84 protein-coding genes and 1 pseudogene (1 of these 85 only partly in view) are annotated in these 115,343 nt (G+C 52.5%); 29 read left to right on the plus strand and 56 right to left on the minus strand.

Features of this window, described 5'->3' with window-relative positions:
• The 22 genes from F1728_RS03760 to F1728_RS03865 all read right to left on the minus strand — a co-directional run.
• On the minus strand, positions 1-131 hold the start of the coding sequence (locus F1728_RS03760) for a flagellar hook-basal body complex protein (RefSeq protein WP_155362961.1). 1,561 nt of this gene lie to the left of the window's left edge; the window shows 131 of its 1,692 coding nt (coding positions 1-131); its start codon is at positions 129-131; its stop codon lies off the left edge, out of view.
• A 194-nt stretch (positions 132-325) separates the two neighbouring features.
• Entirely contained in the window at positions 326-763 is a 438-nt protein-coding gene (locus tag F1728_RS03765; protein WP_155362962.1) for a flagellar hook capping FlgD N-terminal domain-containing protein, read from the minus strand.
• Between the two features lie 41 nt (positions 764-804).
• Positions 805-2,727, minus strand: a complete 1,923-nt coding sequence (locus F1728_RS03770) for a flagellar hook-length control protein FliK (protein ID WP_155362963.1) — start codon at positions 2,725-2,727, stop codon at positions 805-807.
• Positions 2,728-2,966: 239 nt separating this feature from the next.
• Positions 2,967-3,614, minus strand: a complete 648-nt coding sequence (locus F1728_RS03775) for a hypothetical protein (protein ID WP_155362964.1) — start codon at positions 3,612-3,614, stop codon at positions 2,967-2,969.
• A complete protein-coding gene (locus F1728_RS03780; protein WP_145183130.1) occupies positions 3,611-4,063 on the minus strand; it encodes a flagellar export protein FliJ in 453 nt (150 codons plus the stop codon). Before F1728_RS03780 ends, F1728_RS03775 begins: the two co-directional genes overlap by 4 nt.
• Positions 4,064-4,102: 39 nt before the next feature.
• Complete coding sequence (locus F1728_RS03785; RefSeq protein WP_228030498.1) at positions 4,103-5,488, minus strand: FliI/YscN family ATPase; 1,386 nt, start codon at positions 5,486-5,488, stop codon at positions 4,103-4,105.
• Between the two features lie 9 nt (positions 5,489-5,497).
• The gene (locus tag F1728_RS03790; RefSeq protein ID WP_155362965.1) at positions 5,498-6,217 is read right to left on the minus strand and encodes a FliH/SctL family protein; all 720 of its coding nucleotides are present in this window, start codon (positions 6,215-6,217) and stop codon (positions 5,498-5,500) included.
• Between the two features lie 80 nt (positions 6,218-6,297).
• Positions 6,298-7,293, minus strand: a complete 996-nt coding sequence (gene fliG, locus F1728_RS03795; RefSeq protein ID WP_145183125.1) for a flagellar motor switch protein FliG — start codon at positions 7,291-7,293, stop codon at positions 6,298-6,300.
• 54 nt (positions 7,294-7,347) lie between these two features.
• Positions 7,348-8,913 (minus strand): hypothetical protein, encoded by a 1,566-nt coding sequence (locus F1728_RS03800; RefSeq protein ID WP_194242670.1) that lies wholly within the window; start codon positions 8,911-8,913, stop codon positions 7,348-7,350.
• A 116-nt stretch (positions 8,914-9,029) separates the two neighbouring features.
• Positions 9,030-9,344: a flagellar hook-basal body complex protein FliE gene (gene fliE / locus F1728_RS03805; protein WP_145183119.1), complete on the minus strand. Its 315-nt coding sequence runs from the start codon at positions 9,342-9,344 to the stop codon at positions 9,030-9,032.
• A gap of 58 nt (positions 9,345-9,402) precedes the next feature.
• Positions 9,403-9,816 (minus strand): flagellar basal body rod protein FlgC, encoded by a 414-nt coding sequence (gene flgC, locus F1728_RS03810; protein ID WP_145039389.1) that lies wholly within the window; start codon positions 9,814-9,816, stop codon positions 9,403-9,405.
• A 48-nt stretch (positions 9,817-9,864) separates the two neighbouring features.
• Positions 9,865-10,329 (minus strand): flagellar basal body rod protein FlgB, encoded by a 465-nt coding sequence (locus F1728_RS03815; protein ID WP_145039387.1) that lies wholly within the window; start codon positions 10,327-10,329, stop codon positions 9,865-9,867.
• 37 nt (positions 10,330-10,366) lie between these two features.
• Positions 10,367-11,803 (minus strand): sigma-54-dependent transcriptional regulator, encoded by a 1,437-nt coding sequence (locus F1728_RS03820; protein ID WP_194242671.1) that lies wholly within the window; start codon positions 11,801-11,803, stop codon positions 10,367-10,369.
• A gap of 65 nt (positions 11,804-11,868) precedes the next feature.
• Complete coding sequence (locus F1728_RS03825; RefSeq protein ID WP_155362968.1) at positions 11,869-12,321, minus strand: hypothetical protein; 453 nt, start codon at positions 12,319-12,321, stop codon at positions 11,869-11,871.
• Between the two features lie 91 nt (positions 12,322-12,412).
• Positions 12,413-12,760 (minus strand): tetratricopeptide repeat protein, encoded by a 348-nt coding sequence (locus F1728_RS03830; RefSeq protein WP_155362969.1) that lies wholly within the window; start codon positions 12,758-12,760, stop codon positions 12,413-12,415.
• A complete protein-coding gene (locus tag F1728_RS03835) occupies positions 12,757-15,012 on the minus strand; it encodes a tetratricopeptide repeat protein (protein WP_155362970.1) in 2,256 nt (751 codons plus the stop codon). The genes F1728_RS03830 and F1728_RS03835 overlap by 4 nt, the downstream gene beginning before the upstream one ends.
• A gap of 339 nt (positions 15,013-15,351) precedes the next feature.
• Positions 15,352-17,136 (minus strand): peptidoglycan D,D-transpeptidase FtsI family protein, encoded by a 1,785-nt coding sequence (locus tag F1728_RS03840; protein WP_155362971.1) that lies wholly within the window; start codon positions 17,134-17,136, stop codon positions 15,352-15,354.
• A 38-nt stretch (positions 17,137-17,174) separates the two neighbouring features.
• Positions 17,175-17,495 (minus strand): hypothetical protein, encoded by a 321-nt coding sequence (locus F1728_RS03845; protein ID WP_145183104.1) that lies wholly within the window; start codon positions 17,493-17,495, stop codon positions 17,175-17,177.
• A 98-nt stretch (positions 17,496-17,593) separates the two neighbouring features.
• Complete coding sequence (locus tag F1728_RS03850; RefSeq protein ID WP_155362972.1) at positions 17,594-19,510, minus strand: LysM peptidoglycan-binding domain-containing protein; 1,917 nt, start codon at positions 19,508-19,510, stop codon at positions 17,594-17,596.
• 88 nt (positions 19,511-19,598) lie between these two features.
• Positions 19,599-20,519: a 16S rRNA (cytosine(1402)-N(4))-methyltransferase RsmH gene (gene rsmH / locus F1728_RS03855; RefSeq protein ID WP_155362973.1), complete on the minus strand. Its 921-nt coding sequence runs from the start codon at positions 20,517-20,519 to the stop codon at positions 19,599-19,601.
• A 611-nt stretch (positions 20,520-21,130) separates the two neighbouring features.
• Positions 21,131-21,586: a division/cell wall cluster transcriptional repressor MraZ gene (locus F1728_RS03860; protein WP_145039363.1), complete on the minus strand. Its 456-nt coding sequence runs from the start codon at positions 21,584-21,586 to the stop codon at positions 21,131-21,133.
• Positions 21,587-21,788: 202 nt separating this feature from the next.
• The gene (locus F1728_RS03865) at positions 21,789-22,910 is read right to left on the minus strand and encodes a glycosyltransferase (RefSeq protein ID WP_155362974.1); all 1,122 of its coding nucleotides are present in this window, start codon (positions 22,908-22,910) and stop codon (positions 21,789-21,791) included.
• Between the two features lie 230 nt (positions 22,911-23,140).
• Between F1728_RS03865 and queA the strand changes: the two genes are divergently transcribed.
• On the plus strand, positions 23,141-24,196 hold the full coding sequence (gene queA / locus F1728_RS03870) for a tRNA preQ1(34) S-adenosylmethionine ribosyltransferase-isomerase QueA (protein ID WP_155362975.1): 1,056 nt from the start codon (positions 23,141-23,143) through the stop codon (positions 24,194-24,196).
• A gap of 11 nt (positions 24,197-24,207) precedes the next feature.
• Here queA and F1728_RS03875 read toward each other — a convergent pair whose 3' ends face one another.
• Positions 24,208-27,267, minus strand: a complete 3,060-nt coding sequence (locus F1728_RS03875; RefSeq protein ID WP_155362976.1) for a PVC-type heme-binding CxxCH protein — start codon at positions 27,265-27,267, stop codon at positions 24,208-24,210.
• 358 nt (positions 27,268-27,625) lie between these two features.
• Here F1728_RS03875 and F1728_RS03880 point away from each other — a divergent pair, with 358 nt between their 5' ends.
• The gene (locus F1728_RS03880) at positions 27,626-28,126 is read left to right on the plus strand and encodes a hypothetical protein (RefSeq protein ID WP_155362977.1); all 501 of its coding nucleotides are present in this window, start codon (positions 27,626-27,628) and stop codon (positions 28,124-28,126) included.
• Here the strand turns inward: F1728_RS03880 and hemA are convergent.
• The 9 genes from hemA to F1728_RS03925 all read right to left on the minus strand — a co-directional run bounded on the left by hemA (position 28,106) and on the right by F1728_RS03925 (position 38,401).
• Positions 28,106-29,386, minus strand: a complete 1,281-nt coding sequence (hemA, locus tag F1728_RS03885) for a glutamyl-tRNA reductase (protein WP_145039349.1) — start codon at positions 29,384-29,386, stop codon at positions 28,106-28,108. The two genes, F1728_RS03880 and hemA, sit on opposite strands and share 21 nt — an antisense overlap.
• Positions 29,383-30,291 carry a cytochrome c biogenesis protein CcsA gene (ccsA, locus tag F1728_RS03890; RefSeq protein ID WP_155362978.1) on the minus strand — a complete coding sequence of 303 codons (909 nt, stop codon included), beginning with the start codon at positions 30,289-30,291 and terminating at the stop codon, positions 29,383-29,385. Before ccsA ends, hemA begins: the two co-directional genes overlap by 4 nt.
• 113 nt (positions 30,292-30,404) lie before the next feature.
• On the minus strand, positions 30,405-31,445 hold the full coding sequence (locus tag F1728_RS03895; protein ID WP_145039343.1) for a sigma-54 interaction domain-containing protein: 1,041 nt from the start codon (positions 31,443-31,445) through the stop codon (positions 30,405-30,407).
• A 315-nt stretch (positions 31,446-31,760) separates the two neighbouring features.
• Positions 31,761-32,144, minus strand: a complete 384-nt coding sequence (panD, locus tag F1728_RS03900) for an aspartate 1-decarboxylase (protein ID WP_145039340.1) — start codon at positions 32,142-32,144, stop codon at positions 31,761-31,763.
• Positions 32,145-32,276: 132 nt separating this feature from the next.
• Complete coding sequence (locus tag F1728_RS03905) at positions 32,277-35,510, minus strand: efflux RND transporter permease subunit (RefSeq protein WP_155362979.1); 3,234 nt, start codon at positions 35,508-35,510, stop codon at positions 32,277-32,279.
• Positions 35,507-36,955: an efflux RND transporter periplasmic adaptor subunit gene (locus F1728_RS03910; protein ID WP_155362980.1), complete on the minus strand. Its 1,449-nt coding sequence runs from the start codon at positions 36,953-36,955 to the stop codon at positions 35,507-35,509. The genes F1728_RS03905 and F1728_RS03910 overlap by 4 nt, the downstream gene beginning before the upstream one ends.
• Before the next feature lie 124 nt (positions 36,956-37,079).
• Positions 37,080-37,241, minus strand: coding sequence for a hypothetical protein (locus F1728_RS03915; RefSeq protein ID WP_155362981.1), 162 nt, complete (start codon positions 37,239-37,241; stop codon positions 37,080-37,082).
• Positions 37,229-37,747 (minus strand): TetR/AcrR family transcriptional regulator, encoded by a 519-nt coding sequence (locus F1728_RS03920; protein WP_155362982.1) that lies wholly within the window; start codon positions 37,745-37,747, stop codon positions 37,229-37,231. The genes F1728_RS03915 and F1728_RS03920 overlap by 13 nt, the downstream gene beginning before the upstream one ends.
• 282 nt (positions 37,748-38,029) lie before the next feature.
• Complete coding sequence (locus F1728_RS03925; RefSeq protein ID WP_228030499.1) at positions 38,030-38,401, minus strand: hypothetical protein; 372 nt, start codon at positions 38,399-38,401, stop codon at positions 38,030-38,032.
• A 292-nt stretch (positions 38,402-38,693) separates the two neighbouring features.
• On the opposite strand from F1728_RS03925, the gene F1728_RS03930 reads away from it, so the two are divergent.
• Positions 38,694-39,965: a CCA tRNA nucleotidyltransferase gene (locus F1728_RS03930; protein ID WP_155362983.1), complete on the plus strand. Its 1,272-nt coding sequence runs from the start codon at positions 38,694-38,696 to the stop codon at positions 39,963-39,965.
• Between the two features lie 29 nt (positions 39,966-39,994).
• A complete protein-coding gene (locus F1728_RS03935) occupies positions 39,995-41,098 on the plus strand; it encodes a Gfo/Idh/MocA family protein (protein WP_145183064.1) in 1,104 nt (367 codons plus the stop codon).
• A gap of 2 nt (positions 41,099-41,100) precedes the next feature.
• On the opposite strand, the gene F1728_RS03940 is transcribed toward F1728_RS03935, so the two are convergent.
• On the minus strand, positions 41,101-42,198 hold the full coding sequence (locus tag F1728_RS03940; protein ID WP_155362984.1) for a DUF6268 family outer membrane beta-barrel protein: 1,098 nt from the start codon (positions 42,196-42,198) through the stop codon (positions 41,101-41,103).
• A gap of 311 nt (positions 42,199-42,509) precedes the next feature.
• Here F1728_RS03940 and F1728_RS31190 point away from each other — a divergent pair, with 311 nt between their 5' ends.
• The gene (locus F1728_RS31190) at positions 42,510-42,680 is read left to right on the plus strand and encodes a DUF6800 family protein (RefSeq protein ID WP_187782237.1); all 171 of its coding nucleotides are present in this window, start codon (positions 42,510-42,512) and stop codon (positions 42,678-42,680) included.
• Between the two features lie 162 nt (positions 42,681-42,842).
• Here F1728_RS31190 and clpB read toward each other — a convergent pair whose 3' ends face one another.
• Positions 42,843-45,458, minus strand: coding sequence for an ATP-dependent chaperone ClpB (clpB, locus tag F1728_RS03945; RefSeq protein WP_149345500.1), 2,616 nt, complete (start codon positions 45,456-45,458; stop codon positions 42,843-42,845).
• A gap of 277 nt (positions 45,459-45,735) precedes the next feature.
• Positions 45,736-47,645: pseudogene (dnaK, locus tag F1728_RS32465) on the minus strand (molecular chaperone DnaK).
• 688 nt (positions 47,646-48,333) lie between these two features.
• On the opposite strand from dnaK, the gene pheA reads away from it, so the two are divergent.
• The 12 genes from pheA (at position 48,334) to F1728_RS04010 (ending at position 62,871) form a co-directional block, all read left to right on the plus strand.
• Positions 48,334-49,497, plus strand: a complete 1,164-nt coding sequence (pheA, locus tag F1728_RS03955; protein WP_155362985.1) for a prephenate dehydratase — start codon at positions 48,334-48,336, stop codon at positions 49,495-49,497.
• A 284-nt stretch (positions 49,498-49,781) separates the two neighbouring features.
• On the plus strand, positions 49,782-50,555 hold the full coding sequence (tpiA, locus tag F1728_RS03960) for a triose-phosphate isomerase (protein WP_194242672.1): 774 nt from the start codon (positions 49,782-49,784) through the stop codon (positions 50,553-50,555).
• Positions 50,556-50,710: 155 nt separating this feature from the next.
• Entirely contained in the window at positions 50,711-51,304 is a 594-nt protein-coding gene (gene secG, locus F1728_RS03965) for a preprotein translocase subunit SecG (protein WP_155362987.1), read from the plus strand.
• Positions 51,305-51,371: 67 nt separating this feature from the next.
• On the plus strand, positions 51,372-52,256 hold the full coding sequence (locus tag F1728_RS03970; RefSeq protein WP_155362988.1) for a YicC/YloC family endoribonuclease: 885 nt from the start codon (positions 51,372-51,374) through the stop codon (positions 52,254-52,256).
• A 67-nt stretch (positions 52,257-52,323) separates the two neighbouring features.
• Entirely contained in the window at positions 52,324-52,938 is a 615-nt protein-coding gene (gene gmk, locus F1728_RS03975) for a guanylate kinase (RefSeq protein ID WP_145039304.1), read from the plus strand.
• Positions 52,922-53,200 carry a DNA-directed RNA polymerase subunit omega gene (locus F1728_RS03980; RefSeq protein ID WP_145039302.1) on the plus strand — a complete coding sequence of 93 codons (279 nt, stop codon included), beginning with the start codon at positions 52,922-52,924 and terminating at the stop codon, positions 53,198-53,200. Before gmk ends, F1728_RS03980 begins: the two co-directional genes overlap by 17 nt.
• A gap of 37 nt (positions 53,201-53,237) precedes the next feature.
• Positions 53,238-53,777 (plus strand): bifunctional phosphopantothenoylcysteine decarboxylase/phosphopantothenate--cysteine ligase CoaBC, encoded by a 540-nt coding sequence (gene coaBC, locus F1728_RS03985; RefSeq protein WP_155362989.1) that lies wholly within the window; start codon positions 53,238-53,240, stop codon positions 53,775-53,777.
• Between the two features lie 49 nt (positions 53,778-53,826).
• Positions 53,827-54,453: a phosphopantothenoylcysteine decarboxylase domain-containing protein gene (locus F1728_RS03990; RefSeq protein ID WP_155362990.1), complete on the plus strand. Its 627-nt coding sequence runs from the start codon at positions 53,827-53,829 to the stop codon at positions 54,451-54,453.
• Between the two features lie 450 nt (positions 54,454-54,903).
• Positions 54,904-57,210 (plus strand): DNA translocase FtsK, encoded by a 2,307-nt coding sequence (locus tag F1728_RS03995; protein ID WP_155362991.1) that lies wholly within the window; start codon positions 54,904-54,906, stop codon positions 57,208-57,210.
• Between the two features lie 445 nt (positions 57,211-57,655).
• Complete coding sequence (gene cimA, locus F1728_RS04000) at positions 57,656-59,230, plus strand: citramalate synthase (protein WP_145440658.1); 1,575 nt, start codon at positions 57,656-57,658, stop codon at positions 59,228-59,230.
• Positions 59,231-59,383: 153 nt separating this feature from the next.
• A complete protein-coding gene (locus F1728_RS04005; protein ID WP_155362992.1) occupies positions 59,384-62,308 on the plus strand; it encodes a valine--tRNA ligase in 2,925 nt (974 codons plus the stop codon).
• 158 nt (positions 62,309-62,466) lie between these two features.
• The gene (locus F1728_RS04010; RefSeq protein ID WP_155362993.1) at positions 62,467-62,871 is read left to right on the plus strand and encodes a bifunctional nuclease family protein; all 405 of its coding nucleotides are present in this window, start codon (positions 62,467-62,469) and stop codon (positions 62,869-62,871) included.
• 98 nt (positions 62,872-62,969) lie between these two features.
• Here F1728_RS04010 and F1728_RS04015 read toward each other — a convergent pair whose 3' ends face one another.
• Positions 62,970-63,920 carry a sugar phosphate isomerase family gene (locus F1728_RS04015; RefSeq protein ID WP_145039287.1) on the minus strand — a complete coding sequence of 317 codons (951 nt, stop codon included), beginning with the start codon at positions 63,918-63,920 and terminating at the stop codon, positions 62,970-62,972.
• 481 nt (positions 63,921-64,401) lie between these two features.
• Between F1728_RS04015 and F1728_RS04020 the strand changes: the two genes are divergently transcribed.
• From F1728_RS04020 to F1728_RS04030, 3 genes are all read left to right on the plus strand, one after another.
• On the plus strand, positions 64,402-65,604 hold the full coding sequence (locus tag F1728_RS04020; protein ID WP_155362994.1) for an efflux RND transporter periplasmic adaptor subunit: 1,203 nt from the start codon (positions 64,402-64,404) through the stop codon (positions 65,602-65,604).
• Positions 65,605-65,672: 68 nt separating this feature from the next.
• Entirely contained in the window at positions 65,673-68,837 is a 3,165-nt protein-coding gene (locus F1728_RS04025; protein WP_155362995.1) for an efflux RND transporter permease subunit, read from the plus strand.
• 154 nt (positions 68,838-68,991) lie between these two features.
• The gene (locus tag F1728_RS04030; RefSeq protein ID WP_155362996.1) at positions 68,992-70,269 is read left to right on the plus strand and encodes a hypothetical protein; all 1,278 of its coding nucleotides are present in this window, start codon (positions 68,992-68,994) and stop codon (positions 70,267-70,269) included.
• A 67-nt stretch (positions 70,270-70,336) separates the two neighbouring features.
• Here F1728_RS04030 and F1728_RS04035 read toward each other — a convergent pair whose 3' ends face one another.
• From F1728_RS04035 to secA, 5 genes are all read right to left on the minus strand, one after another.
• The gene (locus F1728_RS04035) at positions 70,337-71,476 is read right to left on the minus strand and encodes a 3-oxoacyl-ACP synthase III family protein (protein WP_194242673.1); all 1,140 of its coding nucleotides are present in this window, start codon (positions 71,474-71,476) and stop codon (positions 70,337-70,339) included.
• 478 nt (positions 71,477-71,954) lie between these two features.
• Positions 71,955-72,785 (minus strand): hypothetical protein, encoded by an 831-nt coding sequence (locus F1728_RS04040; RefSeq protein WP_155362998.1) that lies wholly within the window; start codon positions 72,783-72,785, stop codon positions 71,955-71,957.
• Between the two features lie 149 nt (positions 72,786-72,934).
• Positions 72,935-74,113 carry a methionine adenosyltransferase gene (metK, locus tag F1728_RS04045; protein ID WP_155362999.1) on the minus strand — a complete coding sequence of 393 codons (1,179 nt, stop codon included), beginning with the start codon at positions 74,111-74,113 and terminating at the stop codon, positions 72,935-72,937.
• Positions 74,114-74,392: 279 nt separating this feature from the next.
• Complete coding sequence (locus F1728_RS04050) at positions 74,393-75,733, minus strand: 3-deoxy-D-manno-octulosonic acid transferase (RefSeq protein WP_155363000.1); 1,341 nt, start codon at positions 75,731-75,733, stop codon at positions 74,393-74,395.
• A 48-nt stretch (positions 75,734-75,781) separates the two neighbouring features.
• Positions 75,782-79,318, minus strand: a complete 3,537-nt coding sequence (gene secA, locus F1728_RS04055; RefSeq protein ID WP_155363001.1) for a preprotein translocase subunit SecA — start codon at positions 79,316-79,318, stop codon at positions 75,782-75,784.
• A 397-nt stretch (positions 79,319-79,715) separates the two neighbouring features.
• Between secA and F1728_RS04060 the strand changes: the two genes are divergently transcribed.
• Together F1728_RS04060 and F1728_RS04065 are read left to right on the plus strand one after the other, a co-directional pair.
• A complete protein-coding gene (locus F1728_RS04060) occupies positions 79,716-80,426 on the plus strand; it encodes a sulfite oxidase-like oxidoreductase (RefSeq protein ID WP_155363002.1) in 711 nt (236 codons plus the stop codon).
• 120 nt (positions 80,427-80,546) lie between these two features.
• Positions 80,547-80,984 (plus strand): hypothetical protein, encoded by a 438-nt coding sequence (locus F1728_RS04065; protein WP_155363003.1) that lies wholly within the window; start codon positions 80,547-80,549, stop codon positions 80,982-80,984.
• Positions 80,985-81,000: 16 nt separating this feature from the next.
• Here F1728_RS04065 and F1728_RS04070 read toward each other — a convergent pair whose 3' ends face one another.
• Positions 81,001-81,693: a hypothetical protein gene (locus F1728_RS04070; RefSeq protein ID WP_155363004.1), complete on the minus strand. Its 693-nt coding sequence runs from the start codon at positions 81,691-81,693 to the stop codon at positions 81,001-81,003.
• 175 nt (positions 81,694-81,868) lie between these two features.
• Here F1728_RS04070 and F1728_RS04075 point away from each other — a divergent pair, with 175 nt between their 5' ends.
• Positions 81,869-82,837 (plus strand): hypothetical protein, encoded by a 969-nt coding sequence (locus F1728_RS04075; protein ID WP_194242674.1) that lies wholly within the window; start codon positions 81,869-81,871, stop codon positions 82,835-82,837.
• Between the two features lie 45 nt (positions 82,838-82,882).
• Here F1728_RS04075 and F1728_RS04080 read toward each other — a convergent pair whose 3' ends face one another.
• The gene (locus tag F1728_RS04080) at positions 82,883-83,485 is read right to left on the minus strand and encodes a DUF6940 family protein (RefSeq protein WP_155363005.1); all 603 of its coding nucleotides are present in this window, start codon (positions 83,483-83,485) and stop codon (positions 82,883-82,885) included.
• Between the two features lie 123 nt (positions 83,486-83,608).
• On the opposite strand from F1728_RS04080, the gene F1728_RS04085 reads away from it, so the two are divergent.
• On the plus strand, positions 83,609-84,112 hold the full coding sequence (locus tag F1728_RS04085) for an endonuclease V (RefSeq protein WP_155363006.1): 504 nt from the start codon (positions 83,609-83,611) through the stop codon (positions 84,110-84,112).
• A gap of 7 nt (positions 84,113-84,119) precedes the next feature.
• Here the strand turns inward: F1728_RS04085 and pckA are convergent, their stop codons facing one another.
• From pckA to F1728_RS04110, 5 genes are all read right to left on the minus strand, one after another.
• Positions 84,120-85,706, minus strand: a complete 1,587-nt coding sequence (gene pckA, locus F1728_RS04090) for a phosphoenolpyruvate carboxykinase (ATP) (protein ID WP_194242675.1) — start codon at positions 85,704-85,706, stop codon at positions 84,120-84,122.
• 178 nt (positions 85,707-85,884) lie between these two features.
• Positions 85,885-86,886, minus strand: a complete 1,002-nt coding sequence (locus F1728_RS04095) for an NAD-dependent epimerase/dehydratase family protein (RefSeq protein WP_155363008.1) — start codon at positions 86,884-86,886, stop codon at positions 85,885-85,887.
• A complete protein-coding gene (locus tag F1728_RS04100; protein WP_155363009.1) occupies positions 86,883-88,544 on the minus strand; it encodes a fatty acid CoA ligase family protein in 1,662 nt (553 codons plus the stop codon). Before F1728_RS04100 ends, F1728_RS04095 begins: the two co-directional genes overlap by 4 nt.
• 39 nt (positions 88,545-88,583) lie before the next feature.
• Entirely contained in the window at positions 88,584-89,405 is an 822-nt protein-coding gene (locus F1728_RS04105; protein WP_155363010.1) for a formylmethanofuran dehydrogenase subunit C, read from the minus strand.
• Between the two features lie 15 nt (positions 89,406-89,420).
• A complete protein-coding gene (locus tag F1728_RS04110) occupies positions 89,421-90,218 on the minus strand; it encodes a hypothetical protein (protein WP_155363011.1) in 798 nt (265 codons plus the stop codon).
• A gap of 250 nt (positions 90,219-90,468) precedes the next feature.
• On the opposite strand from F1728_RS04110, the gene F1728_RS04115 reads away from it, so the two are divergent.
• Together F1728_RS04115 and F1728_RS04120 are read left to right on the plus strand one after the other, a co-directional pair.
• A complete protein-coding gene (locus F1728_RS04115; RefSeq protein ID WP_194242676.1) occupies positions 90,469-92,553 on the plus strand; it encodes a HEAT repeat domain-containing protein in 2,085 nt (694 codons plus the stop codon).
• A 305-nt stretch (positions 92,554-92,858) separates the two neighbouring features.
• Entirely contained in the window at positions 92,859-94,124 is a 1,266-nt protein-coding gene (locus tag F1728_RS04120; RefSeq protein ID WP_155363013.1) for a GNAT family N-acetyltransferase, read from the plus strand.
• 27 nt (positions 94,125-94,151) lie between these two features.
• On the opposite strand, the gene F1728_RS04125 is transcribed toward F1728_RS04120, so the two are convergent.
• From F1728_RS04125 to F1728_RS04135, 3 genes are all read right to left on the minus strand, one after another.
• A complete protein-coding gene (locus F1728_RS04125; RefSeq protein ID WP_155363014.1) occupies positions 94,152-95,717 on the minus strand; it encodes a GAF domain-containing SpoIIE family protein phosphatase in 1,566 nt (521 codons plus the stop codon).
• A gap of 196 nt (positions 95,718-95,913) precedes the next feature.
• The gene (locus F1728_RS04130; RefSeq protein WP_155363015.1) at positions 95,914-97,485 is read right to left on the minus strand and encodes a dicarboxylate/amino acid:cation symporter; all 1,572 of its coding nucleotides are present in this window, start codon (positions 97,483-97,485) and stop codon (positions 95,914-95,916) included.
• A 179-nt stretch (positions 97,486-97,664) separates the two neighbouring features.
• The gene (locus tag F1728_RS04135; protein ID WP_194242677.1) at positions 97,665-98,864 is read right to left on the minus strand and encodes a Gfo/Idh/MocA family protein; all 1,200 of its coding nucleotides are present in this window, start codon (positions 98,862-98,864) and stop codon (positions 97,665-97,667) included.
• A gap of 394 nt (positions 98,865-99,258) precedes the next feature.
• Here F1728_RS04135 and F1728_RS04140 point away from each other — a divergent pair, with 394 nt between their 5' ends.
• Entirely contained in the window at positions 99,259-99,762 is a 504-nt protein-coding gene (locus F1728_RS04140; RefSeq protein WP_145039234.1) for a hypothetical protein, read from the plus strand.
• A 90-nt stretch (positions 99,763-99,852) separates the two neighbouring features.
• On the opposite strand, the gene F1728_RS04145 is transcribed toward F1728_RS04140, so the two are convergent.
• The 3 genes from F1728_RS04145 to F1728_RS04155 are packed head-to-tail and all read right to left on the minus strand — an operon-like array spanning position 99,853 to position 107,938.
• Positions 99,853-101,025: a class I SAM-dependent methyltransferase gene (locus F1728_RS04145; protein ID WP_155363016.1), complete on the minus strand. Its 1,173-nt coding sequence runs from the start codon at positions 101,023-101,025 to the stop codon at positions 99,853-99,855.
• A gap of 8 nt (positions 101,026-101,033) precedes the next feature.
• Positions 101,034-104,555, minus strand: coding sequence for a UvrD-helicase domain-containing protein (locus F1728_RS04150; RefSeq protein ID WP_155363017.1), 3,522 nt, complete (start codon positions 104,553-104,555; stop codon positions 101,034-101,036).
• Between the two features lie 8 nt (positions 104,556-104,563).
• Positions 104,564-107,938 carry a PD-(D/E)XK nuclease family protein gene (locus F1728_RS04155; RefSeq protein WP_155363018.1) on the minus strand — a complete coding sequence of 1,125 codons (3,375 nt, stop codon included), beginning with the start codon at positions 107,936-107,938 and terminating at the stop codon, positions 104,564-104,566.
• Between the two features lie 287 nt (positions 107,939-108,225).
• Here F1728_RS04155 and F1728_RS04160 point away from each other — a divergent pair, with 287 nt between their 5' ends.
• Positions 108,226-109,665 (plus strand): S41 family peptidase, encoded by a 1,440-nt coding sequence (locus F1728_RS04160; protein ID WP_155363019.1) that lies wholly within the window; start codon positions 108,226-108,228, stop codon positions 109,663-109,665.
• Positions 109,666-109,771: 106 nt separating this feature from the next.
• Positions 109,772-110,803: a tRNA (adenosine(37)-N6)-threonylcarbamoyltransferase complex transferase subunit TsaD gene (gene tsaD, locus F1728_RS04165; protein ID WP_155363020.1), complete on the plus strand. Its 1,032-nt coding sequence runs from the start codon at positions 109,772-109,774 to the stop codon at positions 110,801-110,803.
• An 18-nt stretch (positions 110,804-110,821) separates the two neighbouring features.
• Here tsaD and F1728_RS04170 read toward each other — a convergent pair whose 3' ends face one another.
• Positions 110,822-112,009 carry a tetratricopeptide repeat protein gene (locus tag F1728_RS04170; RefSeq protein WP_155363021.1) on the minus strand — a complete coding sequence of 396 codons (1,188 nt, stop codon included), beginning with the start codon at positions 112,007-112,009 and terminating at the stop codon, positions 110,822-110,824.
• A gap of 248 nt (positions 112,010-112,257) precedes the next feature.
• Complete coding sequence (locus tag F1728_RS32070; protein WP_261344506.1) at positions 112,258-114,999, minus strand: VWA domain-containing protein; 2,742 nt, start codon at positions 114,997-114,999, stop codon at positions 112,258-112,260.
• Between the last annotated feature and the right edge of the window lie 344 nt (positions 115,000-115,343).

A 115,343-nucleotide genomic window follows, 5' to 3' on the forward strand; every position in this document is an offset into this window, starting at 1 on the left:
GTGAACAGCACATTAGAGGCTTTAAAACCATTAGTGCCAGCGTTGGCGATATTGTTACCCAACACATCGATGCTGGTTTCATTCAGGCTCAGACCACCCAATGATGTATTTAATGCAGACGTCAATCCCATGACAACTCCTCGGTTGAATCAACCAGGTTAATACCCAATCCTTAGGTTCGTTTTTGCGCAGCATCAGTCAGAACCGTACTACAGCAGTATTCTGTGTATCGTCTAAACTGATCCTGATCATCTTCCCATTTTTCTTAAATTTCGGTCAGTTCAGGTAAGCTTCAAATGAAGCTGATTCTGTAACCTCTGAAATATCATTCACTTGCAGGTTCCTGTACCGAGGTGATCGAGGACACCGGCACTTCGGAATTACCAATGGCAACGTAGGCTTTGCTATCGCGTACGAAAGCACGTTCCACTACACCGGACACCGAGTTATCGGAACTGTCCTGCCCTTCTACCTGCTTACCGATCAGACCGGCGGCCTGAGTCAGCGACTGGCCGGAGGTTATTTCTTTCAGCGTATCTGACAACTCGATATTCGACTGAAGTTCCCGCATGCTGGAAATCTGCCCCAGAAGCTCTTCATTCCCCATCGGATTTGTCGGATCCTGGTTCTGCAACTCGGTAATCAGCAACTTCATGAAATTATCGGCGGTCAAACCATTAAAACCGACTTCATCGGCATCAACCACCTTCACGTTTGTGGAACTGCTGGCTCCACTGCTTCCGCTCACTGCATCGACTGCCATCCTGGCAACTCCTTAAATTCCGTTAACAAGGGGGGGCACCATTAGATCTGAACGTCGATTTCTTCGACGTTCTCGGTAGCGACTCCCTGCGATCGGGTCACATGGGGTCGGTTCTGTTCTTCCTGTTCGACATCCTCACGCTGTATGGTTTCGTCAGCAAACGCACGCTCATCGTGACCCTGCTCTGCATCCCCCGACTGATCTGAGAAGTCGTTGGAATTAAAGTCGGCCCCAGACTGTTGCTGCGAATCAGACTGGGACGAGCGTTGATCCTCGCTGGAGTGGGTATTGATCTGCACATCGATCCGATCCAGCGAGACGCCCGTCTTGACCAGGGCTTCTTTCAGCTGAGCCAGGTTATCGTTAATGACTTTCTGGGCATGCCTGTTCTGAACTTCCAGTTTGGCGGAATACTCACCGTTCTTCAGGGAGACCTCGATCTGCAGTGCTCCCAGTTCGGGTGGACTCAACCGGATTTTGAGCTGTTGCCCCGTCGATTGAGACTGCCGCACGGCACTCGCGATTCGATCCATCAACTGCTCAACCTGCTTCGCATCAACCACTGGACCGGTCGGAGCGGCTGCCTGATTCTCTGCGGCAACGTTCGTCGTCTGTCCCAGCCCTGTAGCAGGAGTCTGTGTCTGATCGTGACCGTTCTGATTGCCGGCATGCTGTTCCTGCGCGAGCGGACCAGGTTTGGTTGCCTCAGTCAGGGCCTTCTGTAAGGCATCAGTCGCTGCTGAGGCTGCTGCAGGATGCGGATTCGTCTGGTTCAGTGCGCTCTGCTCTGGCAGCACCTTGTCCCCATCGACCTTCTTTTCTGATTTTTCGTCTGTCGACTCCGTCTTGTCAGGACCGGCTTTCTCGGTCTGCTCCTGAACCTGATCAATCACTGTCTGAGCGACCTGCTGACCCGGATTCGCCTCACCGGCATCCTGTCCCTGCTGCAGATGGTTTTCATTTGGATTCTGCTGCTGTGCTTTGAGATAACGTTGCTGCTGGGCAGCCTCTTGCGCTGCCTGGGAGCCATCACTTTTCACGTTGTCTGAGTTTGAGTGCTCATCCTGGGACTTTTGGATCGCAGCCTGCTGATCTTCGGTCTGCTTAACCCCTTTGAGCTGCTCCGCTGACTCTACTGACTGCCCTTCCTCAGCAGTTTGCTGATCATTGGTAACAGCATCAATGATTTCCTCTGACTGTCCCGCGTCCTGGAGCTGCTGATCCCCCTCGACATCACCGGGAGTCTCATTCAGGGACGTTGTCTCAGTCTGATTCGTAGAGACTTCCTGAGTCTTGAGCAGCTCGGCCAACCCTTCTGGAATCGGCAGGGACTCCACCGGTCTGGTTTCCGTCACATCGGTTTGCAGTTTGACCAGGTTCTGATTCTCTGAGAACTGAAAATTGGCCGGTGGACGAATTTCCGTATCTCCGGTTGTCACTTCCTGCTCGAGGGTGGTTGCAGATGCAGCACTTCCCTGAAACAGTGAATAACGGGGCGACTTTTCCTTGACCGGCGTTCCAGATTCTACCGGGACGACACTCTCATTGACTTCACCAGTATCTGGCTTGTCTTCTGCAACAGGCTTTGTATCCTGAACTGGCGCTGACTGCTCAACAGCGTTCTGACCGGGTTCAACCGCATCATTACGATTTTCCTGAGAACGCGGCGTCTGCTGCTCTCGCTCTGCCGGAGTGGGTGAGTCACTGGCAGAACGTGCCTGCGGTGCTTGAGGCTCCGGACGACTCCGGTCCGATTTCACTTCGTTATTGGTACGGGAATCTGGCTGTGGTTTTTCAGAGCCAGACCGCTGCTGCTTTTGTGACAGCGAGTCCGCAAGCTGCTTGCGATAAGTAGAGTCGGTGGAACGAGTTGCTTCTCGCTGCAAACCGAGGTTCTGCCTGCCGTACTGACTCACATCTGGTGTCTGCAAATCCAGCAGGGAAAACTTGGGAGCGTCTGGCATTCCTCATCACCTCAGAGTTAAACAGGTATCCGAATACAATCGCCTTCAGCCCTCCAGAGAGGACTGCGCAGTGGTGAACGTGACAGGAATCGACGAATTCACCACTATCATATTCGACAGGATCAGCCCTGAGACATGACGTCAGAATACGTAATATAGAACAATTTTAGCGAAAAACCGTATTAGTCCGATTCAGGAGCAGCAGCTGTCAACCAGCTGAGGAAATACCGAACCGCGATTCAGTTCTGAGAGAGTTGATCCAGGGTATCGTCAGCGAAACTTCGGAAGGGCTCGTCCTGTGACATCTGCTTAAAGATTTCCTTCCCGCGTTTGATCACCATCGGATCCGGGGCCACCAGGAATTCCTTGAGCAGCTTGGCAATAAATTTGCCATCCATGCCCTTCAGCAGTTGCAGATTCTCTTCCAGTGAGACCTGCATCAGATACTGCACCGCATCACCAGATGGTAATGCCATCAACACGGACTGTGTCTTTTTAGTCGCGACACTCTGGCTCTGTTCTTTTAACAGAGCCAGCTCTTCCTCAAATTTCAGTTTGGCCGCTTCAAAGGCCAGCCGATCCTGTTTTAAAGCATCGGAAGACTGCGTGATCGAGCTTTTCAGCATATCGATTTCATCTTCACGGGCCACCAGCTCCAGAATCCGCATGGCCCGTTTTTCCGTCACCTCGTCCCGGGAAGGCAGCACCGTTTCATCTTCGACCAGTTCCACATCATCCAGAGTCTGACCGGTTACGATCAGACGAATATCTTTCACAGCGTCCGCATTCAGATGCCCCCGAAACCAGAGAAAGCCTACTCCCAGCAGCTGCGAAATGATCGTAGCCACACAGAACACGCTGACAATCACAGCCAGAGAACGCATCATCGAAGACCTCCCGACTGTTGTGTCGCGGCCCAGGTCTCTTCCAGTTCCAGAGATTCTTTACGGATCTGGGCAAACTGAAATGCCTCGCGGTGCTTGTCTGACAGTTTTTCCATCGCCTTGACTTCCTGCTCCGCTTTCGCCAGAGCCTGTCTGCAGGCAGTCAGCTGCTTTTCTAAAAGCCGGCGATTGGCCTGAACCGTCCGTAACTGTGCCTGCAACTGTCCCACGTAAGAACGCAGGTTCGCACCGGCATCGATGTCTAAGCGTCCCGGTTCCTGTCGCTGCCGGATCTCCTGAATCTGTTCCTGCCGGAGTGCATCCAGGCGCCGAGACTCCTCGACCAGACGCTGATCAGCCTGCAGAATCTCCCCGAGCAGCTGACGGCAGAGACTGCGTTTATGCCGTCGCATTTTCAGAACAGATTCAAATTGAAAGCGAAATTTTTTCATAATCGCAAACTCAGGTCAGAGTCAGATTTCCGTTTAACTTCAGTTCAGATTGCCCGCCGCCTCAGCCGGAGACATTACGTCTGCAGCTGCTTCAGGACCTTCTGCATGCATCGGTTTGAGCTGTTCCATCCGTGCAGTCAGATTGGCCAGCCCCTGGGTTGCCAGGTCAAAGTTCGAGTTTTCAGTATTCCCCTGCCGCAGGAATTCATTCCAGATTGGTCGCAGTTTAATCGCCAGGTCAACTTCCGCATTCGAGCCCGTCTGATAGGCGCCAATCGAAATCAAATCTTCAGACTGCTGATAAGCGGCCATCAGTTTTTTCAGTTTTGACGCGGCCGCCTGATGAGACGGTGAAGTAATGTCATTCATCGAACGACTGATACTCTGCAATACATCAATCGCAGGCCAGTGAGATTCGTGAGCCAGTTTACGCGACAGCATGATATGGCCATCCAGAATCCCGCGCACGGTATCAGAAATCGGCTCATTCGCATCGTCGGCTTCAACGAGCACGGTGTAGAAACCGGTAATACTTCCTGAATCGGTCCGACCACTCCGTTCCAGCAGTTTAGGCAGGAGGGAAAACACGCTGGGTGGATAGCCACGGGTCGCCGGAGGCTCACCGGCCGCCAGGCCGATTTCCCGTTGTGCCAGGGCATAGCGGGTCACGCTGTCCATCATCAGCAGCACATCCTTGCCACAATCGCGGAAGTATTCCGAGACGGCGGCTGCCAGATGCGCGGCGCGCAGACGAATCAACGCCGGTTCGTCACTCGTTGCCACAATGACCACACTACGGGACAGTCCTTCCGGGCCCAGGTCGCGATCCAGAAACTCTCGGACTTCACGGCCTCGCTCACCCACCAGGCAGACCACATTCACGTCCGCAGAACTCTGGCGGGCCATCTGTCCCATCAAGGTACTTTTTCCAACACCACTGCCCGCAAAGATCCCCAGCCTTTGACCTTTGCCACAGGTGAGTAATCCATCAATGGTCCGAATACCTGTGCTCAAGGGTGTATCGATTCGCGGACGATCCAGGGGCGAAATAGGCTTCGCCTTCAGATTGGCCCGTTCCGCAAGCATCGCCTGGTTTTTGCCATCGATACAACGTCCGCGTCCATCGAGGACACGTCCCAGAATTTCATCTCCCACCGCCACGGCAGGGACCGACTGAATCAGTGACACACGGTCTCCACGACGAATTCCGGTCAGATCTTCGTAAGGCAGTAAAAGCGTTTCTTCATCCTGGAAGCCGACCACCTCCGCTTCGATGGCGTGACCATTCTCCCGATCGATGGCGCAAACTGCCCCCAGCGGTGCCGGAAATCCGGAGACTGAAGCCGTCAGTCCCACGACACGGGTCACCCTGCCGGTCAGGCGAAAGGGCAAAATCTGTTTTATCTGCTGGGATACATCAAACATCCGAAAAGACTATTCCTGATTCTGAATGATCAGTTCCTCTGAAATTCGCTCGAGTTGCGTTTCCAGGGTCGCGTCAATCGTGCCGTGCTGCGTCTCGACAATACAACCACCGGGAGAAATTGTTTCGTCCTCTATGATCTCACAGCTCTGACAGCCGGTTAAATTACTGATGAAAGTTCTGGTGTTCTGCCCCAGATGTTCGACATCGACAGGATTCAGATGAAAGCGAATCTGCTGCGTGCCGGAAGCAAGCTTCAGCGCCTCACTCATCATGGGACGCACCGACTCAGGCTTCGCATTCAGTTCCGCGCGGATCACCTTCTCGGCAATCCCCAGGCAGATTTCGACGGCACTCTTATCCCAGATCTGTCTCCAGTTCACACGTTCGTGCTGCAAGGCTTCCACGGCCTGCTGCATCGCGGGATAAACGGTTCCCAGCTGCTCCTGAACCATCTGGCTGGCCCGTTGCTCGGCCCGGGTCTGTACCAGTTGCTCCTGTTCCATTTGTGCTTCGGTCAACCCCTGTTGATGACCTTCCTGGTAGGCAGTCTGTCTGATTTGTTCCGCTTCCTGCTGCGCATCCAGAATCATCTGGCGCGTCTGGTCGCGCACCTTCTGAATGTAGTCTTCGCATCGTTTTTCGATGTCGTTAAAACTGTAAGCCACCTTCGAACCCAATGCTCGAAAGGCTTCTGCTTTTAACAGTTTTGCTGTTTCCAGTTCCGCCATAATTCGATCTTTATCTGTATTCTGTCAGGCTGCCTCTGCGTCCAGAACCGCCTGACATCAAACTCGTTCCCTGACCGACATCAGGTAATGTACTGTTCGCTTTCGCTTCCTGAGGCGACTTCAATCTCACCGGCATCTTCAAGCCGCCGCACGCTGTCGACAATCTGTTGCTGAACGGCTTCGACATCGCTGACCTTGATCGGCCCCAGGTATTCCATTTCTTCCCGCAGCATGTCAGCCGCCCGTTGTGACAGATTGCTGAGCACCTTCTGCTTGATCTCTTCGGAAGCTCCCTTGAGAGCCACCGCCCACTGGTTGGTATCAACCTCTTTGAGCAGAGCCTGAATGGCCTTGTTGTCCAGTTTGACCAGGTCATCAAAGACGAACATCAGTCTTCTGATCTCGTCTGCCAGATCGGGTGTTTCCTGATCCATATTTTCCAGAATCCCCTTGTTGGTCATCCGGTCGGTTACGTTCAGGATTTCAGCCACCAGTTCCACGCCACCCGCCTTTTCTGTCCCCTGGCTGAATGTATTCTTCATTCGATGTTCCAGACTCTTCTCAACGTCACGAATGACCTCCGGACTGGTCTGCTCCATATTGGCAATCCGCTTGATCACATCCATCTGCTTGTTGGAAGGGAGCCCTGCCAGTACTTCTGCCGCGAGGTTACTGGGCAGATGCGACATGATCATGGCAATGGTCTGTGGATGTTCTTCGATGATAAAAGTCAGCAGGTTCGCTGCTCCGGACTTCTGTAAAAATCCGAAAGGAACCGAGTTCATCGTCTGATTGATGCTGTCCAGAATCGAACCGGCGCCTTCTTTCCCCAGCGACTGTTCCAGCAGTTCATTCACCGCATCCAGACCACCACGTTCCATATTGGTCTGCTCACCACTGAGAGAAGTGAACTCGTTCAATACGCTGGACTGCTGCTCTTTGGTGACATCCTGCATCCGGGCAATCATCATTGTCACTTTTTCGACATCATCTTTGGACATCAGACTTAAGACCTCTGCAGCCAGCGGTTTGTCCAGACTCAGTAACAGCACAGCTGCTTTTTGGAGATCATCCATGTTTCTATCCACTCTTTAACTGTATTCCTGATCGACTCCCGGAGGAGCACCTGTCTACGACTTGGACTGGATCCACTTCCGCAGCACCAGGGCCGCAGCTTCCGGATTGTCGCGTACGAGTAACTGCACTTCATCCCGCTGTGTCGGTTGCCTGCGGGGGCGAATCTCTTCCTCTTCGTCTTCCGCGGGAGTCGGTTTTTCGCGAGGCATGTTTACTTCCTCCGTATTGACTTCTTCAATCTCCGGCATACTCTTATTGAGCATCCAGAGTGCCCAGAGAGCGAACAGTCCCAGACCGATGGTGCTGCCCCACTGGCTCACAAATTCACCTACGGTTTCCGTTATCGGTAATGCCACTTCCGGCACCTGCTGATCCACGCGGACGAATGAAGCAACGCTCACGGAATTCTCAGCCGACTGGGAGGGAATCAGCTTCTGAACCTGTTTCTGAATACTGGTTTCCACCTCAGCTTTGATCGTATCGGTCGCCTGTTTGAAGGTGGCCAGATCTGCATCCGACTCTCCCTTCTGGATGCCCCGTTTGACTGCGACAGCAGCGTAATAGTCTTCGGGAATGGAAATTGAAACCTGAACCGTGTTCGGCATCGCAGCGACAAACTCTTTTTCCGTCCAGGTAAAGGAAGGCGCCGACAGCGATTCTGAATTCGTTTCGGTTACCTTCTCGCTCTTCTCATTACCGCGTGCAACCGACAGCGAATTAGGTTGATTGGAACGGGCCCCCGGTTCGGCTCGTGCCGGTTTCTGGCTGATGTTCCGCTCTGTCGACTGCTCTTTCGACTGCAGTGCGACCGTGCCATCGGTGTTGATTTCCTGCTTGCGTTCAACGTAGCGCTTCAGGTTTTCCACATCGACGTTCACATTCACGATTACATCGGGAATGTAAGAGAGGGAGTCCAGAATCTTGGTCTGGTAATTTCGGGTATGCTTGTTGACCCAGCTGATGAATTTACCATCGAAGGCGGCATTCTTATCTTCCGCGGTGTATGAGTTTCCGGTGGACTGATCGAAAACGGTCACCGATTCGGCAGTCAGGTCAGGTACCATGGTGGAAACCGCTGCCCGCAGGCTGCTCGCCAGAGTCGGAGAGAGTTCCCGTCCAGGACGTGGCTTGACCATCACGGTCGCTGTGACTTCGGGAGTGGTATTATTCCAGCGTAGCCGTTTCTTGGAACGGGCCCACATCACGCTCGCATCTTCAATCGAGGGGATGGCCCGGATCATTCTGCGCAGCTGATTCCCTAAAGCGATATCCCGCATCACCTGCAACTGGTCCTTGCTGACGAACATGCTCGATTTCTCAAACTGCTCCTGCCATTCGGATGCCCAGTCGGTCGGCAGACCGCCACCTTCGATCAGCGCTGCATTGTAGCGAGTCACTTCGGACTGCGGGACCATGATCCGCTGTCCTTTACGGGTGAAGTCGGTCAGCCCCGCCCGCAGCAGGACCTCTTCAGCATGAATCACACCTTCCGTGGTGAAATCTTTCCCCAGCGAAAGTGACACATAACTGGATTGGCTTTCTCGAAAGAACAGGAAGCCGAACGCGACCATCATCAACAGGGGGACGGCCAGCAGAATCGCCCGCTGACTGCCCGTCATGTTCTGATATAAGCTTGCGAACTGTTGATATATTTTTTTTATCGTATCCATACCGGGGTAACCAATCGACTAGTCCATGTCAAAATGGTAAGAGAATCGCTATTGAGTGCGGTTGATCAGAGCTGCATCCGCTGCACTTCGTTGTATGCTTCCAGCAGCTTATTTCGCATCTGCACCATCATCTTCAGGGCCAGATCCGCTTTCTTCACTGAGGTGAAGACTTCCGCCTGGGTGATATCGCCTCCCAGCAGTCCTTTTTCAATAGCCTGTTGCGAGTCCAGCTGAATCTGATTGGCGTTATGCAGTGAGTCAAGCATCAGTTCCTTGAAGGAAGGACCGCCCGATGGGTTGGCAGTGCCTGCTTCCTGAATGCCCGTCGGGGGAATCCCCGGCACAAATGCATTTCCGATATGACTGATGGAATTCGTCATCCTGTTCCCTTCCCTGAGATCAGATGAAGTTGAATTTTACGATAATGAAAGTCTCACCTCACGCCAGAATCCGCAACGATGTATTAAACATTTCTTTCGACATCTGCATTGCGGAAATATTGGCCTCGTATGAACGTCCTGCCTCCATGGCGTTGACGAACTCGTTGACCATATCAATGTTAGGATAGGTAACATTCCCATCCTGGTCTGCGTGAGGATGGCCGGGATCATACGTTTTTCTTAAAGGTGTGTCTGTATCAATTTTTACATGATATTGAACACCGACTCCCGTCTTCTCCTGGTCCAGGCTCTCCGTATCCGCCTGGAAGGTCACAATCCGCCGATAATAAGGCTCTTTGTCGCTGGCAGGATCATAAGACACATTTACCGCAGCGATATTACCTGCAATTGTGTTCATTCTCTGACGCTGTGCCACCAGAGCACTGCTGCTGATATCAATTCCCTTAAACATACCTCGCTCCTTTACCCGATCTTCCTGAGTTCACTCAGATTACAGGCCTTAAGCTCTTTCAGAGATTACCGTTAACAGCTGATTCATCTGAGCCATCATGGTCTCAACCGCAAACTGCTGCATCAGCGAGTTTTTGGTCATATGCATCACCTGTGCTTCAATGCTCCGATTATTATCATCATTAAAGGTCAGATTCTGAGGCGACGTTTCCCGGGCCTCGTACAGACTCCGCGGAAACAGTCTCTGCAGCTCTGTTTCCGGGTTTCGTGTTTCTCCCAGCGTCACCGGCATCGACAGTGACGAACGGTTGGCAGGCTGAGCCAGCTTTTCCTGCAACTGAACGGCTTCCTGCAATGCCTGCCGAAATTCGGCCACAGGCAGATCGCGCATCTTGTACCCGGGGGTATCAATATTCGCGATATTTCCCGCCAGAACTTCCTGCCGACGCTCTGAGAACGCGGCCATTTTCTCCAGCAGTGGCAACGAATTCGAATTCAGAATCTGATCTAACATGATTTACACCTTCATAAACAATAAACGCTGCCGCTGGTCAGGCTGCACGCCGGACCGTGAAGTTCCGTTTTGAATCTGGGCCTCCCCGTGGCGGATAACCGTACGATCTCAGTTTTCCCGAAAGCGTTCTCAAGCCGATGTCCAGCATCTGGGCCGTATTTTCACGATTGCCCCCGCAGCGGGCAAATGTACTTTCAATCAACTTCTGTTCCATTTCCCGCAAGGTCATACCGACCATTGCCTCGGGATCTGCCAATGCCTCGGATCCAATCCAGGGCTGCAGGCTGGCAGCATCCAGGCGAGGACCATTGTCTACACGACTGACATGCTGAAGCAGGTTTCGCAGCTCCTGCACATCGCCAGTCCAGTTGTGCCGCTTCAGGGTTTCCAGGCCATCCAGTGTCAGCAGCTTGGGAACAGTCCCCTCGCTGCGGGCAACTTCGCTCAACAGGTATTCCGTGAGCAATGCCAGATCTTCCCTGCGATCATTCAACCGCGGAACCGAAATCGTCGTCTCACCCAGCACTGATGCCAGTTTGCGTTTGAACTGATTTTGAGCAACCAGTTCGGTCAGTGGAACATGACTTAACGTCAACAGTCGGCAGTTGAGTTTTTTGAGCAGACCGTCTTCGGGAGAGAGATACTCATTCCGTTCCACAATTTTCAGAATCGCTGACTGCACCGGCAGAGAGGCAAGCTGCATCTGATCCAGTACCAGGGTTCCCCCTTCCGCCTGCTCGAGGCGACCGGGGTTCCACTTGGGCTCATCGGTGTAGCTGCTCTGCTCATCAGTAAAATATCCCAGCAGTTCCCGCTCGACATTTTCAATCGTGAGGCTGCTGCAGTTCACTTTGATAAAAGGTCGCGTCTCCAGAAACATGGCATCATGAATCATCTCTGCTACCAGTGCTAATTCCGTCCCCGGAGCGCCCTGCACCAAAACGGGAGTCAGCAGATGAATTGTGTCGGCAATCCGGTCGCGCAGATTCTGGATCGCCTGACTGTAACCGATCAGCTTACGCGTAGATCGCGTATTCAGTTCCTGAATCAGTCCGGTACACTTTCGCGACAGGCGAGAATATCTGATCGCGGAATCGAGCAGACGGCCGATACTTTCCAGCGAGTCTTCCGGCTTCAGTTCTGCAAAGGGAACCATACCAGCCAGACTCCCCGTTCCGCCTGCTTGCCGGGCGTCACGTGTCTGTCCGGCTGTGAAAGCGGGATAAAACAGTACCGGGATCAAGCTCTGCTCGGGGAGTGTCTCTGCCTTGAAGGCGTACTCAGCAATCCCTTTCGCATCGAGCAATACACAAACATCTGCCTCGGAGTGCTGTGGTGCGGGAGAAAGTACAATCTCTGCCAGCGGCACGACCGTGTAGCCCAGATTTGACAACTGCGTACAGATTTCCAGTCGGCGGATCCGATCTTCGGATACGACCTGTATCACGCCGCGTGATGCTACCTGATGAATCATACTCTGCTTCATTATTAAAAACCAATCTCTGAAAGATTAACGTTACGTATTGTTTTAAGTGACCGTTACTGGTCGATATTCAAATGGCGATGCGTCACCGGGGCCAGGTTGTCCCGGTAGGCTTCCCCCACTCTGCCACCCTGATTGAGTGACTTTAACTGCTCACGTGTCTGATCGCGTCGATCTACCATCGACTGCGTGCTGGTATCTTCGTTCTGCAACAACTCGGACAGCACTGCCTCCGATTGCTGTAAAATGGCTTCACAGGTTTCCCGCTGATCTGTCGGCAGCTGATCCCGATCGGCCTTCCATTTTTCCCAGAGTTGAGGCAACTGCCGGGTATACTGATCCAGTTGTCCCAGTAACCGCTGTTTCTGCCCCAGAACATCCAGCAGCTGTGTGTAATCATCCTGCTCGATCAGATCCTGCTGCTGAAGGGAGAGCTTCAACAGGGCCCTGGAGTATTCCAGACGCACCGCAAACAGTTTCGGATAATCAATCATGTGTGTGGAAGTCATAACACTTTTAACATTTTTCTAAATCGTTTCCGGTTTGACCGAACTGCATCACACAGTCCCGACTGAACCGCAGACAGGTTAATCTTATTTGTCAGGCACCATTTCCAGTTTTGGCGGTGGTCGCCTGCTGATTGGAATAGCGCAACTCCCGCGACCAGTCCAGCCAGCGATTCCATTCCTCACGCCCGAGGTTACTGTCCCGGGAATCAAACACTTTATCGGGCATCTGTTTCAGGATAATCTTGGCCTGCTCCAGCATGCTCTTAGCTTCATTTTTTTTACCCAGGCTTTCATAGCAGCCTGACATTTTCATATAGGCAATCAACACTTCCGTGCATTGTGGATAGCGATTGACGGCATCGTGATACGATTTAATCGCGTCTTCGTACTCACCCGTCATGTACAGCAGATGCGCTTTGCCGAAACAGGTTGATTTCAACAGTCGCTTACCGAGGGATCAAGGCGATCCTGACTCTCGAGACGGCGCAGATCGCGATTCAGACTCTGTAACTGTTCAATCGCCATATTCAAAAAACGATACTGTTTCCGCTGCAGTTCCTGGCGGGCGTTTTCGGTTCGGGCAGTCTTCATCTCCTGCAAGGGTTCATCCGCCAGATTCTGCAAAGCCCGGGCAAGCAGGAACCGTGCCTCATGCACCTTTTCTGATTCCGGGTATCGATTTACGTATTCCCGCAGTCGTCTCGTCGATTCCTCAAAGTAAAAATAGGGCCCCGGCTGTGCGGTTGACTTCTCACCTTGTATTGTGCCACCTGCCGTCTGGGGCTTTTTACCCGCAATCTTCCCAAGGTGAAAATTCAGCTTGCCCAGTGCAAACAGAGAATCCGACCATTGTTTCGCCTGAGGTGTTAAATTGCTGTTCTCCAGAATGTCTTTCCAGACCCCCTGAGCCTGTTCGAGCTGATCCTGCTCCAGGTGTGCGACGCCCAGCAGATACTTTGCCTGGAACGCAGCCACATCGGTGGGGTAGTTCGTCATCACCCGTTCAAAATGACTGATGGCTTCATCCAGTTGATCCAGTTCCAGCAGAATTTCCCCACGACGAACCAGTGCCTGTGGCATTTTTTCATCCGGGTTGATATTGATAAACCGGGTCAGCACTTTAAGTGCAGTTTCATAATCCTGACCTTTCTGAAAATGCTCTGCAGAAATGGACAGAATCTCTCCGTAACGATCCGTCGTTTTCAGACGGCGGGCCAGTTCATAATATGCTTTACCACTTTGAATCCAGTGGTCCTGTAGTTCATGCTTCAGTCTCTCCCGCTCACTGACGGTCGTCTGTTCGTAGCTGCGTTCAAGATATTCCGCCCACCGCCGATTGGCATTCGCAGCCAGTTCGCGTGCCTGCACCTCAGGCAACAGGGGGGGCAGATATTCGGACAACTGAATTGCGGCACTGAAATAGGTCACACCATTTTTGATTTTTGCTTCATCAACCCAGTCATTCCAGGCGTCGAGCACGTACTTGCGAAATCCTTCCAGACTGATCCAGCGATTACGAAAATCTTCCGGACTGCTGACTGACCGCAGTGCCGTCCTGTAGGCGATTAACGCTTCTTCAGTACGTCCATTTTTGCGGAGCAACTCGGCCAGATGCAGATACGCAGCCAGCCCTTCATGGGTCCCCGCATAGCGGTGGGTAGTCTGCTCATAAAAGCCGATTGCCGCCTCTTCATCATCCAACGATTCCGCACACAGCCCCATCAGATAGGATGCCTGCCGGGAAAACTTGCGGTCCAGTCCCAGGTTATCTTTGACTGGGGCCAGGATGGTTAATGCTTCTTGATACTTACCCTCAGCCATCAACGTCTGCGCCTGGAAGACGAGAGTCACCTGGTTGACCGAGTCCTGCTGCTGCACCTTCGTCAGCACTTCCTCAGCCAGATCATTTTTCCCCTGGGCCAGCATGATCTGAGCACGTTGCAGGTAGAGGCGATCCTGCGTCACGGGGTTTAGATTGTCTGACTGCAGCGCTACGGAGTTCAATTTGAATGCTTTCTGCAGTTCCGCGTCCGCTTTGTGATCCAGGTAGATATCGGTCAGCATCATGGATGCTTTGAGTTTACCATGCGGCCAGGTCTCGACCGCTTCTTCAAGCAACGGTCGCGACAGTTTCGTCGAACCGAGCTGATACAGACTGGAGCCATACGCGAAGCACCATTCGGGGCGGTGCTTTTGAATGATGGCTCTGCGTTCCGCTTCCTTGAGGTATCGACTGGCAATCAGGTATTGATGATCCTGGGACTCTCCTGTCAGATCTTCCGCATTCCGAAAGGCAACCACTCCAAAAATGTAGTACAAGGCTCCAGGAAAATCCGGGTCCTGATACTCCTGTTTCTTGAGCGAGTAAGCCAGGTCCTGCGCGATCGTCCACGACTTTGGATCTTCGCGATCTTCCAGCAGTTCCAGCGATTCGGCCAGAATCTCCTGAGGCGTTTTCTCCGGCTCGCTGGATCCACTCATCAGGTAGATGGTCAACAGCACGAGAACCGAAGCAGCGATCCCAACCAGCTTCCAGCGCGAACTGACAAACTGCAGCAGGCGTTGAGGTAGAGTGCGCGAACCATCTTCCCCGACTGAAGCACCAGCTTCGGTAACTTCAGCCTCAGCAGTCACCGCTGAGGATTGCGGATCTGCTTCGGATTCTGGTTGTTTGCTTGTTTCTTCTGCCATGATAGAGCTGCCCGATCAAAAATCGGGAGATCCTGCATAGAACGATCCGATCTGCTGTGAATGTCAGATCAATTCGAAATGGAAATGTGTGAATTGCGGCGGAAACGCCAAAACGATAAGTAGATTTTCTGACAACCTGAATCAGAGAGACAGAAAACCGGAGAGGAAGCTGTTAGTGTGTCTGAAATGTTCTTGAGAGAGGTGATATGACGGGATTAATAGTAAAAAAATCCGTTTTTTGTCAATATTACTTCAAGACCAGGGGCTTCCCGGAGAGGCGAATACCGCAAAATCAGTGACCCACCACCAAACCAGGTAAGACGGGGGCACTGGAAAGACTTAACGCAGAATATTACGTACCCGGCTGGCAGACCGTTCCTCAAAGCGTGACCCCGATCCGTCGAACGGCTCGTGGAGGTACAAGAGGGTTTTTCTCAGAATCTCAGCTGCAGGGGGGCCAGCAATTGTGCCGCCGTAGTGGTTTTCTCCGACCGATGGTTCATTAACGACCACCAGAACGAGCACCCGCGGATCGTGAGCCGGCGCACCACACATGAAAGAACTGACGTGCAACTGCGAGGAGTATGCACCCGTTTTCGGATCCGGTTTCTGAGCGGTTCCCGTTTTCCCAAAGACCTTATATTCGTCCAGTTTCGCCCGTCGTCCCGTTCCACGCTCAACCGTTTCCAGCATGGGAACCTGGACCAACCAGTCTGCCACCTCAGGTGAGACCAGTGGAGTTGAAACCAGCGGACGCACCTGAGCGGGCTCATCCTCGGAACGGGGAAAGTAGTTGTGGTCGATCTGGTCACGAATCAGCCGGGGATTGAGCAGTTTCCCCTGATTGGCCAGGGCCACATGGGCGGTGATCAATTGAATTGGTGTGACAGCGATTTCCTGCCCCATCGGCACCGAACCGGTTGAATAGATATTCCAGGATTTCAGGGGCCTGACGATCCCCGTCAACTCACCGGGCAGTTGAATGCCTGTCTTCTGACCAAAGCCAAAAGCCGTTACCGCTTCATACAATCCCGCGTTCGTTAAACGCTCCCCGATTTTCGCCATCCCGATATTACTGGATTTCACCAGAATATCTGTCACGCTTAACATGCCATAACTGTGATGATCATGCAGCAGACGCTTACCCATGCGGTATTCGCCGTATTCACAATCGAATTCTTCATCCTTACTGATCAGCCCTTTCTCCAGAGCGGCAGCAACGATAAACGGCTTGAGCGTTGAACCTGGCTCATATATGGAAGCAATCGCGGTATTTTTCCAGGCAGTTTCTCTGATCTCTTCCGGATGATTCAGATCAAAGGTCGGCACAGAAGCCAGCGCCAGTACTTCGCATGTTTTAACATCCATCACGATGGCACAGGCACTTTTGGGTTTCCAGTCTTTGACGATCCCCTGCAACTCACGTTCGGTATACAGTTGAATGATTGAATCCAGTGAGACAACCAGCGTTTCGCCATTCCGCGGCGCCACCCGTGAATCATTGCGGACCTCAATCACCCGACCATGAGCATCGCGGACCAGGAACCGATAGCCATCCTGTCCACAGATCATGTGATCGAAGGCTTCTTCCAGTCCTCCCTGCCCTTTGCCGTCGATATCACGTAATCCCAGTGCATGGGCCGCTAATGTCCCCTGTGGATACTGTCTGCGATATTCCTGACGAAAGCCCCAGGCATCATCAGCCAGATTCAGTGCACGGATTTTCTTCAGTTCCACATCCGACAGACGCCGCTTGACCCACAGGAACAGTTTGTCGTCGTTCTGTTTCAGCCGTTTGAGAAAGTGCCCCTGATCCAGCCCCAGAGCTTCGCAAACCGGAATCACATTCTGATTCCCCTTCAACCGCTGGGGAACCACGTAGAGACTGTTTGTGACAATTGTCGTTGCCAGCAGGCGTCCGTTGCGATCCAGGATATCGCCGGGACGGGACGGTATTTTTTCTTTGAACACCTGCTGACGGGCAACCACTGTTTTGAACTGCTGATGCCCGACGTACTGCAGATAAACCAGCCGTCCGGAAATGACCAGCCAGGCAAAGACCACCAGTACGATCAGGCTCCAGCTCCGCCAGCTGATTCGAGATTGAGAGATACCGGATTTCAAGAAACTGCCCACCTGCCCTCTACACCGGGATAAATCTGTTATTTCTGACGTGTCGCCTGCTGTGGCGTTCGCTGCAGATGCCACTGCAGCAACGGCATTTCACGGCGATTGGTCAGCGCAGGCTCTGAACTGGACTCGACCTCCAGCTCTCCCCGCTCCATTGAGTTCAGAACCTTACGCGGCGAACTGGCGCGTTGCGTTGCCAGCTTCATTTTAGCATGCGAATTGATCAATACTTCCAGCTGAAAATGCTGTCGGCTGACCTGCCGTTTCAGCTTCAGGCTCTCTTTCTCCAGCGCAATGCCGATCAGAGAAACGGCCACTGCCAGCAAAATGGCACTGATGAAACGGAATAACATCGATTCCAGCCTCTTCCGCACCAGCGGACACAGGCCTGCTGCCTCGCCGCCAGTTCAGAAATGGGAGTGATAAAGACGAACTAAAGACGCTTTATCTCTTATCGGCTGGAAGAGTTTCCGGGCACAAGACTGACCCGGCTGGCATCGGTCGGGAGCTGCAATTCCGTACCAATTTGAAGCTTGTTCGGATTTTGCAGCCTCTGCCGATTCATCTGATAAATCTGAAACCAGCGGGAAGATCGCCCCAGATGACGCTGGGAAATATCTGTCAGTGTATCATTGCTGCCCACGCGATACATCGGGCGCCCATCCTGACTGATGAAAAACCCTGATGCTTTGCCTGGCTTTCGCACAGTGTTACTGCCGCTGAACTCGCTGACAGTAGTCTGATTACTGGTTTTATGAATCGCCTGGTATTGAGCTTCAATTGCAGAGCGATCCGGAGCAATCAATTTTAATCCCGGACGCATCGTCCGGGGATCGCTGACGCGACTCTTATTAATCCGGGCCAGCAACTGAAAATACTTTCCACTGCCGTACAGCTTCTTGGAAATCGTCCAGAAGTTTTCACCGTTCTGAACGACATACTCTCCCCCCGTCGCTGCTGCGACCGGCTGGCTGAAGCCCTCTTGCTGCAACGCACCAAACTCTTCCTGAACCGAGACACTCTGAGTAGGCGCAGGCCCATCGAACAGCCCTCGTGCCTGTGCAGCCGGTTCGGGAGTCATCGCTGTTTCTTCGAAGGATCCCGAATCGATACTGGCTGCCGGTCGTTTGACTGTAGTCACACTTTCCGCCTGCTGGGCTGAAAATTCTTCCGCCCGAAAATCTCCGAAACGATCAGTACCCTGAGTCTCCTGTGTTTCACTGAATTCGGAAACCTGAGGCTGTTCAAAGTTCCCTGCATTGGCAGTAGAAACATCTGCCCCAAATTCGTTTGGATTCTCCATCTGACCGGTGGAAGTCTGTGGTTCCGGCTGATCAAAACCAGCATTCCCGAAAGGATCAGGCTCCGACTGGCTGGAGATTTCGGTGATATTGACTTTAGCCGTCTTTTGCGGCAATCCGCCTGAGTTCTGCATCTGCCCCCCGGCACCATCTTCGGCGAGGTCAAAGTTACCAAACTCATTATCACTCGCAGGTTCAGCCTGCTGAGGCATGGCCTGTGCCGGCTCGCTGGAGGCACCAAAGGGATCTTCTTCCACCTGCACTGCAGCAGCGTTACCCGTCTCAGCCTGTGCAAATTCATTCGCAGCCGGCTGTTCCATCAGACCTGAGCCTGAACCCGTTTCCTGAGCATTAAACTCAGAACCGGCTCCGGAATTGAAATCATTCTGCATAGCAGCCTGAGGCTGCTTCTGTTGTTGCGCAAACTGATCGCCGCCGGCAAAAGGATCTGCCTGAGCGTTATCGAATGTCGCTGGTTCCGCCTGATTCTGCATCCCGGCATTAAAATCATTTTGTGCCGGATTACCAAATTCATTTTTGCCTGCAGCAGGCTGGTCAAACGACTCAAAACCATTGTTTGTCTGGTTGGCAGCCATTTCCGTTGACTGTGCGGGCTCACTCTGATTATTGAATGTTGACTGATTGTTAAAATTATCGAAGCCTTTCTGGGCGAATTGATCACCGGCGGGCTGCTGCTCCTGAGCACCAAAGGCATTGTCCTGGTTCTGATTTTCCTGGGGGGTAGAAAATCCGGAATCACCGCCGCCCGTATTGAAGTCAGCGGACTGCTCTGTAACCTCTGCAGCACCGTTATTTTCTCCGTTTCCCTCGGCGAAGGGATCCGCTTCACCCGGCGTCTGCTCCCCCGTACCATCTTCGGCAGGGCTGTTGACAGCCAGTGCTTCCTGGGGACGATTGATTTTCTGATAGACAACCAGACCAAAGGCACTCAGCAGAATACAAATCAGGCAAAGCCCTACTTTGGTCTCGATGGCGATTCCGCCCTTAGGCTTCTCGACACCCCAGTCCTCTTCTGCTGTCTCTTCTGTTTTCTTTTCTTCAGTCATGGCACTGAACCAATTCGAATTAAAAACTGTTATTACTTTTCAGACAGGCAGTCGCCCACCCGTCACCCTGTGAAATGACTCACGCAAACTATGTTTTGACCGCCACCCGCAGCTTGGCCGTGCGGCAGCGAGGATTGACCCGCTGCTCGGCCTGCGTCGCTGTGATCGGTTTGGCTGTCAGGTTTTTCCATTGATCCCGGCCTTTAAACGCCTGCTTGACCATCCGGTCTTCCAATGAATGAAAGCTGATGATGACCGCTCTTCCTCCGGGCTTCAGCGCCTGAGGTAAGACCGCATCCAGCATGGTTTCCAGTTGTTCCAGTTCCTGATTGGCGGCGATCCGCAGCGCCTGAAAGACGCGTGTTGCCGGATTCTTGCGAGCCGTTGCCAGGGCCTTGGCGGGCAATGCCGCCTGTACCGCTTCAATCAGGTCCGCTGCTGTCCGGACAGTATTCGTTTTCCGCTGCTGAACCAGTTGGCTGGCAATCCGCTGACTGAATCGCTCTTCGCCATAGACTTCCATAATCTCAACCAGTTCCGCTTCAGACAGTGTTTCCAGTAACTGCCAGGCAGGAATGCCCTGTCGTGTATCAAATCGTAAATCCAGATCGCCCGGAGTTTCAAAACCGAAACCGCGCGTTTCATCACTCAGTTGATCGGAGGAGAGCCCCAGGTCCAGCAGAACACGATCGACCGAGGGAATCTGCAGCTCTTCCAGCACCGCGGGAAGCTCTGCATAGCTGGCCTGCCTGAGAAAACACTGCCCGTCCGGCAATGTTTCCACTCCTAATTTTTCTCTGGCAAATCCCAGCATCATCTCATCACGATCCAGACCGATTAATGTTCCAGTTGTTCCAATTTGTTTCAGGATATGTTGACTGTGACCACCTGCGCCAACGGTGCCATCCACAACGACCAGTCCGGGCGACAAATCCAGTTGCTCCATGACTTCACGGAGCAGGACCGGTATATGTACGGGCCTTTTCTGATCACCGGATTTACCTGACATGTAATTGGCTACGATTCTAAAAATAAAACAGCTCAATCAGTCGTTGATCATTTTCTCAGACAGAAAATCATCACGATCCTGATCACTGAATTCTGATTTGATTTTTTATGGTGGGGGTAGATACTTGAGAAGTGTCACTCTTAGAGAGATCGATCGCCCGAAAACCAGACGGAAGAACTCCATCTGACTCTCAAGCGCGGGAAGTTTAGGAAAATTCTGATTTTCTGACAAGATCAGTTAAAGATTTTTAAAACAGAACCGATGGCACTAACGTAAATCGCCTGCCTGAAACAAATTGAGCCTCAGGCAGGCGATTCGGAAACTAACAGGTTTCGTTATAAACTGATCTCGCGGGTCCTGTCCAAGGAGGGAACCCTGAAGTCATCCGCTCCAGGCAGCATCCATTCTACCTGTATGTGGAGACGAACGACCGGTGGCCCAACCCAATATTCTGAGCACACGCAGGTGACATCCATTTCACCTTCAATCCGCAAAGCCCGGTAGCCAGCGGAAGAGTTCCAGATTGTCCTCCTTGAACAACATGAGATTTAGATTTGTTGATACACTCAGTCAGCAATGATGAACATCAATGAATTGTCACGTGAAATGGATTACCAGGGCATTTGACCAAATGCTTGCGCAGCCATCTCATCGAAATGAGGACCATGGTCGTTCAGATAGGTGTTCCAACGCTCGGTATTCCAGATCTCAGCGTGGTCCTGAACTCCAATCAGAACCACTTCCTGTTTCACTTCCAGGCTGGCCAGTTCAGCAAGTCGTTCGGGGATACAGATGCGCCCCTGAGAGTCGACTTCCACCTTCTCCGCCCGTGCATAGTACAACCGCAGATACTGGGCTGCCTCCGGGCCATTCCTGGAATATTCTTTCAATCGTTGTGCCTGCTGTTCAAATCCTTTCTCTGAGAAAAGCAACAAAGACGATGCAGTACCAGGTGCGATATAAATCTGGGTGAAGTCCTCGGTGATAAGCTCTTCCTTGAGCCGTTTGGGGATTGCCAGTCGACGCTTTCCATCCAGAATCTTATTGAAAGTTCCCGTTAACGCCATTGGCCCCCACCCGTCACCACTTCTCACCACAGAGTGCTGAATTTACCACCCAGAAAGAAATCGTCAAGCATGATTAAATGCGTAAATCGAATTCCTGGAATCGGATTCGTCCTAGATACTTATCTGGATTGGAATTGCGACTTTGATGATTTTTAAATTTTGTTGAGAGGTGGTGATTCTGGTGTGAATAACCGGTAGAAAATCAGTCCGTCAGAGACAGGATCTGGGAATAAATCTGGTCATATTTCCGGGCAATTGACTCCCAGGTAAACTCCTGTTCTACAAGAGTTTGCGCATTCTCAGCCATCCTGGCAAACTGGGCAGGAGAGGACCTGAAATCGACCAGTGCCTGGTGAAGCTGATCAATGGATCCGATTTCCACCAGTGTCCCCTGCTCTCCCGGTTGAATCAGCTCAAAAATCCCATCAACCCTGGTCGATATGACGGGCAATCCAGCAGCCATCGACTCGAGTACCACGTTGGGCATCCCTTCCCACAGAGAAGAGAGCACCAGGCAGTCTGCCGCCCGCATCAGCTCCGGAATCTGGGGCTGCCATCCAGCGAAATGAACCTGACTGGAATATCCAGATTCAGAGACTCTCTGTTCCAGTTCAGCCCTCAGGGGACCATCTCCGACAAACAGCAGATGAAACTCAGGTGCCTGGCGGGCAAATTTCAGAAATGCCGAAAGCAGATCATGGGGTGCTTTCTGAGGATCGAGCCGACCAACTGAGAGAACCACTTTGGCATCTGTCGGTATGTTCCAGCATGTGAGATCTGCAGGCACTGCCTCCGCAAACCGTTGAAATTCCACTCCGTTGGGAACAACAGTGATTTTAGTGGGCGATAAATGACCAGTTTGAATCGAGAAGTCAGCCACGGACTGACTGACACAGATATTCAGCTCCACCAGTCGATTTGTGAGCCGATCCAGTAACAGATGCCCGTTCCGTCGCTTTTCAGAGACGCGAATTCCGGAAACCACATGTGGTACATGTGCCAGGCGGGCAGCCAGCCGCCCCGCGAGATTGGCGTGAAATAGAAATGTTTGCAACAAAACCGGTTTTTGTGCTTTGAACTTTTGCGCCAGGTGCCAGATAATGCGGACGTCTCGTGCTGAACGCACCTGTAAAATTTCTGTTGGGATCCCCGCCTGCTGCAGCGGCTCGACCAGTGGACCGGAACCGGTCAGCGAGTAAACAACAGGAGCCCAGCGTTCTCGATTGAGCCGCGTGACGATCTGTACCAGCGCACGTTCCGCCCCTCCGGGCTGCAGACCGGTAATGCAAAATGCGATCGGATAAGGTGCGTGGCTGTCAGACAACTGTCATCTCCTGGCAGAATACCGACTTCGCCTGAGGACAGGCGGGCAGGCTCTGTTTCTATTGTTCTCTCAGGGTCAGTCGCAGCAAGCTCAGATTGAAAAATTGTGTTTGTTCTGACCAGAGTAATATCAAACGTTCGTTAAAATCCGCCATTTTCAGTCGTTTTCCAAGTCATACTGCGTCAGCCGAACCTGAATTCCCTCGATCACAGCCCAACGAAACAATACCGATGCCCCGTTTAGATGCCTTCGATTATCACCTGCCCCCGGAACTGATTGCCACTGAGCCCACCCGCCAGCGGGACCAATCCCGTCTCCTGGTTGTCAACCGCCAGGATCGTTCCATACAGCACAGCATGATCTCCGAGCTGCCTCAGTTTCTGAATCCACAGGACTGCCTGGTGCTGAACGACACTCGCGTGCTCTCAGCCCGGTTGTTTGGAGTTCGCCAGGCCACGGGAGGAAAGTGGGAAGGACTCTACCTCGGATCCAATGCCGAAGGCGAGTGGAAACTGATGAGCAAAACCCGCGGCAAACTGGTTCCAGGTGAGACAATCGAACTGACTCCCGCACATTCTCGCAGCGAAGAGAAACAGCTCTCGCTGATCATGCAGTCCAAAGATGACGAAGGGTACTGGACAGCCCTGGTACAGTCTGATGAAGATCACCACGCCCTGCTCTCACATTTCGGTACCATGCCCCTGCCCCCTTACATGAAACGTGATCTGGCGACCGAAGAAGACTGGGAACGCTACCAGACCGTTTATGCCAACCAGCCTGGTGCCGTCGCTGCCCCCACCGCGGGACTCCATTTCACTCCCGACCTGCTGGCCAACTGCACCGGGAAAGGAGTCGGGGTTGCCAAAGTCACGTTGCACGTGGGCATCGGCACTTTCAAACCCATTGCCTGTGAAACTCTCGAAGAACACAAAATGCATTCTGAGTGGTGTGAACTTCCAGGTGAGTCAGCTGCGTTACTGAATCGGACGCGGGAACAGGGAGGCCGCATCGTTGCTGTGGGAACGACCAGTGTCCGCACACTGGAATCGGTGGCTCAACAGGGGCCACTCCAGGCCTGGCAGGGTGAGACCGATATTTTCATCTATCCCCCCTATCAGTTTCAGGCGGTCGACTGCCTGCTGACCAACTTCCATCTGCCGAAATCAACACTGCTCGTACTGGTCAGTGCATTTGCCGATACCGAGTTAATCCGGGAAGCCTACGAAAAAGCTGTAGAAGCGAAATACCGCTTCTACAGCTATGGTGATGCCATGTTGATTATTTAGCAGCCGCCAGCTTATTGCGGCTTGGCAATGTCTTTCGGTACCTGACCATCCAGGTAACGCCAGTTTTTGATGAACGAAATCAGATCCGCCATCTGCTGCGGGTTGATGGTTTTCTCCAACCCGACCGGCATCAGCGAAACACCGTTGGACTTCATTTCATCGATTTCATCCTTCAGCACGGTTATGGTTTTTCCTTCCGGCTGCGTCAGCGTGATCGATCCGCCGCTGTCGGAAGAGATAATACCGGTATGCACCACACCATCAATGGTGATAATCGTGTAACTGAAGAAGTTCGCATCGATGGCCCGGTTTGGATCCAGGATGTTGGTCAGCAGATATTCCGGTGTTTTGGTACGGGAGTCGCCGATATCAGGAGCAACATTCACGCCCAGCTCACCAATCCGATGACAGGTCACGCAGTTCTTCACAAAGATCTGTTTTCCGGCCAGTGGATCAGCTTTCAGCTTGAGTGACTTCTGATAGTCAGCCAGAACCTGCTTCCGGTCGGCAGGAATCGCAGCGGCAAACAAGGCGGCTGCCCGCTTCTTGATTCCAGCATCACGGTTCCGTTGCAATCGTGTGGAACGTGCGGGCCCCAGTTCAGAAATCTTGATCTCACCCTTTTCGATTTCATCCAGCAATACGTTCGTCCGATCCTGGCTGGCCAGCATCGCATCCAGAATCGCCCGACGCATACCGGGAGTCTGCTGGGCAAAGCCATCCATCAAAACCGGTCCGATCTGTGCTTCCCCGTAAGGGCTGATCGCTTCGATGGCGGCAATCTTCACTGCCTGCGAGTTCTTGCCCTGAATTAGATCCAGCAGCGTTTTCCCGGCTGCATCGAAGCCAACAAACTGCAACACACCAATTGCTTCCAGCTTCTGAGCCAGCGGACTCTTCGGATTCGCTGCCGTTTCGACGATCTTCTGGTAGAACTGATTCAGCTTTTTCTGATCCGCTTCTGAAAGCTGCGCCTGATAAGCGGCGATCGCTTTCCCTCGGCGTCGGAGGCTGTTACCCAGTCCTTCGAAGCCGGCAATCTGCAGAGGCAGATACGAATCCGCATCCAGGCCGGCAATCAGGGACAGCGTCTCCTGAATATCGTCTGCCTTGAGTTGCGGACCAATTACTGCTGCCATTTCTCCTACGGCTTCAGTGACACTGGACTTGGCGGTTACTTTCTGACCAGACTGTTTTAACTGCTTCAGGAACGATTTGAAAATCGGCACACTCTGATTGGATGCGGAAGAAAGCACAGCGGCACGGGTCCAGCTATCATCAGCCCCCTGCAACATCAGCTGTGCCAGTTCCTCAACCATCGAGCCACTGTCACCCGCTTCTCCCAGGCTGATTGCCAGCTGGAATCGCAGCGCGGGATCTGCCGTGTCGACCAGAGCCAGAACCTGTTTTTTCAAGTCCTGACTTTCAGCCAGACGCGGTTCACTGAGACGAACCGCCTGTCCCTGCACGCGCGGTGATTGATCTTTCAACGCCTGCATCAAAACAGCGTCACTCAGTTTTCCCAGTCCTTCCAGGGACCAGAGTGCCTGAATGCGGGCCTGTTCGTTTTTGCCTGCCGTCACCATTTTTTCGAGAGCAGGCTGCAGAGAGGCATCCTGACCTTCGAAAATCAGTCGCGCTGCGGTTTCCCGCTGCCAGGAATCTTTCGAAGACAGTGCAGCGATGAGATCTGCCTGCGTGGCATTCTTCAACGCAGTGTAAACAGTTTTATTGATTTTGGATTTCTTAGGTACGATGCGATAGATCCGGCCGCGATCGATTCCGTCATTCAGGTCCGAACGCTCTTTCAGTTCGACAGGCATAAACTGCGGATGTTCGATCACCGCACGATACATGTCACACAGATACAGTGCCCCATCCGGTCCGTTATACATATTGACGGGCCGGAACCACTCATCCCGACTGGCGATGAATTCCACTTTATCGCGTCCGTATTTGGAATCGTAGGTCGCTCCCATCGGAGTCATCACATCACGGTGCACCAGATTGGCAGTCGGCTCACAGGTGAAACTGTTGCCGTAAAATGCTTTCGGGAACAGATCTCCCCGGTAAATGGTCACACCACAGGCAGCAGTAAACTGTCCGGCGTGCAGTGTCGAAGTCGTCCAGGTACGGCTGATCGCATACACGCGAGAGTCTTCTCCATCGGGAGAGACATCATGATAGACCGACTTCACAGCCAGGTAAGGATTCCGTTTCAGATACCGGCTCTCCAGCACGATGTGTTTGTTCGGATTGCGGTTGGAACAGACGAACCGATTACAGTAATCGTCGAAGGTCAGTCCGAACTGTCCGATCCCGGAGATTGATTCATATTTCCCGGTCAAGGGATGAAAACGGAAATCGAGACCGTTAATCGGAACCTGCTTCGCATTTTTAGTCCACTCAGGATGGGTCGCGATCACGGATCCGCCACGCAGACCATTGGAAATATAAATGTGATTATCCAGACCCAATGTCGGATGGTTGGCACGCAGCTGCGAGTTTTCTTCTTTGAAACCAGTGAACCAGGTTTCGACCAGGTCGGCTTTGTCATCGCCGTCCGTGTCCTTCATGTATTGCACCTTGCCGGCCAGGGTGACGATCAGCCCCCCTTTCCAGGGTTGCACCCCGGTCGCAAATAACAGCTTGTCTGCAAAAACAGTAGCCGTTTCGTAAAAGCCGTCCTGATCCTTGTCCCGCAGCAGCTTAATCCGGCTCTTCGGATCTTCACCCTCTTTAGGTCCATGAGGATAGTCCGTCATCTCGACCACCCACAGAACACCCGATTCATCAAAGGCAACAGCGACCGGGTTAACCACGTTCGGCTCGGACGCCACCACCTGCATTTCAAAATCAGGATGCACGACCGTCTGTTTTAAAGACTCCTCCGGTGAGAGAGGCGACTTGGGTACTGCCGATTCCTTCTCAGCAGCCACCGCGAATTTCAGACAGACACCGGCCAGTAGAGCCAGGCATCCCCAGCGTCCCCATTTGAGGAACCTCTTGCCTGTGCTCGAAGCACGTCTGTGAGAACCGGGGAAAACCGCGAGATGTTTTGCTTGTTTCATGTTTGATCACCGTAGTATTTCAGACAGAAATCTGGATGGAATGATAACGAGGAATTCAGGTTGGATAGAATCTATCCTAACTGACCGACTGACGATTCTCTATCTCGCTTCCGACACGATTTCGAGATTCTGCGGAATTTATAAACAATATTAACGTTTGGCGGCACCAAAGGCTATCATCAAAGGAAGCGATACCGAATTTTCTGTTTCCAGCTATGTATTTCGGGAAATCTCCTGCTTCTACGAGGAATCTGCTTTCCTGCCTGCGACGCGATTGATTACCCTGAAAAGGAATCCCACATAGAACTACACGCCCCTGACACACATCTCTGACTCCTGATTGAACGTGAACTGAACCATGCAGTCTGTCTGTCTGATTTTAACCCGCTTCTGCCTCTCAGCCTGGGTCGGCGCCGCAGTAATTTTTGTGATCAACGGTGTCCAGGATGTTACCTTTCAACCCTTTGATTCACTGGTGCGTGACCAGTTGATTTCACTGCACTTCCCCGTCTACTATACGCTGGAGTGGGTGCTGCTGGTGGGAGCGTTTCTGGGATGCCTGGGAACTCGCTCAAAACAACTACTGCCTCGCTGGAAGGCAAACCTGATCCTGGCACTGGTCATTCTTACGCTGACAATCAGCCTGGCCGACTACTTCTGGATCTATCAACCACTGGAATCCATGATTACCCCTCCGGGCAGTCCACGGCCAGCCCAGTTCACGAACTATCATCAGGCTTCGAAATACATCAACAGTATCAATATCCTGTTGACTTTCACCGCTGCGATCCTGATCAATCTCCCTGTAACCAGAGAGACGCCCGCAACTCGTGAAGAATCAGTCGCGAATATGGAATAGATGCTTCAGCGCGTCGAGCAAGCCGTGCGGCGTCCCTTCGCGTGCTTCCTGACGCAGGACTTCCAGTGGTGGATGCAGCAGCTTATTCACAATCTGTTCGATCGAACGTTTAATCAGTTCCTGATCTTTTTCATCCAGATGGGACAGCTTGCTGAACAGCTTGTCGACTTCCTGCTCGCGCACATCGTGCCACTGTTCGCGGAGCTGTTTGATAATCGGCCCGGTCGCTCGATGATAGACGCCATGCATGAAACGCTCGGTTTCTTCGTCGATGATCGTCAGTGCTTTTTCAACCTCTTTCTGACGTGCCCGCCGGTTCTTTTCACAGGTCGCTTCGAGGTTATCGATATCGAACAGAAAGATATTATCGTTGATCTGGCCGACTGCAGGAGTAAAATCCCGCGGTGCACCGAGGTCGAGAATAAAGAATGTCTTATTGCCTGACTTCTTTAATACCCGCTGAAACCGTTCCACATCCACGATCGGCTGAGAGGCCCCGGTCGTACTGACAATCACATCTGCTTCCGCCAGACAGTCATCCAGATCATCAAAGGGACGCGCCTCGCCTCCCACCTTGACTGCCAGCTTCTGGGCGTTTTCCAGGCTGCGATTGACCACGACAATCTTCTTGACCCCCTCATCTTTGAGATAAGTCAGAGTCTCTTCGGCCATCTCACCTGCCCCGATAATCAGAACAGTCTTGTCGTCAAAACGCTCGAAAATGCTTTTCCCGAAGGTCCCCACCGCCACACTGGCGATCGAAACCCGCCCCTCTGCCAGCATGGTTTCCGTACGCACCCGCGCCGAAACTCGAATCGCCTGTTGGAACAAGGCATGGGTCAGCGGTCCACATAAGGCATTCTCGGTCGCCCGCTGATAGGCTTCTTTAACCTGATTCACAATCTGAGGTTCGCCGAGCACCATGCTGTCGAGACTGGAAGCGACCTGAAACAAATGTCGCACGGCATCAGGACCGGTTCGCTCCAGAAAGTCTTCGAAGAAATCGCTGACCGGAACGTGATGAAATTCCGAAAAGAATTTGGCCAGTTCCTGGTGGGAAGGCCCGGTCTCCGGCTCCTGCGTCGCGGTATAGAGCTCCACCCGGTTACAGGTCGAGATTACCACCATCTCCGTTTCCGGGTAGGACTTTTTAAGGATAGAATACGCCTCTTCCAGCTGTTCTTTTGAGGAGAACGCCAGCTTCTCTCGCACATCCAGTCCCGCTGTCTGGTGGTTACAATACACGACCTGCAGATTCACAAGGCGGCCCTCTCTGCAGTCGTCTCCTGCGATTCTATCCGTGGCTGCTCCGATCCGGAGTGCCAGGAATCCACGTTCAACAGACGGATATTGGTCAGAATCTGAATGCCGATCACGGTTAGCAGTAACAGCCCACCGGTCCAGATCGTCAACTGAGCAATGTGCTTCTGATTGGGTTGTTTCGTACGCAGGATAAAAATCACACTCAACAGCATCGCCGCCCAGACAATCTCATAGACAATGATGACCGGGTCAACAAACGAAATGGCCTGAGCTCCCTTGCGAACATAGACACCCAGTCCAATTCCGATGCCCATGCCAACCGTCAGCATGGGAGCCGCGATCATCAAAGCCCAGCGGTTCAACCGCGAGAGCTTAGCCAGACTGGGCAGATGAAATCCATCAGAAAAATTCTGTTTCTGCTTTAACCGTCGATGCTGAATCAGATACATCGCGCTGAGCACAAACGAGAGTACAATTCCCACACCTCCCAGGACCAGCAGTGTAGCATGCAGCATCGCCCAGGATCGGGTCGCGGGCTGTACGAGCGGATTCGTCACGTGATCGACGAAATAGGAAGCCACAACCAGCGCGAGCACCAGAGGAAACAGAAACAGCCCGATCGAGAGTTCCTCATCGATCAGGTTAATGAACAGATAAATGGCCACCAGCAGCCACGAGAAAACCACCAGCCAGTCGTGCGTCGAGCCTAACAGGGGCGGCAGCTGCGTTTCATGGGAGCGATTGAACAGATACGCTGTCTGGGCCACCAGTCCTGCCAGGGAAAACAGAATGATCAGCGGTCGCAGCCATCCGTTCTTCTTGCGCAGAAACCGGGCCAACTCTAAGCAGAAGGCTACCAGGTAACTGGCCATAAAACAGAAAACAGACACATTTGACAACATGCTGACGACTTTATCACGAACAGAAGGGGCTGAATAGTGGTGGGACTGCGGCGTTTCTGATGGGAATCAGAACGGCACCCTATTATAGGGCTGTTCAGCTGGTGAAGGGCAAGTCATCTTGCTTCAGATTCTAATTCGTACTCCGAGATTTTTTTATGCAGCGTATTGCGATTGATCCCCAGCCGGGTGGCAGTCTTGGTCTGGACACCCTGGCAGGACCTTAAAACCTGCAAAATCACTTCTTTTTCCACGAGCGATACAACCTGAGTATGCACATCGGTGGAATCCTCTCCCACCCGCTGCAACTCCATGGAAACCAGATCACGACAGATCGTCTCCGGGTCCTGTGCGCGAGCAGAGACAGCCCGTGGAGCGGAACGCCCGGTCACATGCCCCGGCAGTAAATCCAGCGATGGACCATCTTCACCAGAGAGTACGATCAGACGTTCAACATAGTTCTGCAGCTCGCGCACGTTGCCGGGCCAGCTGTAGTTCTTGAATGTGTTCAACACCTCGCTCGAGAAATTCGGCAGAGGAATCTTTTCTTCTGCAGAGAACTGCTTCGCAAAAAAGTGCACCAGATCTGGAATATCCTCGGAACGTTCGCGCAGCGGAGGCAGATCGATGGGAATCACGTTCAATCGATAATACAGGTCTTCCCGGAACCGTCCGGCTTCGATTTCATCCAGCAGATTACGGTTGGTAGCTGCGACAATGCGACAGTCGACAGAGATCGAACGCGTGTCACCGACACGTTCAAATTCATGCTCCTGCAGAACACGCAGCAGCTTCACCTGCAGCGTAAAACTGACGGAGTTAATCTCGTCCAGGAAGATAGTTCCTCCGTGGGCCGCTTCGAAACGTCCTGTACGATTCTCAACAGCGCTGGTGAATGCCCCTTTGATGTGACCAAACAGCTCACTTTCCAGCAGGCTTTCACTCAGAGCACCGCAGTTCACACGGATAAAAGGACCCGTAGCGCGCGGACTGAGTTCGTGGATACCACGGGCAATCAGCTCTTTACCGGTGCCGGTTTCTCCAGTCAGTAAGACCGTCGATGATGTGGCAGCTGCACGACGCGTCAGACGATAGACGTTACGCATCGCAGGGCTGTACCCCACCATATCTTCTAAAATAGGGCGATCGTCTTCCATTCGTTTATCGGAAAATCCTAATCAGTCACAGCAAGGTAGTTCGATGCCGAAACAAGTTCATAAGCAGTTTAATCATAAGCATTTCGGTGAATTAACTTTTCCGAAAGTGGTGCCAGCCCTGAATTCACAGCATGAAAACATTGCACCAGCATGCTCAAAAAGATGGCGAACGCATCAATATGATACGCTATGACTGAAGAGGAAGGAAGTGGCAGACCGATTTTTTTTGAAATTCTGCACGCAATACAATTCGGCTGCGAATGGCCGCCACGGAAATGCACACTTATTAAGCACGCGGCTTAATAATCTGGCTAATCACGACTCTGAGCTGGTGGCTACCGGCTGACTGGCGGGAATCGGAGTGTTATTTTCATCAACCAGCACGACCTTGGGTTGATGACCGCGGGCTTCTTTCTCTTTATATTCCGCGTAACTGGCGATAATCACCAGGTCCTGGGGATTTACCAGGTGTGCGGCAGCGCCGTTGATGCAGATCACTCCCGAACCGGGCTCTCCCACAATCGCGTAGGTGGTCAACCGGGTCCCCGAAGTAATGTTGTAGATCTGTACCTGTTCGTACTCCACAATGTCGGCTGCTTCCATCAATTCCTGATCGATGGTCACACTGCCATTGTAGGCCAGATTCGCTTCGGTCACCGTGGCTCGGTGGATTTTTGATTTGAGTAGTACGCGCTTCATTCTTCTCAACCTGAAAGAAGATATCGTCTTCTTTTCGACTCTGACTAGAGGCCTCTCTTAAAAATGGACGGCGTATACTAACCAGACGCCATCACAACAAGCAAGAGCCTGTAACCCTGTTCACAAACAGAATCAAGCCTGAACGGGAGCCGCCTCTGAGTGCTGCCCTTCACTTTCATTATAGGCTGCTTCCTCATGCTTTCCATCCATTTTGTCCCGCCAGGGCTCATTCGGCTGTGCCCCCATCAGGCGGGCATACAGATAATAATAGGTGGGAACCAGGAATAACACGAGCACCGTGGCAAGCATCAGACCAAAAATCAGACTCGCCGCCATCGGAATAATAATCTGGGCCTGGAAAGACGTCTCTTTCAAAATGGGAGCCAGACCCACAATCGTCGTCATCGAAGTCAATAACACCGGACGAAAACGACGACGCCCCGCATCGATCAACGCATCCTTGAGAGGCAGTCCATCAGCGACACGATGATTGATAAAGTCGATCAATACGATCGAATCATTCACGACCACTCCGGTCAACGCCACCAGACCGAACAGCGAAAACAGGGTCAGTTCCATCCCCAGGATCGCATGTCCAAACACCGCACCAATAATTCCGAAAGGAATGATTCCAAGAATGATCAGGGGTTGCACATACGAACGGAACTCAACCGTCAGCAATGCGAACATTGATGCCAGTGCGATCATCAGACCGATAATCAGACTGTTTACCGATTCGTTGGTCTGTTCCTGCTGCCCTTCCCAGCGAACTCTTACGTTCGGGTATTTGGCAGCCAGCTCATCAATAAATCCTCCCGGTTTCTTCAGGGCCTGCACGATTTCACGGGCATTCCCCTCTTTCTCATTGAGGTCGGAATAGACCGTAATCGATCGCTGCTGATCGATCCGGTTAATTTCGGAATACCCACGTTTGACAGTGACATCCGCCAGTTCCGTTAAAGGACGTTCGCTACCATCGCCGGTCCGGATTCGAATATCATCAAAGCTCATCAGCGATCGTCGCTCTTCTTCCGGGTAACGGACCATCAGTTTGACTTCATGACGACCACGCTGCAGCCGCATGACTTCTTCGCCGTAGTACGTCGCGCGAACCGTTTCAGCGACATCCGCCAGCGGCACACCCATGGCGCGGGCTTTATCTTTGATTTTGATCTGGAATTCCCACTTTCCTGGACTCGAATCGTCATTGACGTCCTTAACGCCGGGATAGGTTTCCAGTTCCCGTTTGCATGCTTCGACCGCAGCTTCCAGTTCACTTAAATGCGTACCATCAGAGAGCAGCTTAAACTCAATCGGCTTGCCCCCCGGCCCCATCGTGGGCGATTTAAAAGTCATTCGATCGACGCCGGGCACTTCACCAACGCGTTCCCGCCAGAGTTCAAGCAGCGCTTCACTTCCGATTGTCCGCTCGCCCGCCTCCACGATTTCGATACTGACCTTGCCGACATGACTGCCTTCAACCGTCCCCCCCAGTTGGGCTCCAGATTCTTCCCGGGTTCCAAATCCGACATTTCGTCGTGTCAGCTTAATCAGTGACTGCCCATGTTTCTGCTGGTACTCCTGATCCAGATCGAGAAAGTCCTGGCGAATCTTTCGCGTCGCGGCATCGGTAATTGATTTGGGAGTACCATCAGGAAATTCTACCGTGGCTTCAATCATCCGATAATCGGTTTTAGGAAACAGATTGAAGGGGGCAAACCCGCCCATGATCAAACCTGCAGAGAGCAGCATTAATGCCGCTGCAACCGCCAGCGTCGAAGAGGGATAATTCAGCGAAGCCTTTAACACTGGTGTGTAACATTTTTCGATGAACGCATTCAGTTTCCGTCCGACAAAACCTTCCGATTCTCCATTCTGTGCCCCGGATTTCGAGGGCTTTCCATGCGCCAGGTGACAGGGCAGAATAAACGTACTTTCCAAAAGCGAAATGAGCAGCATCGCGATTACAGCAATCGGCATCACCGCGATAAACTTGCCCATGATCCCGGAGACAAACAACAAAGGAGCGAATGCGATAATCGTCGTTGTCACTGAGGCACAGACAGAGGGCAATACCTCAGAGGCTCCATCGATGGCAGCAGTAACGAACGATTTGCCCGTCTGCCGATGCTCATAGATATTTTCGCCGACAACAATCGCGTCATCCACGATGATCCCCAGCGCCATCAGGAAGGCAAACATCGAAAGCATGTTGAGAGTCTGCCCCGTGTAATACAACACGATACAGGCACCGAACATTGAAATCGGAATCCCCAACGCGACCCAGAACGCCAGTCTTGATTCCAGAAAGATTGCCAGGGTGATAAACACGAGAATCAGCCCCTGAAGCCCATTCGAACTCAGCAACTCCATACGGTCGCGCACATCGATGGACTGATCTTTCCAGAGCTTGAGTGAATATCCGGGAGGCAGTTGAGCATCTTTGACGTACTCCCGTACCTCTTCCACAATCGCCAGCAGGTCTTCCTGAGAGGTACGTTCGACGGCGATCGACATGGCCGGTTTTCCATTGATTTCGCTGATCATGGTCGTATCAGCAAATTCATCATGCACTTCCCCCAGGTCGTCGACCGTCAGCACGACCCCACCGTCTTCGGTTACCAGCGGAATTTTTTCAATTTCACTCCCGATCAGATGCTTGTTCTTCCCCCGCAGCAGCAGCACCTGCGAGTTGGTATTCATTTTACCGCCCGGCAGTTCCAGGTTTTCCCGTCGTACCGTACGGGCAACATCCTGCAGAGTCAGACCATACTTTCGCAGGGTCGCTTCCGGAATTTCAATGTCGATCTGATAATCGCGGGCTCCGGCAATGTTAGCCTGCGAGACCGACTTCAGCTGCAATAGTTCATCGCGAATCTTCTCGGAAACCGTGCGGAGTTCCAGCTCGCTGTTCTCATCCTCATTCCAGGGCCCTATGACGGCGACTTCAATCGCCACCTGGCGGAATGTGATCTGCTGAATATCCGGATCTTCTGCCAGTTCAGGAAAACTGGGGATGCGATCAATTTCGGAACGGACCTCGTTTAGAATTTTCTGCACGTCAGGTACATCGGCGCGAAGCTCAAGTACCAGCGAGCCAGAACCTTCACTGGCGATGGAAGTAATCTTCTTAATGCCGTCAATCGCGCGGACGGATTCTTCCATCTTCTGGCAGATCCCCTCCTCGACTTCATCGGGACTGGCTCCGGGGTAAGGCACCGAAACCAGAATGATCTCCAGTTCAAACTCCGGAAAGACTTCGCGTCGCATGAACATCAGCGAGACCAGCCCGACACCCAGCACGGTGACCATCAATGTGTTCATTGCCGGAGAGTTGTTGATGGCCCATTTAATGACCGACTTCATTTCAACTCTCCTTCACGGACAGGCATTCCCTCATTGGCCACACTTAAGGGCGAGGTCACCACACGATCGCCGGGCTTGAGCCCTGAGGCACCCAGTTCCACCAGCAACTGACTGCCGCTGGTATCAACCACGCGAATCTTTTCTTCGTGCAGCTTGCCTTCCTGGACAATCCAGACCATGTTACCTGGTCGAATCGCCGTTTCCGGTATTTCGAGCAGAGATACATTACCCTCCAGAGGAATTTCCACCGAGACGTACATACCTCGCGCCAGCGGCGGTGCGCCTACTACCTGAGTCGTCGGTTTTCCATTGACCAGAATTTCAGTCGGTCGCGGATCAGAGACGACAATCCGACAAGGAACCGTACGGGTTTTCTCATCCAGTCCGATCCCATCGTAGCGGGAAAGCTTGCCGTCCCAGATAAATTTTCTACCACCAATTTCGTAGTTCACTTTAACCGGCAACTGAGGAAGCTGGTATCCCAGATCGTGCCGCCCGCCATTTCCGGCAACTGGCACAGGTTTGCCCTTTTGAGCAGATTGGGCTGCGTGCTGCCAGAGTTGATACAGCTCTTCCATCCGCAAATTGGTACGCACTTCAACCGAAGATGTGTCTTCGATCATTACCAGAGGATCACCGACCTTCACATACCCATCTTTTTCTACCATATCTTCGACGATGACACCGTTGATGGGCGAATAGATTTTCGTGCGTCTCAGATCCAGTTGAGCACGGGAAAGCTGTACTTTGACCAGATCGCGGGCATGCATCATCCGTTGTCGACGTGACCGCAGCAGGTCTGCTTCGTTGGTCAGTTTCTGCAGCGCATTCCGCGCCGCCAGTTCACCCCGCTTGGCTTCTTCGTATTCCGTATCAGAGACGACATTTCGCGTCCGCAGTTTTTCGACCCGGCTTAACTGACTTTTCTGCAGCAGGACTTCTTCGTGTGCCAGATCGATCATTGCCTTTGCATTGTCGATTTCAACTTCCAGTTCATCGATAGCGTTCTGAGCCTGCCCCAGTTCCTGTGTCAGACGCTGCACCTCCAACTGGTAATTTTCCGGATCGATCTGAATCAGCAGACTTCCATCTCCGCCAGCTTCTTTTTCCTGTTGCGTGGCTTTCTGCACCAGATTACCGACCTTACATCCATCTTGCGTGTAGAGCACCTTGCCAGCGACTTCCGCTGCCAGCTTCACTTCTCGCGAGGGAACCACAATCCCATCGACGGCAATGGTCACTCCCGAATCGGAAACCTTGATCGTTTCGGTTGAGACCAGGGGCGCGGTCTGTTCGGTCAGAGTTTCCTGCTGTTCCGGCTCCTGCTTCATGGCTTTCAGAACAACCATACTGCCACCACCGATCCCCAGAATCAGAATCGGCAGCAAAATATGCTTCAGCTTCTTAGACCAGCTTTGAGATGTTTTTGTTTTCGTTTCTGACATGACTGATTTCTATGCTGAATCGCATTCCTACGAGAGTTGGCTGCGGACGCTTCCGACCAACGGGAGATTACCGGGAAGAACTGAGAGGGTCTATCGATCTAGTCGCATTCTGCCTTGCTCCGGTTCAGATCTTGTGAAGTGTTGAAGAAGATTCCATAACGGGTTCGTTGAATTCCTGTTTCAGATTTTTAACAGCCGCAAGGGAGAACTGCAGGATGTGCTCAATCAGGTGTTCTGGATCATAGTGGGCTGCCTGCTCTTCCGGTCCCAGCATCAGGCTGACCATCCCCCGGAAACCCGATAAAACTGACACTGAGCCGCGATACTGAAAATACACTGCATCCTGCGATAGGGAGGAATTTCGTCCCCCAGCATTTCCAGCAGTATCCCATCAGCAATATTCACAAAAGGACGAAACAGCTCCTGAATCAAATGCCCGCAGGCTTTCGTCGGCCGCAGGACCTCCCGCATAATCAGGTGATTGCTCCAGGAGAGTTCCCCCGTTCCCAACATACGTCTGACCAGCGTAATGACCCAATCCCGCAATTTTTGTTCGGCGGATGTCCCGGGAGTCCACTCAGGCAAAGGGGCTCGGGAGACTCCCATCTCTTTGGCCAGGCAGATGACTTCCAGATAAAGCTGTTCTTTGTCGCCAAAGTAGTAATTCACGCTCGCTACGTTGACGTCTGCTTTCTGACAGATTTCGCGCACCGTCGCCTTCTCGAAGCCTTTTTCCGAAAAAACAGGCCCCGCAGCTTCCAGCAAACGGTTTCGCACATCAACAGACGACATATATTCCGGACTCCTGCACGTTTCTAGCGCTGCATTGTGAGTTTGACAATCTGGTAACAGGCACTATCAGGGAGAACCCGTAAAAAACCTGTTTCAAACAATTGTATTAAACACGTGTTTAAAATCAATCGGAATCTGATCCAGGACCCACAAATCATCATAATACGATGATATAAATATACTTAAGAAAAACAGACTAAAAGCGAGAGAAGCGAAAGACTGCCGACAGTTACTTCGTAAACCAACATCAGATCTTCGCAGAAAGAGAGGTACGAACCAACTTCAGCCTGTTAAACGCTCCTGGCCTTCATCACGAAAACGGAACCGCTGAAATCCGCTCTCATCGAGCCGCTCTCGCAGCAGTTCTTTCCAATGTCTCTCCGGGAGGCCATTCAGAATGCCATACAGGATAATCCCGATCGTCAGACAGGAGACTTCCACTACACGCATGGGGAGCGAGAACTGTTTTAAATCAGCGAAAATCTCTTCGGAGCTGCAGTATTCGCCAAATTTCTGATCACGGTACATAAATTCCACGCCCGAGAAATCCTTGCTCCATTCATAATCGAAGGGGCCGAATTCCCGCCTGCGGTGGAGAACCCAGAATCGGGTTCCATCAAAGCGTATACCGTGTGTTCCTCGCAAAACGTCCATCCTGTCATTGTTCTGGAAATGCTGAGCTCCATAGTTAGAGTGAACCCGAACTACCAGTCATCAAGAAATAAATGGCTATACATCATACGTCATTTCCCCCTGTTTGCGAAGTCCGTTTCTGAACCTCGACACGGTTTTCTCTGTCCTGAAATCCACGGTTTTCTAAATTAATTTAAGATCACCAAAACCGTCTGCTTAAAAAAACGCCAGCATAAGTCGATATCTGAACTGAACTTGCTATGATCGTATCGACGACAGTCCCAGATCGATTCCTCAAGACATTTTCAGCCTCATGAAACATACAGAACCCTATCAGGCAGCAGTCGAAATCGTACAGAAGCTCAGAGATGCCGGCTTTCAGGCACTCTGGGCCGGGGGCTGCGTGCGGGACCTGCTGCTGGGCAAAGAGCCCAAAGATTACGATGTCGCCACGAATGCCCTGCCCGAAGAAGTGCGTCATCTGTTTGGAAAACGTCGAACTCTGGCCGTCGGTGCCAGCTTTGGTGTGATCATCGTTCGCGGCCACCAGCCGGACTGCGATGTCGAGGTCGCGACATTCCGCACCGAAGGCCCTTACCTGGATGGCCGCCGGCCGGAACATGTCCACTTCACCACAGCCGAAGAAGACGCCCAGCGCCGCGACTTCACAATCAACGGCATGTTCTATGATCCGATCATCGATTCCATCTTCGACTATGTCGGCGGAAAAACAGATCTTCAGCAGCATATCATTCGCGCCATCGGAAACCCTCTGGAACGGATGCAGGAAGATAAACTGCGTCTGCTACGTGCGATCCGCTTCACTGCCACTCTGCGTTTTCGACTGGATGAAACCACGTTTCATGCGATCCAGACTATGGCTCAGGAAATCACCGTTGTCAGCCCGGAACGCATCGCGGAAGAAATGCGAAAAATGCTGGTTCACCCGAATCGTGAATATGCGATGGAACTGGCCTGCACTGCCGGTCTGCTCAAACCCGTGATCCCGGAACTGGCTCCTCTGTGGGAATCTGAGCCAAACCAGCCACTCTGGCAACAGACCCTCAAGCGGCTGGAATTCCTGCAGTCAACGCATTTTGAACCAGCGTTCGCCGCCCTGCTGCTCGACCTGCCTGCCACCGATGCTCAGCAACGGCTGGATACCGTCTACGAGATCTGTAAACAGCTCCGCTTTTCCAACCATGAACTCAATCTGGTATACTGGCTGATTGAACACAGGGACAGTCTGCAGGGAGCCTCTGCTTTCCCCCTCTCCCGGCTGAAACGCCTGCTGGCGCATCCGAACTTCCCATTCCTGCTGGAACTGGCCGAAGCAGACCTGCGTTCCCGGAATCAGTCGCTGGCAGACCTTGAATTTTGCCGAGAGTATCGTGATCATACCCCCATTAAGGTCTTGAATCCCCCGCCACTGCTTACGGGCAATGATCTGATCGCTTCCGGCATCAAATCGGGCCCGCAGTTCAAAGAACTCTTAAATCAAATTCAGGATGCCCAGTTGGAAGAGCGCATCCAGAACCAGGCGGAAGCACTTGCCCTGCTGAATCAGTTGATCAAACAGAAATAATCATTCTCAACCCCTGAAGAGGCTTTCTCATGACAGACAAAGTTCGCATTGGAATCATCGGAGCCGGCGCCGTCTCCGACTACCACCACGTCCCCGGCATCAATCTCGATCCCCGTGCAGAACTGGTCTCGATCTGTGACCCCAATTCAGAACTGCTGGCCCAGCGTCAAAGCGACTGGGGCAAAACCAAAGCGACCACTAACTTCCAGGAAATGGCCGATGATCCCGATGTCGACGCCGTGATCATCGCGACCCCCAACTTCACACACCACGAAATTGCCCTCGCCTGTATCAACGGAGGCAAACACGTCATGTGTGAAAAACCGCTGGGATTGAACTACACGGAATCGGCAGAAATGTATCGAGCCGCCCGTGATGCCAACGTCCGCCACATGACCGCTTTCACTTACCGCTTCGCCCCCTCGATGCGGTATGTAAAACATCTGGTCGAATCAGGAGCCCTCGGCGTACCGCGTCACTTCCGCAGCCAGCGTTTTCTGGACTGGCCCGAGTCCAGTTGGGGCTGGCGTCAGAGCAAGAAACTCGCTGGTGCTGGCGACCTGTTCGACATGACCATTCACCGCATTGACTTCGCGCAGGACCTGCTCGGACCAATCAAGAGCATCTGTGGTGCCGTCGCGCAGTTTGTCCCCCGTGACAAAACCGCCGAAGGACAGCCCTGCGAACCTTCTGAAGTAGACGACTGGTCTTCACTGATCGGGCAGTTTGAAAATGGTGCCGTCGGCGTCTGGGAAGGCAGCACCCTGATGAAAGGCTACCACAACGATGGCTTCGGTTATGAATGGGCTGAAGTCAACGGTTCAGAAGGCTCAGCCGCCTATCAGCTGACCGATCCCAACAATATCCTCATCGGGAAGCCGGGACAGACAATGGAAAAACTGCCCGTCCCCGAAGAATATCTCGTTATCGAAGGCAGCCCCCGTGATCCCCACGCCGGTGTCCCCAGCACCGTGTTCCGCTACGACCTGGTCTACGAATTTGTGTCGGCCATCGTAGAAGAGCGCGACGCGATTCCCGGCTTCGACCACGGTGCCTCTGCCCAGCTCATCGCTGACTCCGTACTGGAATCATTTGATAAGCGGACCTGGATCGACATCAACTGCGATCTCTGATCTCAGAACGTCAGCTGGTACCGTAACATCGCCGTAGGGGAAATATCGTAATTCCCCTTGTTTGATTGATATTCCAGCCTGCGATTGAACACAAATCCAACTTCCAGCTGACTGATTTTTCCATTGGTATGCTTGGTTTCCAGACCACCAATCAGGCGTAAATCACTGTAGGTCGCAATGTCATCAACGCCTTTCTTACCTCGGCGGATGGCCCACGAACCGCCACCGAACTCACCGGCGACATAGGCCCAGCGCTCCAGATGCTCGTCTTTCTCAAGTCGATAGGTAAACTTCGGCTTGGGAAAGATCAGTTCCAGACGAGAGCCTTCACTGAACCACATGATCATACCTGCCGCTGGGAGCATCATGATGTCTTCACGGTCCAGATAGACCACCCCCATCACAAACTGCTTGGCACGGGAATGGACATAGTACGCCAGCCCTTTACCCGTAATTCGCAGTGAATCGGATGTCACATTCTTGAAATCACTATACACCCCGGGAGCGACTTCCAGTTCGTAGGACCACTTCTCATTGACCTTGTTGAACCAACGGAAGGAAACCGAAGTATCATACACCCGCGCCGGCAGATCAGTCCGCTCAGGACCGTCCAGGTAGTGCACACCGAACCGAGGTGTTATCGTAAACCCATCCAGTCGCGGCAGATCGACCGTCTCTGAAAGATACAAAGTGAATATTCCCAGGTTATCGTCGTTTCCGGGCAACCAGGTTACCGAACCAGTTGCGCTCTTATGGGCCAGCATGGGAACAAAGGTTTCACAATCGACGCACTCTTCATCGGTTGCCCCCCAGACCTGATCCTCTTTCAACAACTGGGGAGGAATCCCCAAAGCGGCCTTGGATTCGGCATCCAGTACATCGGGAACCTGAGGAGACTGGCTGGTCTGTTGAATCGGACTCTCATCGCGCGGCATAAAAATCGTCTGATGACGTTGAGGCAACGGTGAATATTCAGATCCGTCCGGGTCGTCAAAGATTGTCTTCCTGTTCTGCGCAGAACAGGAATCGATCGCCCCCCAAAACAGGAACGCACCGAGGGCCAGCATCAGTACTACAGTCCGGTAAGACTGAATGAGCATGAGAATCATCCCAATTGTTTACTATAGAGAGAGTTATAGAAATTCTGCGTGCAGCCCGAGTTGCAGAAAGACGAGCAGATACGGAATCAAATCGATATGAGGTTGGAGAGGTAGAGAGAAGGAAACGTGAAATATCAGGGTTGGTACTCCGGGTCAACCCGAATCTTGCGCCCCGGCTTCTCTCAAAATCTATCAGAAAATGCTGCTCTCTGATCGTTGCCCCTTACTCTCAATGATGTTAGAATCAAATTCTCCACATTGAATATATACATTAGAACATATCAATTTCACTTAACAGGAACCAGAGAGACATGGGACGTGTTCAAAAAGGGCGTGAGTTAGCTTCGCGTCGTAGCCGGAAAGCCAAACTGAAGAAACTCCGGGACAAGTTCGAGAAAGCCAAAGACGCTTCTGAAAAAGAACAGATCAAAGAGAAAGTCCGCAAAATCAGCCCCTTTGCGGTTCTCGAAGAATCTGCCTGAACCCGCTGCCTCAGCGATTGGAAACAGAGTGAAAACATGACGCTGACTCAACCCGAAGTGAGCGTCGTTTTTTCATGCGCACTCTCCGATGTCACAGTATCAAACAAAATCAGCCCCAGGCATTCCGCCCGGGGCTGTTTTCGATTCAATTCCAGCTTAGATTCATCGTTCTGAGAACAGAAACAACCCTTCGTGAGCGTCGACATAAATCGTCGCCCCCTCCGTAAAATCGCCGGAGAGCAACTTGTTCGCCAGCTCATTCTGGATGTGCTGTTGAATCGTCCGCTTCAAAGGCCGAGCACCATACACAGGATCGTACCCTTCTTCCGCCAGCAGATCCTTCGCTTCAGTTGAGACTTCCAGCGTATAGCCGTTGGCCTCCACCAGCCGCGAGAGATGCTTGAGCTGCAGATCCACGATCTGACGGATCTCCTCTTTCCCCAGCGGATGAAAGACGATCACTTCATCGATCCTGTTCAGGAACTCAGGCAGAAACTCATGCTGCAGAGCATCCATCACCCGATTATGAATCAGCTCCTCATCTTCCTTGCCTGACAGATCCATGATTGTCTGGCTGCCGATGTTGGAAGTCATCACCACAATCGTATTTGAGAAATCAACAGTTCGCCCATGGCTGTCCGTCAGACGACCGTCGTCCAGCAACTGCAGGAGTATGTTAAATACATCCCGGTGTGCTTTTTCAACTTCGTCCAACAGAACCACCGAATACGGTTGCCGCCTGACCGCCTCGGTCAACCGCCCCCCTTCTTCGTATCCGACATACCCCGGAGGGGCACCAATCAGACGAGCCACAGAATGCTTCTCCATGAACTCACTCATGTCGATACGGATCATACTGCGTTCATCGTCAAACAGAAAACTGGCCAATGCCTTGCAAAGCTCCGTTTTCCCGACGCCGGTCGGCCCCAGGAACATGAATGAACCGATGGGACGATTCTGATCCTGCAGACCAGATCGTGAACGACGAACCGCGTTAGAAACCGCTTCGACTGCTTCACTCTGGTTAATCATCCGTTTATGAATTTCATCTTCCATCCGCAGCAGCTTATCGCGTTCGCCTTGCAGCATCTTCGATACCGGAATTCCGGTCCACATGCTGATGACCTTGGCAATGTCTTCCGAAGTCACCTCTTCACGCAGAAGCCGCTCACCGGCGTCATCCCCCAGTTCCGCGACACGCGCCTCCATCTCCGTCAGACGCTGCCGGGCCGCATTCAACTCCTGTTCGGCGTTGTAAGCCTGGGCATAGTCTTCATTGGAATTTGTCTGCTGTGCGCGGTGGAAAGCCTGCTCATAAGCAGTATTCAACCGATCAATTTCCTCCTTCAAGGGCTGCAGGCCGGCCAGGGCTTCTTTTTCCGTTTCCCAGCGGGTCTTCAGCGCATTGACACTCTCTTCCCGATCGGCAATGTGCTTACGTAGTTCGGCCAGGCGCTCCTGGCTTTCCGGTGAATCTTCCCCAGCCAGTGCAGCCGCTTCGATCTGCATCCGGGTCAGCTGTCGGGTCGCCTCATCAATTTCAGACGGCATGGAGTCCATCTCCATACGCAACTGACTGGCCGCCTCATCGACCAGGTCGATGGCCTTGTCCGGCAGAAAGCGGTCGTTGATGTAACGATCAGACAACGTCGCAGCGTTGATCAAGGCGTCATCCATAATCCGCACGCCGTGGTGCGTTTCGTAGCGTTCCTTCAGCCCCCGCAGAATGGAAATCGTATCTTCGACCGTTGGCTCCTGAACCATTACCGGCTGGAAACGGCGTTCCAGGGCCGGATCCTTTTCGATGTATTTACGGTATTCATCAAGGGTTGTGGCACCGACGCAATGCAGTTCCCCGCGTGCCAGAGCCGGCTTCAACAGGTTCGACGCATCCGCGCCCCCTTCTGCAGCCCCAGCCCCGACAACGGTGTGTAACTCGTCGATAAACAGAATGATCTCCCCCTTGGCAGACTCAATTTCCTTGAGCACCGCCTTCAGCCGATCTTCAAACTCACCGCGATACTTGGTCCCTGCGATCAATGCCCCCATATCCAGGGCGATAACGCGTTTGTTCTTGAGATTCTGAGGCACATCGCCCATTACGATCCGATGCGCCAGACCTTCCACGATCGCCGTCTTACCGACGCCCGCTTCCCCGATCAACACCGGATTATTTTTTCGACGACGGGAGAGAATCTGTACCACACGGCGGATTTCCTGGTCGCGACCGATCACCGGATCGATCTTGCCCTGACGTGCGAGTTCGACCAGATCCTTCCCGTACTGCTGCAAGGACTGGTACTTCTCTTCCGGACTCTGGTCCGTCACCCGCTGACCGCCCCGCACCGCTTTGAGCGCTGACAGAACGTCATCTTCTTCAATTCCATTGAGCTCCAGTAGCCGTTTCGGCTGGTCATCGACTGTGGTAAATGCCAGCAGCAGATGCTCCGTCGAAACGAAATCATCCTGCATCTGATCAGCACGATCCTGCGCTGCCTGCAAAACCTTCAGCAACGACTGACCGATGCCAACCTGCATCGCAGCCCCCGAAACTTTCGGCAGACGACTGATCTCATCATCCACCATTTTCTGAAGCTGAGACAGATTCGCCCCAATCTTCTGAATCAGAGGCTTGACTACTCCCTGCTCTTCATCGAGTAACGCCTTCAACAGGTGCAGTGGCTTGATTTCCTGCTGGCCGAAATCCTCTGCGGTCTGCTGGGCTCGTTGCACTGCCTCTTGGGCCTTCACAGTCAATTTTTCAAATCGAAATGCCATAATGCTTCTCCAATTCTATTTATCATCTGCGCAGCAACTCAACAGCATCGATTATCATATCAGAAAATCGGCCGGCAAGCAGTGCCTGCTGAGATACTCAATTTTTTTAAATGTTTTGATCCAGACCCGAAGAGGTGGGTAATCAGTTGAGCCTGATCCGAGGTCGGTAGGAATTGTCGGTCGCTTCGTTAAAAATACTCTTGTTCGGGAGCCCGGGGCCCAGCCGGACGGCTGAGCCCCTGTCCCTGTTCTTCTTAGTCGAAGACTTCAGACTCGATCAGTCCTTCTTTTCGAATTCTGCATCGATTACATCTTCGTCTTCTGTAGCAGCCGAGCTCTCACCACCTTCGGGAGCAGCCCCTTCGCCACCAGCGGCTTCGCTGGCTTTATACATCTGCTCGGTAAAGGCGTGAGTTGCCTGCTGCAACTCTTCACAGGCGGAATTGATGGCTGCCACATCCTCTTTCTCGACAGCATCATTCACCTTCTTCACAGAAGCTTCGATGGCAGACTTCGAAGAATCATCGATTTTCTCAGCATGCTCTTTGAGCAGCTTCTCGACTTCGTAAACCAGACGAGTTCCATTGTTCTTGGCCTCGGCCAGTTCCTTCTTTTTCTTGTCTTCATCGGCGTGTGCTTCCGCCTGCTTTTTCATATCTTCAATTTCGGTTTCCGACAGCCCGCTGGACTGCTCAATCCGAACTGAGGTCTCTTTTCCGGTCGCCACATCCTTAGCGGAAACATTCAAGATCCCGTTAACATCGATGTCGAAGACCACTTTGATCTGTGGTACCCCACGCGGAGCCGGAGGAAGTTCTTCCAGATTAAACTGCCCCAGCAGCCGGTTATCGTTGGCCATCTGGCGTTCTCCCTGGAACACCCGAACGGTCACAGCAGTCTGGTTATCGGCAGCGGTCGAGAAGACCTGATCTTTAGTAACCGGAATTGTTGTGTTACGTTCGACGAGTTTGGTCATGACGCCCCCTTCGGTTTCGATACCGAGCGACAGCGGTGTCACGTCCAGCAGAACAACGTCCTGCACATCACCGGCAATGATCCCCCTTGAATCGCGGCTCCGATTGAAACCACTTCATCGGGGTTCACACCCTTGTGAGGCTCTTTACCAAAGATCTTCTTAACGAACTCCTGAACCTTGGGAACACGTGTTGAACCACCAACCAGTACCACTTCATCGATGGCACTCGGATCCAGACCAGCATCTTTCAATGCCTGCTCGACCGGATTACGGCACCGCTCGACCAGTGGATCGATCAGCTTTTCGAATTCCGCACGGGTAATCGCCATCTGCAGGTGCTTCGCACCACTGCTGTCGGCTGTGATGAACGGCAGATTGATGTCGGTCGTCTGAGAAGATGACAGCTCTTTCTTCGCTTTTTCAGCTGCTTCACGCAGACGCTGCAACGCCATTGGATCACTGCGGAGGTCAATTCCCTGATCTTTCTTAAACTGATCAGCAATGTAGTTGATCAGTTCTTCGTCGAAGTCGTCACCACCCAGGTGACCATCACCGTTGGTGCTCAGGGTTTCGATCACTTCGTCACCGACTTCCAGCACGGAAACGTCAAACGTACCACCACCGAAGTCGAAGACGACGATCTTTTCATCATTCTTCTTTTCCAGACCATAAGCCAGAGCAGCTGCGGTCGGCTCGTTGATAATACGCGATACTTCCAGACCTGAAATCTGACCAGCGTCTTTGGTTGCCTGACGCTGTGCGTCGTTGAAGTAAGCAGGCACGGTCACGACAGCCTTGTTGACTTTGTGCCCCAGGTAGCTTTCAGCAGCTTCCTTCAGTTTCCGCAGAATCGATGCGGAAATTTCGGGAGGCGTGAGAGTCTTGCTGCCCGCTTCAATTTTCACATAGTCTTCGGGACCACCAACGATCGTGTAAGGCACGATCTTTTCTTCGTTCTGAACTTCGTTGTGACGACGTCCCATAAACCGTTTTACTGAGTAAACGGTATTCTTCGGGTTGGTCACAGCCTGACGTTTGGCTGGTTCGCCGACCAGTGTCTCGCCTTTATCGGTGAAAGCAACAACACTGGGAGTAATTCGGTTCCCTTCGAGGTTCGGGATCACTTTGGCTTCCCCGCCCTCCATTACTGAAACCACTGAGTTGGTGGTTCCCAAATCGATTCCGATGATTTTTTCACCTTGAGACGACATTTTGAGTTTCCCCTCTTTCTATATCGAGATTGCAGATCGATGACTGATTCAAAGCCCCTCATAATGGCCGTAAATGAAACATCGATCAGGGCTTGTTTTCCATTTTGATTTAATTCAGCCCAATTACGGGACAGTTGACACTGTATGCAAGGACCGTGCCAACAGATCCCCGACAGAGAGCGTTTAACGTAAGATATTTATATGAATAATCTTACAGACCTTCATACTCACTGAAATTCTAGCAGACAGGCAGCAATACTGCCATATTGACACCGCCCCCAAGTCAAGCCCGCCACAGCCAAAATGACATTTTGGCAGTCTCTGATGCCGGACCGCTGAAATAAGGGCTAAACAGTTCACACGCAAGGCCCAACCGCTTGACAGTCCCCAGATACGGCGGTACAAACTAGAACAATTGAAGACTACTCTGTCCTCTGCTCAAGCAAGGGACAAAACGTCCTTCACGTGTGCCTGCCTCGATCTATCTAACTGATTATTTTACAAATCCTTAGATAGTCTTTTCAAGGAAGGCACTCGGGAGAAACCCCGAGTTAAGAAATTCTTAAGGGATTGAAATTCCATAGTGAAACTGGCAGTGAGCATCGACCACACATCCAGGAAGGCTGTGATCTGGCTGCGGTTCATTTTCTGAGAGACAGAAACGAGACTCACATCCTGAAAGATTCCGATGGCCAAGAAAAAAGCGGTGAAAAAGCGAGCTTCCGTGACTAAACCGAAGTCAGCTCCCCAGAAAAAAGTTGTTCGCAAGACCAGCAAAAGCAGCCCCGCATCGATCCAGTCTGAGCTAAAAAAGCTCGATCGCGAAATCATCAAGCTGGTCAACAAACGCTGCTCAATGACGGTCAAACAGATCAAATCCGATCCGGAACCGCGCAAGGCCATGTTCGATCCTAAATCGGATGAAGAGCTTCGCGAGACCATCGAAAAACTCAATGCGCCCGGTCCCATGACCAATGCGTCCATCCGCGGCGTCTTTCGGCAGATCCTCAGCTCAGCCCGTCGACAGATACACCCGCAACGCGTCGCCTACCTGGGCCCTGCTTACAGCTATACGCACCTGGCAGCCCTGGAACGTTTCGGCGAAGAGGCCGACATGGTGCCTGTCAACACCATCGGATCCGTCTTTGAAGAGGTCAACCGCGGAAATACCGAATTCGGCGTTGTCCCTATTGAAAACAGCACCGACGGCCGCGTCGTCGACACCCTGGATATGTTCACCCGCCTTCCGCTGCGGATCTGCGGTGAAGTCCTGATTGCAGTGCACCACAATCTGCTGGCACGCTGCGAACGCAGTGAAATTACGGAGATCTATAGCAAACCTCAGGCCCTCTCGCAGTGCCGTGAATGGCTCTCCCGGAACATGCCACAGGCTCACCTGCACGAAGTAACCAGCACCTCGACCGCAGCCCAGCTGGCTGCCACCAAACCCGGTGCCGCAGCGGTCGCCAGCCATCAGGCATCGGTCGAATATGATCTGCAGATCATCGTGGAAGGGATCGAAGACAACGCCAACAATGTGACCCGTTTCGCCGTGATTGGTGAAGAGGTCTGTGAACCAACGGGTAAAGACCGCACTGCAATTCTGGTCCAGATTGCCCACAAAGCCGGCTCCCTGGCAGATACCCTGCAGATCTTCAAGAAAAACAAAATCAATCTGACCTGGATCGAATCATTCCCCCTGCGTGGTGAAGAGCCAGGATACCTGTTCTTTATTGACTTTGAAGGGCACGTAGAAGAGCCCCATATCAAGCGTACGCTGAATGATTTGTCTAAGAAGGTCGTACGACTCGAAACCATGGGCTCCTACCCCAGAAGTGGCATTCTGGAGTAAATCAGACCCCGGAATGAGTGATTGAGCCTCAGCGGCGCCCGTTTACCAGCATTATTCTGTCAAAAGAGGCTGCATTTCAGGATTTTGCGCGAGATTCCTTGAATCAGTCGCCCGGACTCAATACCTTATCCAGCACACCGAGGAAGCTGGTATTGTTCGAATTCCAGCTTTCATTTGCATTCGACTGATTTCTCGCTCCGATCTACCCGCAAAACCCGTCTGACGGGTTCCGATTCTGAGTCGAGCCTCAACCCACTATTTTTAGATAATATACAGGATCTATCATGCGTCGTTATCTCGTTGCCGGTAACTGGAAAATGAACACCACCAGAGAATCGGGTACTCAGCTGGCTCAGGCACTGGTCGCAGAAGTTCCTGCTGAAAATCCAGGGGTTGAAGTACTGGTCTGCCCCCCCTTCCCTTACCTGACTTCGATCGGCGATGTTGTTAACGGCTCGGGTGTCGGATTTGGAGCCCAGAACTGCTACCACGAAGCTCCCGGCGCTTTTACCGGTGAAACAGCAACCGAGATGCTGACAGACATCGGTTGTCGCTCCGTGATTCTGGGACACAGCGAACGCCGCCACATTCTCAAAGAAACCGACGCGGACATTAACCTCAAGGTGAAAAAAGCACTTGCCTCCGGTCTGCAGGTGATTCTGTGTGTTGGTGAACTGCAGAGCGAGCGGGAAGCCGATCAGACAGAAGCCGTCCTCGATACGCAGATGACCGGTGGACTCGACGGAGTCGATGCTTCAGCTTTCGATCAGATCGTGATCGCCTACGAGCCGGTCTGGGCGATTGGAACCGGCCTGACCGCCACTCCCGATCAGGCAGAAGCAGCACATCAGTACCTGCGTAACTGGCTGAAAGACAAGTATTCTGCTGAAATCTCAGACGCGACACGCATTCTGTATGGCGGCAGCGTCAAACCGGACAACGCCCAGGAACTGCTCTCGCAGGAAAACGTCGATGGTGCCCTCGTGGGGGGAGCCAGCCTCAAACCAGAGCTGTTCATTCCCATCATTCAGGCTGCCTCAGGACTGGCCACCAGCTGAAAACAGGCCACTTTATTCGAAATCGCTGCAGCTCAAGCTATAGATACGATTTACAGATCGTATTCGATTACTGTATGATTCAGCCAATCTGTCTGAGCGACAGCCGGTCTGTATAAATACGTTCACAGGACATTATTACCCCCTAGGATGAAACAATGATTCTTGCTTCTTTTCTGGATGCCATCACGGATCCTGCAACCCTCTTGATGACACTGCTGATGTTCTTCGGAGTCATGCTGATCATCATCATCCTGCTGCAGAAGGGTCGCGGCGGTGGACTGGCGGGAGCCTTTGGTGGCGCAGGCGGACAGAGCGCCCTGGGTACCAAAGCCGGTGATGTCTTCACCAAAATCACCATTGTGATGGCAGTCATCTGGGTAATTCTTTCCGGTGTTTCAGGGATTGTCACCCGCGCCAGCTCCAACAGCAAATACAAAGGTGGCGCTGCCGTAACTCCAGAAAAACCGACAATGGAAAGTAACGACAAAACAGAAGAAGCCGAGAAGGCCGCTACCGCTGAGGAAGATGCAAAATCGGAATTCAATACCAACATTCCGGAAGCACCCGCCAAACCTGAAGCGGAACCGAAGCCTGCTGCTGATAAAGCTGCCAAGCCCACAGAGGAAGCAACCAAGTCAGAACCCAAAACGGATTCAGCCAAGTCTGCTGAAACCAAACCGGCTCCCGAGAAGAAACCGGAAACACCTGCTGAAACAGGAAAGCCTGCCACAGAGCCTAAGTCGGAATAGTTCTTCAGAGATCTGAGACTGTTTCCTGTAACCTCATCGATTCCTGTATATCAGAAAAGAGTGTGTTGTGCTGCTGGGCATGACTGGTTTTGGAAGTTCGACCGCCGAAAATGACCGCCTGTCGGTCCAGGCTGAAATACGAACTGTCAATAACCGATACCTGAAAATTTCGACCCGCTACCCCGACTTTTATGCCAAGCTGGGCAGCCAGATCGAAAAACTGTTACGCAGTGCCATTACGCGAGGCACTGTGAATCTGACGTTGCGAATCGATCACCTGAACCGTCAAAGCGTCTACCTGCTCGACGATCAGGTAGTCCAGCAGTACTGGGAGCAGCTCAAAAAGCTGACAGAGGAATGCCATCTTCCCCTGCCAGACAGTCTCGACAGACTACTCACTCTGCCTGGCGCCGTAATCGATAATGATTCACGCACACACACTCCCGAATCGGACTGGCCCCTGATCGAAGAGGCCATCAAGGGGGCTCTTGTCGAACTGACCGAGTTTCGCCAGAAAGAAGGCGAGTCTGCCCAGGCAGACTTGCAGTCCAGCAACAAGACGATCGGCGAACAACTGGAAACGGTCAAACAGAAAGCGCCTCAGGTCGTCACCAGCTATCGCGACCGCCTGCATCAGCGATTGACCGATTTACTCAAAGATCAGGAAGTCGAACTGGATCCGGACAGCCTGATCCGGGAAGTGAGCCTGTTTGCTGACCGCTGTGATATCAACGAAGAGATCAGCCGACTCACCTGCCACCTGGAGCAGTTTGACACCATTCTGAACAGTAAGACCTCACAGGGGAAAAAACTCGAGTTTCTGGTTCAGGAAATGTTTCGCGAAATCAATACGATCGGCTCCAAAGCCAATGATGTGGAAATTTCACACGCTGTGATCGAGATGAAACTGGCCGTTGAAAAAATCAGAGAAAACGTCCAGAACGTAGAATAAAACCGGTATACTATTCTTCAGACCTGAAACCTTCAGACCAATCTCCTGAATCCCGGAGCCAGCAGACGTGTCCGCATCCTCTGACAACCTTCATCCAGATACACCGATCGTGGTCCTTTCCGGCCCCACAGCCAGTGGAAAAACCACGATCGTGAACCGGTTGATGCAGGAGTCTCCGGTCAAACTGATCAAGGCGATCTCCGCCACGACGCGCCCCCGCCGCAAAGGGGAAGTGGACGGCGAAGACTACTATTTCCTGACTCAGGAAGAGTTCGAAGAACGTCAGAAAAATGACGAATTCCTCGAATGTGAGCAGGTACATGGGTTGGGATACTGGTACGGAACGTTAAAATCAGAGGTAGCTCGCGCTGAACAGGAAGGGGGCTGGCCTTTTCTGGAAATCGATGTTCAGGGCACACTGAAGCTTAAAGAGCAGTTTCCGCAGACGATCACACTCTTTGTCAGAACCTCCTCCGATGAAGAATACGAAAAACGCATCCGGAGTCGAGGCACCGAGTCGGAAGAAGTCATCGAAAAACGGTTGGAGACCATCCGCAAGGAACTGGAACTGGCCGAACACTATAATCATGTCATTATCAATGACGAACTGGATCGAGCCGTTGCTGAAATCGGCACCATCCTGAAACAACGGGAGCAAGAACTTAATGCTGGAAGAATTTAAAGAAGAAGAAATCGTCAACAAAGTCGGCGGTCGTTTCAAACTGTCTTCATTGATTCAAAAACGGATTGTGGCCCTCAATCGGGGCGCACGTCCCCTGGTGGAGATGCAGACCAAGAACCACATGGAAATCGTGGTTAAGGAAATCATGGAAGACAAAATCTACCTCGACCAGTCAGGCGAAGTCGCTATCAACGATGATGGCAGCCCACTCGAAGAACTCGAGTACGACGACGCCGGCCCGACTCTCGAAGATCTGGTCTAATTCTTAGACCAGAACGATTCCTGACAGGATTCTAATCATGCAGGGGCGGGAAATTCTCATTGGTGTCTCGGGAGGGATCGCCGCTTACAAAACGGCAGATCTCACCAGTAAACTGGTTCAGAAAGGGGCCGCCGTCAGTGTCGTCATGACACAGGCGGCCCAGAAGTTTATCGGTCCCACCACGTTTGAAGCCCTTACAGGTCGCCCTGTTTATCAGGGCAGCTTTACGCCTCAGGAGCATTTCCAGGGCGAGCATATCGGTCTGGCCCGACGGGCCGAACTGTTTGTGATCGCCCCTGCGACTGCCAATGTAATCGCACAAATAGCGCATGGTTTCGCCGACGATCTGCTCTCCACTTTGACCCTCACCTGCACAGCCCCCATTCTGCTGGCCCCCGCGATGAATGCCGATATGTGGGCCAAGCCTTCCGTGCAACGGAATTTAACCCAGATCCGAGAAGACGGAATCCAGATTGTCGAACCGGGCGAAGGCTGGCTGAGTTGTGGGATCGTCGGCAAAGGACGCATGGCAGAGCCCGCGGATATCTTAAAACAGATAGAGGAAATACTCGGCTGAGTTTTGTCAGCCAGGTCCGGCTGCAGCTCCCTGAATACGAACCATCTCCATGCGAATTCTCATCACAGCAGGTCCTACTCGCGAATATCTGGACGATGTCCGCTATCTTTCGAACGCCAGCAGCGGACAGATGGGATACGAACTTGCCCGGGCTGCCCTGGAGGCAGGTCACGAAGTCGCCCTGGTTTCAGGACCGGTCACCATCCCCGCACCGGAAGGCTGTGAGCTGTATCAGGTTGAAACAACCGATGAGATGTACTCCCAGTGCGAACAACTCTTCCAAGACTGTGATGGTGTGATCGGCACCGCCGCTGTTTGCGACTATCGTATCAAAACCCGCAAACCCGGAAAAATCGCCAAAACCGGAGAAGCAATCACGCTGGAACTGGTAGAAACCATTGATGTTCTTGCTGAACTGGGGACTCAAAAAGGAGATCGCTGGGTGATGGGCTTTGCCCTGGAATCACAGGACGCCCGATTCAACGCGGTCCGTAAACTCTACAGCAAGAAATGTGATGCGATCGTCCTGAACGGCGTGAGCGCAATCGGCTCTACAGACAACTTTGTGGAAGTCATCGATCAAAGCCAGGAGACCGTCGCCACCTATTCCGGTCCCAAAGCGAGCGTGGCTCGCGAACTCATCGCCTGGATCCAGGCACACATTGCGCGAGGCTGATGCTCGTCTCCCTCACCCCTTCTCAAACTCATAACCGGTAAAACTGTCACAACCGGTTCAGGGTGACTCCACCACTTCCGCTGACTGCACTAATCCGAACAGGCTGCAGTACGGATGATGAAAAGAATCGACTCTTTGTTGACTTTTTCCGACACGCCCCCGGTTCGTGTGCTAGGTTTGAGTAGTTAAGGAAATCAACTTATAGCAGAATCCAATATTTGTGTTTGGTACGTCTCAGTGACCCTCTCATTGAGACACTAGTCGTGAAAATGTTCCCGTCTGTAGATGTTCTTGGGTTTAATCGCAGACGGGAATCATTTTTTCTTCTCCTGAATTCTCCCCACTATAAAAAGAAACGACTGATAATTCTGGCGCTCACTTTGCGCGCCGTTGATTCCCTTTTGGAACACCCTACTGAAGTTTTCAACATAGAATTGCGGGTTGATCAGAATGATCGACGTTCAACGGTTCAAAACAGATCTGATAGCGCTGGGGTTACTGGCAGCAACAGTCTTTCTCGGACTGAGCCTGTTCAGTTACGATCCCGCTGATCCCCCTGCGCAACTGGTCTACCCTGTCCGTGAAGTTGCACAAAATCTATGTGGTGCCACGGGAGCACATATCGCCCATCTGCTCCGCTCTGGCTTCGGTCTTGGTGCCTGGGGAATCTTTCTGGCTCTGGTCGTCGTTGATATGCGAATGTTCTCACGCCAGGAGACATCGGGAGTTATGGTCGAACTGTTCGGTCTGGCTCTGATTCTCGTTTCACTCTGTATTGGTAGCCAGATCCTGCTTGGATCAAATAACGCTACGCCTCTCATTGGCAGTGGTGGTTATATTGGCGCACTCGGCTATTCACTGCTGAATGCCAAATTCTCTCTCGCCGGTTCTTTAATTCTACTCGCATCCATGTGCGCCGCTGGTCTGTTACTGACTGCCGACACACTTCCCGTTCGTATCCTGTTTGCGTGCCTGGCATTCCCTTTCAAAGCTTTCAGCCGCGAATCATCTGAAGTCGATGAAAACGCCGAAGCAGCTGAAGAAGAGGAAGAATACGAAGAGGAAGAGGAAATCGTCGCAGAAGACGAACAAGAGTATGAGGAAGAAGAGGAACCAGCACCCGCTCCTAAAGCTAAGAAACTGAAAAAGCGGAAGCCGATCAAAGTCAATCCGCCTGCCGGCCTGCGACTGGCCCGTCAGACACAACCGATCGAACAAAAAAAAAACAGCTCGTATGAGCTGCCCGGGTTAGATCTGCTGGAAGAAGCAGAGAACTTTCCTTTCGAACTGCTGGCTAAAAAAGCAGAAGAAGCAGCCGAGATTCTGGAAAATACCTTCGCTGATTTCGGACTCGATATCCAGGTCTCTGAAATTGACACAGGACCGGTACTCACTCTGTTCGAACTGGATCTGAAACCTGGTTTGCGAGTTGCCAAAGTCACCGCACTGGCCAATGATCTGGCTGTCGCCCTGCGTGTACCTTCCGTGCGTGTTGTGCCTTCAATTCCCGGTAAAAACACCGTTGGTGTGGAAGTCCCTAACGACAAACAGGTCATGGTGCGTCTGCGTGAACTTATTGAATCCTGTGCGGACGATGCAGACAAAAACCGGATCCCACTCTTCATGGGTAAAGACGTCAGCGGTCGTCCACTGACTGCGGACCTCGCCAAGTTGCCTCACCTGCTGATTGCAGGGCGAACCGGTACTGGTAAGAGTGTCTGTCTCAACACTTTGATTCTTTCACTTTTGATGACACGGACTCCCAACGAAGTCAAAATGCTGATGATCGACCCCAAAATGGTGGAACTCAGCGGCTACAAACGGATTCCGCACCTGATGCATCCGGTCATCACCGACATGAAGAAAGCAGAAGCCGTTCTGGCTTGGGCCGTCGACAAAATGGAAGAGCGTTATGACCTGCTCGCCCGTTGCGGCTCCCGGAACATCGAAAGCTTCAACAAGCTCGGTAAGGCAAGAGTACTGGAACTGGCTGACATCGATCCCGATTCAGAAGAAGCCCAGCAGATGCCCGAAAAAATGCCGTCAATTGTGATTGTGGCAGATGAAATTGCCGACATGATGATGACCTCTGGCAAAGATGTGGAAGCTCACATTATCCGCCTGGCTCAGAAATCGCGTGCGGTCGGAATTCACCTGGTCCTCGCCACACAGAAACCAACGGTAGACGTCATCACCGGTCTGATCAAATCCAACCTGCCTGCCCGCGTTTCATTCCAGGTAGCCAGCCGTGGCGACAGCCGCGTGGTTTTGGATGAAAACGGTGCCGATGCCCTGCTCGGAAACGGGGACATGCTGTATCTGGCTCCGGGAACCAGTAAACTGACCCGTGCTCAGGGAGCCTATGTCAGCGATGAAGAAATCGAACGCGTGATTGACTTCTTCAGCGATATGGAACCAGAATACAGCCCCGAGCTGGCTCAGATCACCTCTGCCAACTCTAAGAAGAACGGTGGCGGCGATTCGGACCGTAAGGAAGACAGCCTCTACAACGAAGCTGTTGAAGTTGTCATCCGCGAAGGTCGTGGTTCGGTTTCTCTCCTACAGCGGGCTCTGGGAGTCGGCTATGGTCGGGGTGCCCGCCTGATCGACTACATGGCAGAAGACGGAATCGTGGGTGAGTATAATGGCTCCCAGGCACGTGAAGTCCTGTACACAATCGATGAGTGGGAAGCCATGAAATCCAGTGATTTCGACGATGGCTACGGCGAAGAAGAATACGAAGAGGAATTCGTCTAAGCCCTGCCCTCTCCTGCAGCCGATCTGAAAACAGGACTGAAACCAGGATTTCGTTTGACTCCTGCTCTCCCGCTGCTTATGATCTTCGCAGAGAAGCTGTAAAATCAGAACTGTCTACCCAATTGGAAGGTTTTTTTAGTCCATGTTGTCTGTCTCCAAAATCGTCTGCATCAGCAGCATTATTATTATTTGTGAGATTACAGACTCCCTATGACTTGAGGATCATTACCAATTTAACAGATTTTCATAACCTCAGGTCACAACCTGAGGTTTTTTTATTGGATTCACGAGGACGCATCAAGGACTGTCATACAATCGCCAGAAGAGAGTAACAGAACAGTAGTTCGAACTTTTTTCCGGTACGGTGACAGCTCCTCGCAACCGCGTGCCTCCCCGAGTGAGTCCAGCGACGTTTTTTCATTTCAACAGAAAGAAAGCCCCTACGATGGCCCGAATTCAGATGTACGATACCACTTTGCGGGATGGCAGCCAGGGAGAAGGCGTGAACTTCTCATTGGAAGATAAGCTGCAGATTACCGCAAAGCTCGACGAAATGGGCTTTGACTACATCGAAGGTGGCTACCCCCTCTCCAATCCCAAGGATACCGAATATTTCCAGCGGGTTGCGGAAATGGACCTCAAGCATGCCAAAGTGACGGCGTTCGGTATGACCCGCCGCAAGGACATTGAAGCCAAAGACGATGTCGGCATGCAGGCCCTGCGCGACTCCCAGGCCCCCGTGGTTACCATCGTAGGTAAAACCTGGGATCTGCACGTTACCGAAGTGCTTCGGGTCTCTCTGGAAGAGAACCTGGCGATGATCTCCGACTCTGTGGGATTCATCAAATCCTGCGGACGGGAAGTCATGTATGACGCAGAGCATTTCTTCGATGGTTTTCGTGCCAATCCCGAATACGCCTTGAAAACAATCAAGGCAGCAGCAGATGCCGGCGCGGATGTGATCATCCCTTGTGACACCAATGGCGGCAGTCTACCGGAAGTCATCACCAAATATGTCGACCTGGTCCGCTCAGAAATCGATGTGCCGCTGGGCATCCACTGTCATAACGACTGCGATCTGGCTGTTGCCAATTCACTGGCCGCCATCGAACACGGCGTAGTGCAGGTTCAGGGAACAATCAACGGCCTGGGCGAACGTTGTGGCAATGCGGATCTGATCAGCGTGATTGCCAACCTGGTAACCAAGAAAGAGGGCTACTCGGTTCTGCTGGATAACAACCTGCATAATCTGACCGAGCTGTCCCGCTATGTCTACGAGCTGGCCAATATGAACTTTCGCTCGAGCCAGCCTTTTGTCGGCAGCAGTGCTTTTGCCCACAAAGGTGGCATGCACGTACACGCCGTAAATCGACTCGCCCGCAGCTATGAGCATATCGAGCCAGAGGTTGTCGGGAATGAACGGAAGGTCCTCGTCAGTGAGCTTTCAGGGCGTTCCAATATCGTGGCCAAGACCACCAAGTTCCAACTCGACAACGATCCGGAACTGCTCACCCGGATCCTGGAAAAAGTCCAGGACCTCGAAAACGAAGGGTATCAGTTTGAAGCAGCGGAAGCCTCGTTTGACCTGCTGGTCAAGAAGGTCGCCGGCACTTTTAAACCACACTTTGAAAAGGTCCACTACCGCGTAAACGTCGAATCAGACAATTCCCACGAACCGCTGACCGAAGCGACCATCAAGCTGACTGTCAACGATCAGCAGGAGCATGTGGTCGGCGAAGGCGATGGTCCCGTGAACGCACTGGATACCGCCTTGCGGAAGGCCCTCTGCCCCTTCTACCCTGCCCTGGAGAAAATGCATCTGGTCGACTACAAAGTCCGCGTCATCAACTCAGCTGAAGGAACTGCCGCCAGTGTGCGTGTGGTCATCGAGAGTCGAGACGATCAGCATGTCTGGAGCAGTATCGGCGTCAGTGAGAATGTGATCGAGGCGAGCTGGCTGGCGCTGGCTGACAGTTTCGAATACAAGCTCTACAAAGACGAAGGAACTTTTTTGGATTAGAACGCGGAATCCTCGACCGTCACCAATGCCAGTCAAGCCGTTTTTTGCTATACCAGACGGTGGAAACTGGCTTGGCGGACGTTGTAACCTGCTGTCTTCCATGCTGTCCCTCTTTTTCGCATCTATCCTTAATTATAAGCCCAACCGGATCCCATGACCGAATCGCTTGAGAAACATTACAATCCCGAGAGTGCACAACAGAAATGGTACCCTTTCTGGGAGGAAAAAGGCTATTTTCATGCTGAGCCCAACCCGGAAAAAGAGCAGCATACCATTATGATTCCCCTACCGAACGTGACCGGGGCTCTGCACATGGGACACGCGCTCAACGGTACGCTACAGGACCTGATCACCCGCTGGCGGCGGATGCAGGGCTACGAGGCACTCTGGATGCCCGGAACCGACCACGCCGGCATCGCCACCCAGGCAGTGGTCGAACGCCGGATGAAGGAAGAGGAAAACCTGACCCGCCATGACATCGGCCGAGACGCTCTCATCGAACGAATCTGGAAATGGAAAGACCAGTACGAAAAGCGGATCCTGAACCAGCTGCGGAAACTGGGCGCCAGCTGCGACTGGGAACGCACCCGCTTCACACTGGATGAAATGTGTTCCAAAGCTGTCAGACGCACATTTCTGAAGCTCTTTTCGGATGGACTTATTTATCGCGGCAAGCGACTCGTGAACTGGGATCCCTTCCTGCAGACCGCCGTTGCGGATGACGAAGTCTTTTCCGAAGACATCGACGGGAAATTCTGGACCTTTCAATACCCGGTGGTAGACAGCGACGAACGGATTTCGTTCTCCACGACACGTCCTGAAACCATGCTGGGCGACACAGCTGTCTGCGTGCATCCATCCGATGAACGTTATACGCACCTGGTTGGAAAGAAAGTCCGCATCCCTCTGAACGGACGTGAAATCCCCATCATCGCGGATGCACTCCTGGCAGATAAAGACCTGGGGACCGGTGCCGTAAAAGTCACACCAGCTCACGACCCGAACGACTATGCCTGTGGACTGCGGAACGATTTGGAACAGATCAACATCCTCAATCCTGACGGTACAATGAACGAAGCCGCCGGTCAATACGAGGGTCTGGATCGCTATGAGGTCCGTAAAAAAGTTGTTGAAGACATGGATCAGCAGGGCTTCTTCATCGAAGTCGAAGACCGCAAGATTCCCGTCAAGCACAGCGATCGTTCCAAGACTCCAATCGAACCGTACCTCTCAGATCAATGGTTCGTAAAAATGGATACGCTGGCCCAGTCCGCCATTGATGCTGTGGACGATGGTCGCGTTCGCTTCTTCCCCAGTCGCTATTCCAAAACGTATCTTGACTGGTTGAAGGAAAAGCGGGACTGGTGTATCAGTCGCCAGCTCTGGTGGGGACATCGCATCCCGATCTGGTACTGTGAAACCTGCACGGAAGAAGAGCTGAGCCAGGCTTTCGGTGACCGTTATGATGTCAGCTTCCGCCGGGATGACGAAGACACCTGCTGGTTGATCTGTTCCGAAACCGATCTGAATGGTGACGAACTGGGTGCTGCCCATCAGTTGACACAGGACGATGACGTCTTGGATACCTGGTTCAGCAGTGCCCTCTGGCCACACGCGACCCTGGGCTGGCCCGACAAAAATCCTGACCTCGATTACTTCTATCCGGGCAGCGTACTGGTTACCAGCCGCGATATCATCACGCTCTGGGTAGCACGCATGGTCCTCACCGGCCTGTATAACATGGGCGATATCCCATTTAAGCACGTCTGCATCCATCCAAAAATTCTCGATGGTTTCGGACAGACCATGTCCAAATCCAAAGGTAACGGCGTGGATCCGATGGATCTCATCGACAAATACGGCGTCGATGCCGTTCGGTTTACAATCTCCTCTTTCGCCGGGGAAACACAGGACGTTCGTCTGCCCGTCGGTTATGAGGATCCCGAGACCGGCGAAGTGGTACCGCAAACTCTGGAACACCAGACCGCCATCCCCGCCGGTGGCGAGAAGCCACGGATCAAATTCCCCAAGAGCGGCAAGTCGTATCAGTATACGAGCCCCTGGTTTGACCCCGATCCGGGCGAAAAAGTGGCGCGTATTGTCAGTGAACGCTTTGAATACGGCCGCAACTTCTGTAACAAGCTCTGGAATGCCTGCCGGTTCGCGATGCTGAACCTGGAAGGCTACACTCCCGGAGTGGTCGATGAAGATGACCTGACGATGGAAGATCGCTGGATCCTGAGCCGACTGTCGACCGTGGCTGAGGAAGTGACTACCGTTCTGGGACGCTACCAGTTCGATGTCGCGACGCGCGCCATTCGGGATTTCACCTGGAATGAATTCTGTGACTGGTACCTGGAAATGATCAAACCGCGGCTGCGGGATGAAGCTCTCAAACCGGTCGCACAACGCGTGCTGGTGGGTGTACTGGATAATCTGCTGCGACTGCTGCAGCCATTTGTGCCCTTCGTTACAGAAGAGCTCTGGCAGCGTCTGAATGAAATTGCTCCCGAGCGGGGACTGTTCACACCAGAACCGGCTGTCGAGAGCGTGATGGTCGCTGCCTGGCTCGAACCACCACAGAGCTGGCAGGATTCCCAGCTGGAAAAACGGTTTGAGCGTCTGCAGGAAATGATTGTTGCGGTCCGCAATATTCGGGCAGTTTACAAAATTTCCCCGGCCACCCCACTGAAACTCTTCCTGCGTTGTGAAGCCGGGATTGCGGATGACATGCAGAACGTAGCCAGCCAGTTCGATAACCTGGCGAAAACCCTGCTGGAATCAGCGGGAGCCGATGTGCAGCGACCGGGTGGTTCAGCGACATTCTCCCTCAATGAGGTGGATGGTTTTATTGCCCTGAAAGGCATTATCGATCTGGATGCGGAACTCACCCGACTGCAGGCGGAAGCGGAAAAACTGCAAAAGCACATTGAAGGCAGTGAAAAGAAACTGGCCAACAAGAACTTTGTCGATCGTGCCCCTGCCGATGTTGTGGAAGGGGTTAAAGAAACGCTGGCCGGACTGCAGAAACAGTTACAGAGTGTCCAGGACTCCATTAATCAACTGAGCGAGCAGTAAGCCTGTATTTCAGGAACAGATACGGGGAGATTCTGTTTCCCCGTTCATTCCTGTTGTATAATGGACAAACTGAAAACAGGTATTCGGCTCCTTAATTTCATTCTTATTCTGGTTGCTGGTCCTCTCTGCTGACGCGGGGCTGACCTCAGGAGGTTCTCTTGCTAGTTGAAATGGAGTTATCTCGCATCATTATCAGCGAGATCGGTGACCAGCAGGTAATCTACCTGCGTGAAGTCGAGGGAGACCGGGTCTTTCCGATTCTGATCGGTATTTTTGAGGCGACAACCATCGAGCGTCGTGTCAACAATGAGTTCAAGCCCCAGCGGCCTTTGACTCACGATCTGCTCAAGAACACTATCGAATCTCTAGGCGGTACGCTGAAAGACATCGTAATCACACACCTGGAAGATCATACCTACTATGCGGTCCTCCGCGTCGATCAGGATGGTGAGTTGATTGAAATCGACAGTCGCCCCAGTGATGCAATCGCTTTGTCGATTCACTTCGAACCCCACCTGCCCATCTACGTTCACGAATCGGTGCTCGAACAGACCGCCAAATAACAGTCATCCGGGAATCACAAACGAAACAGGGGCCCCTCAGAAGTGATTCTGAGGGGCCCCTGCTCTATTCAGGTCTTTATGATTGGTCAGCTTTGACCTTAGTTACATTCTGCTACCAGCGGGCCAGCCAGTTCATCCAGAATGATCAGACGACCGGGTTGAGTTGTCATGTAGGTCGAAGGAATCCAGCTGGTCGGTTCATGACGCAGAGTCATCCAGACGCTCATTCCCTGCCACTGCATTCCACGTGAGAAGATCCCGTCGCAGCCGCCGATGATCTTGTCGGCGTTGAGGAAGCAACCTGGACCAATGGTATTCGCGTAAGCAGGAACCAGGGTCGTGCGGCTCTTGAAGCTGGTCACGGCATTCTGCTCAATGGTCAGCGGATGCAGTTTAGCACCAATCCGGTGTGTCTGTGCTTTCCATTCTTCCTCTGAATTAAACTCACCTGCAAAGTGAGGTTCCCAGAATGCAATGTGACAGACGCGACCAATTCCGAAAATCACACCCAGTTTTGCGCCGGCGGCTTTAAGCTCACCAATTTTTTCCGCATAGGTGGGCAGGACATCTGGCGTAGCGAAGTGACGCTGGTTTTCCGGAACAGTCAGTTCGCCTAAAGGACCGTAGAAGGCTTCTTTCATGGCATACTGGAATGCACCCGGATTATCTGGCGGAAGTGTATTTCCTTCGGCATCGCTCCATTCATCCATGTTGAATCCGTAAACATGATCGCAGGAAACACCCCATTCTTTGAGGAAGTAAACAGCCCAGCGATACATGCCCATCGGTCCCACGGGCAGAATCAATGCCAGCTTTTCGCCTGCATCACGCGACTGTTTGATCGTCAGAGCAATCTCGTGACCCATGATTGTATCGAAATCAGTAACACTGCCGCACATGACGGGCTCAAACTTCTCGTGCCACCATGGTTGACGATCTGTAATTGTAGTCGGATCGGCACTCATGCACTGATCAATTTTGGTCAGATCCCAGCCGGCTGGAAAATAGCCTTCCATCATCGAACCGGCAATCGTACTCATTAAATCCATAATATTCCCCTTCTCGAAGCATACTCACAGGTTTGTGAAACTGTTTAAATTGTCAAATATCGCTAATTTCTTACGATTGTTGCAAAATTCGGCAGCTGGCGTGGATTCTAACACAGAAACACCGGGAAAACAGGAACCAACGGTCCCTGATTTCATAAACAGAAGAATAATTAAACAAGGGACTTCTGTTCGACAAACATCTTGAATTCTCTGACCGATATAGTTCTAATAGGAAGGCAGAGTTGACTGCTTTTACAAGTGGTCAATCCCGCCTGCAAACTACCTCCCAGACAATCCCGAGGGCCAAAACACTCCCATGGATTGTCTATTAACGATAACCGTTAACCTGCCTGATAGCACAACAGAGTTCATGCTCTGCTGTCATTAACAGGAACTGTTTCAGCATAGATCCGCTCTACGAGTAATCCTGTGCCTGGGGTCTGTTCCTGCTACGGTTCACACAACCGGAGATACATAACAGATGAAAGTTCTGATTGCGCCCGCCTGCACAGCGATTGCCATGGTTGTCGGATGGCTGGTCTATGACAAATCCGTCAAAGATGTCCAGGTCCCAACCAAAACTATCATCCCCGAACCGATCGCAGTTCAGGTCACCCGCTCTACTACCAAAACCCTCGAAAAACGGATTAACCTCGTCGGTAACCTGGAAGCAGGTTCTCAGGTAGAAGTCCGGACGCGTTACAGTGGCTACATCAAGTCGATGCCCTTTGACGTCGGCGACCGGATCAAGGAAGGAGATGTCATTCTGGAGCTGAATGATTCAGAGAACCGGGAACTGGTATCGAAGGCAGAAGCTGCTCTCAGTGTCGCCAAGGCACAGTTAAAAGCACAAATTACTTCTCAGGAACTCGCCCGGAAGGCCTATGACCGACTGCTGGTACTGCAGAAGTCAGGCGTCAGTACTCGTCAGCAGATGGAAGAAGCACAGGCCAGCCTGGCAATCCAGGAAGCGCAAACGGAACTGGAACAGGCACGCGTCGATCAGGCGGGAGCCGATCTGGAACAAAGTCGACTGCGTTTGCAGGAAAACAAAATCATTGCTCCCACCAGTGGATTTCTTGCTGAAAGGCTGGTCGATATTGGCGACTTGGCCAAACCGGATGTCGCACTGATGAAAATTGTTAATCTGGATCACGTTCGCACCGTAGTGCATATCGTGGAGAAAGATTACGAGGATGTCAAAATCGGTCAGCAGGCGGCCATCACCGTCGATACGTTTCCCGACCAGACTTTTTCAGGCCACGTTAAACGCAAAGCGCCTGTAATGGATCCACAAACCAGGACCGCCGCCGTTCACATCGAAATTCCCAACGAAGATTTTTCTTTGAAGCCGGGGATGCACGCCCGCGTGCAGATTGTCTTTGAACATCGCCCGGAAACCAAAGTACTGCCGATCGCCTCACTGACCCGCCGCAAGGATGGCCCGGGTTCTGCAGTCTTTATCATTGGAGGGAATCCCCCGATGACCCATCGCCGCAACATTGAAGTCGGTATCAACGATGGAGAAATGGTGGAGATTCTCTCTGGTATCAATGCGGAAGATCTGGTGATCACTCTGGGAAACCGCCTGGTAGATGAAGGACAGACGGTGACACCTGTGGAAGTCCCCATGGATCAGATTCTTCAGGCTCCTCCCGCCCTGCCCGAGAAAACGAACCTGTAAGCCTACTATCAGCCAGCATGTGAGAAGGACCTCCTGCTTTTAACTGATCTACCCGGAAAAGCATCGATATGTCCCTGACTCGACTGGCAGTTCACCGACCGATCTCAACCCTGATGGCCTCGCTTGTGCTGGTCATGTTGGGGTGTGTTTCGTTGTCGCAGCTGGCGGTCGACCTGATGCCGGACATTCAGAATCCCAGCATCAGCGTAATTACCATCTATGAAGGTGCGGGGCCCAACGAAGCGGAAACGCTGATCACCCGACCGATCGAGCAGACCCTGAGCTCGGTTTCTGGAATTGAAAATATCCTCAGCAGCAGCATGGAAGGCAGCAGCACGGTTCGACTGCAGTTCCAGTGGGGCACCGATCTGACCCTGGCAATCAACGAAGTGCGCGACGCGTTGAATAAGCTCCGCAACTCACTGCCGGAAGGGGCAGAGGATCCTTATATCCGACATTTCGACGTCGCTGACCGGCCGATTATTTACCTGGGCCTGAACAGTGAACTCGACCCCATTACCCTGTCGCAACTGACCGAAAATCAGATCATTCCCCAGTTCGAGCAGCTGGAAGGTGTGGCCCGACTACGGATGCGGGGTGGTATTGAACGCGAGATCCAGATTGACCTGGATCGCAGCAAGCTCGAATCACTCAACATGGGTGTGAATGAAGTCGTCAATGCCCTGAAGCAGGAAAACATTAATCAACCAGCGGGAAACTACGAAGAAGGTAACCTGAATTTACTCATCCGCAGCCAGGGTGAATTCACCAGCCTGGAGCAAATCGAAAATACGGTTGTCCGCGAACAATCCGGCGCAACAGTGCATGTCCGGGATATCGCCAATGTCGTTGATGGCGAAAAAGAGCGAACCGAGCTCACCCGCATGAACGGCAAACCGGGGATCCTGCTCTACGTTTATAAGCAATCAGGCGCCAATACAATCAGCGTCAGTGATCTGGTGCAGAAACAGCTCGAACGCGTCAACAAATCGATGCCCGACGTACAACTGAGCATTCGGGTCGACAACTCGGAATACATCCGGCAGTCAATCGCCAACATCCAGCAGGCTGCCTTGTATGGTATGGGACTGGCCTTCATAGTCCTGATTCTCTTCCTGCGCAGTTTCCGCAGCATGCTGGTGATTGGGGTCTGTATGCCCCTCTCGGTTCTGGCCACCTTCATTCTGATCTACTTCCAGGGCTTCACACTGAATATTATTTCGTTCGGTGGTCTGGCTCTCGGAGTAGGCATGCTGGTCGATAATTCCATCGTGGTGCTGGAAAGCATTTTCCGCAAACGGGAAGACGGTCTGGATGCCAAAACCGCCGCCATCGAAGGTACCGAGGAAGTCTCGGGGGCGATTATCGCCAGCACAATGACCACACTGATCATCTTCCTGCCCTTGATCTTCATCCAGGGGACCACCGGGATTCTGTTGCATCAACTGGCATGGGTTGTCGGTTTCTCGCTGATCTGCTCTCTGTTTGCCAGCCTGACTCTGACTCCTGTCATGAGCGCCTACTGGATTCCTGATCAGACCCCGAAAACCCATTCCCGCTGGACCCGCCCCTGGTTTGCACTGATAGACGGGTTCCACAATCTGAACCATCGCATGCTTCTCTTACTGGAGCGGATCTATGAGCGGATATTAAAATTCAGCCTGAAACATGTAGTTCTGATCGGTTTTCTACTGCTGCTCTGCTTTACAACCACACTCGGCCTGATCCCGCGGATTAAAACCGAGTTTCTTCCCAAAACGGATGAAGCAGCCATCAATGTCTATTCCTCGATGGCGGCAGGAATCCAGCTGAAAAAACTCGATCAACAGACCCGGATTCTCGAACAGGCAACCATCGAATCCGTCCCGGAAGCGCTTGCCATCGCATCCTTTATCGGCGATAGCGCTGATGACGCAGACCGCTGGAACCGTACCACGCTCCGCATCAAACTCTCTCCGAGAACAGAGCGAAAACGAGGAATTGAGGAAATCCGCAAAGCCCTCGACGATGCCATCGGTCCAATCCCCGGCATGAAAGTGCAGGTCAAAGCGCAAACCGAAATGATGGTCATGCGCATGATTGGTCGTAGAGGGGGTGGTGACCTGGTCGTACAGGTTGCCGGTCACAATATGCAACTAGCTCAACAGATTGTGGAGCAGGTTGTCGGCGTCATGAAGTCGACTCCCGGATTGATCAATGTCGAAGCAGAAATTTCAGATCAGCGTCCCGAATTGACTGCTTCGATTGACCGTGAAAAAGCAGGCCTGTTGAAAATCAGCGTGCAGGACATCGCCCAGACCCTGGAAACCACCATCCGCGGAACGGAAGCCACGCTCTACCGTGAAGAAGGGGACGAATTCCCCGTCATGGTACGACTCCGAGAGGAAGACCGCAACCAGATCGGCGACGTCCAGCAGGTCGGCGTCACGACGGCCGACGGTCGCACAATCCCACTCAAAAATCTTCTTAAATTTGAATCTGATGATGCACCAGTTGTGATTGAACGGCACAACCAGCAGCGGGTGTTGCGAATTTTTGCTGATGTCGAAGGACGGGACCTGGGCAGCATCGTCCCGGAACTGGAAGATAATCTGAACGCGATTCAGATCCCATCTGGTTTCTCAGTCAGCGTCGCCGGGGACTGGGAAGAGCAACAGAAAAGCTTCAGTGCCCTGCAACAGGGATTCGTCCTGGCGATTATTCTGATGTACATGATCATGGCTTCGCAGTACGAATCGCTCCGTGATCCATTTTATATTCTGTTCGCTGTCCCACTGGGTATGATCGGTGTCATCTGGGTTTTTGTTTTCACAGAAACGACTCTGAATGTGCAATCCTTCATCGGCATCGTCGTTCTCTCGGGGATCGTCGTCAATAATGCGATCGTCCTGGTGGATTACATCAACCAGTTGAAACGCCGGCATCCTGAAAAACCGACATCTGAGCTGATTCTGCAGGCAGCGACACGCCGCTTCCGGCCCATTCTCATGACCACACTGACCACCGTGCTGGCCATGATCCCGATTTCACTGGGCTGGGGTGAGGGAGGCGAACTGCAGGCCCCGATGGCACGAGTCGTTGTCGGAGGCTTGCTCGCAGGCACTCTAATTACCCTGCTGGCCATCCCGCTGATTTACCAGTCCTGCACTCCGGACGCGAAACAAACCGCGCGGCCAGCCACAGAGCCCGTTGCTGAACCGAAACTGAACGGCCAAACGGTAAAATCTGTCTGAGAAATGCGTTAGATCGCAGTCTGACATAGCATCATTTCTGCCTGACTGTCTATAATACGCCTCAATTGAACAGTCGGGCCGAGAGCGTCCGTTCTCAATCTGCTCTCTGCAACCAGATCAACATCTGCCTCATCTCCTGTGGATCGTCATTCTAATGAAGATGAATCAAAAAACATCGCCACTCACGCAACCGATACCCTATAAAATCCTGTTTCCCTGGCTGCATCTGTTTCGCACCTTCCGACTGGCGGTTGATTTCCAGAAGATCCTGCTCGCAGTCGCCGGCCTGCTGATGCTTTCGCTGGGAAACTACCTGTTCAATAAACTTCCATTCGCACCAGAGGCGCCCGCGTCAGCAGGTGTCGTTGCGGTTCAACACACAATCCAGTTTCCGCCTCCTTCAGCTGGCGTGGTATCCGAATCTCTGACCCCTGAGCGATTGAGTGGACTATCGACTTCTCCCTCGGGAGAACTCTTATCCCCTGCGACTCTGCTGGAACCCATGGGGTTCTTTACCAGACCGGTGCTGACGCTGTTTGAAACAGGCGCCAGTTGGAGTGCCCTGGCCTATGCGACGACTCAGCTCTTATGGGCCGTCATTGTCTGGGCCGTTTTTGGAGGCGCGATTACCCGCATTGCAGCGATCCAGTTTGCCCAGGAGGACCATATTGGCTGTCGGGCCGCGTTGGGATTTTCACTGAAACGAATTTTGTCACTGGTTAGCGCCCCCCTGCTCCCCTTCGCTGGAATGGGCTTTTTCTGGGTGCTTTGCCTGCTGATCGGCCTGTTTGGCAACATCCCCGGTGCCGGCGGAGTGATCGTAAGCCTCCTCTGGGGACTTGCCTTCCTGTTTGCCTTTGTGCTGACCCTCATCCTGCTGGTGACACTGGCGGGCTGGCCGCTGATGATGACTACCATCAGCGTGGAAGACAGCGATGGTTTCGATGGCCTGAGCCGGATCTTCAGCTACTTGTTTGGCCGGATCTGGTATTTTCTCTGGCTGACAGTCGTTGTGCTTTGTTACGGGGCTGTCTGTCTGTTTTTTGCTGCGGTTCTGTTGCAGGTGATGTCGTACCTGGCTTTCTGGGGAGTCAGCTGGGGCATGGGCAGCGAACATGCACAAAAACTCTTTCAGCAGGAGCAGCCGACTCTGGCTGCAACGATATCCATTGGCTGGGGCTCTATCCTGAATCTGCTGTTCTCAGGCTTCGTTATCAGCTTCTTCTGGTCTGGCAGTACCATCGTCTACTTCCTGCTCCGCAAGTGTGACGATGGAACGCCGCTGGATCACGTCTATGTGGCAGATGAAGACCAGGAACAGACAGACGAGCTTCCACTGGCTGGCGTCGCGAAATCAGGCGAACCCATCATCGAACGTCCTGTGGAACCCGAAGAGTCTCCCACTGACGAAAACCAGACACCGTCAGAATAAGGATTCCGGAACACAGCGTGACGCTGATTAAGCCAGCGGGCAAAATTGAGCGGACTTAAGGTCTGGGTTACCAGCGGAACAGACCAGTTCCCCAGGCCAGACCGGCACCAAAGCCGCTCAGGAGGATTGTATCTCCCCGGTTAATGCGGCCAGCATTGAAGGCTTCATCCAGAACGATGGGAATTGAACCGCCGGAGGTGTTACCATAGCGATCAAGGTTATTGTAGACCTTTTCACGGGGAATCCCCAGCTGATCGCAGGCGGAATCAATAATGCGGATGTTGGCCTGATGCATTAAAAACAGATCAACATCGTGCACGCTCATACCGGTTTTGGTCAGCATCAGATCGATGGAATCAGCGACAGTACGAACAGCCCACTTAAAGACGCTGCGGCCGTCCATATTCAGGAAATGCCGCCCTTCTTGAATATCTTCCGCGGTAGCCGGATTACGGGTTCCCCCAGCGGGACGATCCAGAAGCGAACAGCCACTGCCATCTGATCCGGTCTGATAACAGGTCAATCCCTGATGCGGATCACCTTTGGCCAGGAGCACAGCTCCAGCACCATCACCGAACAGAGGAGCGACCCTGCGGTCTTCCGGATTGACAATCCGGCTGTTACAGTCACCACCGATGACCAGAGCCAGTTTGCTGTTACCGGTCGCGACGTACTGAGCTGCGGTCACCAGTGCATACATGAATCCAGCACAGGCAGCCTGCAGATCAAGGGCAGGTGCATCCAGTCCGAGACGGTCCTGTACCAGGCAGGCTACGGAGGGACACTGAAAATCGGGAGTGAACGTTCCCACGATCAACAGGTCGATGTCTTCCGGGTTCACGCGGGCAGCACGAATTGCCTTTTGTGCCGCTTCATAGCAGAGATCGCTGGTTGCAATTCCCTCAGGAGCATGTCGACGCTCCAGAATTCCCGTTCGCTGTTCAATCCATTCCGGGTCAAAACCATACCGTTTCTGCAGGTCCTGATTCGTTACCACATTGTCGGGTACGTAAGAACCACTGGAAACAATCTGGACCCCCAACAATGAATTAGTTCGTTGACTAATCACCTGGCGACCACGCTTGCTCTCTATTTTTTTATTCTCAGGTGCCAGATTTATTTGCTGGTCTAATAACCCGGACGCGTCTAGAACTGATTCCAGATCGTTTGAGTTTACCTGATTTTTTGTTTGAACTTTTAAAGACATCTTGTGCATGTTCCTGACATCCTTATTCAGTCTCTTTCAAACTCGCAACGCGGGCAGAGTTCGAACTCCATTCAACACGCGTCCTGTCGTGATGCAGCACAATTTCCATTTAGAACAGAATCTATTCAAAACAAGATTCTGAGACAAATGCAGATGCACTAACTGATTACCAAAACGCTTACGCCAAAGTAACCAATGAGTTGTCATGATTGGGTGCAAGCCAGGCAACAACTCCTGTCTCACTTCATAGTCAGCAACATAGCAGACCACAATCGCTGACCGTTGACCGCAAAGTATAGCGATTCATAAAATTGGAAACTAGCGAAATTTAGAAAAATCCAGCTAAGCTATAATATAGGCAAAATTCTGTGCCCTGAAAATAAATATAAACCCCTATTTTACCACATTTTGCTCTTATTTCTCTGGCCGGATGAACGTATCTGCTGGCCATGACAGCACCTGGGGAATTCGGCAGAAATCAGGCCACATCTTCACTGGCGGTACAACCGGTGATCTGATAGTGCAGCAGGCTCTCAAACTCCTCATCCAGATCTGAGGCACGTTTGACTTCAATACTCACCCCGTACGCTCGCTTTTCCAGAACCCGGGTTCGCGTCCCTGTTGCGTTTTCCACCTCACAGCTGATCGATAATACCCCTTCCAGAGGAGGATTCAGGCTCACATGCACCACCTGCAACCGCTGATTTCTCGCAAAACGGACCTGCATCCCTCCCTCAACCGTTTCCCCACCTGCTGTATCAATTGAACGATTCATCCACTGGGAACAGTTTTCATCATCTAAACGCGTTTCAGAGAGGTCACCTGCACTCTCTCTCCGCTCCAGCAATGCTGCAAACAACGCTTCGTTATCCCCTGCAGATTCCATCACTGGGCTTTCCAGCAAAGCGACATCTGCAACAGGTGACTCTTCATCTGGAAATGGAAGTAGATCAGACTCCTGCCAATGAACCGCTTCTCGATTGAGCCACTCCAGAACGCCGGCAAAAGCCATGAAATAGGTCAGTGAAAAGAAATAAATGCCGGGCAACGACAGTCCCGCAGACGGATGCATCGCCAGCATCCCGATCAACACAGGTAAGACCAGGGCCAGCGTGAGTAAGTGCTTGCGATCCTCAAGCTGAAGAATGAGTCGTTTCCGATGCAGACTGAATAACACCAGGGCAACAGACGCGGAAAGCAGGCCGCCTGTGACCAGCAAAGGCACAAAACTCGCTTCGATCTGTAACCAGCCGGTGATGCGCAGCACCACCAGCCCGACGGCAATCAGCAGATTCCCACCGAGAAACAAAAAAGGGAAAAGCCACCTCTGTTGAGATGACTTCCCCCCTGTGGATCGTTCCCTGATCTGAGTTATACTCGGATTTGAAATATTCATGACGAGCGTTCTCCATAAGGCTCGGCGTTGCTGATTTCAGAAAAACAATGATCCGCTGAAAATCAGGAAATGGCAAATTGAGGCTCGGGAACTTCATTTCCCAGGCCAGCAGCGTCTCTCAGTTCAGCAGCTTTGTCGGTAGCTTCCCAGGTAAAATCGGGATCGTTCCGACCAAAATGTCCGCCCCAGGTAGTCTTTCTGAAAATGGGACGACGCAGCTGCAGGTGTTCGATGATCCCCTGCGGATTCAGCGGGAAGAGCTCACGAACCAGTTCAGAAATTTTCTCTTCTGGAATCACGGAAGTTCCCTTGGTGTCCACATACACGCTGGTCGGCTCGACTACACCAATCGCGTAGGAAAGCTGAACTTCACACTCCGTAGCCAGACCTGAGGCAACGATGTTCTTGGCAATGTAACGGGCCATGTATGCTGCGGAGCGGTCTACTTTGGTTGAGTCTTTACCACTGAAAGCACCGCCGCCATGACGGCCCCAGCCACCATAGGTATCGACAATAATCTTACGACCAGTCAAACCAGCGTCACCGTGAGGTCCGCCGATCACAAACCGTCCGGTCGGATTAATGTGATACTTGGTTTCATCATTCAAAAAGTCGGCAGGAATGACATCCTTGATGACTTTCTCGATGATAAATTCGCGAATTTCAGCCTGAGTGACCTCATCAGTGTGCTGGGTTGAAACTACAACCGCGGAAACACCGACAGGTTTGCCGTCTTCGTATTCGACAGTGACCTGGCTTTTGCTGTCCGGCAGCAGCCAGTTCACTTCACCGTTCTGACGGATTTCAGTCAGTTTATTCAGAATGCGGTGCGACAGAGCAATCGGTACCGGCATGTACTCTTCCGTCTGATTGCAGGCATAACCGAACATCAGCCCCTGGTCACCAGCCCCTTCGGCGTCGACGCCCTGGGCAATATCTGCACTTTGCTGATGCAATTTAACCAGTACTTCGCAGGTATCTGCGTTGAAGCCGATGTCTTCGCTGGTGTAACCGATATCGCGAATGACATCGCGGGCAATTTTCTCGTAATCGACGTTGGCGTTGCTGGTAATTTCACCGGCAAGCAGAACGAAGTCTGTGGTACACAGAGTTTCACAAGCAACGCGTGAGTAAGGATCTTCAGCAAGCAGTGCATCCAGAATGCCATCGGATACCTGGTCTGAGACTTTGTCAGGATGTCCCATACTGACAGATTCACTTGTGAACGAAAATTTAGCCATGCGTCACTCCACCCTTAAATTGCATTGTACCTGGTCAGGAAATGGATCAAGCTCTCTGAGGCTGATCAAAGCATCTCTCGAGCCACTGTAAGAGATTTCGTCCCATGTCAGCGTACGCAGACAGCGGACGCTACCGTATTTCTGAGACAGTGCATAATTGTAGAAATTTGCAGAGAACTCAACAAGCGTTTCTTGACTCCCGCTCTGTGATTTACGCAAGGTTTCTTAAAAGAATTCCCTGATTTTTCTATGCCGGACAGTTCGTCTGCAACCTCTGAATCAAGCAGCCTTTTCGGCAGACTGTGCTGCTTCATTCAGTGACCGCATTAACAGTTCGGCTGTCCGCAGTGTGGCCCCCCGCTGACTCAGGACGAACTCCTGCGCTCTGCTCCCCTGCTCCCGGGCAGCCTCAGGATTCCTCAACCAGTTCGTAAGCTGTCCTTCGAGTTCCGCCTGATTCCGAACCACCGTTGCCGCCTCATGCTGCAGCAGAGCAGCAACGATATCCTTAAAATTCCATGTATTGGGACCGAATAACAAGGCCGCACCGTATCCGGCAGGCTCAATCATATTCTGCCCTCCTCGCTTCGTCAGGCTGCCTCCCACAAAAGCGAAATCGGCCAGTCCCCAACAGGCTTTTAACTCTCCCAGTGTATCCAACAGACAGATCGGGGGTCTTTCCGAAGTCGAAAAGGGGATGAATCGACCCTGATCTTCGTCAGACTGCTGACTTCGACAAATCAAAGGCAAGCCGTAACTTCTGACCAGCGCTGCCACTTCCTCAAAACGTTCCTGATGCCGCGGCACGAGGATCAGACGCAGATCCGGATACTGCCGACGGAGTTCCAGGTAGACATCCAGCGCAATTCGCTCCTCCGGATCCTGAGTACTGCCCGCGATCAGCACCATGTCTCTCTTCTTCAACTGAAAAGTATCTCGTAATTCCCGGGTCAGCGGATTACCTCGCTCTACTTCAATTCCGTCAAATTTGATGGAGCCAGTCACCTGAATCTGCTCAGACTTTCCGGCCAGCCGCGAAAACCGCTCTGCATACGCATCAGTCTGAACAGCCATGAGTTCCAGACGATTCAGTAGAGGACCAATCAGAGCTCGCAACCGCCAGTATCCGCGGAAACTCTTTTCACTCAAGCGACCATTGATGATGGATACAGGAATCCTCATCCGGTCTGCTGCCAGTACAAAGTTCGGCCAGAGTTCCATTTCAACCAGGATAACCGCCGAGGGACGGATCCGCTGCAGGGCTCGTTTTACGGACCAGGAGAAGTCCAGCGGGAAATAGCATACCGTATGGCCGGGAAACTTTTCCCGGGCCACCGCATACCCAGTGTGGGTAGTCGTCGTGATCACGAATTCCAGTTCCGGATGTTGTTCACGCAGAATTGTCAGCAGTGGTGGAAGCTGCAGCACTTCGCCTACACTGACCGCATGGAACCAGAAACAGGGACGATCCCCTTCACGTTCGTGTAGCTTACCGAGAAACTTCTGGCTCCAGCCTGAGCGATATTTCTTCAATACCAGAGCACGGTAGGCCAACACGGGAGAGACTGCGATCAGCAGCAGACCGTAAACCAGGTTCAACAGATACGAAACCAAACGCACGGGAGTCCATTCCCCTTACGAAATTAACAGGCTGGAAACCGGAGCCGATCAGGCCTGGCCGCAACACTTCTTATATTTTTTCCCACTCCCACAGGGGCAGGGATCATTTCGACCGACTTTGGGCTGATCGTTTACAATGGGCTCAATCGAACGCTGTTCCGGTTCGGGAGCATTATCCTGCTCGCCTGTCGGATCATCATATTCAAAATCGTCGGTCACCTCTTCATGTACCGTTGAAGTGACCTGCCACAAGGACCCAACGAAATCAGGACTCTGCTTTTCCAGACGGAAAATCGCAGATGTGACCTGCTGCCCAATGCGTCCCCACATTGCGTCAAAGGCCTTCATCCCTTCGCGTCGATATTCGACCTTGGGATCTTTCTGAGCATACCCCACCAGTCCAATCCCGGACCGCAGATGGTCCATGTAATACAGGTGATCTTTCCAGGATGTATCCAGAACTTCCAGGATCAAAGAACGCTCAGCCTGGCTTAATTCAGGCCGATAACGCTTGTTGTACGCCTGGTACAGACGAGTCCGGACTTCATCTGTGGAGAGTGGCTCCAACTCTTCTGTAGTCACATCCAGTTCCAGCTCTTTTTGTGCCCAGGTAGCGAGTTCCTGAAGAGTGGATTCCTTATGTTCGGCTGGTGTTCCCATGACCTGCAGGTCTTCCGAATAGGCTTCGGAAAGATATTTCTCAATCCGGGTAGAAGCCTCTCCATTGACGAAGACCTTTTCGCTTTCAGCGGAGAGAATCTTCTGGATTTCGCTGACCTGCTTCCCCTTCAGTGCTTCCAGATCCAGATCGGAATGGAAACGGGAATTGGCCCATTTCACCAGTCCCACGCGGCTGTTGGCTTCGTTCCCGGGTTGCTGATTCCCCAGGAAGTTGTACATGCCCACGGTGACCGGGAAGGTCACTTCTTTTTCGTGGTAAAGCTCTTTCACTTTCTCCAGAATCTTCGTTTTCGATTCCGTAACACTCAGATTTTTAAACTCCTGGGGATCGACTTCCAGGCCGAACTGATAATTCAGGTACCCTGACAGGGAACGAATCCCCCAGTCTTCATCCAGAAAGTTTTCCAGCGGAGTAAAATCGATTCGTTCGATTGCCTTCAAGGCATGATCGTAAAGGAACTGATGCAGCCCATCGCGACCGATTTTCTTCAGCTCACGATCATTCAGATTCAGACCATAATGAGCATTCGCCCATTTCGTGAGTGCCTGCCAGTTCCAGTCATCTTCATATTCTTCCGGTAGATTTTCACTGATCTGTTCGGCGATCAGGTCATCAGCCTGTGAGGCAGCTTCGTCTTTGAGGAAGCTGACCAGCTGGTCGTAGGTCATATCCCTGACGTCGGAGGCGTCCACCTCGATATGGGCTTCCTGAGTTGACCAGGCTGCAATCGTATCCCAGCGATAACTGCTGTCGAGCAGCCGATCAGTTTCTTCATCAACCTGCCGCTGGATCATTTCAATAATCAGCTCACGGCAGTTACACCCATCCAGAATCCGCTGACGATAGCCATAGACGTTCTTACGTTGTTCGTCCATCACTTCGTCGTATTCGAGCAGGTGTTTTCGTTGCTCAAAATGCCGTTCTTCTACTTTTTTCTGGGCGCCTTCGATTCGCTTGGAAACCATCCCGCTTTCGATGGCCTCACCCTCTTCCATGCCCAGACGTGCCAGAATGTTTTTCACCCATTCACCGGCAAACACACGCATCAGTTTGTCTTCCAGTGAGAGGAAGAACCGGCTGGAACCCGGGTCCCCCTGACGTCCGGAACGACCGCGGAGCTGGAGATCGATACGTCGGGAATCATGTCGCTCAGAGCCGATCACATGTAATCCGCCCAGTTGCATCACTTCTTCGCCTTCGACATCCATCCCTTCCCGTTTTTCGATTTCCTTGACCTTGGAGTCCCATTCTGCCTTAGGGATCTCAATTCGGGAGTCGTATTTCTGGCTCAGTTCTTCCCAGGCGAGATGCTCGGCACTTCCCCCCAGGATGATGTCAGTACCACGACCGGCCATGTTGGTGGCAATCGTCACGGCACCTTTTCGACCAGCTTGTGCAATGATTTCTGCTTCACGCTCATGATTCTTGGCGTTAAGCACATTGTGGGGGATACCGTATTTACTCAAACGATGGCTGACAATTTCAGACTGCTCAATAGACACAGTACCGACCAGGATTGGTCGCCCTGTCGCATGGACCTCGCGAACTTCATCAGCGATCGCATTCCATTTTTCTTTTTCCGTCTGGTAGATCACATCCGGATGGTTAATTCTCTGCATCGGACGGTTCGTTGGGATCGTGACCACATCCAGCTTATAGATTTTCCAGAACTCTTCTGCTTCGGTCATCGCAGTACCGGTCATCCCGGCCAGCTTGTCATACAGCTTGAAGAAGTTCTGCAGGGTAATTGTGGCCAGAGTCTGTGACTCTTCCTTGATTTTAACCCCTTCTTTGGCTTCGACTGCCTGATGCAGACCATCGCCCCATTGACGACCAGGCATCAGACGCCCGGTGTTATCGTCCACGATGATGACTTCGCCCTGCTGCACTACATAATTCACATCACGTTTGTAGAGATGATGTGCCTTGAGTGAATTGTCGATCAGGTGCGGCCACTCCATATTACCTGCTGTATAGAAGCTTTCTACACCTGCCAGTTCCTCGGCATGTTTCACACCAGCGTCGGTCAGGTGACAGGTATGTTCTTTTTCTTTGACTTCAAAGTCTTCACCGACCTTCAGTTTCAACGCAACGGAATTTGCCCGTGAATACTTGGTAACATCATCCTGGGCGGGACCTGAAATAATCAGAGGCGTACGGGCTTCGTCGATCAGAATGTTATCGATTTCGTCCACGACAGCAAAATTGAGCGGCCCCTGCACTTGCAGCTCTTTGACCGGCTTCATGTTGTCGCGCAGATAATCGAAACCAAATTCGTTATTCGTCCCGTAGGTGATGTCGCAGGCATAGTGCTTCTGCCGCTCCTCGGGTCCCATCCTCGACTGAATCGCACCAACGGTCAGTCCCAGAGCGATATGAATTGGTCCCATCCACTCCATATCACGGAGTGCCAGGTAATCGTTCACGGTGACGATATGCACTTTGCCGGAAAGTGCGTTGAGGAATGCAGGCAGGGAGGAAACCAGCGTCTTACCTTCTCCGGTGACCATTTCCGCAATCGTCCCTTTGTGCAGGAAATAACCACCAATCATCTGCACCGGATAGTGACGCATATTCAAATTCCGACGGGCCGATTCACGCACCGCAGCGAAGGCATAGGTCAGAATATCGTCCAGCGTTTCACCCGCAGCCAGCCTTGCTCTTAATCTGTCGGCGGTTTGTTTCAGTTCCTCATCGGTCAGTTTCATCAGCTCCGGTTCGAAGCTGTCTATTTCTGCCAGCATGGAACCGGGAGTGATTTCATCTTTGCCGTCTTTGTCACGCACGAAGCCCAGTTTGCGGATCTGTCGCTCATTAGAAGAGCCAAACAATCCTGTCAGAAACCGCTCTAACCATGCCGTAACTGTTGTCAGCCACTCACCCAGTTTGTCAAGGAATTCCATTATGTAACCCGAACTCGAATTCTCTAAAATTTAGACGATTGCTGCTTCCGGGCAGTCAGGGCTCACTGTCATACTGGCAGGGAGCCCATTATCACCCCGCCCGACGTAAATAGAGCGAGGTCTCCTACCGTCGACGGTCCAGAAGACATTTAATTTTTGTAAGTTCTTCTCTTTCCGAAGTTTATTTATTTTGAAAAATATGGTCAATGGCGGTCTCGCCTTCTGACCAGCGGTTTACTTCGAATAAAAGAAAGGATTGGTCATACAGAATTGCAACCAATGTGCCAAGTCTGGGGGATTTGTAATATCTACGTCTGGCTAAAATCAACGAATTTCGTATAGTTCACAGAGCAAGACCAAGTGCATAACGACACCTAACCCCCTGTGGAGACTGCACATGCAGAACAGTCCCGATGAAGAAAAATACCAGGCTGGTCCGCCACCGCTGCCCCCAGCTCCTGATTTGGACATTATCGTCAGTACAGATACACATCGGACTGAACGAATCCCCGCCGGTCAAAGTCGAACACGCAAATGGCCGGTCCTGCACGCCACCAGCGTGCCCGCCATAAATCTCGACACCTGGCGAATTGAGATTGGAGGCCTGGTCGACACGCCTCTATCGTACAGTTGGGAAGAATATCAACAGTTACCGCGCACCCGAGTCTTTGCGGACTTCCACTGTGTCACTCGCTGGTCCCGTCTGGGAAATCTCTGGGAGGGGGTCTCGGCGCGTGAGATCATGCAACGAGCAGGCGTACAACCGACGGCCCGCTATGTCATCGCCACCGGTTATGATGGCGACTGGACGACCAACCTTCCCCTGGCCGACTTCCAGTCTGAAGATGTACTGCTCTGTGACACGCACGATGGCACACCCCTCGATCCAGATCATGGAGGTCCACTGCGGCTGATCGTCCCCCTGCTCTACGCCTGGAAAAGTGCCAAGTGGCTCAAACGGATTGATTTCATCGCGGAAGATCAACCGGGCTACTGGGAGCAGTGCGGGTATCACAATCATGGTGATCCCTGGGTGGTCGATGAAAACAATCCTGACGGAGAACGTTTTCAGTCGAGAGACCACATTCCCCCGGGGTTTGAAGCGTAACTCAGAGGGCCCCTTTTAAACTCAAACACGCAGAGCTCCTGCCGTCTGTTGGACTAAAATCATTCTGATCCCCTTCGAGGAAAACACCCGTGCTTCGACCATAAACAGTAGATTGATCAAATGAATCTGAGCCCTGCCACCGAAAAACAGTACATCACAAACATTTCGAGACTCAGCCGCTTTACGGGCGGTTACTGTCTGTTTTTTGGCACAGTTCTCTTTGTAGTCAGCCTCGTAATGCACCCTACGATTCTGATTGTCGCGGTACTGCATCTCATCACGGGCCTGCTCTACTTCCTGCTGGCGAAAGGGATTCAACAGAGATCAGAACGGAGTATTACCGCACTGACGCTTTTTTCTGTCGTCCTGACTGCAGCCAGTTTCACAGCCATTCTATATCTGGTCCTGGAGGACTGGAATATACCGGCACTGATTGGACTGACAATCTTCCTGATCATCAATCTGCAGCTCTTCATCGAACTGATCCTCTGGAAACGACTTCGCAGACGACTTTCCAGCAAACAGGAAAGTCAGTCACAAGATTCACCCCCAAATTAATCAGCATCATTGAAAGCTACATTTCCCAAGGCCTCAGAGTTGCACAGAGTGCAACTCGCGTTAATTCATCAGGGCTGAACTCCTGAAACCGATCCAGTTTCAAAAAGGACTGCCTGTCGATACTGGCCAGGGCGACAAAACAGTGCTTGATCATCCAGCCGGTATAATATCCTGGAACATGACTCTCGCGAGGATCCGCTTCCCGTTCACCATCACACATCTCACAACAATAAGTCTGATCACATTCGAGCAGGTCCTGATCATCCAGGCTGATAAATCCATCAGGCCATTCATAAACTTTCCAAGGCAGTGTAATGCGATGATACCCAGACACCGTGAATATTTCATACCTGACGGTGATCAATGAAGCCTTCTGAATTTCTGCGAAGACCTCTCGCTCCACATCCTGCTTTTTGGCTTGTTTATATATCTTAGAGAGGAATTCCGCATGCCATGCTGAAACGGGGTTTTCCAATGTGGCAGCAACGATCGATAAATAATCTCGCTCACGTTCATCGTCTGGAATAATGCCCGACCATCGCTGGAAGTCATCCATTAACGCCGAATCTTGAAACAACTCTCCGGCAGCCTGTAAGAAGGAAACCGCTTTTCGGACAAACCGGATTTGTTCTTCATAGCAATTCAATAGAGGACTCTTTACCAGTACAGGTTTACCAATCCAGCAGAGTGCAAAACGGTTCCATTTCATCAGCGATAAGGGCTGATCTGAGAAGACACCAGTTTCCCCCAGAGGTTCGTAAGACTATGATCAGTAAAACATATTCAAACGAGCCCCGTCTGGAACTTGAGTGCGTGCTTTCAAACTCACTCTAAACTCAATGATTACTCAAACCGAAGACATCGACTTTGAAGGAACTTCCTGCATGCTCCCCTTATCGTACTACCCTCATTACCAGATCAGCTCTCTGTTAATCATGATGGCGAGCCTGTTGTTTGCTGATAACACACAGGCTGAGGAACTGAATGGTAACGCAGTCATCCGCCATAAAGCAGGTGATTCGGAGATCGTCATTACAACGACCAATCGGTTAGCCGGGGCCATTCATTCTCTGACTTGGAATGGGAAAGAATTCATTGACAGTTTCGATCATGGTAGACAACTACAGTCTGCCGCCAGCTTTGACTGCGCCAGACCGGGTGAATTCTGGGCTGAGTGTTTTAATCCAACCGAAGCTGGCTCTCGCTCAGATGGTGCAGGTCCCTCCTCTTCCAGCAGACTGCTTCGCATCCAGGCTCAGGGAAATCAACTCACAACAACGACTCAGATGGCGTACTGGCTGGCCCCCGGGCAAAAGTCATCAGGCAGACCCGCACTCAACGAGAAGGTACTTTCTAATCATCGACTGACGAAACAGGTTCGCATCGGCTATCAGCACCTTGATCAGGTGCTCGACTACCGGGTGACGTTTACAATCCCTGCAGAAGAGCAACATCATTACGCTCAGTTTGAAGCCCTTACCGGTTACATGCCTGCCGAGTTCGAGTCATTCTGGAAACTCGATCCAAAAACAGGAACGCTCAACCCCCTGGACGATGGACCGGGCGAGCAGAGATTCCCCGTCATCCTGAGCACCAAAGATCAGCAATACGCTATGGGCGTCTTCTCTCCTGATCAGCCGGCTCCCGGCTTTGAACACGCCGGCTATGGTCGCTTTCGATTTGCCCCACAGAAAGTGGTAAAATGGAACTGTGTGTTTCGTGTCCACGATCCCCAGGGAGTGGTAGCAGGTTCCTATTCGTACCAGGTCTTCGTTGTGGTGGGTACTCTCGAAGATGTGCGACGAAATCTAATGGACCTCATTAAAATATCCAGGCAAAAGACCGAGAAATAACTTTGAGTGAAGTTGTCCCAACACTGGAACGAAAAACATTCGAAATTATTTCGACTCTGATGTCGGAAGTGTTCGATACGCTTGATACCGGTAATACTTGGGGCGATCATCCAGACGGACGTGGAGCCAGGCCACGCCTGCTCCTGCAGTACTCAACCAGACAGGTTGTTCACTGACTCGCTCCTGCACGACACTGCCGATCGTTTTCCAGAATTCCAGCACCTGTGCCTGGGGGGCTCGACGAACAAAATCCGCCAGATGACAGTAATCAAGCTCGGCTGAAACTGGACAGGGAACAACCAAGATCGCATCGCGGCCCAGATTCGAAAAACTCACAACAGCTTTATGCGGAACGATTGAGAAATGCTCGGCAAACGCACCACGGTCCACTCGACGATCCAGCACGGGACTGTCAAGCACCACAAACTCAAAAGGGCGACTCAGGGTTGAGGCTGTGACTGGAGGCGTCTCCCAGCGGAAAGCTGTGAAAGGTAGCGCTGCCAGCATCTCGGTGAACCAGAGTCTGAATTCCGTGTCCTCCTGCCACAGTTCCAGTACGTCCGCAAAACCAACAACCTGTGAATCATCCACAATCTGGAAACTCAGCATCCCGGGCTCTGACAGCGACTCTTGTTGAAGCTTCCACATGATTTGCGGTGTTCTCCCTGACCGTGACTCCTGTCTGGAAATATGATTCGCGACAGGTATGATAGGCTTCGATCCAACCATCGCATTGTAAGAGAGTCAGTCTCAATCCGGAAAGAGTTTTCCGTGAATCTCGCTTTAGACGTTTATTACCATCCAGACGATTCAGCCACAGTCGCAGGACTTCTGTTCGACGACTGGGAATCAGACCAGATAACCGAAACGCTCCTCAAATCGATCCCCAAGGTCGCGGAGTATGAACCGGGACAATTCTATAAACGCGAACTCCCTTGCCTGCTCGCTTTAATCGCAGACGTGAAACCCGAACTGGAAACCATCGTCATCGATGGTTTCGTCACACTGGGAGCAAATCAGCGTCCCGGACTTGGGATGTATCTCTATCAGGAACTGAGGGAAGAAATCCCCACCATTGGCGTTGCCAAATCCCGCTTTAATCAGACTCCCGCGGAGACGGAAATCCTGCGCGGCAACAGCCAGAATCCACTGTTTATCACCGCACTGGGAATTCCACTGACGGAAGCGCAACACAAAATTCAGACCATGCACGGTCCGTACCGAATTCCCACTCTGTTAAAGCAGGTCGATCAACTCTGCAGAGTAGAAAGATGAATGGGGTTTAAACCTGTGGTGCCGCAGCCAGCACGGCTTCAGAAACTCCGGAAGAATACTTCATAAAGTTCTGATTGAATGCGTGCGCCAGTTTTTTCGCGGTCTCCTTGTAGGCAATCTGATCCGCCCAGGAGTTATGAGGCACGAGCATTTTGGAATCCACATCAGGGCATTTGGTCACGGTCGCGGTTCCGAAGATTGGATCGACTTCGGTCGGAGCGTGATTCAGTGTTCCGGAATGGATCGCATCAATGATCGCACGCGTGTGCTGCAGACTGATTCGATTACCGACACCATAGGCACCGCCGTTCCAGCCGGTGTTGACCAGCCAGACGTTGGCATTGTACTTCCGGATTTTCTCCGCCAGCAGATCCGCATATTTACCGGGATGCCAGACCAGGAACGGCCCACCAAAACAGGGAGAGAAGGTCGCCTCTGGTTCGTTGACTCCCATTTCGGTGCCGGCCACTTTCGCAGTGTAACCGCTGATAAAGTGGTACATCGCCTGCTCCGGGGTCAGCTTACTTACAGGAGGCAGTACGCCGAACGCATCACAGGTCAGGAAAATCACATCGGTAGGATGATCTGCCACACAGGGGATTTTCGCACTGGGCATGTATTCGATCGGATACGCCCCGCGGGTATTTTGCGTAAAACTCGTATCATTGAAGTCCACGTGGTGATGCGACTCGTCATAAACCACATTCTCCAGCACCGCCCCATAGCGCAGTGCCTGGAAGATTTCCGGTTCATTCTCGCGGGACAGATAGATGGCCTTTGCGTAACAGCCTCCCTCAATATTGAAGATGCCGTTATCGGTCCAGCAGTGTTCATCGTCTCCAATCAGATACCGCTTGGGATCGGCTGAAAGCGTTGTTTTCCCCGTTCCCGACAAACCGAAGAGCACCGAGGATCGCCCCGTCTGTCGATCGGCTGTCGCCGAGCAGTGCATAGAGAGAATGCCCCGTTTGGGCATCAGGTAGTTCATGACCGTGAAGATGCCTTTTTTCATTTCGCCGGCATACTCGGTCCCCAGAATGACGATCTCACCATCCTCAATACTTAAATCGACACTGGTTTTGGATGTCATCCCCGTGGTGAATCGATTTGCAGGGAATGTACCTGCATTGTAAATCACGTAGTCCGGTTTTCCGAAATCCTTCAACTGCTCATCGGTCGGACGAATCAGCATGTTATGCATGAATAGTGCATGATAGGGACGTGAGCAAATCACGCGGACCTTGATCTGGTATTCCGGATCCCAGCCGGCAAAGGCATCGATTACGTAGAGATGCGGGCAGATATTCAGATAGTCGGTCGCCCGCTCGCGATTACAGTAGAAGGCATGCTGATCCAGTGGGTAATTCACATCACCCCACCAGATATCTTCCTGGGAATTCTTGTGTTTGACGACCCGTTTGTCTTTGGGAGAACGACCTGTCTTCTCACCGGAGTAGGCAATCAGCGCTCCCGTGTCGGAAATGGATGTTCCCGGCTCATAGCGAATCGCCTCTTCGTACAACATCGAAGGATCAGGGTTCCGCATGACCCAATCTACATTGATTCCATGCTCCGACAGATCAAACGACTCCATTTTCATCTCCATTTTGAGAACTCAAATCACAGCAAACACAGTCTGCCCATCTCAGCCAGTTCAAATCAGACAACCTAAGGAAGAGGCGCGTCGTAAGTTTAATATCATGCTGCGCTTTCACCAAGAGTGATTCTCACCTGCAGGTCCGGTTTTCTGAGAAGAAAAGGAGTTCAGAGGCCTATCGAGCAGCCAGACGCTTCAGTTCCGGTTCCATCCGCTGCATCGCTTCATCAAAACTGACCAGAGGTGCATATCCGAAGTCAAGTCGGGCACGACTGATATCATAGTAGTGAGAACTGCTTAGTTGAGAGGCGAGAAAGCGGGTCATCGGCGGTTCACCGGGAAGGTGTAACGTACGGTACAAAAATTCCAATACGCTGCCGATCCGCTTGGCAGCCTTGACCGAAATCCGCTTTTCCACAGGCGGCAGTCCTGCCAAAGCCAGCAGTTGATTGATCCAGGTCCACATCACCACCGGTTCTGGTTCATTGATGAAATAGGCCTGTCCACCAACGGGAGAATCGCAATACAGACGTGCGGCGGCCTGCAGATGGGCCGCTGCCGCGTTTTCTACATAGCTCATTGAGATCAGGTTCTCGCCCGTTCCCACCTGCCTTAAGCGACCGGATTTCGCTCGCTGAATCAGTCGGGGAATCAGATGATTATCACGCGGGCCCCAGATCAGATGCGGTCTCAAAGCAATGGTGGCCAGACCACGCGTCCCATTGGCCGCCAGGACAGCCTGCTCAGCCAGCATCTTGGTGTGCGGATAATGACAGAGAAAGTTCTGGCTGTAGGGGAGTTTCTCACTGGCATTTTCATGCGCGGAGCCGTCATAGACCACACTCGGGGAACTCGTATAAATCAGACGCGTCACTCCCTGTGACTGACAGGCTTCCAGAACATTCAACGTGCCCTGAGTGTTAATGCCATAGAAATAATCCCACGGCCCCCAGATGCCGGAGACGGCTGCCGTATGATAGACCGTCTCAATGCCCGTACAGGCTCGCTCTACTGCAGCAGCGTCGCGAATATCCCCTTGGATGCTTTCTACATTCAACTCCTTGAGACGAGGATACTCTCCACGACAAAAAACGCGGACCGTCTCCCCTGCCTCGACCAGCTGTTCGACGATGTATAGCCCCAGGAAGCCGCCTCCCCCGGTCACGAGGACTTTCATGTAACCTGCCTTTCGGCCCAGGGAGCCAGCTTTTCACGAAAGATTTTCACATTATGTCTGATATCAACGGGCAACGATTTATGAAACAGGACCGTTTCAATTGACTGGGTGAGTGCATTCGCCTGCCCCAGTTCGAGCAGTTCCTCTGTCAGTTGTTTGCGCGCTGTCTGACTTTGAGGAAAGTCCCCCTGCTCCGGCTCTACGATAATCACCGGACGTTGCTGTGGTTTCCCACCAACGCCCACTAGAGCACTGCGGTAAATCCGCGGATGCTGATTGAAGATCGCCTCACAACAAATGGTAAACATCGGCCCCTCAGCTGTTTCAACCATATGTGCTTTCCGGCCACAGAACCAGAGCTTTCCATATTCATCCCGGTAACCCACATCCCCCATGCGGTGCCAGAACTGTGCTCCATCTGGAATTTTTGCCAGACGCGTCGCTTCGGGACGCAGGAAATATTCACGCGTGGCCATCGGCCCTTGCACGATGATTTCTCCGATCTCCCCGACTGGAAGTTCTTCCGCCTGCTCAATCGACTCGAGGGGTTCGTTATGAATCCGGATGATTTTAACCTGCACTCCGGGAAACGGAATTCCCACACAGGTCCCGGCTCCTGTCGCCGTCTGCTTTGAGGTTTCTTCCAGTACCTCACGCCCGCAGATGGAAGCAACCGGCAGCGATTCTGTCGCTCCATAGGGAGTATTGATGTCTGCTTCCTCACAGTTCAACGTCTGACGCATCCGCTTAATCACATGAACGGGAACCGGTGCCCCAGCAGAGAGCACACGTTTTAGAGAAGGCAGTTTAATGTCATGCTCTTCACAGTACCGGCCAATCCGATTCCACATCGCGGGAGAACCAAAGGCCTGCGTCACCCCCTGATCATTCATCTGACGGATAATTTTCTCCGGATCAACCAGGGCCGGCTTCGTCGGATCCATATCGGGCACAACGGTAGTCACCCCCATAGCCGAGTTGAAAAGTGCAAACAGCGGGAATCCCGGCAGATCGACTTCACCCGGCTGGATCTGGTAATAATCGCGCAACAAATCTACCTGAGACCAGAACATGCCATGCTCATAGGCGACCCCTTTTGGGGGACCCGTGCTTCCGCTGGTGAAGATAATCGCCGCCGGGTCGGTACGGTCGCGTTGAATGATTTCAAATGGCGTCCATTCTTTGCCCAGTAACCAGTCATAGTCGATCCCCGAAGTCAGAACCGGTTTGCCGACCGTCACGTTCAAGCGAGCTTTGGGAAAGTCCCGCCGCTTGATCTTGCGAAACAACTGTGCCAGCGGAATCGCAACAAAACCTTCGGGTTCCACTTCGGCCAGACAGCGAATAATATTTTTTCGTCCCATTCCCGGATCGATCAGAATGATCACCGCTCCCGCCTTAAACAGCGCAAAAGTGAGTGCGATAAACTCCAGGCTGGGTCGCACCATCAGGGCCATCCGGGTTCCCGGTTTCACTCCCAACTCAATCAGTCCCCGCGCCAGGCGATCACTTTCCTGATCCAGTTGCTGAAAGGTCAGACTGCTGTAAGTGTATCGCCCCTGCCGGTCCTTACCCGCGGGAAAGACCACCGCTTTCTGGTGCGGCCAGGCTTGAGCAGACTGGCGAAGACGATCGGCGATATTAAATTGATCAGACATGACAGACAGGTACGCAGCTTCCGAAACAGGGAAAGTCCTTTACTGGCGAACCAGAATTTCTCCCTTCCCCAAGGTCAGAAAATCGCCGCAGTAGCGCCGATATTCACTGCTGAAATAGTTCTCCGGAACCGGAAAACCAGTTTGCGCCAAATTACGCAGAAAAAACGAGAGCCATGTCGGCCGATAAAGGCATGAGTAGCGGAATGTGGGTAGCAGATCCGGCTCTCCCGCTTCTCCCAGCAGCCCGAGTGTCCCTCTTCGCATTCCGGCTCCGGCCAGCGCCCCCATTTTGCCAAAAGTAAAAATGGAACCGGCAATCATATCAAACCCGGTCGCATCGCCGGCATTACCCCCGATGACAATCGTGCCACGACGCATCCGATGCCCGGCTTCATTACCAACATGGCCATTGATCGTGATGGTGCCTCCCCGCATCCCGCGTTTACTGCCGGGATAGGCGGCCCCGAGAAGGTCGCCGGCATTACCTTGAATGCAGAGTGTTCCTCCCTGCATCTCGGTCGCGGCACAATCGGCGACATCTCCTTCAACGAGAATTTCACCGCCTGTCATCTCCGCCCCCAGATGCATGCCGGCACTGCCTTCCACACGGATGCGACCTCGCGAGAGACCGGCACCAATGTATTTCAGGCGCGCACAATCACCGGTAAAGACTAATAGATCCGGTTCCGCATCACTCTGCTGGACATCAAAGAATTCCCCCACGGTAGCCTGGCGATTGCCTGACAGCACCGGTAGCGCACAGATCTGGCTCAGTGACTGACCACTCACTGATTCATGACTCACCGAGTTTACTTCGAGAGAGACCGGGCGTGACTGTTTAAGCGTAAACGTGAGGGCCATTCGGGATGTTCTATATCAGCTGTTGACGGTTTTCTGGCCCATGTTGGCCAGACCTTCGATGAAACGCCGTGCTGACAGATAATCGTTGGGTACCATGTCCCGGATCTGTCCCCGCAGCTGATTCTTCATGACCTGTGCTTCGTCATAAATCTCCTGTGAGATTTCCGAAGTGGCACCGGTCGAATCACGCAGTTTGAAGAGCTCCTGCATTTTATCGCGAGAATCTTTGTACTCTTCTCCCATCAACGCTTCAGGCCAGGCAATTTCCCCGGTCGCGGGATTCAACTGACTGGCACTCAGTGTCGTGTCAGTTTGCGTGAAGCCAGGCTCGTAATACACGGGAGTTCCGGTCTCGCGACGCTTCTCGTTCTCTGCTACCCGTTTCTGACGGGCGGCTTCCTGTTGCGCTTCCCGTTCTTTCTGTTCCGCGGCCCGTTGCTGGTTATAAGCACGCTGCGCCTTTTGAACTGAAACGTAGGTATCAGCAAGTTTCTTCTGGTTTTCGATATACTTGCTCTGAGCGTCCTGGTAATTCACCAGCGCCTTGGTGTGATCCACCTGGGCCTGTCCTCGAGCACGGACCAGATCGGCCATTCCCTGATAACGGGAACCGAGTGCATCCACCGGAGAACCCCAGTTGCCGGTGTAGTATCCGCCATACCAGGGACTGTAAATCGCCGGGCTGTAGCTGCCGGGCCAGTAGTAAATATTGCTGTTTCTATACCAGGGACCTGCCTTCAGGAAATGACCAGCAGAAAACAGTGTTATGATTCCCAGTAACAACATGCTCATTTTCAAAGTGACTGTTTTCATGTTCGACCTCAGAGCGGAATTTGAGTGTAGTTCACGTGACTGCCCGAAATCTGATTCGCAGCAGACGGCTTGTGTGATTTCCTGATGAATCCGAGTGGAAATACTTGATTTTTAAACTCGGATCATGATATCAATTATAGCATAATGTTCTCGAATCTTTTTCGCCAGTCTTTCATCTGAAGGTAAGATGAATTCTTTCTTATCCACAGACCACTGGTACTCGCAACGATCAGCTCCAGGAACCATGCTCATGCGTCAGTTACTTACTGCAGGACTCACTTTGGCGATCTGTCTGCTCGCGACTCCCCTACTACTTTCAGCCAGCATGGACGTCAACAAACTGGTCCAGGAACTGAAAAGCAATAATGAGGACGCTCAGGCACTGGCAGCACACCAGTTGGGCGAATTGGGGCCGAGTGCGAAAGCTGCGGTACCAGCGCTGATTTCTGTCGTTAAAGAGGGTTCTGTAGCCGCCCGCAGTGAAGCCATCACCGCCCTGGGAAAAATCGGGCCTGATGCCTCAGCTGCCGTTCCTGAACTGGCCAAAGTTCTGCGTGGTTATTCTGTCATTCTTAAGTACAACACTTTGCAGGCCCTCCGCCAGATTGGTCCCGGGGCCAAACCCGCTCTGAAGCAGATCATGCCTCTACTGGAGAGTAACAATTCTTACCTGAAGATTTCCGCCGCCTGGGCTGCTGCGAAAATCGATCCCGAAAATCAGGAAACCTTGAATCAGGTCATCCCCATCCTGCTGGAAGGCTTGAATATTTCGATCAACGAAGTCCGCAATGATGCAGCACTGGCACTGGCACAGATTGGTGCCCCCGCAGTCAAACCATTGCTGACAACACTGAAACACGAACACGAAGCAAACCACAATCAGGAATGCCAGCAGATCTGTGATGTACTGGCCCAGATGGGGGCTGGTGGCGAATCAGCAATTCCGACCCTGATCAAAATTCTGGAAAAAGTAGATGATCCCAACCTGGTCTGGCGAGCCGCACACGCCTTGGGAAATATCCGCTCGCAACCTGAGAAAGTTGTCCCCGCATTAACAGAGGTCCTCACAAATAAATCTGAGATCGTACGAGCGAATGCCGCTATCTCGCTGGGAGACTTTGGTCCTGAAGCCAAATCGGCTGTCCCTGCATTAACTAAACTGCTGTCAGATCCTGAACTCAATGTCAAACTGGACGCTGCCACTGCTCTGGGTGCCATTGGACCGGATGCAGCCTCTGCCGTCCCCGAACTGGCTTCTGCGATGCAGGCAGGTCCCGTCTCCCTGACACTCACGAGTGCCTCTGCTCTGGCAGCCATCGGTGATGCATCTGTTCCCGCATTGAATAAAATGCTTCAGGACGATTCCCCTTTAAAATTACTGGCAGTTCATGTATTGGGCGAAATCGGTACTGGTGCCGGGGCTTCCATTCCGGAACTGATCAAACTGTTAGATTCTACCGATCCTGAAGTAAAAATGTCCGCGATTACCAGTCTGGGAGAAATGGGACCTGCTGCGAAAAAGGCAGAACCTCAACTGCTGGAAATCCTCAAATCAGCCCAGGATCGCACCCGGAATGCCGCTGTCTTCGCCCTCTCCAAAATGGGCAGCAAAGCAGCTATCCCCGAGATCAAGAAACTCGCAGCTGAGTCATCTGATGACGAACGGTTACAGCTTGTCTGTGCCTGGGCGCTGGTCCGCAATAACCCCCATGACCCGGAAACGATTAAAACAGCACTCCCCGGTCTGACCAAAGCACTCACAGATGAGCGTCCCCTGGTCCGCCGAGAAGCCGCTAATGCGATTTCCCTGATGGGACCTGAAGCGAAATCTGCGATTCCTGCTCTGACAGCGGCGCTGAAAGAAGAAGAGAATCCACGCGTCATTCAGGAACTGATCACAGCCCTGGCCGAAATTGGCCCCGCTGCCGCACCTGCGATCTCTGCAATTGCCCCCTATCTCAATTCGGGCAATGTCGATCTTCGTCTGGTCGCAACTTATGCGATGGCCCGTTTCGGGAAAGTAGCCAAAGCGGAAGTTCCTCAGCTGGAGAAAACACTCAAATCCAGCAATAACAATATGGAGAATGCTGTCACCCTCTGGGCATTGACGAAAATTGATCCGACTCCCCAACGGGCTGAGAAAGCAGCTCCCGTGATGGCCAAAGTCGTAACCGATCATCCGAATCCGGATGCCCGTCTCGAAGCGGCAATCAGTCTGGGTGAATACGGGATCAAAACCCCGGAAATCAAACAGGCTCTGGAAGCCGCATCCAAGGATCAGGATCCACGCGTCAAAAAAGCAGCCGCAGCAGCTCTCAAAAAACTGAGCAGCTGATTCTCACAATCTGTTGACATAAATCAACATCTCCGCCGATTTGTTGATTTATGACATCAGCAGTAAAGCCTCTGCTCTGGCAGCTGGATTCCAGTGATTTCGATATTCAACGAGAGACACTTTCTACAAAGAACCTCTCGCTAAGGGTTTAGACGTAGACTACTCTCCAGTTTCAAAGTCTGCGCGAACCGATTATCGGTGATTGGGCCTTCAGCAGGTCACTGGCATGGATCTTGCGATTCTCTTACTACTGCAGAGTTAGAGAACCGGAAATCGAGACATCCTTTACCAGTATGGGAGCTGCCATGATCACCGTTGCTGAAATCAACGACATCGAACGCCTGGATCACTTTCGTCTGGCGTGGCACGATCTGCTTGGTAAAACCAGGGGAGCGACCTTCGCTCATTCTCCGGAATGGCTGGAACACTACTGGGCACACTTCGGAAAAGGGCTCAAATTACGTGTTCTGTTCGTCACACTGAGAAATAAAATCATCGGTATCGTGCCACTGGTAGTCAAACCGGTGGCAACACCGCTGGGCACCGTGCGCGTTCTGACCTACCCACTGGACAACTGGGGGACTTTCTATGGACAGATCGGTGGTAACTCGGCGGCGACAATGGTCTCAGCGATCAGACACATCCGCTCGACTCGACGTGACTGGGACCTGATCGACCTGCGTTATGTTGACCAGGAGGGCCACGACCATCGGCGGACAGCCAACGCCTTAAAGTCGGTCGGTTACCAGGGCAGTTCGGCTCCCTGGCGTCGTTTGTCTCTGGTCGACACCAGTGATACCAGTTGGATCGAGTATCTGGCCAGTCGATCCCCTGAAGCCAGAGAACACATTCAACAGTCAGAGGAAATCACGGCGCGAGACGGACACGTTTCCTTTTACCGCTCACGGTTGGAAGATCCACTGGCTCCTGGCTGGAATCCGCGCTGGGATCTCTGGTCTCAGTTTGAGCAGATGGATTTCCGACATGGGAATCAGACACTGATCGCCGGAGGCGCTCATACTCTCAAACAAAAGCTGGACTTCCTGCGGGATATCCATGGCCCTGCGTCACGCTCCGGAATGGCCCGCATCGATGCCTTGTTCGTCAATCATCGTGTCGTCGCATTTGCCTACGGCCTGCAACACGCTGCTGGTACCGATTACCTGGCCATCGGTCGTGCTCCTGATACCAATCCGGAAACGGTCACGACTCTCATCTCAAATATGATTCAGCAGTCAATCCGGGATGGTGAACCTGCCGTGAACCTGAGTTTATTGGGTCCGTCTGCAGCCAGCATGTGGCAGAACAGCGTACGACACAGTTACCGCTGCTCACATTATCCACTGACGGTTCCACGGTCACAATTATTGAGGCTGAATCGCTGGATGAAGCAACCTGTAGCCAGTCCCAAAGCCAATGGCAGTCCAGCAATGGTCAGTGACAGTCAGGCCTCTCGGGAAATCGAGTCGAGCATCGAGCTGGCTGCGATTGCGCCGGAGGACTGGCCCGAAGAGAACACTATGCAAGCGGAGCCTGATTCTGAGCGTCCTCCCTTTCGCATTGTCGGCTGATCAACGCTGAATCAGGAAGTCTGAAGATCACTCCGGATTGGGGGCGAACTTGACAACCATCAGGGTACGGTCGTCACCATCATTCCCCCCTTCGAGGTGTTGCTGCAACTTGGACCAGATCCCACGCATCACTTCGTCTGCGGTATCTTCAATGTGATTTTCCAGGACCTTCATGATGCCATCAGAGCGGAACATTTTCCGTTCGCTGCTCATAGCTTCGCTGATTCCATCGCTGAAACCGACAATGATGTCATTCTTGCAGATCGGAATGACGGAATAGTCGTAATCGTTTGATTCCGTGACTCCCAGTAGCATTCCGTGAGAGGTCAGAGTGGTGATCTTCCCTTTGTGAACCCAGAAGGGCGCCGGATGTCCCGCGTTGGTGTAAGTAAACGTCCGGGCCCGGGTATCGATCACGCCGTATAGCATACTCATGAACTGATGTGGCAGCGAAGTATGATACAGCGCTGTGTTAATGCGGCTGATGACATGCTTCGTATCTCGGGCCTGTTCAATTGGCCCTTCTGTCAATGTGCGTAAAGCACCACGAACGGATGCCATGACCACCGCAGCCGGGATACTGTCTCCCGAAGCGTCTCCCAGCGCGAAACAGGTCACATGCGGAGAGAGGGGAATGAATTCACAGAGATCGCCCCCGACTTCGTGATGACTGATCGACTGAACTGCTGCCTGGAACTCGCGATCCCAGTCACGTTCCAGAGCCAGTTCGACAGGAAACGATTCTGAAATCACCTTCAACTCTTTCTTGAGTCGCAGCTGATTCTGACTTTCTTTGAGTAATACAGCCCGTTCCAGAATGGTACTGACCTGGGCGCCAATAGATTTCAGAATATGGACATCGCGTTCATTGAGATGTCGGGCCCGTCGATCGAAGGCCCATAGAGTTCCAAAGGGGCCCGTTTCCGACTGCACCGACACACAGACGCCCGTCAGGCATCCCTCAGGCAACCAGTCGGCCAGTTCCGGATTCTCGTGCCGATTCACAATCAGGGCATCGTGTGCGAACGCTTCCAGATCAGGGGGGGATTCTTTCAGTTTCCGGCGATGAAAGGGAATCTCAAATGTATGCAGACAATACTGGACGCGGAGCGAGAGTTGATTCGATTCCGAATTCAACAGGAAAAAGCCCGCAGCCCGAAATCCAGTCAGTTGCAGAGCTGCTTCCAGCAGTTTCTGAAGCGCGTCCTGCAGTCCCTCCTGGCGGGTAACCGAGAGGCCGACATCCATCAGCGTAGTGACTTCGCGATTCTTCAGCTCAAGCGAGGAGCCCATGGTTTCAATCTTGGAGATTAATCCGCCTACCAATTCAGCCAGCTTGATTGCCGTCACAAACATGTGATCATTGGCAGTCTCAGAAGGCAGCGTCAGGTAAAGGTATCCCAGGGTCCGCTTGCCGTCTTCAATCGATTCGTACCAGCAGTATTTCGCGTTCTGACAGAGTTCCGCTTCCAGAGATTTGCGTTCTCCCGGCTTGGCGGGCGTAAAATGCAACGGCCAGCCGGTGATCTCCGTAAACTGGTCACAGAGACCATGTATCCAATCCAGAGGTTGCGCGGTGAGTACCTGTTCCATTACACCTGATCCAAGACGACGAAACTGAGATGAGTCGTTCGAGCACGGAATGCTCCTTCGTCTTGTATCGGCCGCTATTCCCTCCTGGCCTTGACGCCTGTCTGACTGTAACGGTTACAGCGGTTAAGCACGCTGAATTCACTTCAGAATCAGGAAATCCCCACGTTCGATTGAACTTGAGTCGAGCAATTTCCTGTTAGCGGTAGCGTTCGATGATCGCACATCCGCAGGAGTCACTCCAGACGTTAACCGAAGTACGACACATGTCCAGTACGCGGTCGACAGCGATAATCACGCCTTGCGCTTCCAGTGGAAGTCCCACCGCCTGCAGTACAATCGCCATCATCACCAGGCCAGCGTGGGGAATACCGGCAGCCCCGATACTTGCCAGTAACGCGGTAATCGCCACCAGGATTTGCTGCTGGACAGGTAACACTTCGCCCGAGTAAGCCTGTGCGATAAAGAGGACTGCAACCGCTTCATAGAGCGCCGTTCCATCCATATTAATCGTCGCACCCAGAGGCAGCACGAACGAGCTGACCTCATTCGAGACTCCCGCATTTTCCTCAACACAGCTGATCGTCAGTGGCAGTGTTCCATTTGAGGAGGCTGTCGAGAAGGCGGTCATCAACGCCGGGCCCATTGCCCGGGCAAATTCCAGGGGAGAACGCCGTGCAATAAATTTCAGGAGACAAGGCAAGATAACAGCCGCATGTATCAATAGAGCTAACAGTACTGCAACCATATACCAGCTGAGAGTCTTGAAGATTTCAATCCCCTGAGAAGATACGGCATAAATCATGAAAGCCAGCACACCAATCGGAGCCAGACTGATAATAAACATGGTCATCCGCATCATGACTTCAAAGCCGGCCTGAAAAATATCAGTCAGCACTTTCGCATGTTTCCCTCCGACCAGAATGATGAAGATCCCGGACAGGATGCTGAATGAAATGATCGAAAGGAATTCCCCTTCCCCCAAAGAGTGGATAATGTTGGTGGGAATCAGCCGATCGACCATATCGATAAAGATAGAACTGATCGACTCCTGCCCTGAAGACAACGAGCCACTGCCACCAGGCAATTCAGCGCCAATTCCGGGGCGTATCAGATTCACCACAAAAATCCCGGTAAAAATTGCCAGCAGACTGGTGGAGAGATAATATAACAGCGTTTTGGAAAACATGGCACCAAACCGGGTGGCATTCCCCAGGCTGGCGATTCCGGTGATCAGGGAAGTCACAATCAGAGGAATGGTCACCATCTTCAATAGACGTAAAAACAGATCGCCAACCCATTTGGAAATCGCCATCACTTTTTGACTGATTGTATTCCCGAAGAGTTCGAATTCCGTCTTCCACTGTGGATACTTCGCGACCAGTTCCTCTCCGTTCGCTGCAGAATAGGTGGTGACCGTAACTTTTTTATCGACGGTACGGGTATAAGTCAGATGGACTTCATGTGCGGAGTCGACGATATGAATCATGCGTCCTTTGACTTCAAATGTCTTGGGCTTTTCGAGATCGCCTGCCACAAACTGTTTTCTGAGCTCCGGGTAGCGTTTCAATAACGCTTCCTCGTCGGGAAATTCCAGCGTTTGTGGAGCCTGTTCCGCTTGCTGCTGCACCACCTTATAGCCGCCATCCTGCGGACTGACAGTCAGTGTGAGACCGACCAGTGGTTCTTCCCCGGGATTGAATAGAAACCCCAATACGGTCCCAAGGATTAATGCAATCAGAATCTGATAATGCAGTGGCAGGCTCTTCATGAAACACCAATTTCCCTATTTCACGTTACAATGACTCACCAGACCACGTTCAGATTTTTAAGACCGCTCAGCAGCGCGATCAACAACACACGGACCATGACCAGAGGCTCAGAAGGGATCCTCTGGCTGGTCCGGAAATACCTGATTCAGTGGTTTTCATCCCGATTATTTTGTCGGGCTTAGCTGCGAGCGCAATCGCAGTTGAACGGTAGCCAGGCCCCGTTTTCCTTGCTGCTGGCTACAGACTGCTCAATAAAGAACATTCCTTCCACCCCATCATAAACGTTGGGATAGATCGTATTTTTCGGTTCGAAGGATTCGCCCGTAATCCGACTGATCATGGCGTCAAAAGCAGAGCGATAGATGTTGGCAAATGCTTCGAAGAAAGCTTCCGGGTGCCCTGCCGGCAGACGGCAGGCAGCAGCTCCGCTTTCGTTCATGAATGGAGCATTGGGATCACGGGTGTAAATCGCGTGTGGCTGACCGTTACGACGGACGATCATCTGGTTAGGCTCTTCCTGTCTCCAGGACAGAGCGCCTTTGGTGCCGTCGATTTCGATGAACAGATCGTTTTCGCGACCATGCGAAATCTGGCTGGCGGTAACAGTTCCCAGAGCTCCGTTCTGGAACCGGATCACAGCATGACCGTAATCATCCAGCTGACGACCGGGGGCGAAAATCTTCAGGTTACAGGAGATCTCAGCCGGCAAAAGTCCGGTCATGTAGCGTCCCAGGTTATAGGCATGAGTGGCGATATCACCAAAGGCCCCAGCAGCTCCGGATTTTGAAGGGTCGGTACGCCAGGCAGCCTGTTTCTGATCTTCTTGCTCAATACGTTTCCGCAACCAGCCCTGAATATAATTCGAACGAACTGCCTGAATTTCACCAAATTCTCCGTTCAGGATCATTTCCCGAGCCATCCGGACCAGCGGGTATCCGGTGTAATTATGGCTGACGGCAAAAACCACGCCCGACTTTTCAACCAGGCCTTTCAGTTCTTCTGCCTGGGCCAGGTCAAAGGTCATTGGTTTATCGCAGATCACATTGAACCCCGCCTCCACAGCTGCCTTAGCGATGGGGAAATGTGTAAAGTTCGGGGTGGCGATACTGATGAAATCGATCCGCTGATCTTCGGGCAAAGCGGACTCTTTCTCAATCAGTTCTTCAATTGAGCCGTAAGCCCGTTCGGGAGGAATGTCATAAGCAGGTGCCGATGCTTTCGCTTTCTCCGGATTGGAAGACAAGGCCCCCGCTACCAGTTCGGCCCGGTTATCCAGACAGGCAGCAATGGAATGCACACGGCCGATAAACGAACCCTGGCCCCCGCCAACAAGTGCCATTCGTAATTTACGATTGAGTTGACCGTTCATTGTTTCCATTGAAGCATTCCTCCCCTTGTTGATTCATTCCAGACCCGTGCAATAAGACGAGTTAGAGTTGAGCTGCGAAATGTTGAATCCCACCAGTCGAAGTGACCAGCTACGTACAAAGCAGCATACTTTTGACGGTTCGGAATTACAACCAAAGTGATTTTCAGGGCGTATTTTCAAGCCAGACCCCGTAAATTTACATCCCGTTTCCATCTCAGCTTTCACAGCAATCATGTCTGGCAGAATGCGGGACTCTTGGATACAATTTGAGATAACTGTATTTAGTTCAGACCAGAACAGTCGGTACGCCGAATAATCTGGTACCTGTTTTTGCATTTAATGAGGGACTCGTGCGTCGGGCTGCACCAGAATCCCGAGTTCAAACACACATGGGGAGGCAATTGTGGTTAAGAAACAATACGGGGAACGTCGCTTTCTGTGGCTGACGGTTGGAGTTATCTGTGGCCTGTGCATGTCCTATTTCTGGCCGCATGAGCCAGCTATGGCCGTCGCGACTGACCGGGATGGGGATCGCTTTGCAATTACAACAGTCCCCACACGCAACGGTAACGCGGAAGGTGTATTCGTCCTCGACTTCCTCACCGGACGTCTGCAGGGAGCAGTGTTGAACTCTCGCTCTGGAAAGTTCACCCACGCTTACTTCCGGAATCTGGCCGCTGACTTCAACGTCGATCCGACAGCAAAACCACATTACGTGATTGTTTCCGGTGATGTGAATTTACCCGCCCAGGGACGTGCCCAGTTCGCCGATGGCGGACTGTATGTTGCAGAAATGTCCTCCGGGATGGTGATCTGCTACGCCTTCTCGTTCGTGTTCAACAATGCCCCTTCTGCGCCGCAGCAGTTGCTGCCGATGGACCGGTTCCAGTTCCGTCAGGCACAGTAATCTGAATAACGACGCAATCAGAATACAACGAGAGCCTTTCACCGGCTCTCGTTTTTTATGCGCGTCACACGCTCAGAAGCCTGTTTGCACCTACTCTCGTTCGCAGACCAGAGCCCGAGATTTGCCATCCAGGCGGGCAATCACCAGAACGCCTGCCGCCTTGCCTTTAAGTGACAGCTTGCGACGAAGTGCTTCGATGGGAACCGGAATTCGACGGCATTTGATTTCCAGCTGGCCAAAGTCGGCCGAGCGAAAATACTTTTTCAGGTCACGATCCTGATTCGACAGTTCATCCAGAATCCGGAAGCGTCTGAAATAGGGAGAGTCTACCGGTTCGGAAGATGTGAGATATTCTTCTTCCGCATCAAGACGGTTCAAATCACATTCCGCCGCTGCCACATCCAGGAGCCCGGAGCGGACGACTGCCGGATCGGGATCATACAGATATCCCCCCGGTGGAGTGACGCTGCAAAACGCATCCATCGGATGCCCGGCGATACTGGCGACTTCACCCGATTTTGAAATCGCGGTCGCTCGAAATTCCGATTCTCCTGCCAGGCTGCCGAACCAGACGGTTGCTTCTTTACACTCCCCATTCAGGCTGATCAGTTCGGTCTCGCTCCCGGGAAATTTTCCCGCAAAATTACTGGCCGGGCTGAGTTTGATGGCCCCGCCGGCAAATTCCTGGATCAGTCCCTGCAATGTTTCCAGATCGGGTCGATAATCTTCAATGCGAATCACTTTCCCGCCGGAGTGGGGTCTACGATCCGGATCAATATGCAGCAGTCCCTCCCGATCTTTCACCTCTTCCAGAGGCTGATTGATCACAGTCACCTGGTCCGCTACCTCATAAACTTCACTGTTCCAGCGGGCAAACTGGCACAGAACCGGTTCCAGATCAACCCCCGTTACCCGGGCATGTTGCGCCAGGGCGACCAGATCCCCGCCCATTCCACAACAGAAATCATAGACAGAACCGGAAAACCGCGCTGCTTTGTAATTCGAAACCGCTTCAGGCGTGGCCTGTTCCAGGCTCTTTCTGTCGAACCACATCTGATCCGCGCGAGAGAACTTGGCCCGCCCGCGCTCACGCAGTTCTGCCAGGGTCAAAGCAGCACGCACAACATCTTCGGGATACTGTTCGCGCAGTTGTTTTTGTAACTGAAATTCGGTCCCGGAGTGGGAGGCGATCAGTTCAAAGATTTCCGGGGACTGCTGTAATTGCCTGAAACATTCAAGCTCAGAGTGGGACTCGCTGGACATGGAACTGGTTAACGACTTTCTGCCGCTGCTGAAGGTTGAAGCAAACTGGAAACAGCTTGTGTCAACCGGCGGGAGATCTGCTCCAGCCGGCCCGCGTCCAGATCACATTCGATATACCGCACGGAGTCCTGAACGACTGCCAGACCAATAGAAGCGGGTCTGGCCCCCAGTAGCTGTTCTACGGCCAGTGTATAGACTCCTAATTGGAATTCATACTCTGCGATCAGCTGTTCTGCGCTCATTCGTGCCATTCGGGAACCGGTTTTATAGTCAAACAGCATCCAGTCCCCCGACTCGGTTTGAACGAGCGCGTCAATGCTGCCTGTGACTGTCACCGCCTGATCGTTGTCCGCCTCGGCTCCGGGGGGCCAGTGCAACAGAAAATCGAGTTCCCGATAATGGACCCGCGTCTGTTTCAGAGTCTGACACAACTCCGAGGCATACCAGGCGGATATCTGGCGTTCTACCAGTGGTTGCAGTTTCTCACGTATCTGAGGTGGCTGTTCTGCGAGGACGGCAGCGACGATCCGCGGTGCCTGTTCGGGCTTCTCCGGTTCCAGCCGCTCGATGACCGCGTGTGTGATTGTTCCCAGTTGTGTCGCCTCCTCCGCCGACAGCACCTCGTTTAACGGTACCTGGTCCACTTCCGGTTCCAGCAGGTGTTGCAGTTCGGCGTCAATTACTTCCAGTTGCGAAACACTCACATGCGACAGCGCCCCCGGTCGTGGAGCAATCAGGCCATAAGATTCCGGAAATGGTTCGGGAGCCCCCTGTTCCAGCGCGGCGACGAACTGACTGGGTTTCAATTCTCGCTGTTTCTTCTCTGGTCGCGTGAGCGGCTGAGGCATCTCGTGATGAACACGAATCGCAGGAATCTGGTCGGGGGCAACATCACCCAGCGTCAGTTTACCCAGATAGGGATCGATCGCGGGGGCGCCTGTGGTGAGATCAAAATGCCGGGCCAGCAGCTTCATCCAGGGTGATTCAATTTTGCGATCATACGGTAAGCCTGCAGACAGAATCAGGTAATCTGCCGCCCGGGTTACGGCGACATAGAGCAGACGCACGGTCTCTTCTTCGTCGGCCCGCTGTTCCAGTCCCCGGTGCATTTTAAAAGCAAAATTGTCGGGAGTCGTTCCCCGTTCGGCGGGCAGGCTGAGCAAGCCTCCCCATTCCGGGTGCAGGAAGGGAGCGGTTCCTCCCGGTGCAGGCTTACGATCCATGTCAGCCAGAATCACCACGGGGAATTCTAGCCCTTTTGACTGGTGAATCGTCATCAGGCGGACCACATCACTGGTTTCAGGTAATGTCGCCGCCAGTTCTTCTTTACTCTCTTCCAGAATGGAATCACGAATTCGCTGCACGAAATCTTTCAGCGTAAACAGGCCGGTCCCTTCAAAATTACGAGCCAGCTCGATCAGCTTCCTCAGGTTAGCGAGCTTGCGGTCTCCCAGAAACTCGTTCATCAAAGCGGCATCGTAGCCGGTTCGCTCCAGAGCCAGATTCAACAGTTCCACCAGTGAGAGACGATCTTTTTTTGCTCTCAGTTCCTGTAGGACGCTTTGGGCATAACGTACCTGTCGCTGCTGCTCAGGCCGGAGCTCTTCGGGCGGCTCAACCTGCATCGCACGAGTCAGATTGTCTGCGTTTCTGACAATTGAATACAGCGTATCATCAGACAGACTGAAGAAAGGAGAGCGTAAAACGCCCAGGAGACTCAGTTCATCATCGGCGTTATCCAGATACTGGCACAGATTACTCAGATCGTAGATTTCCTGCTGCGCATAAAACGCGCGTCCGCCAACCAGGTAATAGTCCAGATCCTGCTGCTGAAATGCTTTCTCATACAGGGCCACATTCGACAGAGCCCGAAACAGAATACAGATATCCCCCGGCTCCACGCGTCTCAGTTCGCGTTGGCCGGTCTGATGGTTTTTGGCCCAGATCCGGGGAGTCTCGTCTTCCAGCAGCTGGCGTACCCGGGCTGCGATCCAGTCCGCTTCCGTCTCGCGGAGTGCCTCGGCCCCCTTGATCTCCGGATCGTCGGGAGCAGCGAACAGAAATTCGATCGCCGGCGTTGGAGAATGCTGTTCCCCGTCAAAGGGAGTCAACGGCTCATAATACTGCTCCATTGCAGAGGCAAACAGGCAGTTCGTGAAATTCAAAATGGCTGGTTGACTGCGGAAATTGACGCTCAGCGGCAAACGGCCTTGCTCCGGAATCTCCTGACGCAGCTGATGAAAGACTTCGGGATCCGCGCGTCTGAAACGGTAAATCGACTGCTTCGCATCCCCCACCAGGAAGAGCTTGCCTGTGAGAAGTTCTTTTCCACACAAGGCACGCACGATTTCGCTCTGAACGGGGTCGGTATCCTGAAATTCATCCACCATCAGGAACTCGATTCCCGCTGCCGCCCTCTGCTTTGCCTGTGGATCGCGCCGAAACAGGTCGCGGGTCTGCAACAGCAGGTCGTCAAAGTCCAGTAGCCCCTTTTCCGCTTTACTCTCCTGGTATCGACCGGCAACGAACTCTGTGACTCTTAAGACTCGCAGACTATATTCAGCCGCCTGTAAAAAGGCAGTTGGATCGGGTGAAAGAATTTCATAAACCTTCGTGAGCGATTTTCTGAGCTCGGTAAACCCGTCTTTAATCTGCTCATAGACCTCCAGGTCATCCCAGTCTTTCTTCGTCCCTGCTCCCTGTACTTTGGCGTGTTCAATCAAAGTCCCCAGCAGAACCGCACGGTTGTGTTCTGCTCCTTCCAGTAATTCGGGAAGTCGCGATGTCAGGACCTGAAACCGGTCCCGCATTTTCTTATTCACAGGATCCTGGGCCGACATCAGTCTGAGCAAAAACCGGGTGCTTTCCGCATTCGCGATTTCCGCCAGTTGCATGGGAATATAAGAATCGACCCAGAATTTTCGCATGCGGCCTGCCAGCTGTTCCTCTGACAGATCTGAAAACTGTTCGAATTCAATCCGAAACTGCTGAGGCACCAGGGAGATGAACAGTTCATAAGTTCGTTCCAGTCCATAGCGGTAAACCAGTTCCAGGCAATCTTCGTCTTCCTCCTGTAACAGATCGTGAATCGCTTCGCGGACCACCTTGCGTAAAAAGGCGTCACTGGTTCCCTGTTCCAGAAGCCCGAAGTGGGGATCGAGACGGGCACTGACAGCGTGTGTCCGCAGGATCGATGTACAGAAAGAGTGAATCGTGCTGATCCGTGCAGAGTCCAGCCCCCGAATGACGGTCTGCCAGTGTCCGACTTCTTCCGGGGGACAACTGCGGAGTTGCTCCAGACAGGTTTCACGAACCCGATCCCGCATCTCACGGGCCGCCCGTTCGGTGAAGGTAATCGCGACGATATGGCTCAATCGATCGGGAGGACTGCCGGGCTCGATTAACTTGAGAAACCGCTGTGTCAGAACAAACGTCTTACCGCAACCGGCTCCCGCAGAGAGCGCAATCGAGACATCACGCGGATAGATCGCTGCTGCCTGCTGCTCGGTGTATGTGGGTTGTTGCGACATGATCTGGGTCAGGCTTCCTCTGTTGAATTGGACTCGTCATCGGGGCCCGGGACGTGAAGCAGGTCAATCTCCTTACCGAGACTCTCACGATAGCTTTCCACCTGCGATATCCGACAAACTGACTGAAACGCCGGATCCAGGTGCGCCACCCCGGGATCAACCTGCACAGGAAAGATCCCCTGCCGAATCAGGTCTGCCAGATGTGGAACCAGACCATCCAGGGTGGTTTCCAGCAACTCCAGGTCTTCGCCAGACAGAGGGTCGATCTGCTTTCTACGATACGAATGCAGGGGCATCACGAATCCGGTCTCCTGAATTTTCCAGTATCCCAGGTGGAACGGTTCGGCATCTGCGTCGATCATTTCCAGCCGCCGTGCTGCGATGAGATACAAGGCCAGCTGCAGTTTTTTTCCGGAGCGAATCTCCTTCGCTGAGGGTACCGACCGCCCCGTTTTGTAATCGATGATGTTGAAGTATTTCTGTCCCTTGATACTGCCCACATCGATCCGGTCGATCTGACCACGTATGCGGGTTTCTCTCGCGCCTTCGCCGAGCGTCAGGTATTGATATCGCCTTTGATTAGGATCGGGTTCTCCGGGTACCTCACCAAAGGGCACCTCCCTGCCGACCACGGCCGGAACACGATCCCAGAGTTCTTCAAACAGACGGGCATAGGACTCAGACTGCTCGGCGAAAAAGCAGCCCCAGTCTTCCAGGATCTGTTTCTCGATTCTGGTTAACACCTGCTGCAGCCGAGTTCCCACAAAATTCTCGGAGATCCGCTGCTCCAGCAGTTCATGGAATAGTTGCTCAACCTGCTCGGCCGAGTACAACTGGTCGCGCCCCCCCTGCTCCTGCAGCTGCTCAATCAGCCTGGTCAGAATGCTGTGTACGTGGATCCCGCGTTCCAGGTAGTTGGTCCGCAACTCAGGCGGCTCGGGGACTTCAATGCCCAGCACACTCTGAGCAAAGAACTGATAAGGACAGGCCAGGTACAGTTCGAGCTGGGTGGTGCTGAATTCATATTCCGTGGGGAAACGTGCATGAATGGCCCGTCGACTGGCGGGGGATGACAGTATGCCTTCAAATTCCGTAAAGCCAGGCTGTTCAAAGCGTGCTACCGCCATTTCGGTAGCCGCGAGAATATTCCTGATCGTTGCCTGTAATTCCGGATCCTGGACGGCATTCAGAAAGACCCCCGGCCGGTTGTGTTTCAGCTGATCAATGGCCAGCACTCTCAAATCGCGACGGGAGAGTGTCTGCTCAGGACGTGGTAGCGGGTTGAGTTCCCCCGCCTGTTGTACCTGCAGAGTTTGAGGATCAAACAGATCAATCAGAGTGGTCAGATAGGGACTGGGAAACAGCGGTTGCCCCGTGGCACTGATTGCCGGATAACTGAGAATCAGCTTCCGGGTGAACCGTGTCATTACCTCGTAGAAGAGCAGCATTTCTTCCTGCTGCTGGTTCGCATGCAGTTTGAGTGAAAGCCCCTGCTGGTTCAATTCACCCCGGTCTTTTTCACCGTACAGGCAGTCTTCGCGATGTCCCCGCGGGAAACTGGCTTCGCTCAAGCCGCCTACCAGAAGATAGGGGATGTTTAAGTTTCTCAGCTGCGATGCATCGAGTACTTTAACCCGGCCCGTTTCCTCCGGCTGTAGAGAGATCGTCTGTTGTTCGAGCAGGTCAAGCAGCAGACTGCGAAATCCGGACAGGTCCAGGGGCTGAGCTTCTTTCTGATGGAACTGTTCAATCCGTTCGACCTCAGCAACCGCATGAAACAGTAACTGCTGAAATCGTTCCCAGACCTGCTTGTCACGTTTTGCCAGTGGATCATGCTCCGGATCCGCGTCGGCCCAGGTTGCTGGCAGACCAAATTCATTAGCGATGGAAATCAGAATTTCAATCCAGGTGACAAACAGTTCCCGACCTTCCAGCCGCTGGGTTTCCCGGTGAAGTCGTTGCGCCAGCTTCAAAGCGGTATTCAATTCGCGGGCGGCAGCCTTTCGCTCGGGACGGTCAGGAAAACGGGCACTGAGCTCCGCCGCTTTGCGACTTTCGTTTTCCAGAGCATGGATCAAATCCACTTTACCAGAGTCAATTTTGAGCTGCCTCAGCACGCGGGACAACGCACGAACCGCGGCTCCCTCCTGATACTCGGGCCATTGAGGAGCAAAGTAACTCGAATCCAGGACTGACATCAGGCTGTCAAACGACCAGTTTTCAATTTCGAGTTGCAGGAAGGCAAAGATCGTCCGCACGATGGGAAAACGGGAGAACGCCTGCTCTTGTCCCACAAAATAGGGGATTCCTGCCGCTTTCAGGGTTTCGTCGATCAGGTCACCATATTCCACTGTGGAGCGGAACGCGAGCGTGATCTCCTCTGGTAACACTCCCTTTCTCAATAACCCTTTGATTTCCCCGGCCAGCACCTCCAGTTCATTTCGCTGACCGGCGACCGCGAGCACTTTGAGTTGCCCCGATTCCTGAAAGGGAACGATCTCTCGCGGATTTGCAAACAGTTGCTGACTGATCTGATTCCGGGCGTTTCCTGCTTCGGGCTGGTCAAAAGAGACGACACTGATCCGGCCCGGCAAACGTTCTTCCAGAATCCGACGGGCGGTCACCGATTTGGCGAACAGGTCGCCTCGCCGCGATTCCTGTTCGAGCGGAAGCGAAATACAGAGCTTTTCCGTGCGTGTCGCCAGCACCTCCAGAATTTCATACTGCGTGTGCGTGAAATCGGCAAAGCCGTCCAGGACAATCAGATCGAATTCGCCAAACGGGCCCCACATTCCGTCCTGCAACGCGGTGCGCGCGGACCAGAAACGCCCTTCCGAATCGTAACGCCGCATTTCGTGTAACGCGATCTGGTATCGGTTGTAAATCTGGGCGAGTTCCCGGTCTTTCTGCTCGGAATCGAAACCGATGCGGTCACAGGCAGTCGAGAATTCCTCCGGCCAGATTTCCTCCCGCTTCAGTTCTGAAATAAAACTCGAAATCAGATCCAGAAATCCGGATGAACCCGCAATCGAACTGAAATAATGAATCTGCCCAGCGGCGATCAGGTCATCCACGATGCTCCGCAACAGATACCGTTTGGAAATCTCGGGCAGCGTCTGTACCGGTTCGTCCAGCGACTTCAGTATGGTCTCGGCAAAAGCCTCAAACGTATAAACATTCGGAGCAAAACAGATGGGGAGTTGTGGTCCCGGCAGACGGTCAAGAACCTGCCGACGGGAACGTATTGTGGGGGAAAGCCAGAGCGTGGCCCCGGGACGCTGACGTTCCAGCCCTGCCTGCAGTGCACGCCGGTACTCATCCAGCAAATGGTCTGTTTTGCCGGAACCAGCGGTTCCTGTCAGGATTTGTACTTCGGGTTGCATCGGAGTTGCCTGGTGGAATCAAGCTTTCATTTCACAGAGATTTCCCCTGCAATGTATCCTGCTGAACTCCAGAATTCAATTTCAGTCGGTTTTCCCGTGGAATAAGGTTTTCGGGGCAATGTATCCAGAGCAAATCTTGCCACTGGTTTCCAGATCGCCTACACTAATAGAGAAGCAAATAAAGATCCGCCGCGTTACGACACCCGACAAAACACATTCCCCATTCCTGAAATCTTTATTTCTGCCCGGTTTGAGTTGTGTTCTGTAATTCTCATAAGGAATCGTCCATGCCAAAATTCCGCTTGATCAGTTTGTGCCTCTTACTTGCTCTGATGGTCTCGTCCCCTTTCCAGTCCCTCTCTTACGCAGATGAAAAAGAGAAGGAAAAGGACGAAGATTACTACCAGATGATGAAGCTGTTTGCAGACACTTACGAGCAGATTGAACGTAATTATGTGAAAGACATTGACCGCAGGGTGCTCCTCGAAGCGGCCATTCGAGGTATGGTTCAGGAACTGGATCAATACTCCAGCTACATCAGCCCCGATGATCTCTCCCGCTTCAATCAGGTGGTCGAGCAGGAGTTCGGCGGGATCGGCATCCAGGTGCACATTGACGATCAGAACAACCGACTGACCGTGATGACTCCGCTGCCTGGCACCCCCGCTTACAAAGCCGGGATTCGGGCCGGCGACATCATCGATTCGATTGAAGGTAAGTCCACCAAGGGTTTCACACTCTCCCAGGCGATCAAAATTCTCAAAGGTCGCGAAGGGGAAAAGGTAAAGATGTCCGTAATTCATAGAGGCACCGACAAAGTAATTCCCGTGACAGTGGAACGGGAAATCATTCATGTCGCTACTGTCCTGGGGGATACCTACAAAGACGATGACGCCTGGGATTATATGTATGACAAGAAAGCCAAAATTGGTTACATCAGACTCACTCACTTCAGCCGTCATAGTGCAGAAGAACTGCGGTCTGCCATCGAAGATCTGCGCAAGCAGGGTATGAAAGGCCTAATCCTAGATCTGCGTTTCAATCCGGGCGGTCTGCTTTCGCAGGCGACTGAAATCTCGGACATGTTCATCGAGTCCGGTAAAATTGTCAGTACGGAAGGCCGCAACAGCCGGAACCGGAAATGGGAAGCCACCTCTAAGGGAACTTTCAAAGACTTTCCAATGGCGATTCTGGTGAATCGCTATTCTGCCTCAGCCAGTGAAATCGTTTCGGCCTGTTTGCAGGACCACAAACGTGCTGTGATCATTGGTGAGCGTACCTGGGGTAAAGGCAGCGTTCAGAACGTCATCGAACTTGAAGAGGGCGACAGTGCTCTGAAATTGACTACCGCCAGCTACCATCGTCCCAGTGGGAAGAACATTCACCGTTTTCCAGGAGCCAAAGATACCGATGTCTGGGGAGTGACTCCGGACGAAGGTTATCGCCTGCGACTGACCGATGATGAGCTGGAAGCGCTGGGTGAATACCGCCGCAAACGGGATATTCTGGATCACACTGCTAAACTGGATACCGAATTCAAAGACAAGCAGCTGGACCTGGCGCTGGACTACATCAAGGAGCAGCTGAGCGGTAAAAATAAACCAGCTGACAAGGACGCCGACAAAAAGGCTGAAAAGAAACCGGAAGCCAAAGAAGAGAAGCCGGCCAAAAAAGCAGCTGCCGCTCCCGGGCCGGCAGGAAATACGCTGGTCATCCGGACCACCTGATCTCCTCTGACAGTATTCTGACAGAGTTACACTGACACAGCGGAAAGCGACTCGCGGAGCCCGTTATCTCCAACAGTCGCTTTCTTTTTTCATTATCCGAGCTTCCATGAGCCCCACCGACGAATATCTTCTGGCAATCGAATCTTCATGCGATGAGACTGCAGCTGCTGTCATTACCCGCGACATGCGGATTCTCTCCAATGTCGTTTCCTCTCAAACCGATCTTCATGAAAAGTTTGGGGGCGTGGTGCCGGAAATCGCCTCTCGAGCGCATCTGGAACGAATTCTTCCTGTGATCGATGATGCCCTGAAGCAGGCTGGAATCGAGTTGCAGCAGTTAACCGCAATTGCCGTCGCGACCGAACCGGGGCTCGTCGGCTCTCTGCTGATTGGCCTGACCGCGGCCAAAACACTGGCTATGACACTCGATTTACCCCTGATTGCCGTGAATCATATTGAAGGGCATCTCTTTGCCTGCCAGATGCAGGAAGACCGCCCGCTGTTCCCAGCGATCGGCCTGGTAGTCAGCGGTGGACACACCAATCTGTATCACTGCTCGGAAACATTCGAATTTGATCTGATTGGTGCCACCATCGACGATGCCGCTGGTGAGGCGTTCGATAAAGTAGCAAAAATCCTGGGGCTTTCTTACCCGGGCGGTCCGTCTATTCAGAACGCAGCCACACACGGTGATCCGCGCGCGTTCAAATTCCCCCGCACGTTTCTCAAAGACCCGGAACTGCGTTTCAGCTTCAGCGGTTTAAAAACGGCGGTGCTGTATGCGGCACAGGGAAATCCAGGAGCGAAACAGCAGCCACCACCACTGGATGATCAACGGATTGCCGATCTGGCTGCCAGCTTTCAGGAAACCGTGGTTGATGTGCTGGTCGGTAAATGTCGGCAGGCAATCGAACGCTACAACTATTCTACACTCTGTGTAGGAGGGGGCGTGGCTGCTAATCGCCTCCTGCGTGAGAGGCTGGCTGAAATGACAGAGCAGGCAGGAATCCACCTCAGCGTGGCTCCTCCCGATTTATGCACCGACAATGCTGCCATGGCTGCGATCGCCTGGCATCACCTCGATCAGGGACGCATTGCAGATCTTGACCTGGATGTCACTCCAGGGCTGGTTCGTTAAATCGTTCCGATAACACATTCAGGGCTGCAGAAAACTGAAAGTGAAAATATCGGTAACATTCGTGAACTGTGGCGAAACGGAAATCCTGACGTAGCGTCTGTCTGGTGAGACGACGGCAGCTCCCGTCAAGCTGATACCTTCAGGTACGACACGAATCACAGGCTGATAGGCAACTCCGCCCACATTCTGCACTCCCGTTACCAGAGGGACCTGTCGTCCCGTCGAGATGCCTGCCTGGCGAGATACTCGAAAGCTCTGCAAGGATTCCCGGCTTCCATTGATGGCTGGTCGAGAGGAAATAAACCGCCCGGAGGCAGGCTGCAGGCTGCTGTTTTTCTGTGAATTCTGAGGCACTTCTGATTTCCGATTACGACGCCCCTTCTCCAGGTCGATGCGAATGATTCGATCTTCGCGGGTCAGGGGAACAATCATCGTTTGCACAACAGGGTGGTCCGAGCCCTGGTAGCGGGTTATCTTCAGCTTGGCCCGCTGACCGACAATATCGCCGGAGACATAACGCACGCGCACTACATAGGTTCCTGGAAAGCCATGTGCACATAGATAGTCTTCGTGGCAATTCTCCTGCTTGGGTCCATAGCCATCATTCAGGAGCACGCCTCCCCCTGCCGTCAATGGTGACTCAAACGAGCAGACAGTGCCCCGAGGCTCTTCCACAATCAGGTCCAGATCACCATCGCCATTCCAGGTAAGTTCCAGCTTGAGGTCTCTCTCCAGAGCCTTTCTGCGGGCCACCTGCACCCGTTCTGCCTCTGCCTTGCGACCGGCCTGCTTTAACGACTGCTCCAGATTAGCCAGAGCGTTCAAGGCTTTTTCATGCCACTGGTCATAATCCTTAATCCAGACATGTGTCAGAATTCCTGAGGCTGCCCAGAGAATGCCTTCCGGATCCTTGAGCTTCTCAGCCAGACGTAATCCCATGATGTAAGGCTCGGGGCGGTCTGGCTGTAAATTTGCGGCCTGCTGGTACAGCTTGAGTGCCTGCTGGTCCGCTTTAAAGCGAGTCAGATAGGCGGCCGAATAGACCATGCTGGGGACGTCAGCGGCAGAAAAATCGATACGGGAAAGCAGAACCCGTTCGATCTCAGGTTGCGGTCGCCCGACAATTTCCATCGTCAGTGCGAGGACATCGTACATCCAGGGTTGTGACTGATTATGAATCAATGCGGCATTGATGGCTGCGATCACATGCTCGTGTTTACCTGACTGATGCAGGTTGAAGATCAGGTCATTGACCAGTTCCGGCTTCGGTTTTCGCTTGGAAAAATAATCGTTCCAGAACTGCGCGGGGTTCTTAATATCCCCCGTGAGCGGTGACTTAAACTCCTTGCGCGAAGTTGATTCAGTACCAGTAAAAACGGAGCCCTTCCCTGAAGAAGGACTCCGTTTTGTTAACTTGGATTGACGGGGAGAATCAGGCGAGCCCGATTTCCCTGTTACTGCACCGTTACTGGTTTTTTTTTGAGTTGTTCGATGGTGCTGTTATTGAACTGAAAAGGCTTGTCCTGAACCTGGAACTGTGCCGGCTTGGAATTGGTTTCAGTTTCTCCCAGAATCCCATCCAGAATGGCTTTCATTTCTCCATCCTGAATTGGTTTAATTTCTGGTTTCTGAGCTGCAGCTTTTCCCTGGGGAGCAGCTTTCGCTTTGGCTTTCTGTGGAGGAGCGCTGTTCATCATCAGCATCTCAGGAGCAACATTGAAGAAGCCCTGACCACCACCGCCACCGCCGCCGAAGCCACCTTGGCCGCCACCACCAAAGCCACCACCACCACCAAGTCCACCTTGACCACCACCGAGGCCGCCCTGCTGGCCACCAAAGCCACCCTGGCTGCTACCGACTGATGATTGCTGTGTCGAGACTGAGATTACCAGGTCAGCGACCGGATAAACCCGGGTGCTGTAGATTTCCTCAGCCTTGGCACTCGTAGTGATTTTCATCACTTCGTCTTCGATGACATAAGTCAGACCGATGGGCTTGAGAATAATGTTCAAGGCACTCTTCAGTTTGATACCACTCAGCGAAACGTTGACCGGCTCATCAACTGTCAAACCATCTTCACCCAGGTCATTCGAGTTAATCAGGATCGTGATGTTGTGCAGTTCCGAGAAGTAAGTCATTACTTCAGACAGTGGGATGTCGGGGAAGTTGGCTTCCGTTTCTTTTTGCAGTTCTTCAAAGATACGCTGTTCAGCAGGGCTGTTCTGATGCAGGTCAACTGCGGCCCATTTCTTACGACGCTCTGTCAGGCTGGTCCAGACCGGAGCGGATGGCCAGCGAATCGGAGGTTCATCCGGGAACGGAACGTGTGAAAGCTCAACCTGGTACAACGTTTCCAGAAAGCGGTCAGCTCGCAGCGAACGCATGCGGAAGACTTTATCCAGCTGTCCTGCAGCTTCTGATGTAAACAGGGCTGCTGTTGCAGGACCGTTACCCGGTTCCATATTCACAGCAACACGGGAGACAGCTTCTGCCTCTTCGTAGGCGTCACTGTTACCATGCTTACCGTCCTGAATCAGCGAACGCACGCGGTCGATCAGCTGCTCCAGTTTTTCATCTTCCAGCAGAACCTGGTCGACCAGACGTTTCTGCTGTTCCAGCTGAGCAATCTGCTGCTGCTGGCGAATTCTGCGTGTTTCAGCGACTTCCATCTGGCTGCGGACATCGACCATCATGTTATTCAGGCGACGTTCCAGCTGCTGACGAAGATCGATATCAATATCAGAGGTTGATTTCAGGAAATTCAGTGATCGTTTCAGAACTCCCAGAGCACCATCCGGATTATCGGTGGAGATCTGACGTGCCTCTTCGATGGCATTGGAAACCTCGATTTTCATCTGGGCTCCCTTGATCTGACGAAGCTGCTCTACTTTGCTGATGGCGTCATCGATTGGCGGCTGAGGATCCGCTTTCTGAGTCGCTGGTGCAGGAGCGTTACCGGCAGGCTGTTTTGTATCAGCCTGGGCCAGTTGATCGTTCTGGAATTTCTGAGAGAGCTTCAACAGGGAGTCAGCACGGGAGTTGCCGGGATCAAACTGCTGCAGCATGTTACCAAGACGAGCAGCCTGTTCCATGTTTCCGCTACGGATCGCCTGAGTCCCGGCGAATTCCAGTTGAGCCATGTGTTCTTCATGTGAGGTACGGGCCAGATTCATCATCCGCTGGCCAGCGTAAGCAACTCCCAGTTCCTGACCTGACTGATAATTCACCCAGGGAACTGCGAGGAAACTGTTGACGGCCTGTGATGCGGGTACGTTGAATTTCCAGATACCTTCGAGCTGACGATTGCTCAATTCAACAGTCAGCTTGCCGTTCATCTCGCCGCGAGCCAGGTAGATGGTCTCACGATCTGAGCGGACAGGCAGAGCACGCGTTGTGTTGAGGTGCAGTTGTTTGTCAGAGACTCGAATTGATTCCGGATAGAATACTGGAGCCTGTACGGCCTGGGCCAGTTCTTTGCCGACGATGGTTGGCAGATCCTGTTTTCCTTCGGCCAGGTCGGTCAGGACAATACCGCCGGTGTAAACGGCCAGTGTATCCAGCATCTGCAGGTCCTTGCGAGGACCCACGCCGTAGCTATGTACGGGAATGTGATTGCTTGCAAATTGTTGGGTGAGTTGTGCCATTTCCGGGAGAGAAATCAGACGGGCAGAACTCATGCCATCGCCAATGTAGACGATGGAGCGAGGCTGTGCATTCTGCAGCCCCTGGAAAGCGGTTTTGAGGGCCTGACCGAGGTTGGTTGCCCCCAGTGGAGCCCGGGTGGCCAATGATTCAACGGCCAGTTTCGCTTCACGGCTCTGAGGACGCACAAATTCGCTCACGAAAGGAGTACATTGCACGTCCGCTGCATAAATGGCGACAGTCGCGTCGTTGGGGAGCTCGGTCAGAAAGGCTTTCAGTACATCCAGAGCCTGAACACGATGTTCCCCGACCTGACTGGCTGAGGTATCGAACAAAACCGCAATCTGCTCACCAGCATGACTGGAGGCCGGCAGACGATCGGCTTTGAATCGCAGGGCGTAATACTGTTCACCTGCAGTGTTTCGGTAACTGAGGATCTGGCCAATGTTTGAAATTTCCGGAACGGAGTTCTCGGCATACCCCTGTGGAGTACATAGCAGCATCGCAGCGGCTGCCCAAACAAACATTGTGATTCCAAATCTGGATCGCGACATGATTTCTCTCTCCCGAGTAACTTAGGTAAGAATGCTCGAACTTAAGCCAGGATTGACGATTGCCAATTTGCGCATTCTCCTCAACTGTGCATTCTATATACAGTCTCGGACACCATTGAAGGAAATTCCCCCGATTTTCTCTTAATTCTCCAAATTTGATGCGAGTTGAAAAGGCCTCATCGGCATTGACTGAAGTATCCGCGCAATTTGTAGTCCGATTATGGGGAAATTAAGGGTCACAGATCACTTAGCGAACCCGCCGATTTCACCAACCAGTTCTGTTACAACGGGTTTCATCTACTCAATTGTTCAGACTTCAGTCGTAACTACAGCCCCTGCCATCT

The organism is Gimesia benthica, from assembly GCF_009720525.1.
In the GTDB taxonomy this organism is placed as follows: domain Bacteria; phylum Planctomycetota; class Planctomycetia; order Planctomycetales; family Planctomycetaceae; genus Gimesia; species Gimesia benthica.

Coding starts and splice junctions, on each gene's coding strand:
- F1728_RS03765 (WP_155362962.1), bottom strand. CDS start 763: ATGGCAGTCGATGCAGTGAGCGGAAGCAGTGGAGCCAGCAGTTCCACA.
- F1728_RS03770 (WP_155362963.1), bottom strand. CDS start 2,727: ATGCCAGACGCTCCCAAGTTTTCCCTGCTGGATTTGCAGACACCAGAT.
- F1728_RS03775 (WP_155362964.1), bottom strand. CDS start 3,614: ATGATGCGTTCTCTGGCTGTGATTGTCAGCGTGTTCTGTGTGGCTACG.
- F1728_RS03780 (WP_145183130.1), bottom strand. CDS start 4,063: ATGAAAAAATTTCGCTTTCAATTTGAATCTGTTCTGAAAATGCGACGG.
- F1728_RS03785 (WP_228030498.1), bottom strand. CDS start 5,488: ATGTTTGATGTATCCCAGCAGATAAAACAGATTTTGCCCTTTCGCCTG.
- F1728_RS03790 (WP_155362965.1), bottom strand. CDS start 6,217: ATGGCGGAACTGGAAACAGCAAAACTGTTAAAAGCAGAAGCCTTTCGA.
- fliG (WP_145183125.1), bottom strand. CDS start 7,293: ATGGATGATCTCCAAAAAGCAGCTGTGCTGTTACTGAGTCTGGACAAA.
- F1728_RS03800 (WP_194242670.1), bottom strand. CDS start 8,913: ATGACGGGCAGTCAGCGGGCGATTCTGCTGGCCGTCCCCCTGTTGATG.
- fliE (WP_145183119.1), bottom strand. CDS start 9,344: ATGACGAATTCCATCAGTCATATCGGAAATGCATTTGTGCCGGGGATT.
- flgC (WP_145039389.1), bottom strand. CDS start 9,816: ATGTTTAAGGGAATTGATATCAGCAGCAGTGCTCTGGTGGCACAGCGT.
- F1728_RS03815 (WP_145039387.1), bottom strand. CDS start 10,329: ATGTTAGATCAGATTCTGAATTCGAATTCGTTGCCACTGCTGGAGAAA.
- F1728_RS03820 (WP_194242671.1), bottom strand. CDS start 11,803: ATGATTCATCAGGTAGCATCACGCGGCGTGATACAGGTCGTATCCGAA.
- F1728_RS03825 (WP_155362968.1), bottom strand. CDS start 12,321: ATGACTTCCACACACATGATTGATTATCCGAAACTGTTTGCGGTGCGT.
- F1728_RS03835 (WP_155362970.1), bottom strand. CDS start 15,012: ATGGCAGAAGAAACAAGCAAACAACCAGAATCCGAAGCAGATCCGCAA.
- F1728_RS03845 (WP_145183104.1), bottom strand. CDS start 17,495: ATGTTATTCCGTTTCATCAGTGCCATTTTGCTGGCAGTGGCCGTTTCT.
- F1728_RS03850 (WP_155362972.1), bottom strand. CDS start 19,510: ATGACTGAAGAAAAGAAAACAGAAGAGACAGCAGAAGAGGACTGGGGT.
- rsmH (WP_155362973.1), bottom strand. CDS start 20,519: ATGTCAGGTAAATCCGGTGATCAGAAAAGGCCCGTACATATACCGGTC.
- F1728_RS03860 (WP_145039363.1), bottom strand. CDS start 21,586: ATGGCGTTAACGGGAACTTTCAATAAGATTCTGGATGGAAAGCGTCGA.
- queA (WP_155362975.1), top strand. CDS start 23,141: ATGCCCCGTTTAGATGCCTTCGATTATCACCTGCCCCCGGAACTGATT.
- F1728_RS03875 (WP_155362976.1), bottom strand. CDS start 27,267: ATGAAACAAGCAAAACATCTCGCGGTTTTCCCCGGTTCTCACAGACGT.
- F1728_RS03880 (WP_155362977.1), top strand. CDS start 27,626: ATGCAGTCTGTCTGTCTGATTTTAACCCGCTTCTGCCTCTCAGCCTGG.
- ccsA (WP_155362978.1), bottom strand. CDS start 30,291: ATGTTGTCAAATGTGTCTGTTTTCTGTTTTATGGCCAGTTACCTGGTA.
- F1728_RS03895 (WP_145039343.1), bottom strand. CDS start 31,445: ATGGAAGACGATCGCCCTATTTTAGAAGATATGGTGGGGTACAGCCCT.
- panD (WP_145039340.1), bottom strand. CDS start 32,144: ATGAAGCGCGTACTACTCAAATCAAAAATCCACCGAGCCACGGTGACC.
- F1728_RS03905 (WP_155362979.1), bottom strand. CDS start 35,510: ATGAAGTCGGTCATTAAATGGGCCATCAACAACTCTCCGGCAATGAAC.
- F1728_RS03910 (WP_155362980.1), bottom strand. CDS start 36,955: ATGTCAGAAACGAAAACAAAAACATCTCAAAGCTGGTCTAAGAAGCTG.
- F1728_RS03915 (WP_155362981.1), bottom strand. CDS start 37,241: ATGGTCAGCCTGATGCTGGGACCGGAAGAGCAGGCAGCCCACTATGAT.
- F1728_RS03920 (WP_155362982.1), bottom strand. CDS start 37,747: ATGTCGTCTGTTGATGTGCGAAACCGTTTGCTGGAAGCTGCGGGGCCT.
- F1728_RS03925 (WP_228030499.1), bottom strand. CDS start 38,401: ATGGACGTTTTGCGAGGAACACACGGTATACGCTTTGATGGAACCCGA.
- F1728_RS03930 (WP_155362983.1), top strand. CDS start 38,694: ATGAAACATACAGAACCCTATCAGGCAGCAGTCGAAATCGTACAGAAG.
- F1728_RS03935 (WP_145183064.1), top strand. CDS start 39,995: ATGACAGACAAAGTTCGCATTGGAATCATCGGAGCCGGCGCCGTCTCC.
- F1728_RS03940 (WP_155362984.1), bottom strand. CDS start 42,198: ATGCTCATTCAGTCTTACCGGACTGTAGTACTGATGCTGGCCCTCGGT.
- F1728_RS31190 (WP_187782237.1), top strand. CDS start 42,510: ATGGGACGTGTTCAAAAAGGGCGTGAGTTAGCTTCGCGTCGTAGCCGG.
- clpB (WP_149345500.1), bottom strand. CDS start 45,458: ATGGCATTTCGATTTGAAAAATTGACTGTGAAGGCCCAAGAGGCAGTG.
- pheA (WP_155362985.1), top strand. CDS start 48,334: ATGGCCAAGAAAAAAGCGGTGAAAAAGCGAGCTTCCGTGACTAAACCG.
- tpiA (WP_194242672.1), top strand. CDS start 49,782: ATGCGTCGTTATCTCGTTGCCGGTAACTGGAAAATGAACACCACCAGA.
- secG (WP_155362987.1), top strand. CDS start 50,711: ATGATTCTTGCTTCTTTTCTGGATGCCATCACGGATCCTGCAACCCTC.
- F1728_RS03980 (WP_145039302.1), top strand. CDS start 52,922: ATGCTGGAAGAATTTAAAGAAGAAGAAATCGTCAACAAAGTCGGCGGT.
- coaBC (WP_155362989.1), top strand. CDS start 53,238: ATGCAGGGGCGGGAAATTCTCATTGGTGTCTCGGGAGGGATCGCCGCT.
- F1728_RS03990 (WP_155362990.1), top strand. CDS start 53,827: ATGCGAATTCTCATCACAGCAGGTCCTACTCGCGAATATCTGGACGAT.
- F1728_RS03995 (WP_155362991.1), top strand. CDS start 54,904: ATGATCGACGTTCAACGGTTCAAAACAGATCTGATAGCGCTGGGGTTA.
- cimA (WP_145440658.1), top strand. CDS start 57,656: ATGGCCCGAATTCAGATGTACGATACCACTTTGCGGGATGGCAGCCAG.
- F1728_RS04005 (WP_155362992.1), top strand. CDS start 59,384: ATGACCGAATCGCTTGAGAAACATTACAATCCCGAGAGTGCACAACAG.
- F1728_RS04015 (WP_145039287.1), bottom strand. CDS start 63,920: ATGGATTTAATGAGTACGATTGCCGGTTCGATGATGGAAGGCTATTTT.
- F1728_RS04020 (WP_155362994.1), top strand. CDS start 64,402: ATGAAAGTTCTGATTGCGCCCGCCTGCACAGCGATTGCCATGGTTGTC.
- F1728_RS04025 (WP_155362995.1), top strand. CDS start 65,673: ATGTCCCTGACTCGACTGGCAGTTCACCGACCGATCTCAACCCTGATG.
- F1728_RS04030 (WP_155362996.1), top strand. CDS start 68,992: ATGAAGATGAATCAAAAAACATCGCCACTCACGCAACCGATACCCTAT.
- F1728_RS04035 (WP_194242673.1), bottom strand. CDS start 71,476: ATGTCTTTAAAAGTTCAAACAAAAAATCAGGTAAACTCAAACGATCTG.
- metK (WP_155362999.1), bottom strand. CDS start 74,113: ATGGCTAAATTTTCGTTCACAAGTGAATCTGTCAGTATGGGACATCCT.
- secA (WP_155363001.1), bottom strand. CDS start 79,318: ATGGAATTCCTTGACAAACTGGGTGAGTGGCTGACAACAGTTACGGCA.
- F1728_RS04060 (WP_155363002.1), top strand. CDS start 79,716: ATGCAGAACAGTCCCGATGAAGAAAAATACCAGGCTGGTCCGCCACCG.
- F1728_RS04065 (WP_155363003.1), top strand. CDS start 80,547: ATGAATCTGAGCCCTGCCACCGAAAAACAGTACATCACAAACATTTCG.
- F1728_RS04070 (WP_155363004.1), bottom strand. CDS start 81,693: ATGAAATGGAACCGTTTTGCACTCTGCTGGATTGGTAAACCTGTACTG.
- F1728_RS04075 (WP_194242674.1), top strand. CDS start 81,869: ATGCTCCCCTTATCGTACTACCCTCATTACCAGATCAGCTCTCTGTTA.
- F1728_RS04080 (WP_155363005.1), bottom strand. CDS start 83,485: ATGTGGAAGCTTCAACAAGAGTCGCTGTCAGAGCCCGGGATGCTGAGT.
- pckA (WP_194242675.1), bottom strand. CDS start 85,706: ATGGAGTCGTTTGATCTGTCGGAGCATGGAATCAATGTAGATTGGGTC.
- F1728_RS04095 (WP_155363008.1), bottom strand. CDS start 86,886: ATGAAAGTCCTCGTGACCGGGGGAGGCGGCTTCCTGGGGCTATACATC.
- F1728_RS04100 (WP_155363009.1), bottom strand. CDS start 88,544: ATGTCTGATCAATTTAATATCGCCGATCGTCTTCGCCAGTCTGCTCAA.
- F1728_RS04105 (WP_155363010.1), bottom strand. CDS start 89,405: ATGGCCCTCACGTTTACGCTTAAACAGTCACGCCCGGTCTCTCTCGAA.
- F1728_RS04110 (WP_155363011.1), bottom strand. CDS start 90,218: ATGAAAACAGTCACTTTGAAAATGAGCATGTTGTTACTGGGAATCATA.
- F1728_RS04115 (WP_194242676.1), top strand. CDS start 90,469: ATGCGTCAGTTACTTACTGCAGGACTCACTTTGGCGATCTGTCTGCTC.
- F1728_RS04120 (WP_155363013.1), top strand. CDS start 92,859: ATGATCACCGTTGCTGAAATCAACGACATCGAACGCCTGGATCACTTT.
- F1728_RS04125 (WP_155363014.1), bottom strand. CDS start 95,717: ATGGAACAGGTACTCACCGCGCAACCTCTGGATTGGATACATGGTCTC.
- F1728_RS04130 (WP_155363015.1), bottom strand. CDS start 97,485: ATGAAGAGCCTGCCACTGCATTATCAGATTCTGATTGCATTAATCCTT.
- F1728_RS04135 (WP_194242677.1), bottom strand. CDS start 98,864: ATGGAAACAATGAACGGTCAACTCAATCGTAAATTACGAATGGCACTT.
- F1728_RS04145 (WP_155363016.1), bottom strand. CDS start 101,025: ATGTCCAGCGAGTCCCACTCTGAGCTTGAATGTTTCAGGCAATTACAG.
- F1728_RS04150 (WP_155363017.1), bottom strand. CDS start 104,555: ATGTCGCAACAACCCACATACACCGAGCAGCAGGCAGCAGCGATCTAT.
- F1728_RS04155 (WP_155363018.1), bottom strand. CDS start 107,938: ATGCAACCCGAAGTACAAATCCTGACAGGAACCGCTGGTTCCGGCAAA.
- F1728_RS04160 (WP_155363019.1), top strand. CDS start 108,226: ATGCCAAAATTCCGCTTGATCAGTTTGTGCCTCTTACTTGCTCTGATG.
- tsaD (WP_155363020.1), top strand. CDS start 109,772: ATGAGCCCCACCGACGAATATCTTCTGGCAATCGAATCTTCATGCGAT.
- F1728_RS32070 (WP_261344506.1), bottom strand. CDS start 114,999: ATGTCGCGATCCAGATTTGGAATCACAATGTTTGTTTGGGCAGCCGCT.